78 protein-coding genes (1 of these 78 running past the window's edge) are annotated in these 115,343 nt (G+C 41.6%); 40 read left to right on the top strand and 38 right to left on the bottom strand.

Annotation, left to right across the window (positions count from 1 at the left end; genetic code table 11):
• Positions 1-66, top strand: partial view of a bestrophin family protein gene (locus U3A58_RS08190; RefSeq protein ID WP_323822928.1) — the 3' end only. The gene continues 816 nt to the left of window position 1, outside the view; only the last 66 of its 882 coding nucleotides appear in the window; the start codon falls outside the window, past its left edge; its stop codon occupies positions 64-66.
• A 223-nt stretch (positions 67-289) separates the two neighbouring features.
• Here the strand turns inward: U3A58_RS08190 and serS are convergent, their stop codons facing one another.
• Positions 290-1,564, bottom strand: a complete 1,275-nt coding sequence (gene serS, locus U3A58_RS08185) for a serine--tRNA ligase (RefSeq protein WP_323822927.1) — start codon at positions 1,562-1,564, stop codon at positions 290-292.
• A gap of 39 nt (positions 1,565-1,603) precedes the next feature.
• Positions 1,604-2,371: a hypothetical protein gene (locus tag U3A58_RS08180; RefSeq protein ID WP_323822926.1), complete on the bottom strand. Its 768-nt coding sequence runs from the start codon at positions 2,369-2,371 to the stop codon at positions 1,604-1,606.
• 74 nt (positions 2,372-2,445) lie between these two features.
• Between U3A58_RS08180 and U3A58_RS08175 the strand changes: the two genes are divergently transcribed.
• The 10 genes from U3A58_RS08175 to trxA all read left to right on the top strand — a co-directional run bounded on the left by U3A58_RS08175 (position 2,446) and on the right by trxA (position 12,444).
• Complete coding sequence (locus U3A58_RS08175; protein ID WP_323822925.1) at positions 2,446-3,423, top strand: isopenicillin N synthase family dioxygenase; 978 nt, start codon at positions 2,446-2,448, stop codon at positions 3,421-3,423.
• A gap of 2 nt (positions 3,424-3,425) precedes the next feature.
• Positions 3,426-4,625, top strand: coding sequence for a chromate efflux transporter (gene chrA, locus U3A58_RS08170; protein ID WP_323822924.1), 1,200 nt, complete (start codon positions 3,426-3,428; stop codon positions 4,623-4,625).
• A gap of 92 nt (positions 4,626-4,717) precedes the next feature.
• On the top strand, positions 4,718-5,383 hold the full coding sequence (locus U3A58_RS08165) for a CBS domain-containing protein (protein WP_323822923.1): 666 nt from the start codon (positions 4,718-4,720) through the stop codon (positions 5,381-5,383).
• A gap of 3 nt (positions 5,384-5,386) precedes the next feature.
• Positions 5,387-6,262, top strand: a complete 876-nt coding sequence (locus tag U3A58_RS08160; RefSeq protein ID WP_323822922.1) for an NAD kinase — start codon at positions 5,387-5,389, stop codon at positions 6,260-6,262.
• A gap of 104 nt (positions 6,263-6,366) precedes the next feature.
• Positions 6,367-7,116, top strand: coding sequence for a type IX secretion system protein PorG (porG, locus tag U3A58_RS08155; protein ID WP_323822921.1), 750 nt, complete (start codon positions 6,367-6,369; stop codon positions 7,114-7,116).
• Positions 7,117-7,151: 35 nt separating this feature from the next.
• The gene (locus tag U3A58_RS08150; RefSeq protein ID WP_323822920.1) at positions 7,152-7,937 is read left to right on the top strand and encodes an isoprenyl transferase; all 786 of its coding nucleotides are present in this window, start codon (positions 7,152-7,154) and stop codon (positions 7,935-7,937) included.
• 7 nt (positions 7,938-7,944) lie between these two features.
• Entirely contained in the window at positions 7,945-10,641 is a 2,697-nt protein-coding gene (locus tag U3A58_RS08145) for a BamA/OMP85 family outer membrane protein (protein ID WP_323822919.1), read from the top strand.
• A gap of 92 nt (positions 10,642-10,733) precedes the next feature.
• Positions 10,734-11,264, top strand: coding sequence for an OmpH/Skp family outer membrane protein (locus tag U3A58_RS08140; protein WP_323822918.1), 531 nt, complete (start codon positions 10,734-10,736; stop codon positions 11,262-11,264).
• Between the two features lie 13 nt (positions 11,265-11,277).
• Complete coding sequence (locus tag U3A58_RS08135; RefSeq protein ID WP_323822917.1) at positions 11,278-11,832, top strand: OmpH/Skp family outer membrane protein; 555 nt, start codon at positions 11,278-11,280, stop codon at positions 11,830-11,832.
• A gap of 306 nt (positions 11,833-12,138) precedes the next feature.
• Complete coding sequence (gene trxA, locus U3A58_RS08130; protein ID WP_323822916.1) at positions 12,139-12,444, top strand: thioredoxin; 306 nt, start codon at positions 12,139-12,141, stop codon at positions 12,442-12,444.
• Between the two features lie 739 nt (positions 12,445-13,183).
• On the opposite strand, the gene U3A58_RS08125 is transcribed toward trxA, so the two are convergent.
• The 4 genes from U3A58_RS08125 to U3A58_RS08110 form a co-directional block, all read right to left on the bottom strand.
• Positions 13,184-13,894 (bottom strand): Eco47II family restriction endonuclease, encoded by a 711-nt coding sequence (locus tag U3A58_RS08125; protein ID WP_323822915.1) that lies wholly within the window; start codon positions 13,892-13,894, stop codon positions 13,184-13,186.
• Positions 13,895-13,962: 68 nt separating this feature from the next.
• The gene (dcm, locus tag U3A58_RS08120; protein WP_323822914.1) at positions 13,963-15,240 is read right to left on the bottom strand and encodes a DNA (cytosine-5-)-methyltransferase; all 1,278 of its coding nucleotides are present in this window, start codon (positions 15,238-15,240) and stop codon (positions 13,963-13,965) included.
• A gap of 357 nt (positions 15,241-15,597) precedes the next feature.
• Positions 15,598-15,912 (bottom strand): DNA mismatch endonuclease Vsr, encoded by a 315-nt coding sequence (gene vsr, locus U3A58_RS08115; protein ID WP_323822982.1) that lies wholly within the window; start codon positions 15,910-15,912, stop codon positions 15,598-15,600.
• Between the two features lie 1,363 nt (positions 15,913-17,275).
• On the bottom strand, positions 17,276-18,154 hold the full coding sequence (locus U3A58_RS08110; RefSeq protein WP_323822913.1) for a 3-keto-disaccharide hydrolase: 879 nt from the start codon (positions 18,152-18,154) through the stop codon (positions 17,276-17,278).
• 267 nt (positions 18,155-18,421) lie between these two features.
• On the opposite strand from U3A58_RS08110, the gene U3A58_RS08105 reads away from it, so the two are divergent.
• Positions 18,422-19,264, top strand: coding sequence for an AraC family transcriptional regulator (locus U3A58_RS08105; RefSeq protein ID WP_323822912.1), 843 nt, complete (start codon positions 18,422-18,424; stop codon positions 19,262-19,264).
• A gap of 1,604 nt (positions 19,265-20,868) precedes the next feature.
• Here U3A58_RS08105 and U3A58_RS08100 read toward each other — a convergent pair.
• The 8 genes from U3A58_RS08100 to accD all read right to left on the bottom strand — a co-directional run bounded on the left by U3A58_RS08100 (position 20,869) and on the right by accD (position 28,659).
• Positions 20,869-21,063, bottom strand: a complete 195-nt coding sequence (locus U3A58_RS08100) for a hypothetical protein (protein WP_323822911.1) — start codon at positions 21,061-21,063, stop codon at positions 20,869-20,871.
• A gap of 46 nt (positions 21,064-21,109) precedes the next feature.
• Positions 21,110-22,435, bottom strand: coding sequence for a pseudouridine synthase (locus tag U3A58_RS08095; protein ID WP_323822910.1), 1,326 nt, complete (start codon positions 22,433-22,435; stop codon positions 21,110-21,112).
• 129 nt (positions 22,436-22,564) lie between these two features.
• Positions 22,565-23,380 carry an N-acetylmuramic acid 6-phosphate etherase gene (gene murQ / locus U3A58_RS08090; RefSeq protein ID WP_323822909.1) on the bottom strand — a complete coding sequence of 272 codons (816 nt, stop codon included), beginning with the start codon at positions 23,378-23,380 and terminating at the stop codon, positions 22,565-22,567.
• A gap of 505 nt (positions 23,381-23,885) precedes the next feature.
• Positions 23,886-24,728 (bottom strand): N-acetylglucosamine kinase, encoded by an 843-nt coding sequence (locus U3A58_RS08085; protein ID WP_323822908.1) that lies wholly within the window; start codon positions 24,726-24,728, stop codon positions 23,886-23,888.
• The gene (locus U3A58_RS08080) at positions 24,729-24,956 is read right to left on the bottom strand and encodes a cytochrome b5 domain-containing protein (RefSeq protein WP_323822907.1); all 228 of its coding nucleotides are present in this window, start codon (positions 24,954-24,956) and stop codon (positions 24,729-24,731) included.
• Entirely contained in the window at positions 24,956-26,107 is a 1,152-nt protein-coding gene (locus U3A58_RS08075; protein ID WP_323822906.1) for a formimidoylglutamase, read from the bottom strand. The genes U3A58_RS08080 and U3A58_RS08075 overlap by 1 nt, the downstream gene beginning before the upstream one ends.
• Before the next feature lie 272 nt (positions 26,108-26,379).
• A complete protein-coding gene (nqrF, locus tag U3A58_RS08070) occupies positions 26,380-27,684 on the bottom strand; it encodes an NADH:ubiquinone reductase (Na(+)-transporting) subunit F (RefSeq protein WP_323822905.1) in 1,305 nt (434 codons plus the stop codon).
• A gap of 132 nt (positions 27,685-27,816) precedes the next feature.
• Entirely contained in the window at positions 27,817-28,659 is an 843-nt protein-coding gene (accD, locus tag U3A58_RS08065) for an acetyl-CoA carboxylase, carboxyltransferase subunit beta (protein WP_323822904.1), read from the bottom strand.
• 332 nt (positions 28,660-28,991) lie between these two features.
• On the opposite strand from accD, the gene U3A58_RS08060 reads away from it, so the two are divergent.
• From U3A58_RS08060 to U3A58_RS08030, 7 genes are all read left to right on the top strand, one after another.
• Positions 28,992-29,639 carry an RNA polymerase sigma factor gene (locus U3A58_RS08060; RefSeq protein WP_323822903.1) on the top strand — a complete coding sequence of 216 codons (648 nt, stop codon included), beginning with the start codon at positions 28,992-28,994 and terminating at the stop codon, positions 29,637-29,639.
• A gap of 138 nt (positions 29,640-29,777) precedes the next feature.
• Positions 29,778-30,824 (top strand): FecR family protein, encoded by a 1,047-nt coding sequence (locus tag U3A58_RS08055; RefSeq protein WP_323822902.1) that lies wholly within the window; start codon positions 29,778-29,780, stop codon positions 30,822-30,824.
• 164 nt (positions 30,825-30,988) lie between these two features.
• The gene (locus U3A58_RS08050) at positions 30,989-34,312 is read left to right on the top strand and encodes a SusC/RagA family TonB-linked outer membrane protein (RefSeq protein ID WP_323822901.1); all 3,324 of its coding nucleotides are present in this window, start codon (positions 30,989-30,991) and stop codon (positions 34,310-34,312) included.
• A 12-nt stretch (positions 34,313-34,324) separates the two neighbouring features.
• A complete protein-coding gene (locus U3A58_RS08045; protein ID WP_323822900.1) occupies positions 34,325-36,004 on the top strand; it encodes a RagB/SusD family nutrient uptake outer membrane protein in 1,680 nt (559 codons plus the stop codon).
• 129 nt (positions 36,005-36,133) lie between these two features.
• On the top strand, positions 36,134-37,795 hold the full coding sequence (locus U3A58_RS08040; RefSeq protein WP_323822899.1) for an FAD-dependent oxidoreductase: 1,662 nt from the start codon (positions 36,134-36,136) through the stop codon (positions 37,793-37,795).
• 152 nt (positions 37,796-37,947) lie between these two features.
• Complete coding sequence (locus U3A58_RS08035; protein WP_323822898.1) at positions 37,948-39,597, top strand: FAD-dependent oxidoreductase; 1,650 nt, start codon at positions 37,948-37,950, stop codon at positions 39,595-39,597.
• A 188-nt stretch (positions 39,598-39,785) separates the two neighbouring features.
• The gene (locus U3A58_RS08030; protein WP_323822897.1) at positions 39,786-41,420 is read left to right on the top strand and encodes a carbon starvation CstA family protein; all 1,635 of its coding nucleotides are present in this window, start codon (positions 39,786-39,788) and stop codon (positions 41,418-41,420) included.
• An 11-nt stretch (positions 41,421-41,431) separates the two neighbouring features.
• Here U3A58_RS08030 and U3A58_RS08025 read toward each other — a convergent pair whose 3' ends face one another.
• The 5 genes from U3A58_RS08025 to U3A58_RS08005 all read right to left on the bottom strand — a co-directional run bounded on the left by U3A58_RS08025 (position 41,432) and on the right by U3A58_RS08005 (position 48,310).
• Positions 41,432-42,541 carry a hypothetical protein gene (locus U3A58_RS08025; protein WP_323822896.1) on the bottom strand — a complete coding sequence of 370 codons (1,110 nt, stop codon included), beginning with the start codon at positions 42,539-42,541 and terminating at the stop codon, positions 41,432-41,434.
• 145 nt (positions 42,542-42,686) lie between these two features.
• Entirely contained in the window at positions 42,687-43,232 is a 546-nt protein-coding gene (locus U3A58_RS08020) for a hypothetical protein (RefSeq protein WP_323822895.1), read from the bottom strand.
• A 385-nt stretch (positions 43,233-43,617) separates the two neighbouring features.
• A complete protein-coding gene (gene infB, locus U3A58_RS08015; RefSeq protein ID WP_323822894.1) occupies positions 43,618-46,521 on the bottom strand; it encodes a translation initiation factor IF-2 in 2,904 nt (967 codons plus the stop codon).
• Between the two features lie 62 nt (positions 46,522-46,583).
• A complete protein-coding gene (nusA, locus tag U3A58_RS08010; RefSeq protein ID WP_323822893.1) occupies positions 46,584-47,828 on the bottom strand; it encodes a transcription termination factor NusA in 1,245 nt (414 codons plus the stop codon).
• Between the two features lie 5 nt (positions 47,829-47,833).
• Positions 47,834-48,310, bottom strand: a complete 477-nt coding sequence (locus tag U3A58_RS08005; protein ID WP_323822892.1) for a ribosome maturation factor RimP — start codon at positions 48,308-48,310, stop codon at positions 47,834-47,836.
• Between the two features lie 317 nt (positions 48,311-48,627).
• Here U3A58_RS08005 and U3A58_RS08000 point away from each other — a divergent pair, with 317 nt between their 5' ends.
• Genes U3A58_RS08000 through rodA form a run of 5 tightly spaced genes read left to right on the top strand, consistent with a single transcriptional unit; the run spans position 48,628 to position 54,087 of the window.
• Positions 48,628-49,656 carry a rod shape-determining protein gene (locus U3A58_RS08000; protein ID WP_057939075.1) on the top strand — a complete coding sequence of 343 codons (1,029 nt, stop codon included), beginning with the start codon at positions 48,628-48,630 and terminating at the stop codon, positions 49,654-49,656.
• 7 nt (positions 49,657-49,663) lie between these two features.
• Positions 49,664-50,500 carry a rod shape-determining protein MreC gene (gene mreC, locus U3A58_RS07995; protein WP_323822891.1) on the top strand — a complete coding sequence of 279 codons (837 nt, stop codon included), beginning with the start codon at positions 49,664-49,666 and terminating at the stop codon, positions 50,498-50,500.
• Positions 50,490-51,011 carry a rod shape-determining protein MreD gene (locus U3A58_RS07990; protein ID WP_323822890.1) on the top strand — a complete coding sequence of 174 codons (522 nt, stop codon included), beginning with the start codon at positions 50,490-50,492 and terminating at the stop codon, positions 51,009-51,011. Before mreC ends, U3A58_RS07990 begins: the two co-directional genes overlap by 11 nt.
• A complete protein-coding gene (mrdA, locus tag U3A58_RS07985; RefSeq protein WP_323822889.1) occupies positions 51,011-52,813 on the top strand; it encodes a penicillin-binding protein 2 in 1,803 nt (600 codons plus the stop codon). Before U3A58_RS07990 ends, mrdA begins: the two co-directional genes overlap by 1 nt.
• Entirely contained in the window at positions 52,813-54,087 is a 1,275-nt protein-coding gene (gene rodA, locus U3A58_RS07980) for a rod shape-determining protein RodA (protein WP_323822888.1), read from the top strand. The genes mrdA and rodA overlap by 1 nt, the downstream gene beginning before the upstream one ends.
• Here the strand turns inward: rodA and U3A58_RS07975 are convergent.
• From U3A58_RS07975 to U3A58_RS07965, 3 genes are all read right to left on the bottom strand, one after another.
• Positions 54,084-54,659, bottom strand: a complete 576-nt coding sequence (locus U3A58_RS07975; protein WP_323822887.1) for an HD domain-containing protein — start codon at positions 54,657-54,659, stop codon at positions 54,084-54,086. The genes rodA and U3A58_RS07975 overlap by 4 nt on opposite strands.
• A gap of 21 nt (positions 54,660-54,680) precedes the next feature.
• Complete coding sequence (locus U3A58_RS07970; protein WP_323822886.1) at positions 54,681-55,241, bottom strand: Pycsar system effector family protein; 561 nt, start codon at positions 55,239-55,241, stop codon at positions 54,681-54,683.
• Positions 55,242-55,393: 152 nt separating this feature from the next.
• Entirely contained in the window at positions 55,394-56,506 is a 1,113-nt protein-coding gene (locus U3A58_RS07965; RefSeq protein WP_323822885.1) for a hypothetical protein, read from the bottom strand.
• Between the two features lie 33 nt (positions 56,507-56,539).
• Here U3A58_RS07965 and U3A58_RS07960 point away from each other — a divergent pair, with 33 nt between their 5' ends.
• The 8 genes from U3A58_RS07960 to U3A58_RS07925 all read left to right on the top strand — a co-directional run bounded on the left by U3A58_RS07960 (position 56,540) and on the right by U3A58_RS07925 (position 74,828).
• Positions 56,540-56,866, top strand: coding sequence for a 2Fe-2S iron-sulfur cluster-binding protein (locus U3A58_RS07960; protein ID WP_323822884.1), 327 nt, complete (start codon positions 56,540-56,542; stop codon positions 56,864-56,866).
• An 8-nt stretch (positions 56,867-56,874) separates the two neighbouring features.
• Positions 56,875-57,459, top strand: a complete 585-nt coding sequence (locus U3A58_RS07955; protein ID WP_323822883.1) for a thymidine kinase — start codon at positions 56,875-56,877, stop codon at positions 57,457-57,459.
• A gap of 222 nt (positions 57,460-57,681) precedes the next feature.
• On the top strand, positions 57,682-58,371 hold the full coding sequence (gene recO, locus U3A58_RS07950; RefSeq protein WP_323822882.1) for a DNA repair protein RecO: 690 nt from the start codon (positions 57,682-57,684) through the stop codon (positions 58,369-58,371).
• Positions 58,372-58,579: 208 nt separating this feature from the next.
• On the top strand, positions 58,580-60,370 hold the full coding sequence (gene rho / locus U3A58_RS07945; protein WP_323822881.1) for a transcription termination factor Rho: 1,791 nt from the start codon (positions 58,580-58,582) through the stop codon (positions 60,368-60,370).
• 284 nt (positions 60,371-60,654) lie between these two features.
• Entirely contained in the window at positions 60,655-61,035 is a 381-nt protein-coding gene (locus U3A58_RS07940) for a hypothetical protein (protein ID WP_323822880.1), read from the top strand.
• Between the two features lie 41 nt (positions 61,036-61,076).
• Positions 61,077-61,874 carry a hypothetical protein gene (locus tag U3A58_RS07935; RefSeq protein WP_323822879.1) on the top strand — a complete coding sequence of 266 codons (798 nt, stop codon included), beginning with the start codon at positions 61,077-61,079 and terminating at the stop codon, positions 61,872-61,874.
• A 550-nt stretch (positions 61,875-62,424) separates the two neighbouring features.
• The gene (locus U3A58_RS07930) at positions 62,425-65,868 is read left to right on the top strand and encodes a glycine-rich domain-containing protein (protein ID WP_323822878.1); all 3,444 of its coding nucleotides are present in this window, start codon (positions 62,425-62,427) and stop codon (positions 65,866-65,868) included.
• 908 nt (positions 65,869-66,776) lie between these two features.
• Complete coding sequence (locus U3A58_RS07925) at positions 66,777-74,828, top strand: glycine-rich domain-containing protein (protein ID WP_323822877.1); 8,052 nt, start codon at positions 66,777-66,779, stop codon at positions 74,826-74,828.
• Positions 74,829-75,035: 207 nt separating this feature from the next.
• Here the strand turns inward: U3A58_RS07925 and U3A58_RS07920 are convergent, their stop codons facing one another.
• Together U3A58_RS07920 and U3A58_RS07915 are read right to left on the bottom strand one after the other, a co-directional pair.
• Positions 75,036-79,412 (bottom strand): hypothetical protein, encoded by a 4,377-nt coding sequence (locus tag U3A58_RS07920; protein ID WP_323822876.1) that lies wholly within the window; start codon positions 79,410-79,412, stop codon positions 75,036-75,038.
• 1,068 nt (positions 79,413-80,480) lie between these two features.
• The gene (locus U3A58_RS07915; RefSeq protein ID WP_323822875.1) at positions 80,481-81,515 is read right to left on the bottom strand and encodes an RluA family pseudouridine synthase; all 1,035 of its coding nucleotides are present in this window, start codon (positions 81,513-81,515) and stop codon (positions 80,481-80,483) included.
• Positions 81,516-81,573: 58 nt separating this feature from the next.
• Here U3A58_RS07915 and U3A58_RS07910 point away from each other — a divergent pair, with 58 nt between their 5' ends.
• A complete protein-coding gene (locus tag U3A58_RS07910; protein WP_323822874.1) occupies positions 81,574-82,497 on the top strand; it encodes a 1-aminocyclopropane-1-carboxylate deaminase/D-cysteine desulfhydrase in 924 nt (307 codons plus the stop codon).
• On the opposite strand, the gene U3A58_RS07905 is transcribed toward U3A58_RS07910, so the two are convergent.
• The 3 genes from U3A58_RS07905 to U3A58_RS07895 form a co-directional block, all read right to left on the bottom strand.
• The gene (locus U3A58_RS07905; protein WP_323822873.1) at positions 82,472-83,116 is read right to left on the bottom strand and encodes an AlbA family DNA-binding domain-containing protein; all 645 of its coding nucleotides are present in this window, start codon (positions 83,114-83,116) and stop codon (positions 82,472-82,474) included. The genes U3A58_RS07910 and U3A58_RS07905 overlap by 26 nt on opposite strands.
• Before the next feature lie 201 nt (positions 83,117-83,317).
• Positions 83,318-85,360: an excinuclease ABC subunit UvrB gene (gene uvrB, locus U3A58_RS07900; protein ID WP_323822872.1), complete on the bottom strand. Its 2,043-nt coding sequence runs from the start codon at positions 85,358-85,360 to the stop codon at positions 83,318-83,320.
• Positions 85,361-85,423: 63 nt separating this feature from the next.
• A complete protein-coding gene (locus tag U3A58_RS07895) occupies positions 85,424-86,614 on the bottom strand; it encodes an Lnb N-terminal periplasmic domain-containing protein (protein WP_323822871.1) in 1,191 nt (396 codons plus the stop codon).
• A 40-nt stretch (positions 86,615-86,654) separates the two neighbouring features.
• Between U3A58_RS07895 and U3A58_RS07890 the strand changes: the two genes are divergently transcribed.
• From U3A58_RS07890 to U3A58_RS07880, 3 genes are all read left to right on the top strand, one after another.
• Positions 86,655-88,946, top strand: coding sequence for a T9SS type A sorting domain-containing protein (locus tag U3A58_RS07890; RefSeq protein WP_323822870.1), 2,292 nt, complete (start codon positions 86,655-86,657; stop codon positions 88,944-88,946).
• Positions 88,947-89,030: 84 nt separating this feature from the next.
• On the top strand, positions 89,031-90,344 hold the full coding sequence (locus U3A58_RS07885) for a gluconate:H+ symporter (protein WP_323822869.1): 1,314 nt from the start codon (positions 89,031-89,033) through the stop codon (positions 90,342-90,344).
• Positions 90,345-90,368: 24 nt separating this feature from the next.
• Positions 90,369-90,842 carry a RidA family protein gene (locus tag U3A58_RS07880; protein WP_323822868.1) on the top strand — a complete coding sequence of 158 codons (474 nt, stop codon included), beginning with the start codon at positions 90,369-90,371 and terminating at the stop codon, positions 90,840-90,842.
• Here U3A58_RS07880 and U3A58_RS07875 read toward each other — a convergent pair.
• From U3A58_RS07875 to U3A58_RS07850, 6 genes are all read right to left on the bottom strand, one after another.
• Positions 90,839-92,233 carry an MltF family protein gene (locus U3A58_RS07875; protein ID WP_323822867.1) on the bottom strand — a complete coding sequence of 465 codons (1,395 nt, stop codon included), beginning with the start codon at positions 92,231-92,233 and terminating at the stop codon, positions 90,839-90,841. The genes U3A58_RS07880 and U3A58_RS07875 overlap by 4 nt on opposite strands.
• A 134-nt stretch (positions 92,234-92,367) precedes the next feature.
• The gene (locus tag U3A58_RS07870) at positions 92,368-93,714 is read right to left on the bottom strand and encodes a TolC family protein (protein WP_323822866.1); all 1,347 of its coding nucleotides are present in this window, start codon (positions 93,712-93,714) and stop codon (positions 92,368-92,370) included.
• Positions 93,714-96,776 carry an efflux RND transporter permease subunit gene (locus tag U3A58_RS07865; RefSeq protein WP_323822865.1) on the bottom strand — a complete coding sequence of 1,021 codons (3,063 nt, stop codon included), beginning with the start codon at positions 96,774-96,776 and terminating at the stop codon, positions 93,714-93,716. Before U3A58_RS07865 ends, U3A58_RS07870 begins: the two co-directional genes overlap by 1 nt.
• Before the next feature lies 1 nt (position 96,777).
• Positions 96,778-97,860 (bottom strand): efflux RND transporter periplasmic adaptor subunit, encoded by a 1,083-nt coding sequence (locus tag U3A58_RS07860; RefSeq protein WP_323822864.1) that lies wholly within the window; start codon positions 97,858-97,860, stop codon positions 96,778-96,780.
• Between the two features lie 17 nt (positions 97,861-97,877).
• Positions 97,878-98,663, bottom strand: a complete 786-nt coding sequence (locus tag U3A58_RS07855; protein WP_323822863.1) for an alpha/beta fold hydrolase — start codon at positions 98,661-98,663, stop codon at positions 97,878-97,880.
• 451 nt (positions 98,664-99,114) lie between these two features.
• Positions 99,115-102,303, bottom strand: a complete 3,189-nt coding sequence (locus U3A58_RS07850; RefSeq protein WP_323822862.1) for a TonB-dependent receptor — start codon at positions 102,301-102,303, stop codon at positions 99,115-99,117.
• 339 nt (positions 102,304-102,642) lie between these two features.
• Here U3A58_RS07850 and U3A58_RS07845 point away from each other — a divergent pair, with 339 nt between their 5' ends.
• Positions 102,643-103,344: a lysoplasmalogenase gene (locus U3A58_RS07845; protein ID WP_323822861.1), complete on the top strand. Its 702-nt coding sequence runs from the start codon at positions 102,643-102,645 to the stop codon at positions 103,342-103,344.
• 71 nt (positions 103,345-103,415) lie between these two features.
• Here the strand turns inward: U3A58_RS07845 and U3A58_RS07840 are convergent, their stop codons facing one another.
• A complete protein-coding gene (locus tag U3A58_RS07840) occupies positions 103,416-104,723 on the bottom strand; it encodes a M23 family metallopeptidase (protein ID WP_323822860.1) in 1,308 nt (435 codons plus the stop codon).
• Positions 104,724-105,044: 321 nt separating this feature from the next.
• Here U3A58_RS07840 and aspS point away from each other — a divergent pair, with 321 nt between their 5' ends.
• The 3 genes from aspS (at position 105,045) to rluF (ending at position 108,387) form a co-directional block, all read left to right on the top strand.
• Positions 105,045-106,799: an aspartate--tRNA ligase gene (gene aspS, locus U3A58_RS07835; protein WP_323822859.1), complete on the top strand. Its 1,755-nt coding sequence runs from the start codon at positions 105,045-105,047 to the stop codon at positions 106,797-106,799.
• 325 nt (positions 106,800-107,124) lie between these two features.
• Positions 107,125-107,502, top strand: coding sequence for a PH domain-containing protein (locus U3A58_RS07830; RefSeq protein WP_323822858.1), 378 nt, complete (start codon positions 107,125-107,127; stop codon positions 107,500-107,502).
• Between the two features lie 153 nt (positions 107,503-107,655).
• On the top strand, positions 107,656-108,387 hold the full coding sequence (rluF, locus tag U3A58_RS07825; protein ID WP_323822857.1) for a 23S rRNA pseudouridine(2604) synthase RluF: 732 nt from the start codon (positions 107,656-107,658) through the stop codon (positions 108,385-108,387).
• A gap of 226 nt (positions 108,388-108,613) precedes the next feature.
• Here rluF and U3A58_RS07820 read toward each other — a convergent pair whose 3' ends face one another.
• From U3A58_RS07820 to U3A58_RS07805, 4 genes are all read right to left on the bottom strand, one after another.
• A complete protein-coding gene (locus U3A58_RS07820) occupies positions 108,614-109,462 on the bottom strand; it encodes a glycoside hydrolase family 16 protein (RefSeq protein WP_323822856.1) in 849 nt (282 codons plus the stop codon).
• A 558-nt stretch (positions 109,463-110,020) separates the two neighbouring features.
• Positions 110,021-112,426, bottom strand: a complete 2,406-nt coding sequence (locus tag U3A58_RS07815; RefSeq protein ID WP_323822855.1) for an OmpA family protein — start codon at positions 112,424-112,426, stop codon at positions 110,021-110,023.
• A 2-nt stretch (positions 112,427-112,428) separates the two neighbouring features.
• Positions 112,429-113,403 (bottom strand): PorP/SprF family type IX secretion system membrane protein, encoded by a 975-nt coding sequence (locus U3A58_RS07810; RefSeq protein ID WP_323822854.1) that lies wholly within the window; start codon positions 113,401-113,403, stop codon positions 112,429-112,431.
• Positions 113,404-113,439: 36 nt separating this feature from the next.
• Positions 113,440-115,343 (bottom strand): DUF7507 domain-containing protein (locus U3A58_RS07805; RefSeq protein WP_323822853.1); only part of this gene is annotated, 1,904 nt, incomplete at its 5' end.

Below are 115,343 nucleotides of genomic sequence, written 5' to 3'. Positions count from 1 at the left end.
GCAAATGACTTACCGATGGGAAAATTGTCAGAAAACATCCAAAAGCACGTGGAAGAATTAATCTGAATACGCCTACAGGCAAGATAAACTTTTATGCTGTCTTTCATTGGGGAATCTTGTCGTTTAGACACTTTTTCTTAGTCCAAAAAAGCTCTAATAGAAGTCTAATGGGTGAAAAACTAAAATTACACACTGTAGAAAGGCTGTTTGAAGAAAATGCGTAATAGCCTAAAAACAAAAAAGGCGTGAAGATCAGATCTTCACGCCTTTTTCTAACCGTCTCATTTACTTAGGAGATCTTATCAAATCCTAAGTAAGGATGAAGTACTTTCGGCATGTTGATACCATCTGCTGTTTGGTTATTTTCCAAGATAGAAGCAACGATTCTAGGCAATGCCAAGGCACTCCCATTCAATGAATGGGCCAGATGAGTTTTCTTATCAGCACCTCTGAAACGTAGTTTCAAACGGTTAGACTGGTAAGTTTCAAAGTTGGAAACAGAACTTACTTCCAACCATCTCTCCTGAGCGGCAGAAAATACTTCCATATCATAAGTCAAAGCGGATGTGAAGCCCATATCACCTCCACAAAGTCTGAGTACGCGATAAGGCAATTCCAGCTTTTGTAACAGTCCCTGCACATAGCTGCTCATACTTTCGAGCGTCTCGTAAGATTTATCAGGATGCGTGATCTGCACAATCTCCACTTTGTCGAACTGATGGAGTCTGTTGAGCCCTCTTACATGAGCTCCCCAGCTTCCCGCTTCTCTACGGAAACATGGAGAGTGTCCGACATTTTTTATGGGAAGATCACTTTCAGAAAGAATCACATCACGATAAATATTCGTGATTGGCACCTCTCCTGTAGGAATCAAATACAACTTATCAGCATCAGCATAATACATCTGCCCTTCCTTATCCGGAAGCTGACCTGTACCAAAGCCTGAGTCCTCATTCACCAAAATCGGTGGCTGAATCTCCTCATAGCCCTGTGCCAACGCTTCGTCTAAAAAGAAGTTGATCAACGCGCGCTGTAGTCTAGCTCCTTTTCCTTTATATACCGGAAATCCTGCTCCTGTGATTTTCACTCCAAGATCAAAGTCGATGATGTCATACTTTTTGATCAAGTCCCAGTGCGGAAGCTTATCAGCATGCAGCGTTGGGATTGCTCCATTCTCCAGCACTACCTCATTGTCCTCAGCTGATTTACCTGCTGGCACAGATGTGTGAGGGACATTTGGAATGGTATAAAGTAAGGCTAGCAATTCATCCTCAGCCTGAGCATTTTGATCTTCAAGATCCTTAGTCTGTATCTTAAGTTCAGAAGTTTTCTCTCGGATTTTGGTTGCCTCTTCAGCTTTTCCCTCACGCATCAATGACCCAATCTGCTTCGAAATAGCATTGGATTCACTTTGTATTTGATCACGCTCTGCCTGCGTGGATTTTCTCAACTCATCCAGCTCCACCGCCTGATTCAATACAGCTTCCGCATTTGGAAAATTTCTCTTTTGAAGACCGGCAAGTACACCAGCGTAGTTTTCTCGAATTTGATTAACTAAAAGCATCTTAAAATCTATGAAATTGAAGCTCCAAAGATAAGCATGTTAGCGAACAATGATGTCTTTACTCACACTTGAAAATGGCCCACCGAGCTCTTTTCCATCCGAATGAAGTAAGCTAACTTTCACCTGATAAGTACCTGCAGGGAGATTTTCTACACGGACTGGAGCCATGTGATCAATTTCATATGTTAGGTCATTTACCTCAATAGCCACTTTAAGTCCATCCAGTTTCATATCGCCTCCTAAAACCAAAAAATCAATAACCACCTCGCCACCGACTTCATGCACTTGATCCGAGCGTGGGAAATTCAAGACTAGATAGGGCTCAGCCGAATAAGGAAAAGGTCTAGAATCTCCAACTTGAAAATCTCTATCCACATAATTCCCGAAATTCTTCAAAGCCAACCCCTCTTGATCTACTAAATATGCGACAACTCGGTAGCTGCCTTCTGCTAAGTCTCTTTGAAATATCGGGGAATAAAATCCTACCGGATCCCCACCATTCAAGATGTTGAAGAGTTTAAATTCTTTAGTTTCATTTAAGTCAAATGGAAAATTCTTAACATTATACTCAAAAGGCACCTTCCCCGGTTTGAATATCTGATTTCCCAAGGGGGTATATAATTCAAGGATGGCGTCGGGATAGGGTGCCTGATCTTCATACTGATAGAATTTTACCTGTGGTACAGAAGACGCTTGAGCATCTTGGCCAGTTGGCAAATTTACTATCTCCTCATTGACTCTCTCTTTCTCCGAAGAACAAGCTGAGAAAAGCCAAATCAATGAGAGTAATGTCAGGATTTTATTCATACAGCATGTAAATTGAGATTAAAGATATTTAATTTTAAAGATTAATTAGACCTTGAACTATAATACATATCCACATGGACATCCTATTTGCTGAAATCCCAAGTTTAGATTTAGGTGATTTTACGGCTGGTTCTCCAGCTCAAAAGGCAGCATTTGTACAGAAGCTTGGAGAGGCCTACCAAAACATCGGCTTTGTCGCCCTCAAAAACCATGGCTTGTCACAAGATCTCCAAGATAGACTTTACGAATCTATAAAAGATTTCTTCAAACTTCCTGATGCGATTAAATCCAACTACGAGAAACCTGAAATCGGATTTCAACGCGGCTACACGGGTAAGGGAAAAGAACATGCCAAAGGCAGAAATACGGGTGATTTAAAGGAATTTTATCATGTAGGACAAGAACTCAGCCGAATCCCGGATACTGATCCAATCAAGTCCGAATACCCGCCAAACATCTGGCCTTCGGAGCTGCCCGAATACCAAAATGATGCAAATGAGGCGTATCGCACACTTGAAAGTGCAGGAAAATCCATGCTTCAGGCTATCGCACTTTCGCTGGATTTAGATGAAAATTATTTTGAAGACAAAGTAGCCCATGGGAATTCCATTTTGAGGCAAATCCATTATTTCCCAATTGAAAACCCAGATGAAGTACCGGCAGATGCGGTAAGAGCAGCAGAGCATGGGGACATCAACTTGATCACGCTATTGATGGGAGCAAGTGCAGACGGACTCCAGGTCTTAAGAAGAGATGGCAAATGGATTCCAATCACTGCACTGCCTGACCAGTTAGTAGTGAACGTAGGTGATATGCTGGAGCGATTGACGAATCAAAAATTAAAGTCCACCATTCATCGTGTGGTCAACCCACCCCGAGAAAAGATGAATACCAGCCGGTATTCAATTCCGTTCTTTATGCATCCTCGCTCTGAGATGGATCTCACTTGCTTGGATAGCTGTGTGGATACAGATCACCCAAAACAATTCGATGATGTCACCGCAGGAGAATTCTTAGAAGAGCGCCTTCGTGAACTTGGTCTGAGAAAATAGGGATGTCGGTAAAGCAAGTCCGATATTATTTATTTCTGAAAGACACAATTACCCTTTCACTTACGGCATTTGGTGGCCCGCAAGCATTTCTTGCCATGCTATTAGAGCGTATGGTAACAAGGCGTGCCTACATTCAGGAGGAAGAGCTATGGGAGCTTAATGCCCTCTGCAATATGCTCCCCGGCCCATCTTCCACTCAGTTAGTCTGTGCGATCGCTTATCGGGTGGGTGGCCCGAACTTAGCCTACCTTGCCCTCATTGTCTGGATTTTGCCCGCTACCTTACTCATGATTTTTGCGGCCATGCTCATTTATTTTCTTCAGGAAAACACTCCTGGAGCGTTGGATTTTGCACGATTTATCCAGCCTATGGCAATTGGCTTTATTATTTTTGCCGCGCAAAAAATAATTGGCAAGACGATCAAGACCACCGAGGCCATGGTGTTAGTATTAATTTCTGCCTTTGTTTCATTTTTCTATAGTTCCCCCTATATCTTCCCTGTCCTACTGATTATCGGCGGATTAAGCACCTCTATTAAGTACAAGCAGCAACCCAAGCTGGAGAAAGATGAACCACTGAAGATAGAATGGGCCAACTTTTACCTGTGGGGTGGTGTATTAATCTTAGCAGCTGTATTGGGTGCTTTTACTAAATATCAACCCATTATATTATTCGAGAACTTCTATAGAAACGGGAGTTTGATCTTCGGTGGCGGGCAAGTACTTGTTCCTTATTTATATACTGAGTTTGTTGACTTCAAGCACTTCCTGAGTTCAGAAGAATTCCTTACTGGATACGCTATTTCCCAAGGTATTCCTGGGCCTACTTTCAGCATTTCTTCTTACGTAGGAGCTCTTTCTATGAGAGAATTCGGTACAGTAGGTTTTTTTGTGGGAGGAATTATAGCTGCCGCTGGAATTTTCCTTCCTGGAATTTTTCTCATTTTCTTTGTAATCAGATTTTGGGATCAGTTGAAAAAATACCGGCCTGTAAGGGCTGCTTTAGAAGGGATTAATGCGGTATCATGTGGAATGCTGATCGCGGCAGCCTACTTGCTTTTTGAGCCACTTGAGGCAAATGGTCTGAATATTATATTTATTCTAGCCACTTATGTGTTACTTCAGTTTACAAAAATCTCATCGCCACTAATCATTGCCGGTGGGGTGGTGCTGGGGATTGTTTATAATAATTTCTTCGTTTAATTCTGAGAGAATCCTCTCGTATTTACTCCAAAAGGAACAAGAATAGGAGTTGTCGCGTTCTATAATCTAAATTCATTCCCTATCTTTCTTCTATGCACGCCTACGAGTACATCAATAATCTGATCCCACCACTAAAGCTTTCCGACAAAACGGGAATGGCTTTGGCATGGATGGAAGAAATCAGAACTGACGTACTTCCAGTCATTGATAAGGGATTTTTTTTAGGATTGATTAAAGAGGAAAGGATTTTTGAAGTAAATAATCCTGACACTTTGATTGCCGATATAGAACCGACCAATCCAGGCTGCTGGGTATATTCCGATAAGCATATTTATGATGTGCTACGCGTTAGTTCGGAGCAAAATTCGAATATAGTTGCTGTTTTAGACAGAGAATTAAATTACTTGGGCATAGTAACTCTGGAGGATTCCATAGCTGCTTTTGCTGATAGCCTTTCTATAAAATCGCATGGGAGTGTAGTTATTCTATCTATGGCCATGACTGATTATAGTTTGGCGGAGATTTCTAGAATCATAGAATCTGAAAACACAAAAATTCTCAGCTCCTTCATCACGACAGATCCTCTGGATGACAGTAAGATCAAACTCACATTGAAACTCGACCAAACTGAGCTAAGACATATTAAAGCAACGCTGGAGCGATTCGGATATAAAATCATAGACCATTATCAGGAAGAATCCGGAGTGAGCAGCGAAGAAGATAGAATCGGTAACTTGCTAAGATTTTTAGATATTTAGGACATGAAAGTCGCCCTTCATGGCTTAGCATTGAAAGCAGAACTGTTTTCAGATGTTCAGTCACTTTTCAACGAACTTACTAAGCATCACTTTGAAATATTTGCCACCGAGCAATTTGATCGGCAGTTGCGCATGCATGGCCATAAGTCATTGAATTATTGGGTACTAGAAAGCCGAGAGGATATGGCGGCTATGGATTTTGTGATCTCCATCGGTGGAGATGGTACTTTACTGGACGCTGTATGCCAAATAGGCGACCTCGAAATACCAATCTTAGGGCTAAACACAGGCAGATTGGGCTTTTTGGCCACCGCGGCAACAGAAAAGATTTCTGAAGCTATTTCAGACCTAGCTACTACTAATTATCAGGTAGAGTCCAGATCTTTGATTTCTCTTCAAAGTCATAGAAAGTTATTCAATGGTTTTAATTTCGGCTTAAACGAATTCACCATTCACAAGCATGACACCTCATCTATGATCACGGTTCACACCTATATAGACGGCAAATACTTGAACAGCTATTGGGCGGATGGTTTAATCGTCTCTACCCCTACCGGCTCTACGGGCTACTCTCTAAGCTGTGGAGGCCCACTGATCTCACCAGAGGCTAAAAGTCTCGTCATCACCCCTGTAAGCCCTCACAACCTAAATGTTCGACCCATCATTGTTTCGGATGAAAGCGAGATCAGTTTTGAAATAGAGGGACGGGCAGAGAAATTCTTAATATCTTTGGACTCACGATCTACGTCCATTTCTTCGGGGGTGAAGCTTAGTGTGAAGAAAGAAAACTTTTCAGCAAAACTGGTAAAGTTGCCTCATTATCATTTCTTTGACACGCTTAGACAAAAGCTCAATTGGGGATTTGACATGAGAAACTGAATAAAAATCCCTAAGACCTGAGGAAATTGAGCTTAACAATTATTAACCCGCTAAATACTGAGATGCGTTTTTTAAACGTTAGGTACTTCATATCTTGCACCGTCTTGAAAAAGGTCAATTTTCAGATTATCAGTTACTTACTTGTATTTCTGTTGTGTTTTTTCGGTTTTTCTGAAAAAACAGAAGCTCAGAAATACGAAATAGGAGGCGGATTAGGTGTTGCTGCATACAGTGGTGATATCATTCGGAAAATTGACCCGGGTCAATTAGGACTTCAAGGCACGTTGTTTGGCAAGAGAAATTTTGACAATGTGTGGTCATTGAGAGTTGCTGCAAGTGCGGCATTTCTCAATGCAGCAGATAGCATCAAGCCCATTGATCGTTTGGCGGAAGTCCGAGATGGCAGGTTTAGAGCTGGAATATTGGAAGGTTCGGCAGTGATGGAATTTAATTTCCTGAATTTCCTTACCTCCAATTCAGAGTTCCGCTTTTCACCTTATGCCTTTTTTGGAATAGGCTATACCTACGCTTTTGCCAAGGGAAATACATTTGCTTTTAACACTTCAACCAATTATAACGTCGGTACGATTGTCATACCATTTGGTGGAGGCATCAAATACCAGCTGAATGACCGCTGGATCTTAGCAGGTGAATTAGGCTTTCGACCAACTTTAACAGACTACTTAGACAAAATAGATAGTACAGAGCCGGTAATTCCAAGATTTCAGGATCCTAACAACCCTGGAGATCCATACGGAATTAATTTTGGCAATGCTTACGACAAGGATTGGTATTACTTCTTAGGAGTAACAATTAGCTATACTATCACGACTACCAAATGCTACGCATATTAATAAATCGAGCCCTAGGGCTAATATTCGGAAAAGAAATGGCATTTTTGTACCTCCAAAAAAGTAAGGAACCGGAGACGGCTGGAATGAAGGAAGTATCTGACAATAACAACATCCCAAAGCATATTGCAATTATCATGGACGGCAACGGACGCTGGGCCACGAAAAAAGGCGCTATGCGGATATTTGGGCATAAAAACGCCACAAAGGCAGTTAAGGAAGCGATAGAAGGTGCAGACAGTCTCGGGGTTAAGTACCTGACTTTATTTTCCTTCTCAACAGAGAATTGGTCAAGACCAAAAGCTGAAGTGGATGGACTAATGGAACTTCTGGTGAAGACCATGTCCGATGAGATCCCTATGCTGATGAATGGCAATTTCAAATTAGAAAGTATCGGAGATGTAGAAAGCCTGCCACCCTCAGCATATAAAACATTGATGAGAGTGAAGGAAATAACTTCTAAAAATACCGGACTAAAAGTGATATTGGCATTAAGCTACAGCGGTCACTGGGAGCTCACACATGCAGCTAAACACATTGCTCAAAAAGTCTCAGAAGGAAAATTGAACGTGGAGGACATTACAGAGAAAGTAATGGCCGAGCATTTGGAAACAGGCAGCTACCCTGATCCTGAATTGATGGTCAGAACTAGCGGTGAATACCGAATAAGCAATTTTCTACTTTGGCAATTGGCCTATACAGAGCTGTATTTCACACCTGTATTATGGCCGGATTTTAGAAGAGAGCACCTCTTTGCTGCAGTTTCCGACTACCAATCACGGGAAAGGAGATTTGGCAAAACGGGTGAGCAAGTTAAATCTTAAGTAATTAATGAAAAAAAGTTTACTGATTCTGTTTTGTCTGGTTTGGGCAAGTTCAGCAATGGCGCAAATACGTTTGGGCCAAAGTCGCTATGCCACAAGCAAGCCAATCGATATTTTGGAGCTGAATTACGCTAAGCCCCAGACCTTTAGAATCGCAGAAATAAAAGCTGTGGGTCTTACCACCTTGGATGAAATCGCCATTCTTTCCTTATCTGGATTGAAAGTGGATGATAAAATCGAGGTGCCTGGAGATGCTATTTCCAATGCTTTGAAAAAGCTATGGGGACAAGGGATCATCGGAGATGTAAAAATCTTGGTGACCAAAATAGAAGGTGAAGATATTTCTTTACTCCTCGATTTGACTGAGAGACCTAGATTCTCACGAGTGGAATTCACCGGAATGAATAAAACTCAGGAGAGTGAGCTTCGGGACAAAGTAAACATCCGGGGACGTGTAGTAAGAGACGATGTGCTGAATAATGCCAAAAGAAATATTGAGAAATATTACTTGGACAAAGGATTCATGAATGCTGATGTAAAAATTAGGCAGGAAAGAGACACTACTCTACCCAATTCAGTAAAATTGATATTCGACGTAAAGCAAAACGTAAAAGTCAGAATCAATGCCATCGAATTCTACGGCAACGAAGAGGTCGATGACTCCAGGCTGAAAAAGAAGCTTAAGAAGACAAAGGAACACGCTAGGGTAAGCATATTCAAAGATGTGTATTCCCGATTGACAGATGCCACTGCCACAGACGTAAAGAATACCATTTTCCACACGGACTCCGTGTCCAATGAAGAGGTAAAAGGCTACGTCAATAAGAACTTTAAACTGAACTTCTTCAATGGCTCCAAGTACATCCCAAAAGAATACCGAAACGACAAGGACAATGTGATTAACTTCTACCAAAGTAGGGGATATCGCGATGCTAAAATCATTGCCGATTCCGTTTACAACTTTGGTCAGGATAAAATCAACATTGATATTGCCCTGGAAGAAGGCCGAAAGTACTACTACCGAAACATCACTTTTAATGGGAACTTTATTCATCCAGATCCAGTCCTTCTTGCCAAGCTAGGTATTCAAAAAGGAGACGTGTATGATAAAGAAAAACTTGATAAGAGACTTAACTATGACCCTACTAAAGGTGATGACGTAAGTTCCTTATATCAAAATGACGGTTACTTATTCTTCACCATTGACCCGGTGGAAGTGAATGTCGCAGGTGATTCCATTGATTTGGAAATGAGGATTTTTGAAGGTCCGCAGGTAACTGTCAATAGTGTCAACATCAGCGGAAATGAAAGGACTTCAGATCACGTAGTCATGCGAGAAATACGTATCCTTCCTGGTCAGAAATTCAATAGAGAACTGCTTGTCCGAACTATCCGTGAACTTTCCACATTAGGCTATTTTGATCCAGAGAAAATTGAGCCTGATCTAAGACCAAATTTCGAAGCAGCGACTGTGGACATCACGTTCAAACTAGAGGAAAGACCAAATGACCAGATCGAACTATCCGGTGGCTGGGGTGGATTCTACGGCTTCGTAGGGACGGTTGGACTTTCATTCAATAACTTCTCTATCCGAAACATCAAAGACTTCTCCAAGTGGGATCCGCTGCCTGTAGGTGATGGACAGAAGCTTTCGCTGAGAGTACAGGCTAACGGACGTTCTTTCCAGAACTACTCCGTGTCCTTGACAGAACCATGGTTTGGCGGCAAAAAACCAAATGCGTTAAGTTTCTCCTTCAACCACTCCGTGCAGCGTCAGGTTGATTTTTACAACCAAGCTAGCTTTGGAGATGAATTAGGCTTTTTCAAAATTACTGGTGTGACATTAGGGCTGGCTAAGCGAGTGACCTGGCCAGATGACAACTTTAGTATCCGTAATTCCTTGCAGTTTCAAGTTTATGAGTTTGATCAGTTCGGTACCTCTTTTGGCTTGAGCTACCCTTCAGGAACTTCACAAAGCATCACTTGGAACACCACAGTAGCCAGATATAACCTTGATAATCCCACCTATCCGAGATTTGGATCCAATATCATTCTATCCACGGCTTTCACTCCACCATATTCCTCTCTGAATAAAAATATTGATGATGAGTCCACAGATCAGCAGAAATACAAATGGCTGGAATACCACAAGTGGATGTTTGACGCATCGATTTATACACCACTATTTGGCTCAACCAAATTGGTGGCAAGTGCTAGAGCACACATGGGCTTCTTGGGATCTTATAGCAACAAGATTGGTGTCATTCCTTTGGAAAGATTCGTGATGGGTGGTGATGGAATGTCCATGAACAACTTCGCTTTGGGCCAGGAAATCATAGGCCTACGTGGATACGAAAACCAATCTATTACTCCAGGTAGAGAAAGTAGAGGAACAGCTAATCCAGAGGCATACGGAGGGATCGTGTATAATAAATATGTGATGGAAGTGAGATACCTTATTTCTCCAAATCCCTCAGCAACCATCTTCGTACTGGGTTTTGCAGAAGCAGGAAACAACTGGGGATCGTACAAAGATTTCAATCCGTATGATCTAAAAAAATCAGCAGGTGTAGGTGCTAGAATCTTTATGCCGGCATTTGGTCTATTGGGAATTGATTGGGGGTATGGATTTGATACTGTCCCTGGCTCGATCAAGAGAAGTGCTTCACAATTCCACTTCACTATTGGGCAGCAAATACGATAAGTATGGATTTAGGGCAGGGAATAGTTAATTTATGCAAAAAGGGACATTCTGAGAACGTTTTAAAATCTCGTCCATGTTAACTTCCCCTACTCATGAATAAATCACTGAAAATTGTATTTTTGTTGCTCCTTGGGCTTCAAGCGGCTCCTTTGGCAGCTCAGAAGATTGGATACATTGATTCGGAATATATTCTAAACAAGCATCCAGACTACAAAATTATCCAGCAAGAGCTAGAGAACATCAGCTCCGAATGGAAGAAAGAGGCACAAAATTTGGATAAAGAGATAAAAGATCTTTCTGTTCAGCTAAAAGCAGAGGAAGTACTCCTCACAGAAGAAATGTACCAGCAACGGCTGGAAGAAATTAAATTGAAACAAAAAGAATCCCAAGAATTCAATAGTAGGATATTTGGAATAGATGGGCAGTACTTCCAGAAACAAGCGGAATTGATGCAGCCACTTCAATCCAAAATCTACGACGCTATTGAGCGAGTGACGAGAAGGAATAATCTGGGAATGTTATTTGATAAGGCAGCCGCACCCTCGGCGATTATCTATACAGATCCCAGACATGACTATTCGGAATTTGTCTTGGAGGAATTGGGAATAGAAGAAAACAAATAAATAGAAACAAGAAATGATGAAAGTAAAAGTTATCCTTTCCGCAGTAGCCTTGCTTTGCGTAGGATTCGCAGCTCAGGCTCAAGATGTAAAGATTGGTTATACCAATGTAGAATTTATCATGGATTTGATGCCAGAAATGGAGCAAATTGGAGCTGACATTAAAGATTATGAAACGCAGCTTCAAACTACTATGCAAATTAAAGGCGAAGATTTTCAACGTCAGGTGCAAACTTATCAGCAAGCAGCTCAGACTATGACTGAAGAAGCTAGAGCAGCTAAAGAGAAGGAATTAACTGACCTACAGGCAACTTTGCAGAAAATGGAATCTGACTCTCAAATCAGTTACCAGAGAAAATTAGGAGAGCTTCTTTCACCTGTTCAGACTAAAGTGATCAATGCAATCAATGCAGTGGCAGCCGAGAACAACTATACGCATGTCTTCGCAGAGTCAGCTGGACAAGCACCTATCCTTCTTTATACTAAGGAGGAAGATAAGTTCACAGAGCTAGTATTGAATAAGTTGGGTCTAGAGATGCCAGCAGCTCCGGCCGCTCCAGCCTCAAATTAATTAACCAGAAATAATTATGAAGCCGCTAATTCGATATCGAGTTAGCGGCTTTTTTTGCGGAATATGCTTTATAACCACGGAGAGCACGGAGGTTTAAACAGAGGTGCACAGAGAAATTGGATGTTAAGGGTTGAAGGTTAAAGATTAAAGATTAAAGGTTAATAAACACAGAGATACACGGAGGATGTGGGAGATGCACGGAGAAAAGAGAGGCGAAGAATTAAAGTTTAAAAGTTAACGGTTTCGTAGTTGTCACAGTGGATTTTAACGATTAACAAATTAACATTTAACGGAAAGAGAAGAGTCATGCCAAAGCGCAATCCAAAAGATGTAATCAGTAAAAGCCAAGATGCTGTTTTGGTGGATTTCTATGCCGACTGGTGCGGACCATGCCAGACCATGGATCCTATCATAGATGAAGTACTGACGGAATTGGGAGGGAAAATAAAGCTGTTGAAAATCAATATTGATAAAAGCCCACAATTAGCTCAGCAATTTACCGTACGCTCGATTCCCAATTATATCCTTTTTAAAAAAGGCAAAATCCTCTGGAGAAAAGGTGGCTTGATTACCAAGCGGGATTTACTTCAGGCGTTGAAAGGGTTTGTTTAAAGATTGATGCTTTGGGGATTTTTTAGCAGCTTAACTAAATCTGGTCTGAAAGGACAGTATAACCCAGCGATGAATGAGAGCTCTGAAACGGATAAATATTACATTTCTATAGAAATAAAAGGGTTGATCCAGTTAAAAAATAGCTGTTGACATCAAATAGATAACCACAAGTCTGGCTGGGTGCGATGTGTAAGACAATCTAAGCCATGTGTGACACGAACAGCGGCGATGACTGCACTAAAAACAACTGTCCACCCTGAAGGGGTGAAACTATGAATAGCCATGGGTGCAACCCATGGTAAAAAAGATAAAAGGCCGTTTCCCTCCTGCCTACAGCTAATGTGGATAAAAGGGAGCTAATGCAGGAGGATGGAAAGGAGTTCTAATTAGCGTCAAGTATGCACAGTTTCCGTATTGAGCTGCATGAATAAAGTGAAGGCTAATTTCTCTATCTACAAGCGATTCTGCTAACTGAATAGCTATTCCAGTTTAGGTAGGAAACAATAAAATCGCCGGAAATAAAGTAAATAAAATCTACTGTTTAACGTCATTTGTCACAACGAATTCAAATCCGCAGTTTATATCCGGGCATTGATGGAGTTGGGCTTGGCTAGAAGTATGGCTTAGATCTTCAATGATATCTGTCCTGAGTCCGCAGTAAGGGCAGGTGGTGGGCTGGCCAGAGGCGAGGAATTGGTGGTTATGTAAGACTCCTCTATTATCATCCAAAAAGGCATCTTCAATCACCATAAGCCATTTCGAAAAACTTGGAAAGCTCCGACTTATCCTCAGCAGTAAATTTGAAATCATCAATATTCTCCAGCACTTCAGGAAGCACTTCAAATAAATCCCTAAGGGCATCTGGGTCTCCGGTCACAAGCTCATAGAAACTGGCTCCATCAGTCTGGCGGATCAGCTCATTTTTAGGGCATTTCATTCCCTTATCCTTGTCGGAAGGCTCAAATGTAACATCATAGCGGATGGAATTTTTAGGAATTACCGCGACAAAGTATGCCGTGAAATCCTTATACCTACTGGCTTTGGGAGTGACCAGACGCTCCAGCATGTAGTACTGATCTGCCAGCTTCCCTCCCGTGACAGTGTTGTATTTGTTTTTGACTTCAGCAATGATTTTCCGCTCCGAACAGACCAGATCTACCCCATGACCTACCGTCAAGTCCTCCCATCCTTCTACTCCTCCCAGAATGGTCTGATGGAAAGAACCTACATGATTCTGCATGGACTTCTGAGCCTGGCGCGTTTGCTCACTCACGAGCCAGGTATTATAATCTATACCAAAGCCAGCTACCTGAAAAATAGCAGAAAAAGGATCTATGACATTTTTTGTAAAATCTTCCTGGGATTTGACCAAGGCATCCTTGGCTACTCCGACTAATTTGGTCACAGCTTTTTCCAGTTCCTCGTCAGCAATCCACTCTAAGTAGGGCATATTGTTTTTTTGCCAAACTACCTAAAAGATACAGTTATTCAAATTCAATAAGGTGTTTGAGGCGTATTTCAGCTGAACTCCATCGCCACCTGATCCAGATCGAAGGATTTTTCTTCCATTCCATAGGCCTTATATGCCTCATTCAGGAATCTCACCAGTGAATAGCCCACCTCTTTACCCAGATTACACGGCACGGCATTTCCGATCTGCTTGTACTGGTTGGAAACTGAGCCTGCAAACTGCCAGTCGTCCGGAAAGGTTTGGATACGGGCATACTCCCTAATAGTAAAAGGTCGGGTTTCGTCAGGATGGCAGCGCTCGGTCTGCTTCTGTGCAGGACTACAGGTAAGTGTAAGGCTAGGTTCTTCCCAGCTTATCCTTCTGGCCATGCCTGTTTTTCCTCCACCTAAATAGAAACTCTTTTGCATGTACTTCTTCTGCAGATCAAGTGGCAAGTCCCTCCAGTAGCCTCCCGGAGGCACTTTGTCCAGGATGTCCCGCTTGCTTTGTGGGTACAGACTGCCTTCTGAGTCCGGCACATCTGTAGGAAATAGTTCGCCTGCTTTCAGGGCATCTTTGAGCGTATAAATCTTTTTGTATGGCTTAGGATAATGGAAATCAACGTCGATATCCTTTCTGATACCCACTAGGATCAGCCGTTCACGCTTCTGCGGTACATTATAAAAAATAGCTTTAAGGATTCTTTCATCCAGTGGCTTATAGCCGATCTCGTCCAAGATGGATTTCATCCCAGCAAGGGTACGGCCTTCGTCATGGTTCAGTAAGCCACGAACATTCTCTCCCACACAGATCAGTGGCTTCACCTCATCCACTACCCGTGCAAATTCATAAAAGAGGGTTCCTCGGGCATCTTCCAGACCGAGTTTCTTTCCGGCATAGCTGAACGCCTGGCAGGGGAATCCACCAGTGACCACATCTATTTTGCCCCGGTATTCGGTAAAGGATACTTTGCGGATATCATTTTCAATGACTTTCCAATTAGGTCGGTTGTTTCTAAGTGTCTCTGCTGCCCAGTGGTCGATTTCATTTAGTGCCACACACTTAAGCCCTGCCTTTTCCATGCCTATGGCTAATCCACCCGCCCCGGCAAACAGTTCCAGAACCGGGTATTTGTGGTCAGGTTTAACTTGGTTACCAACATCTTTGGGGGTAAACAAAAATTCCAGTTCATCAAAAATCTTCAGCTGTTCTTTTCTATACACCCTATAATTGCTCATAGGTTCACGGAAAGCAGTGAGTTTGCCATTGTTGTCCCAGCGTCTGAGGGTTTCCTTGCTTTTGCCAAGCAAGTCCGCTACTTCCGATAAAGTATAGTAATCTTTCATATTAATTTCTTTCTAAAAAGCCATCTCAATAAATATCGTGAACTGCCCCGCTCTTAATTGCCGGTAGTCAGGTGATTGAAAATCAATCCATGAAGTAATGTTTAAAGTCTTGATCAATTATAACCAAGTTGTTAAACCTTACACATGGTTACAAATGTAAAGATATATATTTACGGAAAAAGTGCAGTTGTCAACATTTTCTGTCAATAGGTGTCAATACTTTTTTGGCGCTTTGTTCTGGTCTTGCTCGCTTGTTGTTCACTAGAAAAATTGGGTTAAAAACCCTTTAGGATCAAATTTGCTTTGAAGAACGGGCTGAAGCCACGCTCCTATTGATGGTAATGGATCACGAATGGATTATTGGTTGTATTCGTCGAAATGAGACAACACTTTTCGTAGGATAGTACCGAGTTCTTCTTTCGCCTCAAAATCCCAAAACCTCAATACGGCCCATCCTTTTGATTGATAATAGGAATTGATCTCCCGATCCCGCTCCTTATTCCGTTCGATCTTGGCTATCCAGAATTCACGGTTGGATTTGATGGTTTCCTTTCTGTGTTCCCAGTAGTACCCATGCCAGAAGGTACCGTCTACAAAGATGACGAGTTTGTATTTCTTCAGGCTGATATCGGGTTTGCCGGGGAGTGTTTTCTTTGGGTATTTGTATCTGATTCCTGCATGCCACAGAGCTTTCTTAAGGAGTTTTTTCGGGTTTGGTGTCCTTGCCCTTAATCTTGGACATATTGAAGGAGCGGGCTTTGGTAGTGTAGAAGCCGTTTTCTTCGCAGAATTGGGGGACTGCTGTTTTGAGGCGAATGTAGGGTTTGGGTTTCAATTCCTTATTGATCGATAGGCTATAGCTTCTACTTTTATCATTTCAGTTAAAATGATTATGACGAGTTTTGGACTATTTAAGACACTAAATTATGTTCAGCTCTTTTAGGGTTGGTGATCGACATGGGTCACCGTCCGCCATGGGTTGCACCCATGGTTATTGATAGTTTGATCCCTGCAGGATTATTTTTTACAGGGCGGCAAGACTGGAAGAAGTAAATTGATATTACCTGTTTGAGTGTCTGTAAAATGCCTATTTGGCAACGGATATAATTAATGCATTGGAGAACCAATCTTCAAAAAATCTTTGATGAAAACACCAAATGCTTCTACCAATTGCTATTCTTTCTTGATAGTCAGTCGACTAGCGCTCATTGATTAGCAAGTTATTTTGGCGGAGACGGGATTTACTCCCCCTCCTGCACATTCAATAATCATGAATAAGCTTCATCAAATGAGCGAGGGATTATGTGAAGATTATTTGGTTTGGCTCCCTAAAATAATTGAGGTAGGAGATGCCGCTATTAGGTGAGGACAAGTCTCGGGATTTTTGCAATTGGTGAGTGCGATTTTGAGTTGTAGGGTAACTGCATTATTATCGCACTTTTTTTACAGATTTGAACCCACAGGACTAACTCCATCTGAATTTTGTATCTTTTTATCTCTTACTTTTTGAAGGCAAAAAGTAACAAAACCCTTTGTCGCAGCAAAGCTTCTGCCCGCAAAGCCACCGCTGGCCCGCTGCTGCGACCTCCCACCGCACCCTAATAACAAACCAATCTGCTAAAAGCATAACAGTATTCATTAGCAGATTTAGTCAAGGCAAATTTAACCATTCAAGCTCTGCATAAGTTAGATCCGCCTTGCCGTTTTGGCGTGAAGAAATCGAGCATGACTCAAGCGTCAACACAGAGGGATGATTATCAAAAATGCGAGATTCCATCTGACCTTTGAAAAACAATTATAAACAGATGCAATCAATTGGGAAGGGCAGTAAAGGCTCAGGCTTGGATGACCGAGCATTTACATCCTTTCTTTGGTCACTACGCTATAATTTTCTGCAAAACTCCCAACAATATCACTTATAAGGATAGTTTATAATAATGTTGATCATTCCCGGTCGGTAAAATCCCATTCGGTAATGAGATCCCTATACCAGCTGATCCGCAGGCCATCCCTAAGTTGATGTAACATTGCTGATTTATTCATCAAATAACCCTTCATAGTCCTTGGGCATCTCAGTTAGGGGTTTGATTTGTATGTCTTTGTAAAAGACTTCTGCCGCTTCACTCTGTAATTGGATTTTTCCTTCGATCAGAGGAACCTGTTTGCCATCCTCGTTTTTATAACGGGAGTTTTCCAATACCATGGCCACCTTGCCATTGACGATATGAAGACTCTTTCCTTCAAAAGTAATGAGTTCGAGTGTAGTCCATCCTCCATTGGGAGTTTCAAAGTTGGATGACCTAAGGCAAAAGACATCTCCACCACTTTGGTATGGCCGGAAAGGTTGAGTTATATCTGCTACAGGGCTCATTTTATCTCCTTCTGCTGGAAAAGAACGGATATTAATGCCCGAAGTGGCCTGGCACCAGAAGTCACCCATATGGCCTTCCATCACCTGAAATTCCTGGGAAAGCATCCAAGACCTCCAGTATTCTACACCGGCTTCACCAATGGAATGGTACAGAATCCCTGAGTCTTTAAGCAAATCTTTTCGGGGTTCATATTTTTCTGTTCCCCACTTTACTTGGAGTTTTAAGTGATAGTTCTTATAAGACTTTTTGGTAAAAATGCTGCCATAAATTTCTCCACTCACCCGTAGGACTGATCCTTCTGGCTCATCCAGAATTGTAAATACGCCAGTTTCATCTTTGTTGTAGCCAATAGGGGAAATATCTACCCCATTGACATCTTTTGGTACTTTTCCATTGTATCCAGGCTTATGCCTATAGCTGAGGTAATTTTCCCAATTTGTCATCTCGGAATCTAAAAGTACCTCCCACTCGTCATTTACCTCCTTTGATGGTTGGGTTAGAACAGTTAAAAAGGCTATTAATGTAATTACAAAGAATTTCATACAGTCGTGTTTTATATTTCAATACTACAAAATTAGACTCCTAGCTACCGAATTGAATTGTACAAATCCATTATTAATAAGTACATTTCTAGAGAATTATTATCTGATTATCCGCGATTATACCAGTTGCCTTAGTTTCTTCACTTTGTCCGGCCGGAAGACCGAAGACGGGTGATCGAAGTGGCCGCAACTCTAGAGTTTACCATTCCCAGCTGGTGCTTTTAAATCCCTGCTGGCAAAAAAGCAGATATACATAATTATTATTAAATGAAACGATATTTATTACATACTCCGTTTAACATTTACCATTTTGAAGCCAGTGAATGGCAGCATCCACTCCACAATCACACATACTTTGAAATTATTTTTATACTTAAGGGGAGTGGAATCCATAACATCAACGGTAACTTCTTTGATTATGGACATGGGGAAGTTTTTCTCTTAGGACCGGAGGATTTTCATTCCTTTGACATTCGGGAATCAACTGAGTTTTGCTTTATTCGATTTAATGACCCCTTTAGTAGAATACTTTCGGAAAGTGATGAATCCAAGTGGAAACCCATCATAGAAACTTTACTTCATATCCCTTTGCAAAGCCGCGGTTCATTAGTAAAGGAAAAGCAAGATAAAACCAAGCTGCTAAACCTGCTTTCTGTCCTTGAATGCGAATATGAAAATAATCAATCCCCATATTATGAAATAGTTCGTGACAGCCTGATGCGCAGTATTTTGATTATCCTTGCTAGAACACTTAGACAGTCCGACGAAGCAGGTCAGGTTACGTCCTATTCTGATTCGGTTGAGTCTATCCTATTGTATGTAAAGAAAAACATTTATTTCCCTTCACGACTAAGCATCGAAGCGCTTGCGGAGAAGTTTAACATGGCTCCAAATTACATCAGCATTTTTTTCAAGAAACAAGTCGGCGAATCGATCAAACAGTACATTACAAATTATAAGTTCGGATTGATTGAAGCCAGACTTACCTATAGCAAGCTTACCCTATCAGAAATTGCCCATGAATTCAGTTTTACGGATGAAAGCCATTTTTGCCGGCAGTTCAAAAAATATTGTGGAGTCACTCCTACTGAGTTTAGAAAGAGAAATTAAGGAAGGAGGAGTAATTTTTCCTTCTTGAGGTAGAGGTTAACTGATTTATAATCCTGAGAACACCTTGAAATATTGTAAGATTTTTTCTTCTGTCCTTTTGGCCTGGCTCCCTCCACAGGCGGGCCGGCAAAAGGGCCAAAAAGCCAAGTCGCAGCAAAGCTTCCGCACACACTAACCGCCTAGCTCGCTGCTGCGACAGCCCATCGCCCCCAATCACAAAATAATGCTTACTTGCACTATCTTTTCTTGTTAGTCAGGCAACTAGCGCTCATTGATTAGCAAGTTATTTTGGCGGAGACGGGATTTAATCACCCTTTAGTACATTCCATTATCATGGAATAAGCTTTATCAAAGGGTCGAGGGATTATGTGAAGATTATTTGGTTTGGCTCCCTAAAATAATTGAGGAAGGAGATGCTGCTATTAGGTGAGGGCAAGTCTGGGGATTTCTGCAATTGGTGGGTGCGGTTTTAAGTGGTAGGGTAACTGCATTGTTATCGAACTTTTTTTACAGATTTGAACCCACAGGACTAACTCCATCTGAATTTTGTGTCTTTTTATCTCTTACTTTTTGAAGGCAAAAAGCAACAAAAACCTTTGTCGCAGCAAAGCTTCTGCCCGCAAAGCCACCGCTGGCCCGCTGCTGCGACCTCCCGCCGCGCCCTAATAACAAACCAATCTGCTAAAAGAAACAATGTTCATTAGCAGATTTAGTCAAGGCAAATTTAACCATTCAAGCTCTGCATAAGTTAGATTCGCCTTGCCGTTTTGACGTGAAGAAATCGAGCACGACTCAAGCGTCAACACAGAGGGATAATTATCAAAAATGCGAGATTCTCCCGATCCGCCGCGGCGGACGGGACAGGCTATCCCGTTTCCTTCGTCACGGGACAGGTTATGACCTTTGAAAAACAATTATAAACAGATGAAATCAATTGGGAAGGGCAGTAAAGGCTCAGGCTTGGATGACCGAGATTTTGCATCCTTTCTTTCAATCAATACCCCTAATTTTTCCGCAAAAAAGTCACAGAGCTTTGCATATAGGAAACCTCCTTTAAGTCCCCTATTAACCAGTCAAGAAAGGATTGAGCGGCTTTCTTTGATACTTTTGAAGAGCAAAAGTATCCAAAACTCTTTGCCCGAGTCTATGCTTCAAATCTACTAGTGGATCGGGGGAATCGAAGCGTTTGCAGACCGATTTGATTTTTGGTCTTCTCGCTGCCTAAAAATTGGCGGATCTCGCTCGAAACTCGCGAGCTAGCCAATTTTCTTGACGGCTACTCCTGCGCCCCAAAAACCGCATATTCTCAAGGGCATCTTTCTTCATACTAAGCTTAGGTGCTAAATCTGAACTTTCTTGACCAGATGTTAAATACAGATGGGTAAACTCTACCGCTTTTTGATCCTGAAGAGATCCAACTTTGAATAGCCCTGGGTAAGAGAGCGGCACGAAGTGAGCGAATGCAACCCAGGGTAGGTAAAGTTTAATACAATTGCCCTCGGAGCACTACGCTCTTCTGGAAAAGAGTGCCAAGTCCGAGGAATGGAAATGTTTTTTTGATCAAACTTCTCTCTTCCTATTATTCTTTATTGATATAGTTAATCTTATTTTCTCTGATACTTTTGAAGGCTAAAAGTATCCAAAAGCCTTGTCGTGGCAAAGCTTCTCCCCGCAGACCTGCCGTCTGGCCCGCTGCCACGACCACCCACCGCGCCTTTCACACTAAGCCAAGCTGCCAATCCGTAGTGTCTATGAAAAGAAGTAAGAACTGAGTTCTCTGCGTAAAACTCTTTGTTCACCGTGGATACTAAATGAAAAAAGCCCCCAAATTGGGAGCTCTTAATACTATATAAAGAACTTCAAGCGAATCACTTCCTGCTCTGAGAGGAATCGATAATGTCCTCGTTTCAGATCCTTTTTGTCCAATCCTGCAAAGACCACCCGATCAAGTGAAGTCACATCATAGCCCAAATGGGCGAAGATTCTACGGACTATTCTGTTTCTTCCTATATGGATCTCCAGACCAAGGATAGTGCGATCCAAAGACAAAACCTGCATATCATCGACATCAGCTTTTCCATCTTCCAATGTCAAGCCTTCTATAATATCTTCCTCGTCTTTTTTGGTCAATGGCTTATCCAAAGTCACCTGATAAATCTTCTTGATTTCATTGGAAGGATGGGAAAGTTTAGCTGCCAACTCACCATCATTGGTAAACAATAAAAGCCCTGTGGTATTTCTATCCAATCTACCAACTGGGAAAATCCGTTCCTCACAGGCATTCCCAACTAGATTCATCACCGTTTTACGATCCATTGGATCATCAGTAGTCGTGATGAAATCTTTTGGCTTGTTCAGTAATACATAAACTGGCTTTTCAGGATTGATTTTTTTACCCTGATATACTACCCGGTCAGTTTTCTTTACTTTGAGACCAAGCTCGGTACAAACCTCTCCGTTCAGCGTAACCAAGCCTTGACTAATCAATGAATCTGCTTCCCTTCTGCTGCAAATTCCAGAATTGGCGATGTATTTATTCAAGCGGATAAGATTCTCTCCATTCTCCAGTTTTTTCTTCTTTTGCGGAAGGCTGTCGAAGTTATAATCCGGTCTTTCTACGTTGGTATCCTGATCTACAAAACGTTTCTTACCAAATCCTCTTGTCTCTTTCTTATCTGACTTATAAGTGGGTTTTCCTTCTGCAAAAACCGGTTTTTGGTCTTTACCACGTCCTTTGTAAATAAGTCCGCCTAGCTTTTCAGAGGATTGTGATTTCCCTGAGTTAGCATCTCTCTTGTAAGGCTTCGGACCATCAAATTCCTCTTTTTTGGGGAAAAATTGCTTCTTGTCTGCACCCAAGTCCTTCTTATCAGAGACGTCAGAACCCTGCTCTTTCTTGCTTCCAAATGGAGTTTTAGAACCAAATTTCTTTTCTCCTAGGTTTTTAAATCCTGCCTTTTTGTTTCTTGGCTTTTTATTGAAGTCCGAAAAGTCATCTTCGCTTTTGCTAAATGGCTTTTTTCCTGAACCAAATTTCGAGGAGCCTGAATCTTTAGATTTATTGAATCCTTCTGATTTTCCTTTGAAGCCTCCTCTTTGTCCTGAATTAGAAGCGTTTGATTCCTTTTTTCCTTCGCCGAAAAACGGCTTTTTTGAATTGTTATCTTTCATAGATTTGCAGCATCACTGCTGGATTGATTGTAAATAAAATAAGCGCTTGGTTTTCAACCGCTTAATCGGGCTGCGAAGGTACAGCCTATCGAGAGATTTATAATCATCTCCTGCAAAAATTTTCCAAGTCTATGAGTTCTGATTTTTGTAAAAATATTCAGTTGCCTTTCTGACAGACCCCTCACTAAGCAATAACCCTCTGGCAGCCTCCTCATCAAGTCCTGTTGCCTCCATGATCATGTGGATACCACGCTCCACCAACTTCGAATTAGAAAGTTGCATATCTACCATTTTATTGCCTTTCACCCGTCCAAGCTTGATCATCACTGTTGTTGAGATCATATTGAGAATAAGCTTCTGCGCTGTGCCAGCCTTCATCCTCGTGCTTCCAGTGATGAATTCTGGCCCTACCACTGCTTCTATCGAGTGATCCACTTCCTTAGAAAGTGGAGAGTCTGGATTGCAGGTAATGCTTCCCGTCAAAAGCCCCTTTTCCTTTGCTGCTTTCACCCCGCCAATAACATAAGGAGTAGTCCCAGATGCAGCTATTCCTATGACTGAATCGTTTGCATTGAACCCGTACTCCAAAATATCATCCCAGGCTTGATCGGGATCATCTTCGGCATTTTCCACTGATTTTCTGATAGCTGAATCTCCTCCGGCAATAATTCCTAGCACCATGTCAAAAGGGACACCATAAGTCGGCGGGCATTCAGAAGCATCCAGAACGCCTAGCCTGCCACTAGTCCCCGCTCCGATATAAATCAATCGTCCTCCTTTCTGCATTCTAGGCACTATCTGCTCCACTATCGCACAGATGTCAGGAATTACTTGCTCTACAGCCAGCGGTACTTTCTTATCCTCCTTATTGATATTATGGAGCAAATCCAACAAATCCATTTGCTCCAAATTGTCGTAATGAGAGGCACTTTCAGTTACTTTCATGAGTTTATTGTTAGTTTTTTAATGGTCATAACCTGTCCCGTGACGAAGGAAACGGGATAGCCTGCCTTACATGGTTGATAATCATACCTCCGTGTGAAGAATGCATGATGCTCGATTTCATGTGTTTATAATTTGTTTTCTATAGGTCACATGGAATCTCGCAGGATTAGAATCACCCCACCGTGTATCGCTTTTCGTAATGCTCGATTTCTTCTGTTCTTTTGGCTTGGCCCAAAAGAACCAAAAAGCCAAGTCGCAGCAAAGCTTCCGCCCACAGACCAGCCGCCCGGCCCGCTGCTGCGACAGCCCAACGCGCCCTAACAACAAGCAAATGTGCTGATACGCTGGGTGCCGGGATATAATCACCCCCTGTGTGTAGTCCGCCCGTCATGGGTATTTCATCTGTTTACAATTTGACTTTCAAAGGCCATCTCGATAGGTATCGGGAGGAATCTCGCATGATAGACAATCATCCTAGTGTGTGACGCTTGTGTCATGCTAGATTTCATAAGGTCTCTAGGTGGTAAAGTGTCAAGCCTGCAATCGGGCTTTCAATTATTAAATTTACGTTAAGCTGAACATCTGAGGCGGCTTTGCGAAGAATGTCGCTGTTGTAATAGGCGATAGAACCTACAAAATTCACAGGCTTCTCAGTATAATCCTTATACTTCATTACATGCTGTTTGAAAAACTCCTGAAAGGAATTGTAGAATAACATATAGCAGTATGGGCTGGACTTATGCTCGGTGATAAATCTACAAAAACTCGCCATATATCGATTAGGAAAAGGCTTCTGATATACGTGTTCCTGAATCACAGTATTAGTTAGATGAAAGTTATCAATCAGCTCCTTTTTTATCTCCTCAGGCATTTCATCGTTGATAAAATCTTTCAAAAGCTTCCTGCCAACATAGCCTCCGCCACCTTCATCTCCAAATATATAACCCGGTGCCGGACGTCTATCCACTATTTGTTTTCCATCATAATCACAACTATTCGAACCAGTCCCCAAAATGCAGGCAATCCCAGCCTGATGTCCGCAAGTTGACCTTGCTGCTGCAATGAGGTCATGATCTACTGTGATTTTAGCTTTTGGAAAAACTGTCTTCAATGCAGTCGAAACCTCAATCTTACGATCTGGAGTGGAGCAACCGGCTCCATAGAAAAAAATTTCCTCTATTTCACTTGCCAAATTAATCAGGAAATCACTTTGCATTTGTATAGCCATCTCTTCAGAGGATTGATAATAGGGATTAAACCCAATACCCCGGTGTTGGCTGATTTTACGATCGGAATGAATTACTCTCCAGTCCGTCTTGCTGGATCCACTATCTGCGATTAAAATCATCTATGCTAATTGGCCAATGGCCTGAAATTTTTCAAATACTTTTTCAGTGTGGGGAGCATCAGGTAGCTCGTCTGTCAAATCCTGGCCTGCCCAATGCTCATAATGCATGCCATTCTTCCAAAGCTTAGAGCTACTCACATCATATATTATTCCTTGGTATGCAACCCAAATTTCAGGTTTATCCTGTCCATTTCGCAATGCAAGCTGCTGTTTGGTATATGTGTTCATCAAAGAAGCTTGATTTGAGCATTGACCCAACGCTCAGGAATCTCTCCTTTCTGAGCCATCTGATAGTCTGCATAGCTACACGGTACGGTACTTACTCTATCAAACTTTTCTGTTTCATTATGGGGAATTTCCATCCACCATTTGCTACTTCTTTTGCTTTTATAGAAAACCAATGTACTTGGCTTAGTATCCAATGAAACGGTGTACTTGGTGTAATCACTGCTTTTGAAGGAAAGGCTGTCTTTACGGGAATAAAATCCTTCTAAGAAATACCAGATCATAACCGCAACGACTTTGGCAGTTTTATTTGCAGTATCATCATAATAAGGCTCATAACCATAAATCCCGATAGAACTCAGTTTTTCATTAGTTCCTGCAAACCAGCATATTTGGCAAGCTTCTTCCGCCGTCAACCCGAAAGGTTCAGCATTTACTGCACCAGGAGCATCGGCTGACTGAATTGCGCATAAGTCAAAGCTCAACAAATCTGCATTTCTAATTAACGGTTCTACTTCCTTAAATTCACTCCTCAATTCTCCCAGACGTACGTGCTCAAAATAAAGCTTCTCCACCACATTGATCAAGGAAGGATCTACCAAAAAACTCTGGTACGCTAAGTGTGCTGAAGAAAAAAGGAAATTAGGCTGATGAAGGATGATTTCCTGAGTATGCTGCTCAACAGGTGGCCCATCTTCCTCCATGTCCAGTTTGGCATCTACGGTCAATAGACTTACCAGCTTCTTCATTTTCTGGTAAGACAAATACTGTCCATAATCCAAATCATGTGATCCCCCAAAATAGATAGGAAGAATCTGATGTTTCATCAAGAATTCTCCCACTTCCTGAATTCTTTGGTAAGTATCACTTAGCTTTTCCCCAGAAATCAAATCACCCAAATCCGCCACTCGATACGCTCCAAATCCTTTTTTCAGATCATAAAGTTTCTCGCGAATCTCGCTACTTCCTCGATCAGCACTTTCTATTTTAGCAAGACCACGGTTTTCCTTGATCCCTACCAGGGCAATTTGTACTCCTTTGAGATCCGGAAATTCCTCTCCGAAAAAGTGGATTTGCTTAAAGAATGAATTTTCCGGGTATTTTTTCTGCCAAAGGTATTCGGCAATAGGATCAAAGTAGGATTGGATATTCATAAAGGGCGATAGTCTAAAGTAAAAATAATCAAAAAAGGCTCCTAAACGCGAAATATGCATTAGACTTCCTAATCCGAACCAAAACTACTTCAAAATTAAATCGCTTCGCTCCACTTAACTCCTTCGCCAGAGCGATGCTATGCCTCATTGGTTAAGTGTTTGATGGAATTTTTGATTCTTCCAGAAAAAGTTCGGGACAGGCTAAAACAGATTCCGTGCATAATCCGGGTTAAACAAAAGATCCCGCTTAGGCGGGATCTTTTGTTTTCTTATTATCCTCCGAAGTCATCAAATCGAATATTCTCTTCAGGAATTCCTAGATCATCCAGCAACTTCAATACTGCTGAGTTCATCAAAGGAGGTCCACAGAGGTAGTACTCTACCTCATCTGGCTCAGGATGATTTTTTAAATAATTATCGTACAAGACTTGGTGAATGAAACCAACGTATCCGTCGCCTTCCTTATCATCAGGAGACTTTTTGATCTTCCAATTATCTTCTGGAAGTGGCTCAGAAAGACCAATGTTGAATTGGAAGTTGGGGAAGTCTTTTTCGATATCTCTGAATTGAGGAATATAGAAAAGCTCTTTCTTAGATCTACCACCGTACCAGTAAGAAACTTTTCTGCTAGTTTTCTCTGTGTGAAAAAGGTGAAAAATCTGTGCTCTCAATGGCGCCATACCTGCACCACCACCGATGTAAATCATCTCGCGCTGAGTAGGATTGATATGGAATTCACCGTAAGGTCCAGAAATAGTTACTTTATCACCAGGAACTCTAGAGAACACATAGGAAGAACAAACACCAGGATTCACATCCATCCATTTGTTATTGGCTCTATCCCATGGCGGTGTAGCGATACGTATCGTAAGCATTACGATGTTACCTTCTGCGGGGTGATTAGCCATAGAGTAAGCTCTGAATAGCTCCTCGTCATTCTTCATCGTTAAGTCCCAAAGACCAAACTTATCCCAGTCACTTTGATATACGTCAGCTGGGTGACCTAAATCTGGATGAGGAGTGATGTCCATTCCCTTGAAGTTCACTGTGATTACAGGAACGTCAATCTGAATGTATCCACCAGCTTCGAACTCAAGAGTTTCACCTTCAGGAAGTTTTACTTTGAATTCTTTGATGAACGTAGAGACGTTGTAGTTAGAGAGAACTTCACACTCCCACTTCTTGATACCGAAGATCTCTTCAGGTATCCGGATCTTCATGTCATTTTTCACTTTCACCTGACATGCTAGACGGACGTTACTTTGCTGCTCAGCTCTACTTAGGTGGCCTACTTCGGTAGGAAGAACTTCTCCTCCACCTTCTTCGACCACGCATTTACACATAGCACAAGTTCCGCCACCACCACATGCGGATGGCAGGAAGATTTTTTGACCTCCGAGTGTAGATAGCAAAGTAGTTCCCGCTGCTGTGACAATTGGAGAACTTTCGTCACCATTGATGATGATGTTGACGTCCCCAGAGTTGACCAGTTTAGACTGGGCAAAAAGGAGAATAAATACCAGTAGCAGTATAATTACTGTAAAAGCTACAATGGAAGTAATAATTACTGAACCCATGAAATTTTGGTTTAATTTTTCTTATGGATTGGCCCAATACGGGAGCACAAATATATTTATTAATCACTACAAGAGACCAAATTACTAGTCAAATTTGGCCCGCATAATCAAATCCTTTTAGCAGTATCTTGATTAATTATTTAAAAGGTTTAGTAAGGTGGTCAATCGGCCTTTCAACTGGCGTCGATCTACGATGAAATCGAGGAACCCATGCTCCAGTACAAATTCAGAACTTTGGAATCCCTTAGGCAAATCCTTACCAATCGTCTCACGAATTACCCTTGGACCAGCAAAACCAATCAATGCTTCAGGCTCCGCAATATTGAAGTCACCCAACATCGCATAGGATGCAGTCACTCCCCCAGTAGTTGGATCTGTGAGCATCGATATATAAGGAACCCCCGATTGATCTAACAACGCAAGCTTGGCAGATGTTTTAGCCATTTGCATCAAAGAAAATCCAGCTTCCATCATTCGAGCACCACCGGACTTTGAAATCATCAGGAATGGAATTTTATTTTTGAGCGAGTGGTCAATAGCTCTGGCGATTTTCTCCCCCACTACAGAACCCATGGATCCTCCGATAAAATTAAAGTCCATACATGCGATGACGATATCCAACCCGTTCATTTTTCCTACAGCAGATCTCACAGCGTCGTTTAACTCTGTTTTCTGGATTGTAGCTTCTATTCGGGAAACATAGGGTTTGGTGTCTGTGAATTTCAGAGGATCACCTGATGTCATATTGGCATCCAGCTCTTTGAATTTGTTGTTGTCAAAAAGAATTTCGAAATATTCCTTCGAACCGATTTTTACATGAAAATCATCATCCGGGCATACGTAAGCGTTATTCTTGAGCTCTCTGGTATGGATGATATTTCCATTTGGGGTCTTAAACCAAAGGCCATCAGGTGCATCTTTCTTCTCAGCTGTAGATGTTTTGATGCCTTTGTCCGTTCTTTTAAACCAAGCCATATTGAGTTTTTAGATTGTTTTTTTTGACGAGTCAAAGGTTACAAATTTAGTCGTTAAATCCATTAAATAAAACCTCAGCAGAAATAGGTCGGGAATTCAATTATAGAAAGGACTACTAGCTGAAAATCGCTTTTTCTGTGATTAAATTAGTAGGATACTGCCTGCTGGAATAGTAGGATGAATTTGATTTATGTCTCAAACCATCTGACCTCTAGGTTTTATCACTGATATTATCGAGGAATTCACTGAACTTGAGTCATATAAGATTTTGGGAGAATTTTAATTGATGAAAATTCTTGGTTTCTTTAGAGAGCAATAAACTCTTTTATCTGATGAATACTAATTTACCAAACTCAGTTTCCGGAAGATCGGAAATTAAGATTAGTCGTAAAGAAGAAAATTCGCCATTTTCACCTGACATTGAAACTTGGAAGGCATTTAAGTCAGGAAGCAATTCTGCTTTTATACTTATTTACGAAAGATTTTTCGACAGTTTGTACAGTTACGGATTAAGAATAAATAATAATGAGGAATTGGTTAAAGACGCCATTCATGATGTGTTTTTAGACTTAAAAAAGAACAGTAATTCCATTGGGGAAACCGACTCCATTAAGTTTTATCTTTTTAAATGTCTGAAAAGGAGAATTTACAAAGAACTGAAAGGCTGGACAAATCTTAAGGAAGAGTTGATCCTACAGGATTGTTTTGAGATCACTTTTTCTCACGAGCAAACTTTAATAGACAGGCAGATTAATATTGAAATGAGCCAGAATGTTAATTCTGCGATCTCCAAACTTTCCCCAAGAAAAAGAGAGGCCATTTACTACGTGTATTTCGAAGGCATGTCTTATCAGCAGGTATCCGAGTTGATGGAGCTTTCCGATTCTAAATCCGCACGGGATTTAATCTACAAAGCGCTGAAATGTCTAAGAGATTCACTAGGTTTTCTTCCAGTATTTTTTATTGCCTTCTCACCATAAGCAGTTTATATTGTAGGTAAACTCTAGCTGTCTTTATACCTTATTTTGCTTTTTGTAAAAAATAATGGTTTTTTTTTGGCGTTGTTTTACACCTTTCTCCCTTTACCTAGTACTAAAAAATATTTAATACTAGTGTGAATGAGTCATATAACTGACCTTTTGGAAGATCTCGAATTTATTAGATGGGTGAAAAACCCAGATACTGAATTGAACACTTTTTGGAAAAGTTGGATGGATGCCAATCCTGACCGGATTGAAGACATCAAACTTGCCAGAGAAGTAATTCTGGGTATCCAGTTTCCTGCACCACATTCTTCTCAGGCTATTAAGAAGGAAGTACTGACTAGAATACTTCGAAATAAGGTATGTGAGTCAATAGGACAGCAAAATTCGATAAGAGCATCCCATTATAGCTTTTCACAGAAGAAATCTTGGCAATTTTCAAAAGTAGCTGCGATTTTAACGGGAATATTTTTGCTCTCCTTACTCTTACTCAATCTGCACAATGACAGCCAAAAAGAAGAGATTCAGGACAAAGTAAATTGGCTCTCCAAATTCACAAATTCCGGTGAAAAGCTAAATTTTAGGCTTCCCGACCAAACGGTAGTTTGGCTAAACTCAGGAAGCAGCCTGGAATACCACGAATCTTTCGACTCAACGGTAAGGCTTGTCAAATTAAAAGGGGAAGGTTTTTTCGAAGTTTCTGAAAATGCCGAGCAGCCATTTATGGTGATTTCAGACAATCTTATTACTACTGCACTTGGAACTTCTTTCAATATTAATGCAAAAAAAACCGGAGACATCCGAGTCTCCTTGGTGACGGGCAAAGTAAAGGTCAAATATCACTCCGACAATTTGGCTTATTTTCTTAATCCAGGTGAGGAGCTAAGCTATGAAGCCTCTAACAGTGAAGGAAGAATTAAGGAATTTAATACGGAGCATGTCTTGGGTTGGAGAGAGGGGAAATTAATATTTAAAAAGTCAACACTCAATGATGTAAAGGTAGGCCTCGAAGAATGGTATGGAGTAGAAATCAGCATAGTAGGAAACCCAAAAGAAAAATGGCGATTCAACGGAAAATTTGAAAATCAGACCCTTGAGAATGTGTTAAAAAGCATGTCTAATATTGAAAACTTCAGCTACAAAATAGAAAACAAAAAAGTAAAAATTCATTTCAATAAATAACTGAAATTTAGATGAAAGCAGAATATGTAAATGACTCTTAAGAGAAAAGCCAACTGATCAAATCAGCTGGCTTTAGTTGGTAGTCTGAGGGTAGTTAAACTATTGGGGAATAGGAAAACCTTCAGACCTAGTCTAATGAAATTTTCAATAAACCACTCAAAATTATGCAATTAAACTCACAAAAGACAATCTATATGTTGTCCAAGTACTTCTTGTATGGCTTTATAGTTCAAATGATGGTCTTTAACTTTGTATTTGCTACAGATGTTAAAGGCCAGTATAAGTCAATCGAAAAGGTTCAAGTAAAAATTGGTAAAGAGTCAATTACACTTGACCAATTTTTTAGATCAATTGAAAAGCAAACTCCTTTTAATTTTTTGTATGATCATAACCGAATTAATTCGGAGACTGTTATTAACCTATCAGAGCATTCGGGCTCAGTCGAAAGCTTCTTACGGCAAATTTCCATTCAGTCTAATCTAAGATTTAGGCAAGTAAATAATGGCATTGATGTCAAACAAGATGCACAATTGCCTCATGTGACGATTGCAGAGCAAAGTGCATTTGTTGAGGTCAAGGGCACAATAATAGATCAAAGTGGTTATCCTCTTCCGGGTGTTACAGTGATTGTCAAAGGGACTACACAAGGTGCTATATCTGATGTAGAAGGTAAATTTTCAATTGATGTGCCCCCTGGAGGCATATTGGTATTCTCGTTTATAGGTTACGAAGAGCAAACGATTGAAGTTGGCAATCAGAGTGAAGTTACTATTACTATGGCAGAAAGTCTTTCCGACTTGGAAGAAATAGTTGTAGTTGGATATGGAACTCAAAAGAAAGTGAACCTCACTGGTGCCGTAAGTTCAATCTCTTCTGATGAAATAGTAAACCAGCCAGTGGGACAATCATCAATGGTCTTACAGGGTGTTGCCCCAGGTGTCACCGTCACTCAAAGAAGCGGTCAACCTGGAAGTGACGGAGGAAATATCAGAATCAGGGGTGTCGGTACTTTGGGTGATTCCAATCCACTAATCATGGTTGATGGGGTAGAAACCAATATGAACAACGTAGATCCGAATGAGATAGAAAGTATCTCCATATTGAAGGATGCGGCTTCAGCAGCGATCTATGGATCAAGGGCGGCAAACGGAGTGGTATTGATCACCACCAAGAGAGGTAAAGATGGAGTACATGTAAATTACAATATGTATGCGGGTTTACAATTTCCCACTCGTTTGCCGAAAATTGTGGGAGCCTTGGATCATATGATGCTGGCGAATGAAGCATTTACCAACATAGGCAATAACCCGCAATATTCAGATCAGTTGATAGCAGATTACACAGCAGGATTGGCTTCTGATCAATACCCGGATACTGACTGGCAGGAGCTGACAATGAGCAATTCTGCTTTCATGCAGAGCCACAACGTAAGCGTCAATGCGGGGAACGAAAAGGCTAGAATTCTTGGATCTTTTAGCTACCTGGATCAAAATGGGATTATTCCCAATACCAGCTTCAAACGCTACAACTTAAGGTTCAACTCAGATATCCATGTAACAGACAGGTTGAAGTTATCCATGGATATTTTCTTAAGGAGGGCGGATCAAACAGAACCTTCAAGTGGTACTGGCTACGTATTTCACTGGATGCGTAGAATACCGGCAAATGAGGTTGGCATATTGTCAAATGGGCGGTATGGGGAAGGGTGGAACGGCGATCATCCGTTGGCAAGGGCTAAGGACGGAGGTATTAGAACTAATGAGAGTCTAGACGCCATCTTGAACTTCAGACTTAATTATAAATTAACAGATTGGCTTTCGGCTGAGGTGATGTATGCTCCAAAACTGTGGAATCCCCATGTTAAGAGCTTTTCTAACATTACTCAGACTTATGCACGAGATGGCGAAACTCCAACATTCTTTGTGCCTCAACGTAACTCTTTAACAGAGAGGTATACAAGAGAGTGGTACACTAACTTCAGAACATTAATTACTATTGACAAAACCTTTAATGACATCCACACTTTTGGATTTACAGGTGGATACCAGCAAGAAGATCAGACCAATCAATGGATTTCTGCATATAGAGAGGTGTTCCCACTACCCGATTACCAACAGATCAATGCAGGAAATCGGCTTAATGAACGGACCGGTGGCTCTGCGGAGCACTGGGCGTTACGTTCAGTTTTTGCAAGAGCCACTTATAATTTTGACGAGAGGTATTTATTTGAAGCCAATCTGAGGCGAGATGCTTCTTCTCGATTTGCTGAGGGCAACCGTGCCAGTCTCTTTCCCTCATTTTCTGCAGGATGGAGAATCTCTGAAGAATCTTTCATGCAAGGTACAAGCGGTGTGATTGACCAGCTAAAATTTCGGGCATCTTGGGGAAAATTGGGTAACCAAAATATAGGGCTTTATCCATATGCTGCCTTTATCTCGCTAGGAGGAAGTGGTCAAGATTATGTCCTTGATGGGGTCAATTCCCCTGGTGCTGCATTGAACAGTATGGCTAACAATGACATTAAATGGGAGACTACCGAGACCACTGATATCGGCTTAGAATTTAATCTATGGGGAAAACTGGATGTAACGTTTGATTATTATAAAAGGAAGACCAAGGACATACTTTTACCGCTAAATATCCCCTTGACGCTTGGATTGAATGCTCCTTACCAAAATGCCGGTGTGGTACATAATACTGGCTATGAGCTGATGTTGAACTACCGAAACAGAATCGGGAATTTTAACTACGGGGTAATGGTCAATTTTTCTGATGTGAAAAATGAAGTCATTGATATGAGGGGCATTAACAATACCGGACTGACAGTCAATAGAGAGGGACATCCGGTTCAATCCTTCTTTGGTTACGTTGCAGATGGATTTTTTCAGACGCAAGAGGAAGTTGATAATCACGCCTCTCAATTTGGAAATGTAGCCCCCGGAGATATAAAGTATAAAGACTTGGATGGTGACGGGATGATCAATGACAGAGACCTAGCTGTGATTGGAAGTAATATTCCTCGGTATACTTATGGATTTAGGCTTAATGCAGGGTACAAAGGAATTGACTTGTCAATCTTTTTCCAAGGAGTAGGTCAAGCAGACGGATATTTGTTCGGTCAGGGAATTATGCCTTTCTATCTGGGGGGAACCGTACATGAGCAACATAAGGACCGTTGGACTCCAGATAACACAGATGCCAGATATCCACGGCTTGCCTGGAATCAAACCAACAACCAGCAGAATTCCAGCTTTTGGATGAGTGATGCTTCCTATCTGAGACTCCAAAGTGTACAGTTGGGTTATGTTTTTCCAAATCACATCTTGGAACGGCTCAAAGTCCAGAATTTAAGGATTTACCTGAGTGGACGCAACCTATTAACAGTTACCGATTTTTACGAAGGATATGATCCTGAAGCGCCGGTTAGTAATGGCGGATGGTACCCTCAAATGTCCACCTACACCATGGGATTAAATCTCAACTTCTAAACATCTACAACTATGATAAAGCTATTTAAATATATATGCACTGCTACACTATTACTCTTAATCCAGTCATGCGACGAAGAGTACCTAGATAGATTGCCCCTGGATTCTCCATCCAGTGAAACCTTCTTTGCCAATGAAACTGAACTGGAAATGGCCGTAACCGGAGTTTATAATAGGCTTTGGTATTCGACTCAGGGAGCAGCCTGGTTTCTCTCATTTGATTTTGCATCAGACGACGGATGGGATCGAAACGGAAGTGCACTTCAAGCATTGGGAAGAGGAGAACAAAACGCAGACAACGGGTACACCAATGGGTTTTGGTCTGCTTTTTATATCGCAATCAACCGGGTAAATTATATTACTTCTGGTTCTGAGGAGCTTAGAAGCACGATGGATCCTGCAAAATATGACCGTTTGGTAGGAGAAGCGAGATTTTTGAGAGCCTATTTCTATGCCTACCTTGCAGAATTGTACGGGGATATACCATTAATCACCACAACACTAACGCTTGAAGAGTCTCACACACCACGGACTCCAAAAACCGAGGTCATAGATTATGTTCTTTCAGAATTGGAAGAAATCAAGGAATACCTTCCTATGGATGCTTCCGAGAAAGGAAAATTTACAAAAGGAACTGTATTGGCTTTGATTTCCCGGATTGCGCTCTGGAATGAAAGGTGGGAGGAAGCGGCTTCCGCCGCAAAAGAACTTATGGATTCAGGCGCGTATCAAGTTGACCCAGATTATGCGGGAATGTTTACTTTTTCTGGCGACAATTCTCCAGAAGTGATTATGAGGATTCAGTATCTTAGAGGAGTATCTACCCATAATACACCTAGGAATTTCCTGTCTAGAATGGCCTTGGGACACTCAAACAAAAAGCCTCCACAGGATTTTGTGGACACTTTTGATTGTATTGATGGATTGCCGATTGATCAATCGCCACTCTATGATGCCCAACATCCTTTTGAAAACAGAGACCCCCGCTTGGACTATACCTTAGTGGTTCCTGGTTCTAGGTTGGTAAACTGGATATTTGAAACTCATCGGGACAGTACACAAACTTGGGAGTTTCGAGGAGATGAAAAAGTACGTGTTCCCAATATCGAAGCCCGGCATGCCTATGCTTCATTCACTGGATACCTGTTTCGAAAGCATGTTGACGTAGCAGATTATCCAACCAATGTAGGTGCATCTGATCAAGGTCTTACCATTTTCAGATTAGGAGAAGTTTTCCTTAACTATGCCGAAGCCAAAGTAGAAATGAACGAGCTTGACGCATCAGTCTATGAGGCACTAAATGCAATTCGAGGAAGAGAATCCGTCCAGATGCCACCTATCTCAAATGGAAAGTCTCAGGATGAGTTGAGAAACATAGTTCGCAAGGAAAGAAGAAGTGAATTGGGAATAGAAGGGTTTCGATACTTTGATATTCGCCGGTGGAAAATAGCAGAGGATGTAATCTCTGGCCCTCTAAGAGGACGTGTTCACCGATACGGTGAAGGTGGTTGGCTTAATGAGCCTCCGATGATTGACCCAATGGGAACTCCTACTTATGACAATGTCAGCAATGCGGACGAACTGGTAGTAATCGAAACCAGAGCCTTCAATCCAAGCCGTGATTATTTATGGCCAATTCCACGAATTGAACTAGAAACAAATACTGCATTGACCCAAAACCCTGGATATTGACTTTAACCATTTTACTCATTTAAGTTTCTGAACATGGAAACACCTTGCTTCCAAAATCATTGAGAAGCCGGTTTTCCATGTTTTTGAGCCGGGAACCTACGTTACTTCAACAATCTTAATTAACAAAAAATGAAAAAAACACTAATCACTTTATGTGTTCTACTATCCACACTTTTATGTCAAAATGCATATTCGCAAGACTATGACATAGTCATTTATGGCGGCACCTCTGCCGGCATAGCTGCCGCGATCCAGGCATCTAGAATGGATAAATCAGTAGTTCTAATTGAACCTTCACATCGCTTGGGGGGCCTGACAACGGGTGGGCTTGGCCAGACAGATATTGGCAACAAACAGGCTATTGGAGGTATATCTAGAGAATTTTACCAAGGAATCAAAGCTTATTATGATAAGCCGGAAAACTGGAATTGGCAGAAAAAAAGTGAGTATATGGATAGTGGACAGACAAGGACCAAAGAGGGGGAAGATGCCATGTGGACATTTGAGCCTTCTGCTGCATTGATAGTTTATCATCAAATGCTTGAAGATGAGAAGGTAGATATAGTTTATGGAGAAAGGCTGTTGAGATCCGATTCCGGTGTAAAAAAAACTAATGGGAAAATCCAGTCCATTACTATGGAAAGCGGGAAAACTTTTGAAGGGAAGATGTTTATGGATGCTACTTATGAAGGGGATCTAATGGCTGCCGCAGGAATAAGTTATACAGTGGGAAGAGAGAGTAATGATCAGTATAAAGAATCGGTGAATGGAGTTCAGGCTAATTATTGGAGTGTTACTCTCAAGGGCAATCCATCCTTAAATGCCAAAAACCATAATTTTGTGTCGGGTGTAGATCCATACGTGGAAAAAGGAAATCCTTCAAGCGGACTGCTTCCTTATATTATCGAAGGTGGTCCTGGCATAGATGGCGAAGGAGATAAAAAAGTCCAAGCTTATGGGTTTAGAATGTGCCTGACTGATCATCCAGAAAACAGAATTCCTTTTAAGAAACCTGAGGAGTACCAAGAAATAAACTATGAATTACTTTTTAGAAACTTTGAAGCAGGGGAAACCAGATTACCATGGATCAATTCCACTATGCCAAATCGTAAGACAGATACGAATAACAACCACGGCTTTTCCACTGATTTCATTGGCCAAAACTATGATTACCCTGAAGCTAGCTACGAAGAACGTGAAAAGATAGTCGAAGCCCACCGTACCTATCAGCAAGGTTTGATGTGGTCACTTGCCAACCATCCCCGGATTCCAGAAAAAGTAAGAAATGTGTACTCTCAGTGGGGAACTACTAAAGATGAATTTGAGAATGAAGATGGATGGCAAAACCAACTGTATATCCGTGAAGCAAGGCGTATGGTAAGTGATCTTGTAATGACGCAGCGACACTGCGAAAGATTGGAAGTCATCGATGACGCTGTTGGTTTGGCTGCTTATGGGATGGATTCACATAATATCCAGAGATACGTGGATCACAATGGCTATGTACAAAATGAAGGAAATGTACAAGCCCATGTGGACGGTCCCTACCCTATCAGCTATAGATCAATAATCCCTAAAAAAGAAGAGGGAAATAATTTATTAGTGCCTGTCTGCTTGAGTGCTACACACATCGCTTTTGGGTCTATTCGAATGGAACCTGTGTTTATGGTTTTGGGACAATCTGCTGCCATTGCAGCCTCTCTAGCAATAGACAATGAAGTCTCCGTACAAGACTTATCGTATGAAAAGCTAAAATCTGAATTGCTTGCCAACAAACAACAGTTGGACTAAATTCCACATCGACTGAGGATATATAAAACATCAATACGGTTTATTACCCGTATTGATGTTTATTTTCAGTATGAAGTAACCTTAATATAATTTTTATCCACTTTGAAATTTCAAAAACAATGAAAGTTCTAAATGCCTTAAAATTTTGCCTAATGGCGCTGGTGATAAGTTATTCCCTTTCTTCCTGCAATTCTGCAGAAGGGCAGGATAATGTTAATGATGTGATTGTATATGGAGGTACTTCAGGAGCAGTCACTGCAGCAATTCAGGCTAAAAAAATGGGGAAATCCGTAATCTTAGTATCACCGGATACTCACCTGGGAGGGCTTTCTTCTGGTGGATTGGGCTGGACTGATACTGGTAAAAAGGAAGTGATTGGAGGTCTTTCCCGCGAATTTTACCAAAGAGTATATGACAAATATCAAAAAGAAGGCGGATGGAAATGGGAAAACCCTTCTGATTTTGGAAATAAAGGACAAGGAACACCTGCTATAGATGGCGAATTCCGCACAATGTGGATTTTTGAACCACACATTGCAGAGGAAGTTTTTGATGAATGGGTAGAGGAAATGGATATAGAACTCTATCGTGATGAATTGCTGGATAGAGAAGCCGGGGTAACTGTTGAAGATGGGCAAATCACTGCAATTAGAACATTGAGCGGAAAGGAATTCAAAGGTAAAATGTTTATCGACGCCACTTATGAAGGGGATTTAATGGCTGCAGCCGGAGTGAGTTATCATGTGGGCAGGGAAGCAAACAGTGTATATGGTGAGGAATGGAATGGCGTCCAAACAGGTATTTTTCACCACCGCCACCATTTCAAAGTCTTGGATAATCCCATAGATCCGTATTGGATTGCCGGTGACCCATCCTCTGGGTTGATCCCAAAAATCAGTGAAGAAGATCCTGGTGTGAAAGGAGAAGGGGATAACAAAATTCAAGCCTATTGCTTTAGAACTTGCATGTCTAATCACCCGGATAATCGTGTTCCTTTCCCCAAACCTGAGAATTATGATTCTACGCAATATGAACTATTGGTAAGAATCTTTGATGCGGGATGGACAGAATGGTTTGGAAAATTTGATATGATCCCGAATAGGAAGACAGATACCAACAACCATGGACCTTTTAGCTCTGATAACATCGGGATGAACTATGAATACCCAGAAACTAGCTATGAACGAAGAAAGGAGATCATTAAAGAGCATGAAGATTATCAAAAAGGACTACTCTACTTTGTGGCAAATGATCCAAGAGTGCCCAAAGAAATTCAAGAAGAATTTCAGAATTGGGGATTAGCAAAGGATGAATTTATCGATAATGGAAACTGGCCTCACCAAATCTACGTGCGCGAAGCGAGGCGAATGGTCGGTAAATATGTGATGACTGAAAATGAATTACTTCAAAAGAAACCTACTCCTGAATCTATAGGAATGGGTTCATATACCATTGATTCTCATAATATTCAGCGGTACGTGGATGAGAACGGTCACGTACACAATGAAGGAGATATAGGAGTAGGATTGCCTGGCCCCTATGAAATAGCCTATGGATCAATTGTTCCAAAAAAGGAAGAAATAACAAATCTCGTCGTTCCGGTTGCTGTTTCAGCGAGCCATATAGCATTTGGGTCCATTAGAATGGAGCCAGTATTTATGATTTTAGGTGAATCTGCCGCTACTGCTGCGACAATGGCATTGGAAAAAGGAATCAGCGTTCAGGATCTTCCATATGAGGATCTGAAAGCCCAATTAATGAAGGATGGGCAGGTATTGACGTTGGAGGATCAAATCAAATAACAGTGATGTCTACTCTTTTACTAAAAGCAACAGTCTATTGAAATAGTGAAAAAGCTCAAAAGCTGCATCCTACTTAGGGTAAAAAAACTTTGCTTTGGGGCAATTTAATATAAATTGCCTTAATTAGAAACCAACCATTTTACATAGATTTTCTTCTATAAAAACTATCAAAATCCAAATATCTATCCATGAACCTAGCAGTTCTACTACTCATTTCAGCAGTCATCTTGTTCTTAGCCTATAAAATTTACGGTAAAATTGTGTACCGGAAATTTGGTTTAAACGATAAAAATCCGGCGCCATCACATACGCATAGAGATGGAATAGATTATGAGCCAAGTAAGCCTATCGTAGTTTTAGGGCATCATTTCGCTTCAATTGCAGGCGCAGGCCCGATAGTCGGCCCAATTATAGCGGTGACTTTCGGTTGGATTCCCGCTGTCATTTGGATCTTGGTCGGTGGAATATTCTTCGGAGCAGTACATGACCTAGGAAGTATGGCTACTTCTCTCAAAACTGATGGAAAATCAATCGGAGTAATCATCCGAAATCAAATCGGAATGAAGGGTAAGCAGCTCTTTGTCATCTTTAGCTTCTCCACCTTAATACTTGTTATTGGGGTATTCGCAGATATTATTGCCAAAACATTTGTCACAAATCCAGGCGTAGCATCGGCATCCATCTTATTTATTCTATTGGCAGTTGCCTTCGGGATAGTGAATAAACTAGTAGGCAATAAAAAAACTGCATTCATAATCATCTCAGTAATTGGAGTGGTCTTAATGTACTTTTTTGTGTATCTGGGAATGAAAATCCCTTTCGTGCTGGATTATAAAATATGGGTTTTGGCACTTTTGGCTTATGCATTTCTTGCTTCAGTCACTCCGGTGAGCATGCTGCTTCAGCCCCGGGATTACCTGAATAGTTTTTTGCTTTACGGATTGATTATAGCGGCTGTACTCGGTGTTTTAATTGCAAATCCAGAAATCCAGATGAGCAATGAAATCCATGTTTCCGATGAAAACCTGGGTTATATTTTCCCTGTACTCTTTGTGACTATTGCCTGTGGAGCCATTAGTGGGTTTCACTCTTTAGTTGCTTCGGGCACCACTTCCAAACAGCTGAACAAGCAATCAGATGCCAAATTGGTAGGATTTGGGGGAATGTTAATTGAATCATTTCTAGCCATAATTTCCGTGGGAGCAGTAGTTATTTTGTCTAGATCGGAATATATATCCCGCCTTTCAGGCGAAGGTCCTGTTGCGCTTTTCTCTACAGGTTTGGGAGGGATGATCGCTACGCTGGGCATTTCGGAAGGATTTGCTGTAGGCTTTGTAGCCTTGACCGTTTCAGCTTTTGCGCTTACTACACTGGACACCTGTACTCGATTAGCCAGATTTACTTTGCAAGAATATTTTGAAGATGTACCTCAGCCGGCCGGTCAGTATCTGGCTAAAAACCGATATGTGTCCACAGGAATTGTGGTCGTTTTCTCTATTCTCTTATTGCTATCAGGGGAATTCACAACGCTCTGGCCAATTTTCGGCTCTGCAAATCAACTGCTGGCTGCTCTAGCACTTTTGACCATCGCTGTATGGCTGATGAAGAAAAATATCAATGCCCTCTTCGTGACCATTCCTATGTTTTTCATGTTTACGGTGACGCTTTCCTCCTTAGGTTTATTTGCATGGAAAAACTTCCAAGAAGAAGTCTATGTTCTTGCCATCATTGCAGCCCTGCTATTTATTTTAGCTATCTCCTTGATGATTTTGGCTACGAAAAGTCTGAAAAAAGAAGTCAAAGAACCCGTCAAGGCTCTTTGACTTTCTGCTACTTATAAAGAGTTAAATACCTCTTTTGCTTTTTTAGGGATTCTCAAAGCAACTGTAAAATTGATAAGGTAATCTGCAAAGGCCGCATCTCCATGAACGAAATTATCAGGGGTAGAATTTTCCATGTCAGTAACACTTTGCGTTCTATTTCTAAACAATGCAATAGGTACATTCAGCGTCCCGGTCACATTGCCCAACATATAGCTAACCCCAGGCTCTACAGAGATAATATAGCCCGGTCTTCTGAAGCCTTCACTACCGCCCAAGGCATCGTGAACTGGAATCCCTTCAATCCTTCCTCCAAGGGAAGCTCCCAGACCATGCACTTTTTCAAATGACTTGAACACACCGGTTCTCACGGCAAATTGATCCGGAACACTCATTATAGCTTCATTTTCACGTCTTCTGTTGGTAGCAGTTCCATTTGTCTCACGTGGATTAAACATATAAAACCCATCGTAATACAAGAAGAAAGTCCCTCCTACATTCCAAAGTCCTTGGAAGTCCACGATCAGTCCGGTTCCACCATCACCCAACTGAATTGATTGATCCACCGTTTTTTCCAGTGCAAGAGCTTCATCTCCCTGATTGTAGAAGGTACTTGTAGCTGCATAATCTCCAGTAGGAAATTTAATCCCAAGACCAATCGCAGTATTCCCTTTTTTAGCCTTTTCTCCAGAAAGCAACCAATAACCAGCGCCTATTCTCATATCCCCTAAGCCTTTGGAGTAAGTGGTGTGGCGCTCGGTACGACCGTGTTCATATAAAGAACTTCTATCATTATATTGAAAAGGTAAAGATACAAGTCCGTACAGCCGCTCCGAAAAGGCATAGCTGACATTGATATCCAAACCGTGCTGCTTATTAATCACTTCAGTTCCATCCTCGATGCGATTCGGCTCTTCATGTGATCCTCTGAAGTGCCTGAATGATTTGAAATAGCGGTAGTTGGCACTGATGTTCCATTCGCCTTTGTTGAGGATATTTCCTTGTCCTACCGCATTTCCTAGACCAGAAAATTGCCGGATGGCCACGCAGCCTTGAGCGTAAGTAGTGCATGGTATTAGATAAAGAAAAGAAAGTAATAGTATTAGTATAGAATATTTTTTCATGATGGATTGAGTTATTTAACTTAAAAGAATGATTGAAATGTAGCATTTAGCAATGCCATACAAGCTTGCACCAGTAGGAATGGCATAGCATTAATTACCCTAGAAACTATCTAGCGTATCTTTAAAAGCTGATTAAAAACTGTGATTATATGATTTTGGGAGGAGGATTGTCGAGTTGACAAAATGGATTTGAATGGCGAAAAACAATAAATCCAGGTGTTTTTTTTTCACTAGAATACTGACTGAAATCAATGCTGTATTGATCTGCTTGCAGATAGTCCTTTACAAAAAGTTTGACTGTTGTTTTGTTATTTTGATCTTGGGGTAATTCATCCTGCATAAGCGAGGAAATCCACTTCTTCACAGAATTAGTTAGAACTCGGCGCTCCGTATCAGGCAATACAATAAATTGGAGAGTATCATTTTGATAACGTTGCTTAATTACCCGGTAATATTTCCCGCCCTGTTCGTATGGAGTGTTGGTGGACTGGAATTCCTCCTGGTTAGCCATGTAAGGCATAGAAAGCGGAATTTCAAGAAGCCTCTCCTCTACCTCTGGTGAACTTTCACTATAAATCAAATCCTCCCATTTACTCTCCAGGTGCTGGTCGTATGAAAAATAGAATGCATAGTAGCCAAAATGGTATATGGCAAAGCATACTAAAAGAAATATGGATAAGGCTTTCTTCAATTCTGGAATTATTACAATTCGAAAAGTATTAAAATTCAATATGTAAAACCAACACTTACCTAAAATAGTTGATCAGTTATTTCATCAAAAACTACTAAATCAAAATTTTACTCTTTAATTCCCGATTAAATAAAATAATATTCCGTAATAAATAAAATTATCAAAAGCACAAGAGAAGAGATTCCATAAACCTTTAAGACTTTAAGTCGGTTCATTCTTTCCATAAACCAAAGCACCAACACTGGGCGTATCAATCCAGCCACTAGACTGAGCAGACAGAAATAGGACAGAAACCAAAGCAGGATTAACATAGCTGACATCAGAGAGTAAAACTAAAAAAGGAACAGCAATGCTGTTCCTTTTAATTTATATATCTAAGCAAAAATTACTTCTTACGTTTGATCTCCTTCATTTCATAACCTTCAATTGTATCCTCAATTTCAATGTTATTGAAATTCTTGATGGAAATACCACACTCATATCCAGCCTTCACTTCAGCTACATCATCCTTGAATCGCTTCAATTGATCGATTTCGCCTTCGTGAATTACGATACCGTCTCTTATCACCCGGATCTTGTTCTTTCTGGTAATGAAGCCATCCGTAACATACGAACCTGCAACAGTTCCGATCTTCGTGATTTTGAAGACTTCTCTTACTTGAATATTACCAGTAATAATTTCTTCAAATGTAGGCTCTAGCATTCCCTCTATTGCATCTTTAATCTGGTTGATCGCATCGTAGATGATAGAGTAATGTCTGATTTCAATTTCTTCTTGCTCTGCCAATTTCTTAGCATTAGAAGAAGGTCTTACCTGGAATCCTATGATAATTGCATCAGAGGCAGAGGCTAGCAATACATCAGATTCTGAAATCTGACCCACACCCTTGTGGATAATGCTCACTTTCACTTCATCCTTAGAAAGCTTCAATAGTGAATCAGAAAGTGCTTCTACGGATCCATCCACATCACCTTTGATGATTATATTCAATTCCTTAAATGAACCGATTGCCAAACGGCGTCCGATCTCATCCAATGTAATATGCTTCTTAGTTCTTAAGCTTTGCTCTCTCTGGATTTGCTCTCTTGAGTTAGCTATATCTCTTGCTTCACGCTCTGTGCCGTAAACTTTGATGATATCGCCGGCTTGAGGAGCTCCTCCAAGGCCTAGTACCTGAACAGGAGTGGATGGCCCGGCTTCTTTCAGTTTTTTGCCTTTGTGATCAAACATCGCTTTCACACGACCATGATGCTGTCCTGCAAGAATAATATCTCCAACTCTCAACGTCCCTGCCTGAACCATAATAGTAGAGACATAACCACGCCCTTTATCCAAGGAAGCTTCGATAACCGTACCAGCGGCATTTTTATTAGGATTTGCAGTAAGTTCCAAAACTTCAGCTTCAAGAAGGACTTTCTCTAGCAATTCCTCAACCCCTTCGCCTGTTTTGGCCGAGATGTCATGAGATTGATATTTACCACCCCACTCTTCTATTAAGAGGTTCATGCTTGCAAGCTCCTCTTTGATCTTAGCAGGATTGGCGTTTGGTCTATCTATTTTATTGATCGCAAAGATCATTGGAACATTAGCCACTTGTGCGTGGTTGATGGCTTCCTTGGTCTGAGGCATGATGTTATCATCTGCTGCAATTACAATAATTGCGATATCTGTGATTTTAGCACCACGGGCACGCATCGCTGTAAACGCTTCGTGACCTGGCGTATCGAGGAATGCAATCTTATTACCAGTCTTAGTCATTACATTGTAAGCACCGATGTGCTGGGTGATTCCTCCAGCCTCATCTGCAGTCACTTTGGACGTACGAATGTAATCAAGTAAGGAAGTTTTACCGTGATCGACGTGTCCCATTATCGTTACAATCGGAGCTCGTTCCAGTAGTTCCTCCGGTGAATCTTCCTCCTCCACTTCGATTTCATCTTCGATTGATTTGGTGAATTCTACTTCATATCCAAATTCATCTGCGATGATTGTAATAGCTTCAGCATCCAATCGCTGGTTGATGGAAACAAACATCCCCAAGGACATACAAGCAGAAATAACCTGATTAACAGATAAATCCATCAATGATGCTAGATCATTTGCTGAAATAAACTCTGTAACCTTTAAGATTTTAGTCTCTTCTGTTTCAAAATCTACATCTCTATCTCTCTCAGCTTTTTTATCTCTACGACTCTTGCCTTTTCCTCCTCCAGCGCTTTTACCCTGAAGCCGGGCTAATGTCTGCTTGATTTGATCTTGAATTTCTTTTTGAGTTGGCTCTGCCTTTTGAACTCTATTTGGAGCACCACCTCTTTGTTGGCCTCCACCTGGACGATTGCCACCACCTTGATGAGGTCGCCCACCAGGGCCACCACCTGGACGATTGCCTTGACCTGGCCCTCCTGGCTTGTCAATACGCTTACGCGGTCGTTTTTTATCTCTACCTCTTTCATCAGAAGAAGCTACTGGTCCTCCCTTTTTCTTAGGTCGATCTGCTGGAAGTTCTATTTTACCTAATACCGTGAGCCCTTTAAGAGAATCTGCTTTTGCAGAAATCAATTGATCCTTGGCAGCCGGTGGCACCGGTGTACTTGGCTGCTGTGGGGTGGGCTTTGGTTGTTCCTTCTTCACCTGTGGTGCTACAGGAGCAGTTGGCTTTTTATCTTCCTGAGCTGGCCTTGGCTGAGGCTTATTATGTTGCTGTGCAGTCTGCGGCTTTTTAGGATCGCTATGTTTTTGACCATATTTATTTTGGCCATACTGTTGCTTATGCCTAGGCACAGGACTAGTATTCTTGCTCAGGTCAATTTTACCCAAAACTTTTATACCCTCTAATTTTGGAGGATCTGTAGAAATTTTCTCCGGATCGGCAGGCGGAGTAGGTTCAGAAGACGGCGCTGGCTTTGGCTCCTCGGCTGCTTTTGGAGCGGGCTCGGGAGTCGGAGTAGGCGCGGGAGCGGCTGGCTTTGGCTCTTCCTGTGCTTTGGGGGCAGGAGTAGGAGCAGGCTTTGGCGCTGGTGCTGGCTTTGGCTCCTCTTTTGGAGTTTCTGGCTCCATTGAGATAGGCTCATGGCGCTTCCCTATTGAGAGGTGCGATGCCTCCTCTTTATCTAGGGCAGAAGATTTGAATTCCTTATTCAACATCTCCACTTGATTCATGTTGATTTTTGAATTCGGATTATTCTCCACCTCATAGCCCTTTTTAGCCAGGGATTCAACTATGGTTGCCGTACCCACGTTGAGTTTTCTGGCTATTTGGCCTAAACGCATCATTTTTTCTTCTGACATAAGCAAAAACTTCTTTCGAAATCTTAAATAATTAGGGTATTACACGGGGGTTATTTCCCGTTTTATTGATCAAATTCTTGTCCGAGTATCCTGAATATCTCATCGACAGTTTCTTCTTCAAGCTCTGTTCTTCGAGTCAGATCCTCTTTAGTCAAGCTCAATACGCTTTTCGCAGTATCCAAACCTGTCTTTTTTAATTCGTCGATGATCCAGCCGTCGATTTCATCAACAAACTCCATCAAATCGACATCTTCTTCTTCGTATTCGTTCAACTCACGGAATACGTCGATTTCATAACCTACCAATCTACTGGCAAGTTTGATATTATAACCCCCTTTACCGATAGCCAGCGATACCTGGTCCGGCTTGAGGAACACGGATAATCTTTTTGTTTCTTCATTCGCAGTGATCGAAGAAACCTTAGCTGGACTCAATGCACGAGTGACATATAAATCCAAATTCTCGGTGTAATTGATTACATCAATATTTTCATTCTGCAATTCTCTTACAACAGCATGAATTCTAGATCCTTTCATTCCAACACAAGCCCCCACCGGATCAATACGATCATCGTAGGATTCGACAGCGACTTTAGCTCTTTCGCCTGGCTCTCTTACTATCTTGATGATGGTAATCAAGCCATCGTAAACTTCAGGAACTTCGTTTTCAAACAAGCGCTCCAAGAATATTGGAGAGGTTCTAGAAAGGATGATTTTAGGGTTACCATTGGACATATCCACTCTATGTACAATCGCCTTCACGGTATCACCTTTTCTGAAGCGGTCTTTCGAAATCTGCTCTGCTTTAGGTAAGATCAGCTCATTTCCGTCTCCATCCATGAGAAGAATTTCTCTTCCTAGAATCTGGTAAACTTCAGCACTTACGATCTCTCCTACTAGTTCCTCATACTTATTATATAGAAGGTCTTTTTCAAGATCCTTGATTCTCTGGATCAATGTCTGACGGGCCATCTGCACAGCGCGCCTACCAAAAGCTTCCAATTCAATTTTCTCGTAAACTTCTTCTCCTATCTCAAAATCAGGCTCGATTTTACGGGCTTCCGTAAAGCTGATTTTATCTAAATCCCAAATATCCTCAGAATTGTCGTCGACAATTTCACGGATACGGAATATCTCAAGGTCTCCTTGATCAGCATTAATGGTCACATCGAAGTTTTCATCAGTTTCAAACTTCTTGCGAATCATCGCTCTGAACACATCTTCCAAGATACGGATCATTGTAGGTCGATCCACATTTTTAGATCTCGCAAATTCAGCGAAGGATTCTATTAAGACTTTGGCATCCATTTGATTTATTTAAAAGATACTTGTACAATTGATTTCTTCATCTCTTCGAAAGGAAGAGAAACTTCCTCCTCTGTGGCTTTTTTGCCTTTTTCCTTTTTCTTTTTCACCAGTAGTTTTACACCAGTTTCTGAAACTTCCAATAGTTTGCCCTGAATTACTTCTCCTGAGGTCAAAGAAATCATTAGCTCCCTGTTGATATTTTTCTGAAATTGTCTCCTACTACTCAAAGGAAAATCTAGCCCTGGGGAAGAAACCTCCAGAATATAAGCCTCAGGCATCATGTCTTTTGCCTCAAGCTCTTCTGAAACCGCCCTGCTTAGCTTTGCGCAAGACTGGATCGTCACTCCTTCATCAGCATCCAAAAGGACGTTGAGTAGCTTCTTCCCTGATTTCTCAGACAATTTCACCTCGACCACGAAATGATTCTCATCCGGAAGATGCTTCTCCACAATCTCTTCGATAGCTTGTTTCAATTCAGTCATAGTATGCATAATGAAAGAGGGGACCATATGGTGTCCCCTCCAGAAACTTTCGAATACGTCGCAAAGGTAAAATAATTTTACAGTAAAAACAATGAGGGCGCTAAATCATGAGCCATCGATAGTTAGGTTTTTCGCTCAGATAAAACTTCGACAAACTAAAGCTACCTGAGAATCATTTAATATTGTTGCCAAAAAATATCCCGATTCTATCAAATTTGTCCCATTAAGATAATAATTTTGCCGACCCCCGTTTAATATGAAACCTTAGCGTAGTATATTAAACTCTCAACTCCAGTAAATACAATCAATACCTAAAAATGGGATTATTTGACTTTTTCTCAAGTGATATTGCAATCGACCTCGGTACCGCAAATACCCTGATCATTCATAAAGATAAAATTGTAGTAGACGAACCTTCCATCATCGCAATCGACAAAACCACCAATCGTGTATTGGCGGTAGGTCGAGAAGCTATGAACATGCATGAGAAAACGCATGAAAACATAAAAACTATCCGTCCACTGAAAGATGGGGTAATCGCCGATTTCTACGCCGCAGAGCAAATGATCAGAGGTTTGATCAAGATGATCCCGGGCCAGAAAAAAGGCTTATTCCCACAGTCCCACCGCATGGTGATCTGTATTCCTTCTGGAATTACTGAGGTAGAAAAACGAGCCGTACGTGACTCTGCTGAGCACGCCGGTGCCAAAGAAGTTTACATGATTTTCGAACCTATAGCAGCTGCCATTGGTATCGGGATCGACATCGAAAAGCCAATGGGATCCATGATCGTGGATATCGGAGGTGGTACTACCGAGATTGCGTTGATCGCTCTATCAGGTATTGTCGCAGATCAGTCCATTCGTGTAGCGGGCGATACGTTTACCAAAGATATTCTAGACTATATGCGTCGTCAGCACAACTTGCTGATCGGTGAGCGTTCTGCCGAAAAAGTGAAAATTGCGATTGGTTCGGCTTTGACCGAGCTCGATGATCCGCCTGAGGATTACGAGATCCGAGGGCGTGACCTGATGACAGGTATTCCTAAGGTGATCAAAGTCTCCTATTCAGAGATTGCATTCTCTTTGGACAAATCCGTGTCGAAGATCGAAGAAGCTGTTCTGAAAGCTTTGGAGATTTCCCCACCGGAACTCTCAGCAGATATCTACGACAACGGTATTCACCTCACAGGAGGCGGAGCTTTACTAAAAGGCCTGGATAAAAGGCTGCATCAAAAGACCAAACTTCCTATCCACATTGCAGAAGATCCGCTGAGAGCTGTAGTGAGAGGAACAGGCACTGCCTTGAAAAACGTACAAAATTTCCGAACAGTATTGATGACATAAACCCCGAATGCTACGCATCCTTCAATTTCTCTATAGCCTCAGGTCATTTCTTTTATTTGTTTTGCTTGAAGTATTGGCGATAGGATTAATCGTCTCCAATAATTCGCCCCAGGGTGCAGCTTTCTTCAATAGTTCTAATGCAGTGACCGGCTCTGTGCTTAAGACTCGTTCAGATGTGGTGGATTTCTTCTCGCTGGCTGAGGAAAATGATGCGTTACTCTCTGAAAATGCCAGACTACTTGAGCAGCTAACATCCATGAATGCGATTCCGGATAGTGTAACTTTCGAGTTGGATTCTGCCATGGAAATGCAGCTAAACTTCCGAGGAGCACGAATTATCAGCAATTCTCTTCGTTTTGCACAAAATCACATTACTCTAAATAAAGGGTCTAAGGATGGTGTAAAACCTGGGATGGGTGTATTTAGCAAGCAGGGAGTCATAGGCAGAGTGAAGTCCGTATCTGAAAATTACTCAGTAGCCTTTTCTCTCCTTAATACAGAACTGAACCTCTCTGCTAAAATCAAAAGCAATGATTCCTTTGGTTCTGTAAAATGGGATGGAAAGGACTCTAAGAAAACCAAGCTGCTGTACGTACCCCGTCACGTATCAGTCAGCCCTGGAGATACAGTCGTTACTACTGGCTACAGTGCTGTTTTTCCGGAAGGAATTATAGTCGGTATTATCGAAAGTATAGATCAAGGAGAAGATCCAAACTACCTGGATATTGTAATCACCCTCAGTGCAGATTTCAGCAAGGTGAATTATGTTTATTTAGTAGAAAATACTCAGTTGGATGAGCTTGACTCTCTTCACAAGCAATCAGCAATCGTCAATGAATTTTAGAAACCTGATCACTAGCGTTTTCTTGGTGATTTCTCTCTGTGTAGTGCAGATATTACTACTGAAAAACGTGTCCCTCTTTGGCGTGGCTTTCTGCTTCATTTACCTGTTGGGTATCTTGAGTTTCCCTATTAGCATCCGCAGCTTCTCATTGATCTTGATCAGTTTTGGACTTGGGTTATTGATTGATGTGTTTTACGATACACTTGGTCTGCATGCGGCGGCGGCTACGCTTTTAGCATTTCTTCGCCCATATTGGATAAAAGCCCTCAGCCCAAATGGCGGCTATGATGACGCAAACAATCCTACCTTACCTGAAATGGGAATTGGCTGGTACATCAGTTACTCATTACCCTTAGTTTTTGCCTTTTCACTGATGTTTTTCATTGCCGATCAGTGGGGAACAGGAGGATTATTTGGCGTGCTAAACAAAAGCCTTTTCTCCTCGATATTTACAGTCATTTTGGCTATAATTGTACAACTACTGTTCTTCAAACGCAGGAGAGGAATCTGATGAACGACCAAAGACCCGTAGTCATAATCATCTTTGTTTTCTTGATAGGTTTGGTGCTTTTGACCAAGCTATTTATGATACAAGTGATGGACGACAGCTTTATCAAAAAAGCTGAACGAAATGCTATTCAACGAATAGTAGATCACCCCTATCGTGGATTAGTCTATGACCGAAAAGGGAAGTTGCTCGTTTACAACAATCCTATTTTTGATTTGATGATTGTCCCAAAGGAATTTGAAGTGGGAGATACTACCCGTTTCATAGAGCTTTTTGGAATTACAAAAGAGCATTTGATCGAGTCCTACCAGGCAGCACGTAACTATTCCTACGTAAAGCCATCCACCTTTATCAAGCAAATATCTACCAATGAATTCGCCAGAATTCAAGACTTCCTAATCGATTATCCGGGTCTATTTATCATGACTCGGTCTGTGCGCTCCTATCCTAATCCTATCGCTTCTCATGCGTTGGGCTACATCGGAGAAATTAGCGGAAGACAGCTGGAGCGTGACAGTTCAGGGTATTATGTGCAGGGCGATTATGTAGGTCTTAGTGGAATGGAACGCTTCTATGAAGATGAACTACGAGGTGAAAAGGGAGTGAAATACAAAATGGTCAACGTACGTGGCGTGGACAAGGGTCCCTTCAAAGACGGTGATTATGATACCGCATCTATGGCCGGTCATAACATCAACTCCTCCATAGATATGGAGCTCCAGAAGTATGGCGAAATGCTTATGAATGGGAAAACCGGATCTGTGGTGGCTATTGAGCCAAAAACCGGAGAAATACTCTCTATGATCTCTGCGCCCTTTTACGATCCAAACAGTCTTACCGGTTCAGATTTCAGCAAAAGCTACACCGCACTAAATGCATTAGATACAAAGCCTCTCTTTAATCGACCGATCATGGCGACCTATCCTCCGGGTTCGATTTTCAAGATCGTACAAAGTCTCATCGGATTGCAAGAAGGTGTTTTGACTCCGGAAACTACCTTTGCCTGCAATAAGTCCTTGGTAGCCTGTCACAATCACCCTTCCCCTGTTAACCTTTTCGGGGCAATACGGAATTCCTGCAACCCTTATTACCATCAGGCATTCCGCCAAATCATCAATCAGGAAGTTTCCAGTAACACCTACAAGGATACCGAGCTTGGGCTAAATGCTTGGCGTGAACGTGTATTGAAATTTGGACTAGGGGGCACCTTGGGTGTGGATATGCCAAATGAGAAGAAAGGCTTGGTGCCAAACAGTGGCTATTATGATCATTATTACGGAAATGGAAGATGGAAATATTCTACCATCTATTCTCTATCCATAGGTCAAGGTGAATTATTAGTCACACCGCTTCAAATGGCTAATTTGGCCGCAATTTTCGCAAATAAAGGGTTTTACTATACCCCTCATTTGGTCAGGGCAATAGACGGAGACAAGAATCAAATTCCTCAGGAATACCTCACCAAACACGAAGTAGGCGTAGATTCCTATCACTTTGATATGGTACAGGATGCTATGGTGCAGGCTCTATATGGCACAGCCCAGCGTGCGCTCATGAAAGACATCCAAATCGCAGGAAAAACGGGAACTGCTCAAAATCCACATGGAGAAGATCACTCTGTGTTCATTGCTTTTGCGCCAAAAGATAATCCCCAGATAGCTATTGCAGTCTATGTGGAAAATGCAGGCTGGGGTGGTAGAGCTGCCGCTAGTACAGCTTCTCTTATGATCGAAAAATACCTTAAAGATAGCATCTCCAGACCTGCGCTAGAGCAATATGTCATAGCCGGAAATTTCATTTATTAATGCGCGAGACAGATATCAACATAAATCGGGTGGATTGGATCACCGTCATGATTTATTTCGCATTGGTGATGTTGGGCTGGTTCAATATTTATGCTGCCGTCTATGATGGTCAGGTGGATAAAAGTATTTTTGATTTCTCCATCAATTCAGGGAAGCAACTTGTCTGGATAGGTACGGCCATAGCGATCATCATTGTAATCATGGCTGCCGATTACCGGCTTTTCGAAAATCTGGCCATACCGATTTATCTAGTGTTTATTGTATTATTACTATTGACGCCGATTTTAGGAAAAGAGGTAAATGGCCAGGTTCTTACCATTGGATTCGGGTCATTCCGTATCCAAGCCGGAGAGTTTGCCAAATTTGCTACAGCTTTAGCATTGGCCAAGTTTATGGAAAGACCAACTTTTGACCTCTCCAAACCCCAATATCAACTCCGAGCATTTGCTGTGCTTTTATTACCAATAGTGCTGATCATTCTTCAGCCGGATACAGGTACGGCCATGGTGTATTTCTCCTTTTTGATCATGTTTTATCGGGAGGGTCTTCCACAAAAATACTTTGTGCTTAGTATCGGTATTATTGTATTGGCCTTACTTGCTTTGGGTATAGAAAACAACCTTTATTTGGCGGGAGCTATTGTTGTCATAGTCGTCACCCTGATCCTACTCGGGAAAAAGACACCACAGCAGATCATCGCCTTTAGTGTAATAGGAATAGCATTAATTGCTTTCACTTATAGCCTTGATTTCGTAGTATCCAAACTGCCTGAGCATCATCAAAACAGAATCATGGTACTCTTCAATCCAGACCTGGATCCACTTGGTGTCGGATGGAATGTTATGCAATCTAAAATTGCTATTGGTTCTGGTGGACTTGCAGGCAAAGGCTATTTGCAGGGTACTCAGACAAAATTCGACTTTGTCCCGGAGCAACATACCGATTTCATCTTTTGTACCTTGGGTGAAGAGTTTGGCTGGCTTGGTAGCTTAGTTGTCATCGCACTATTTGTCACCTTGCTTACCAGATTAGTTTTCATGGCTGAGCGCCAAAAGAACAGATTTAACAGAATATATGGCTATGGTGTAATTTCGATTTTGATGTTTCACTTCATGATCAATATCGCCATGACGATCGGCTTGTTTCCAGTGGTAGGTATTCCGTTGCCATTCTTTAGCTATGGTGGATCATCGCTTTGGTCATTTACCATTCTGCTGTTTATTTTCATAAAAATGGATAGTGCCAGAGCACTTCAGCTGGGCAGGATGGGTTAAGAATCCAGTAGTTTTTGAAGCCAGATTTGCTTCTGCGGTTCTCTATTCTTGATTGCAAATGGCGTGTGGTAATGATGCGCCTTCAAAAAATTAATCTGCAGATCCTTCCACTGCTGCGCAGTAGTTATCACATTCATATTCTTCAATTCCACGAAAAGTCTCTGGCTGATCTCCGGATAATCTTGTCTTCCTAAGTAATCTAGGTCAGCATCACAGATGATTCGCTGAAGGTGATTTTGTGGATTTTGTGGGATTTTAGTAGCCATCACCAGTCCTTTTACTTTCTCAATATCTTCCGACATCACGCCTAAGTCCTTCAAAATAACTTCTGCCATAGCAGCTCCTACTTCTTCATGGTTAGCGGGGCCTTTGAGAAACCCCATATCATGGACTATTGCACCTGTTCTCAACAGATAACGTTCCTTCTCAGAAAGCTTTTCCCGCTTGATGTATTGATTACAAACATTCAGCACATCCATCGTATGATCTAGCGCATGGTAGGTGAGGGACTTGGGCAAATTAGCCTCAAGATTGGATAAAACTTGTTTTCGAAGAGTACGATATTCTTGCATGGAATGAAACAGGTCTGATGGCTAAAAGGCCGTCTTTATAGCGTAATACAAAATAAAGACAAACACTAAGCCAATATTAAATGATAAGTATCGAACGGAAAGATTGACATTTCTAAATTTCGTTGCAGTGATCTTGGCATTAATGTAAACCTGCTCCCCTAGCTGGTCAAAGAGCGACCCTCTACTTGTGTTCACTTTCTCCAGCTCTTTTACATAGTCTTTGATAGGGCCATAGGACGAAATAATATTCCCAAAGAAGAATACGCTCTTGTCATAATTGGACTCAATCTGCGGCATAAAACATCTAAAACTATAATAAATGGAAATAACGCTGAATACAAACCACAGCCCCATAAAACCATAGGTGAGGTAATCTGAGGATGCCAGCTCTATCAAATGCTCGTAAAACTGGAAAAAGACATTCATCAATAAGCCATAAAAGGACAGCACTAAGCCAGCTTTGATCTCAGAAGCTTTGATTAAATCACGCAGATACATGATTAGGTACCAATAGTTATCCACGGCATCTATGCCCGGTTCTAATGGAGGAAGGTCTTTCAGGTCTTGGAGTTTTTTACGCATTGATTAAAAAAAGCTTACTCAAAATATCAACATGCAAAAACAAGATAATCTGTGAATTAAGCAATTCCTATAAATTAAGGAGATTTGATTGTATAAACAGAAAAAAAGAGCTGAAAATCAGCCCTTAAAATTCTTCAGTCTTGATTTGTTGATTAAACTTCAAACTTTCTATACACAAGCAGAAGAAATTCTTGAACGGGTTCAGTTTCTGCTTTCCAGCTCAATTCCCCTACATAGCGCGAATTGACCAGTGAAATCGCCTCGTCAAATGAATCACACTTGTCAATGGATTTTAATGCATGCTTGAGAAGATCTGCATTTCCGTCAAAAAGCTCTTTAGTAAACATAAACCGCTGATTGATAGCCAGACTTTCGGCTAGCTCTCCCATTATACCCTTCATGCCTTTATAAGAGAGGGTTTCGAATTTCGCTTTCAAATTAGATGGATCTAACCCACTTGCAGTACCATTGGTGTAAGTGGGTGCTGCTACTTTTACAGGTGTTATCTCCTCACTTTTTGCTAGCTCATCCGCAGCATTCCTTATGCCAGAGGCTTCTATTTCCACCTGATCGAAGAAAGAACTGGTTGTTTCTTGTCTTTTACTTATTTCTGGAATCGAAGCTGTAGATGGCTCCGGCGAATCCGGAACTATATAGGCATCCAAATCAAATGGTTTGATATCCCCGAGGGTTGCAAGAAGCAAATTAACAGATTCTAAAGACTCCTTAATAGCCTGATAATTAGCTGAAACAGCACGCAAATAAGCACTCTGGTCATGGCCAAAGCCTGCCTTATCTATTAAAAAGAAAACCGTTTGATTATGCCATTTGTAATATTTCCTATTTTCCTTGAGAAACTCGTTGATCTGTCCTGCTGGTGCTTTTGAGATCTCATGCTGATAAAATGCCACCGGATCAATAGCAAGCTGGATTGCCTCCTGTACAGCAGCTTCCATTAGCGGCTGTACCTGCTCTCGTTCGATTTTGATTCTCCTAGAAAGTACATTCATAAAGTCTGTCAAAGCCTCATGTACCGTAATATCCCTGTAATCAAAATATGGACTACTCTTAAGCTTGCCTAATTCCTCCTGCCACAATTCGAATAGCCTTTTGAGAATAAAGAAATTCACCTGGACACTGTTGGTCAGCTGCACAATATCCTGCCCGGTCATGTATTGCTTGGAAGAGAAAAACTGTCCGCAAACAATTGCGGCATAGTCTTCGGCATATTTTTCTAAATAATTGCTGTTAATTTGAGTTGTCATTGAAGAGTGGTGTTTACAAAAGTCAACGAACAAATGCCTCAAATCGTCATAGAAAATCTATTTAATCTGAGGATTAATTCCATTAGCGTTCATCGTAAAGTTATCGAAATTATTCATGAAAATGGTATCGACTGGATGCATGCGTGTGGGAAAAAGGGAAGATGTACCACATGCAAAATCATTTTGAAATCGGGCGAAGAAAATCTCTCCGCTCCTAACAAAGTGGAACTTGATTTTCTTCAGCAAGGCCGATTAAGTGCTGGAGAAAGATTGGCTTGTCAAGCGGAACTTCCATCAGGTGAAATTGTGGCCCGAGTTGGCAATTTCAATAAATTCCCACATATAAAATATAGCGAATAGCATCAGCGATGTTTTTAGAACCTTCAATTGGTAGTATCAAATCCTCAGGAAATAAAGGTCAGATCGAGGTGATTTGTGGATCAATGTTTTCTGGGAAAACAGAAGAATTGATTCGCAGGCTGAATCGTGCCAGAATTGCGAAGCAAAAGGTAGAGATATTCAAGCCATCGATTGACAAGCGCTACGACGATAATGATGTGGTTTCGCACAACGACAACTCTATCCGATCAACACCGGTAAATTTTGCAAATGACATCCTATTATTAAGTGGAGATTGTGACGTAGTGGGAATCGACGAGGTTCAGTTCTTCGATGAGCAAATCGTCCCAGTGGCACAAAAGCTAGCCAATCAAGGCAAGCGCGTAATTCTCGCCGGGCTTGACATGGATTTTGAGGGAAACCCTTTTGAACCTATGCCAAAGCTGATGGCTATCGCGGAATATGTCACCAAGGTGAATGCGATATGCATAAAGTGTGGAGACCTAGCTGCCTTTTCGTTTCGGCTATCCGATGCGAAAGAGAAAGTGGTACTTGGAGAAAAAGAAAGTTATGAAGCACGCTGCAGGAAGTGCTTTTATGAGGATAAGAAATGATTGAATGTCCGGTGTTGGATGCTTGATGTTGGAGTTCGCAGTGAGCAGTTTTGTATGCGAGTCATTTCGAAGGAGGGGCGACTGAGAAATCTCGTTTTTGCTTTAAGAGATTTCTCCTTCACATTCCTCGTCGTCGAAATGACTATTCCCTCTAGGCAAGTCTTAACTCTTGATTCTTGACTCTTGGCTCTTGAATAATTTACTACCTGAAAATGTAATAGAATGCTTAAAAAGACCCAAGGGATAGTTCTTAGTGCCATACGATACAAAGAGACGAGTATCATCGTAAAGATCTTTACCAGGGAGCTTGGCCTTAAATCTTACTTGGTAAACGGAGTACGCACCCAAGGGAACAAATCAAAAATAGCGTTATACCAGCCGCTCACCTTACTTGATCTAGTAGTTTATGACAAAGACAATGGTGGTCTGCAACGAATCTCCGAAGTACAATTACACCAAGCTCATCAACGTATTCCATTTGATATTACCAGGACAGGCACTGCGCTTTTCATTACAGAGGTAATCAGCAAGTCTATTTATGAGAATTATCAGAACGAATCTCTTTTTGATTTTCTCAAAAACTGCATCTTACATTTAGATAGCAAAGACGTACACCTAGGCCAATTTCCATTGGTATTCCTTATAGAACAAGCTAGCTTTCTAGGCTTTGCCCCGCAGGAAGCACTTGGCTTTTTGTCCGAAAGCCGATCACAGCCATTTGCTCCTAGTGAACTCCCTCTAGCTGAGAATTATTTGGCAGCCCTGATGAGTGACTCTTTCTCGAATGAAACCAAGATAGGAAAATTCCTGCGACAAAAGATTTTGGATCACCTACTTGACTTCTATAGTCAGCACTTAGACAACCCGGGAAACTGGAAATCCTTGGTAATTCTGAGACAATTGTACAGCTAATGCTTGCGATATGATTGAAATAACTGTCTATCCCACATAAATATTTGCTTAATACAAACTCATAGGTTAATATTGTGCTATTACCGTGAATGAGCAAGTCATCCCACTTTGACTTGAGATTATTTCCTGCAGATCTTTTTTGCTCAGAAAATCATCCGCGATCTCAAATACCGCATTTACCACATTTTATTTATTTCATCCCCTCTTTATGTACAACATAGAAGAACTCAGAGTCAGATTACTATCTGAACTCAAGGAAATCGCTGAGGAGCTAGGTGTCAAAAACCGCAAATCTCTAAAGAAAGACGAACTCGTCTATGCCATCCTCGATCAGCAGGCTATCACCCCAGAGCAAGCCCTGCCTAAAAAGAAGCTTTCAGCAGCCCCTTCCGCCGAACAAGAAAAAACGCCTGAAACACCAGTAGAAACACCAAAACCTACTGCTGCCAAGCCAGCCGAAGAGCCGGAATTCAAGCCGAAGTTTAAAAGACAAAACGTAACTGCAATCCCAAAAGCAGAAGAAACTCCTGCCGAAGAGCCTAAAAATTCTTCAGACCTTAGAAATAAAGACACTAAGCCTGACTGGAAGGCAAAAAAAGAAGCTCCTCAAGATCGTCCTGAAAGAAAACCTCATCCGCAAGCTGAAGCTAACACAGAAGAGCCTAAGACTTTCAGGCCAAGACGAAAAGCTATTGAAGAGGCAGAAACAGCTGCCGAGACTAAAGAAGATAATCCTCGAAATTCTCCTACACAAGGTAAGCCTGAGCAGGAAGTAGAGCTTCCTAAACGTAGAAACTTCAAGTCCCCTGATGAAGTCATGGTGCCAGCAGCTGAAACAGTTCCCCATTCCAATCGCAGACGTCCGGGTGTAAACCCACGTGAATTCGATGGAGTGATTGACAATGAAGGGGTATTGGAAATGATGCAAGAAGGCTACGGCTTCCTTCGCTCATTGGATTACAATTACTTAGCTTCGCCGGATGATATCTATGTGTCGCCAAGCCAAGTGAAGCTTTTCGGACTGAAGACTGGAGATCATATCAAAGGCTCAATCCGCCCTCCCAAAGAAGGCGAAAAGTATTTTGCACTTTTGAAGATTGCCACCGTCAATGGAAAGACGACTGATGAAATCCGAGACCGCGTTCCTTTCGAATACCTAACTCCACTTTTCCCAGAAGAAAGATTGAACCTATCTACCTCAGGGGATAAATTCTCTACTAGAGTGGTTGACCTGTTTGCTCCAATAGGAAAAGGACAAAGAGGTATGATCGTGGCTCAGCCAAAAACCGGTAAAACAGTCTTGTTGCAACAGATCGCAAATGCGATTACCAGAAATCACCCTGAAGTTCACTTGATGATCTTGCTGATTGACGAGCGACCTGAAGAAGTGACAGATATGGCTCGCTCGGTAAATGCAGAGGTTATTTCCTCTACATTCGATGAGACTGCCGACAGACATGTAAAAGTGTCAAATATCGTATTGGAAAAAGCAAAGCGAATGGTGGAAGTAGGTCATGATGTGGTAATCCTATTGGATTCCATTACCAGACTTGCCCGGGCGCACAATACCGTGGTTCCAAGCTCAGGAAAAATCCTGTCGGGTGGTGTAGATGCGAATGCACTTCACAAACCAAAGCGCTTCTTTGGCGCAGCACGTAACGTAGAGAACGGTGGTTCATTGACCATTATCGCAACTGCCCTGGTAGAGACAGGTTCTAAAATGGATGAGGTGATCTTTGAAGAATTCAAAGGAACCGGTAACATGGAGCTAGCTTTGGATCGTAAGCTTGCAAACAGAAGAATCTATCCTTCTATCGATGTGCTTAACTCGGGTACTCGTCGTGAGGATCTACTGATGGACAAAGAAGAAATGCAGCGTGTATGGATCCTTCGTAAGCTCATGAGTGATATGAACTCTCAAGAATCTATGGAATTCCTACTGAACAGAATGAAAGGAACCCGAGATAATGCGGAGTTTTTAATCAGTATGAACGGGTAAGTTTCAAACATTGTAATAACAGACTGTAGGCTGTCTCATTTGAGGCAGCCTCTTTTTTTGCTCTTCGGCAAATTTAAACTCTTTTGCATCCTTTTATTAAATTCATAACCTGATACTTTCATCTGGATTTGTGATCAAAAGCTCTTTTCATAGGACTTAAATCATTTTTTTAACTATAAAAACCTCATTTTTAACATTTTGGTAAAATTTTTGTTTTGTGAATGTCACCACCCTCTTAATTCCTTATTGAACTTGCTTCTACCATTCAAGTGCCCTGACAAAATATGGTTCGCGTTTTTTTGATGCTAGGTTTCAATTTTCAAGGCTTCGCTCAATGCACTGAATGTGGCAGTCCAAGAACTTACACTTCAACTAATTTATCAATTAATGGAAATGTAAATCCATCTTCAACTGGTGGATTGAATTCAAATAAATGGACTGGGGATGAAAATTTTTCATCTGGCCAAATCGCAAAATTTGATCAAAATTTATCCTTTACGTGGGAAGCAAGCGATTTCACTTTAGGAGGAATAATTCTGACAAATGGTGCGGATCTTACACTAGAACGCCCGAATAATGGGGAAAACCCCGCTTTTACAATTGAGGGAGAATGTATTTTAATAGGCGCTGGTTCAACTCTTAATTTAATTTACATAGTGAGTTAACTGATGTAACTATCTGCATAGAAGAAGGTGGGAAGTTAATTATGGATTCCCGGGAAAGCAGTAGGAATTCATTCAGCTTTGAAGGTGTCGTTATTAATTTGCAAGGACCAGATGCACAATTAGAGTTTGGCAATGCTGATATCAATATTATTGGAGAAAATGGTCTAGCAATAAATGGCTGGACAGGATCAGAGGTTTGTGAAAATGATATTGATCCCGAAAGTAATGGTTCAGGAAATATTAATTGGACAGATGAAACAATAGATATTTGTGATATATTGAATTTAAGAGTGCTGCCTGTTCAGTGGGCTGGCATTTCTGCAAAATATGATTCAAATAATCGTACTTCTCAACTTTCATGGTCTACCTTAAAAGAATGGGAAAATTCTCATTTTGAAATCGAAAGGACTCAAAATGGAATTGAAAACTGGGAGAAAATTGGTGAAGTAGTAGCCATTGGGTACTCTGATCAACCAGAAGAATATACTTATCAAGATTCGAGCCTCCCGCTTTCAGGTGGTTCATTTTTTTACAGGATTCGGCAGATAGATTTGAATGGGTCGTCCAGCGTCAGCAAAGTTGTGGGTATAAATGCAGCACCTGTTCGACAAACTTCAGGAAACTGGAGAGTATATCCCAATCCGGCTACATCCGATCAAATTAAAATCGATATCCTCTCACCGGACAGTTACTCTGGCGGTGAGATTATTTTTAGAATAGTTGGAGGCATGAGCAATTCACCTTATCACACGGTAAGTGACATCCAAACCTTAAACCTTAAGCTCAAAGAATCTTTTTCTGTAATGCGCAGAGGACTAGTTGTATTAGAAATCCAATGAGAAAATAAATTGGAAATGGTGAAAATCATTGCCGAATAATTCAATTTTTTATTGTAATAATTCAAATATAAGAACCCACACAACGCAATTTTTTCTGAAATATTATTTGCAGATACTTATAAAAAAAGTATCTTTAATACCCTTTTTGGCAAGCATTAAAGAATTTTGTTTGTTTACTCAAGGTTAATTGCTTTTCAAAGCGAATAATTTGTATTACAAGCAGTATAGATTAATTTATATATTCTGATAGGAATCATAATAATTCCGTGAAAGGGCTTATTCCTTAATTGAATGATACTTTATGATTTTCAGAAAAACATAAAAAATAAGATTTCATCATTAGTAAAGCGAACTATTGGATTTGCTTAGACTTTAAAAAGATTCAACAAATCTATATATAGGAAAAATCTCGTAAATGAATCATAAGATTCTTATTGTCAAATATTTTGCAAAAATTATAATTGAAACTTCTATTAAATAAATGGAATTTACTTTACATCTGTCTAAATACATCTTTTACAGTTTTAAAGGCATTATTTGAGAAGACTGTATGAAAAGACAATTACCGATTATTTTATTTTTATTTTTTCTGACTTTGATCAGCTTGGAATTCTATGGCATGACTGCCGAGAGGGACTTTGCTTCGCTCGAACCCATCTCAAAATTATTTAAACCAAAAATTAGGAAAGTAATTAAGCCCAACCAATCCCAACAAATTCAGGTCGAGAAAAAAGAAAATTTACGCGTTGAGGAGGTATTGGCCTGTACAATAACTTTATTAACTTCAGGGACGGGGACTAACAATCAAACAGTTTGTGAACAAGAGAATATTGTCAATATAACCTATGGAATTGTAAATGCACAAACAGTAACTGTAACTGGTTTGCCACCTGGAATTACCTTCAACTATTCTGCAGACACATTAACCATAAATGGAAATCCTGATGCTAATAGTGCTTCTGGCTCACCATTTACTTTTAAAATTGAAGCAAGTGGTGGAAGTTGTAGTGAAATTCAAACTGAAACAGGTACGATCAATGTTGATCCACTGCCAATTGTAACCAACACCACTTTAAATCAAACAATTTGTTCTGGAAGTAGCACTTCGCAGGTAGCTCTTACTTCTGATGTCACTGGAACTACCTTTGCCTGGACGGCCAGTGCAACCACAGGCGTTTCTGGGTTTACCCAAAGTGGTTCCGGACCCATTCCTACCCAAACCATTTCTACAACGGGAACAACGCAAGGTACAGTTACCTATGTGATTACTCCCACTGCCAATGGATGTACAGGTCCTACTACCGACTACACCGTGTTGGTCAATCCGTTAGCCACCGTTGAGCCTACCTCTGCTGTTGATAACTACCCAACAGTTTGCTTTGATCCGGATCAAGATCCGAATACTCCTCCCCCAAGCTTAACTTTTACCCAACAAACAACAGGAGTTTCTAGCATTGGAACACCAGTTGGCTTACCTGCGGGATTCACTGCATCATTTGATAATACATCAGGGTTAATCACAATTTCAGGAACCCCAACTAATGCAACCATTGGTGCCCAACCCTATTCAATTCCATTAAATGGCACTTGTATCAATGGATTGGAAGCAACGGGAACAATCGATGTTACGCCGAATTATGAATTAACTTTTGTAACATCAGCTTCTGCTACAACTGTAGGGGGTTCCGCTACCATTACCATAAATGGAGATCCAAGCATTTTATCAAATGGTACTTATGAAATTTTTTACCAAATAGCCCAAGGCTCTGGTTCTTTTACTACATATGGACCTATAGATGTATCCGTAAAAAATGGAAAGGGAAGTTTTAATACTATTCCAATTAATAGTATAGAAAACACCTATGTCGTACAAATTCTAAGCATAAAAAAGGAAACTGACGTCTGTACCATTACTTTCTCTGATCCTGCTACTACTTATTTCGGAGTATGTTCTGCAGTTTTTGATGCAAATAGTACCTTTTATGTCCCAGCGAATGTTTATTCTGTAACTATAGAGGTCTATGGTGGTGGTGGTGGTGGTGGAAAAAATGGTGGTGGTGGTGGTGGTGGGGCTTATTCCATTAGAAAAAATATTCCTGTAACCCCTGGAAAACCTATCGGAGTATTTGTAGGTCAAGGTGGTGGAGAAGATTCACCTGGAGGCACGACCTATGCTACAAAAAATTCAAACATTGCTGATCAAATAGGGAATAGTTTGGTTTATGCACGCGGTGGAAATAATGATGGACAAGGAGTTGGAGGGACTTTTGACCCTCGATATTCCGGTTTTAATGGCCTGAATGCTAACGGAAGTAATGGAGGAGAAGGTGGTGGTCCGTTGGGAGGAGACGGAGGAGCAAATAAAGAAAACGGTAAATCTCCAAGTGGGGGAGGTGGAGGCTGGTCTGGTGTAAATGGAGTTGGAGGAAAAGGATTGGTGGTTATATCCTATTCATGTCCTGATGTTGATAGTACTGATTGCATGAAGTTCATTGATGATGGTTCTAAATCTGGCTTTACCGTAATCGAATTCGACCGTGATTGCAATTGGATAGCGCCTGATGGACTGGCTGAATTTACTGTATACGTTGGAAGTGGCGGCGGTGGCGGCGGTGGTGGTGAAGGATCAGGAGGAGGAGGGTCGGGTACCTTAATTTCTCAAACCTTTACTACTTCCAACCCCAACGGTCTACCAGCAGGAACTAGTTTTGGAATTGGTGTTGGAAACGGGGGCAATGGAGCAATTGATGTAGATTTGCCCGGTGGTGATGGAAAAGCTTCTACATTTACAGGAAATATTGACGGTGATGCAATAACTATTTCTGTCCCGGGAGGTGGAGGTGGCGGATCAAGTCAACGGAATCCTGGAGGGAATGGCGCTTCTGGTGGAGGTGGAGGTGCAAGTCCTGAGCCTGCCAAATCTGAAGGGCTAGGCGGAAATCCTACCGCTATTACCTATACAGGTCCAAATGTATTTATTTATCAGGGAAATGAGGGAGGAAATGGAGATTATAGTGAACCCCAAAATTCAGTTGCCGGAGGTGGGGGTGGTGGATTGACACCCTGGAAACCTGGTGGAAATGATGGACAACACGGCAAAGCAGCAGGCCAAGGTCAAGGTGAAGGCGGTCGAGGTGGAGACGGAATAGTACTTACTCTAGGCGACTCTATTCGCTACTATGGAGCTGGAGGCGGAGGCATAGGAAGATTCTTTAATGGAACTGATAAAATAGGCTCCGGTGGATCTGCAGGAGAAGTGAAAATTGGTGGAGATGGGAATCTTACTGTCCCAAACCCAGTAGGTTTTCTTGGAATGGATAAAACAGGTTCAGGTGGCGGCGCAGGATATGATGGAGGAGGAAGAGGTGGAAATGGTGTTGTTTATATTGTTTATCTCAATTTCCGAATCCTTGGCGTCGAATACTTCTACTTTGACGCTTCATACGATTCTGAGAACAGAACTGGTAATCTTTCTTGGGCCACAACAAGTGAGTGGGAAAATTCTCATTTTGAAATTGAGCGCTCAGTAAATGGAGTGACATCTTGGAATAAAATCGGGGAAATAGATGGTAAAGGTTATTCAGAAACTACTTCTCAATATAAATTTATTGACACTAAACTTCCAGCTTATGGCGGAGTAGTCTATTACCGATTGAAGCAGGTGGATTTTGACGATTCATTTAGCTACAGTGTTACCAAGTCGATCAAGGTAGATAGGATGAAAGGCAATAGATCTTGGATCGGCTATCCTAATCCTAGCTCGAAGAAAACTAGTGTTACTATCGATTTATTAAACAGATCTGTCTACAAGGAGGAGCCTATCTTAATTCAAATCTCTGATGTAAGAGGGGTATCGGAAACATACACGGTCAACAAAGTAGAGGCCGTTTCAGAAGTAGTAGATGCATATTTGAACCGGTCTATCCCAGGAGCCTATATCCTCCAATTAATCTGGGGGAATAAGTCTCAACAAATAAAACTTTTAAGAGAGTAATTTGAAGAGCTTTCTGAAGCTATCAATTTCTAGTTTCCTCTTCTCTGGGTCTAAGAATCACGCTATTCAAAATTTAGAACGAATTTGTTCGAATTTTTTTCCGAATTCATTTTTAAATCCTAAATGAGAGGCTTTCCTCACGCTGCAGGATACCTTATTGCCTAATAAATTCTCATTACGTCCCTCCCATTGCAAAAACTGGCCGAACAAATGCTAATTAAAAAAATAGAAAGGCAATAAATCTTCTTTTTCACTTGCGAAATCAATCTGATCTATAGATTTATCGTTCCCTAATTTTTCGAAATCAGGTTAATTCCGCAACTGTGGAGATAGAACCGAGATTTGCATACCAATCAGCTTTTCTTTACAAAAATCTGCTTATAAATCAATCCCTTCGATTGAGAATTTCGGTATTTTCTAAGTGATGACCTCTGATCCATCAGGAGTTAATTTCAAATCCTTGATATCAATCAGATTATTCAAAAAGTCACTTTAACATTTTCGGTGATACATTATAAATACCAACTGGTAGCGAAAACTTACATTATCAAAATCTCTACTATTAAAACCCTTTAGAATTATTGAAATTTTCCATTCTGCTTTGGTAGCACAATTGGTAGCCTAGTCAAGTAATTTGATCCCATTAAAATAAGAATTGCAAAAAAAAATTTGTTTTACTTGAAACAAATGGATTTCCTATGAAAAATAGTCATGGGCCAATTTTAGAAAGCATTTTTACTGCGTACATAGGGATAGTCAAGGACACTATAAATCACGAATAGTATTAATACCTTGAAAATTAGGATTCTACTTAAGAAAAGAATCTCAAAAAAGCATTTATTCTAAAATTAGAAGTATCTTTGAAATACGTTTTTATGGATTTCAAATTCAATTTTAACACGTAGTAAATGAGAAAAAATTTACTGGCTAGTTTATTTTTTATCGCTCTGATTTTTGTCAGCTGGGAGAGTTATGGGCAATGTCCAACAACACAATCAGCAATAACTACTGGAAATGGGACTTGGGTAGTTCCAGCTAACGTGACTTCAATTACAGTTGAAACTTGGGGTGGCGGTGGCCGAGGAGGGGGTTCATCTTCAAACGGCGCCTATGGTGGTGGTGGTGGTGGTGGCTATTCACGGAGTACTATTGCGGTTACCCCAGGTCAAACTTTCAACTACAGTGTTGGTGCAGGAAGCACAAACAACAATAATCCAGGTGGTAACTCTTGGTTTTCACTAACCACTGAGGGATCTTCAATTGTTCGGGCATTAGGAGGGTCATCTGTGCCAAATAGCCCAACTGGGGCAGTTGGAGGTGGTTTGGGAACTGGAACTATTAGGTATACTGGAGGAAGTGGTGCTGACGCAGGAGCGGATGGAGGTGGAGGAGGATCTTCAGCGGGAACAGGAGCCAACGGGATAAATGGCTCTGGTGGAACAGGTGGCAGTGCACCAACTGGTGGAGGAAATGGCGGAGATGGCGCAAGTGGGTCAAGTGGTGCTCTACCTGGTAATTCAGGAATACCGCCTGGCGGAGGTGGAGGTGGCGCTGTAAGAAACTCCGGAAATCCAAGTGGAGGAAATGGCGGAAATGGTCAAATAGTCATTACCACTATTATCCCTCCCAATACCGTTACATCTGCATCTACAACCCCGACACTATGTATTAATACAGCGCTGACGTCAATTACTCATACTACCACCGGGGCAACCGGTATCGGTGCTGCCACAGGATTGCCTGCTGGAGTCACTGCTTCGTGGGCTGCAAATACCATTACCATCTCTGGGACTCCTACTCCTTCTGGGACTTTCAATTACTCCATTCCTTTAACTGGAGGATGTAATAATCCTGCTGTGAATGCCACCGGAACCATTACCGTAACTCCCAATAATACCGTTTCTGCTCCTTCTTCTTCGCCAACTCTATGTATTAATATGGCGCTGACGGCAATCACTCATTCCACCACAGGGGCTACTGGGATTGGGGCTGCAACTGGTTTGCCTGCCGGAGTCACCGCCGCTTGGGCAGGGAATAACATTACTATCTCTGGGACTCCTACTGCTTCAGGGACTTTTAACTATTCCATTCCTTTGACCGGAGGATGTAATACTCCTGCAGTAAATGCCACAGGAACTATTACGGTAACACCGAACAACACCGCTTCGGCGCCTTCTTCCACTCCTACCCTTTGCATTAATACTGCACTGACTGCCATTACTCATAGCACTACAAGGGCAACTGGAATCGGTGCTCCCTCTGGATTGCCCGCCGGAGTCACCGCTTCTTGGGCCGCAAACACCATTACCATTTCAGGTACTCCTACTGCTTCTGGGACTTTTAACTATTCCATTCCTTTGACTGGGGGATGTAATACCCCTGCTGTGAATGCCACAGGCACCATTACCGTAACCCCAAATATCACCGTTACAGCACCTTCCTCTACACCTACCCTTTGTATTAATACAGCGCTTTCGGCAATCACTCACGCTACCACAGGGGCAACTGGAATCGGTGTTGCCACTGGATTGCCTACCGGAGTCACCGCCGCTTGGGCTGGAAATACCATTACCATCTCTGGGACTCCAACTGCTTCCGGGACTTTTAACTATTCCATCCCTTTAACAGGGGGATGTAATACCCCTGCAGTGAATGCCACAGGCACCATTACCGTCTCCCCAAATAACACCGTTTCTGCTCCTTCCTCTGCACCAACGCTTTGTATTAATACTGCGCTCACGGCAATCACTCATTCTACCACAGGGGCTACTGGGGTAGGAGCTGCCACTGGTTTGCCTGCTGGAGTCACCGCTTCATGGGCTGGGAATACCATTACCATCTCTGGGACTCCTACTGCTTCGGGAACTTTTAACTATTCCATTCCTTTAACAGGGGGATGTAATACCCCTGCTGTGAATGCCACAGGAACTATTACCGTCACCCCAAATAACACCGTTTCTGCTCCTTCCTCTGCACCAACGCTTTGTATTAATACTGCGCTCATGGCAATCACTCATTCTACCACAGGGGCTACTGGGGTAGGAGCTGCCACTGGTTTGCCTGCTGGAGTCACCGCTTCATGGGCTGGGAATACCATTACCATCTCTGGCACTCCTACTGCTTCGGGGACTTTTAACTATTCAATCCCTTTAACAGGGGGATGTGGAACGGCTGATGCTACTGGAACAATAACTGTAAATCCTGCTACAACAATTACCAGTGAAAGTTTAGCGGCACAAACTATCTGTGACGGTCAAAACTTTACCAGCATTTCTATTACTGCTACAGGTACAGGAACTTTGAACTACCAATGGTATACAAATACAACAAATAATAACACAACAGGAACTTCAATTGGTGGAGCCACTTCCTCTTCCTATACTCCTCCTTCATCGGCTATTGGTACAAACTATTATTATGTAGTTGTATCAAGTAATTGCGGGTCAAGTGTCACTTCAACTATTTCTGGTGCATTTACAGTAAACCCGATGACAGTTATTACTGCTCAGCCTGACAATACTAATTATGATACATGCTTTGGAGATGGGTTTTCTCCTATATCAGTCACAGCCACAGGTACTGCATTAACCTATCAATGGTTTAGCAATACAGCGAATTCTAACTCGGGAGGAACTTTGATTACTGGAGCCACTTCCACGACTTTTACCCCCCCTTCCACTCCTGAAGGAATAACTTACTATTACGTAGAAGTGACAGGTACTTGTGGAATATTGGTTTCAGATGTATCAGGGATATACGAGGTTTTCCCACCAATTACACAAATTGTTTTAGATCCTTCCCCAAATCCGCAAACGATTTGTTTGGGTGATTCTTTTACACAAATTGATGTAACGGCAACTGGTGCCGGTATGGTATCCTATCAATGGTATAGTAATTCGAGCGCTTCCAATTCCGGGGGGGCTTTAATTTCTGGTGCAACTTCCCAGGCTTATACTCCTTTATCCGGTACTGTTGGAACGACATATTATTATGCGGTCGCAAATAGCGATTGCGGAACAGTGCCAACAGCTGTATCTGGCGCATTTACGGTAAATCCCCTAACTTCCATTGATAGCGAAATCTTAACAGGTGCTACGATTTGTGAAGGAAATGGACCTTTTTCAACTATTTCTGTGAGTGCTTCTGGTCCTGGCACTTTAAACTACCAATGGTATAGTAATACCATCAATTCTAATTCTGGGGGAAGCCCTATCGCAGGTACTAATTCGAACTCATTTACTCCTCCATCTAATGTAGTAGGTCCAGCACCTATTTATTATTATGTAGAAGTTTCGAGCACAGGAGGATGTGGGCCAAGTAAAACTTCAACCGTTTCAGGTGCTTTTATCGTTAATCCAAACCCAACAGCCAATGCTGGAGCAGCTGTGGCTGCTATTTGTCAAGGTGCAACATCTGTAGCAATGGGCGGAAGTGTGGGTGGAGGAGCTACTGGAGGAACTTGGAGTGGAGGGGCTGGAACTTGGACTAATGCAAACAATCCTTCAACAGCAACTTATACTGCAGGAGCTGCTGAGTCTGGAACTATCACTTTGACTTTGACTACCAGCGGAGGTTCCTGCGGATCAACCACAACAACAAAAACCATAACCATCAATCCAAACCCAACAGCCAATGCTGGAGCAGCTGTGGCAGCTATTTGTCAAGGCGCAACATCTGTAGCCATGGGCGGAAGTGTAGGTGGAGGAGCTACTGGTGGAACTTGGAGTGGTGGGGCTGGAACTTGGACGAATGCAACTAATCCTTCAACAGCAACTTATACTGCAGGAGCCGCTGAGTCTGGGACTATCACCTTGACTTTGACTACCAGCGGAGGTTCCTGCGGAACTACAACTGCCACAAAAACAATTACTGTAAATCCTGCCACAACGATTACAAGTGAAAGCTTAGCAGCTCAGACTATTTGCGACGGTCAAAACTTTACCAGCATTTCTATAAGTGCTACGGGAACTGGAACTGTCACCTACCAATGGTATACAAATACAACAAATAATAACACAACAGGAACTTCAATTGGTGGAGCCACCTCCTCTTCCTATACTCCTACTTCAGCCCCTATTGGCACAAACTATTATTATGTGATTGCATCAAGTGATTGCGGGTCAAGTGTCACATCCACTATTTCTGGCGCATTTACAGTAGATCCGATTACTTCCATCATCTCCCAACCGGATACAAGTGATCAGTTAGAATGCTTTGGAGATGGATTCAATCCAATTTCTGTTTCAGCGAATGGCGCTAATCTTACATATCAATGGTATAAAAACTCCACTAGTTCTAACTCGGGAGGAACTTCTATACCTGGGGCTAATTCAGCTTCATTTACACCACCATCAAATTCCCAAGGAGCAGCATTTTATTATGTAGTTGTAACTGGAAATTGCAGATTACAAACCTCAGATGTATCGGGAGAATTTACCGTAACTCCACCAGCTACCACGATTACTCAAGATCCATCTACGACATCTCAGATTATTTGTCTTGGAGATTCATTCAATTCGATTTCGGTATTTGCAACTGGTGAGGGAACGGTGAGCTATCAATGGCATAGTAATTCGAGTGCCTCCAATTCCGGGGGGGCAGTAATTCCTGGCGCGACATCCTCTTCTTATACTCCTTTATCCGCTACTGTAGGAACAACTTATTATTATGCTGTCGCCAATAGTGATTGTGGAACAGTGCCAACAGCTGTATCTGGAGCATTTACTGTAAACCCTCTAACCTCAATTGATAGCGAAAGCTTAACTGGTGCCACGATTTGCGAAGGGAATGGACCGTTTTTTCCTATTTCTGTGAGTGCCTCAGGTACAGGCACTTTAAATTACCAATGGTTTAGTAATACCTCTAACTCTAATTCTGGCGGAAGCGCTATCTCTGGGGCAAATTCGAATTCATTTACTCCTCCATCTAATGTAGTGGGTCCAGCACCTGTTTATTACTATGTCGAAGTTTCAAGCACAGGAGGATGTGGGCCAAGTGTAACATCAACCGTTTCTGATGCATTTATTGTCAATCCTAACAATACTGTTTCAGCAGCTTCTACTTCTCCTACCGTATGTATTAATACAGCAATACCAACTGTTACCCTTAGTACAGCGAATGCGACAGGAATTTCCGATTCAGGTGTTTCTGGTGCAAATGGATTGCCAGCTGGGGTATCTGCTTCCTGGGCTTCAAATACAATTACAATTTCAGGTACTCCTACAGTATCTGGAACATTTAATTATTCCATCCCTCTGACTGGAGGGTGTGGAACAGTAAACGCTACAGGGACCATTACCGTGAATCCAGATGCGACAGTTGGCCCCACGTCTGTGGCCTCTCCAAGTGTATGTATCAGCTCCCCTAACCTAGCTCCGTTTACACAACCAACGACTGGGGTTACATCAATAGGAGCACCTACGGGACTGCCTCTTGGGATAACTGCTTCTTTTAATTCTTCGAATGGACTAATTACATTTTCAGGAACTGCAAATACAACTGGCTTATATAGTTATAGCATCCCACTTACAGGTCCTTGTACAAATGGATTAACTGCTACTGGAACAATAGATGTAACTCCAGAATATGATATTACGGCAGTTTCTTCGGTGTCTGCCACTACTATTAGTGGTGCTGCAACAGTAACTTTTTATGCCGACCCTACGGAAATGCTGGATGGGACCTATAATGTTACCTATCAAATTAAACAAGCATCTGGAGCCTTTACTACTGTAGGGCCGGTGAATGCCACAGTAGTTAATGGAAAAGGTACGTTTACTACTACTCCTATTGTTAGTAATGAGGACACCTATACAGTGCAAATTTTGACCATCAAAAAGTCAACTGATGTTTGTACAGTTACCCTGCCTTCTCCTCCAACAACCTATTTTGGAGTATGCTCTGCTGTTTTTACGGGGAATAGCACATTTTTCGTTCCTGCAAATGTGTATAGTATAACCATAGAAGTTTATGGTGGTGGTGGTGGTGGTGGTAAAGGATCTAGCTCTGGTGGTGGTGGTGGTGGTGCATATTCTATAAGACAAATCGCTGTAGTACCAGGAGAACCTCTTGGTGTAATTGCAGGCGCAGGTGGTAATGAAAATACAAATGGAGGAGACTCATACGTAACCCGTGATACAAATCTTGCTAACAAATTCGCTAATAGCCTTTTGTATTCTGAAGGTGGTAGAGGTGGATCCCCAAGCACAACAGGAAATGGTGGTGTTTTTGACCCAAGGTATTCTGGATCCAACGGTAATAATGGAACAGGAAAAAATGGTGGAAATGGTGCTGGTCCCTTAGGAGGAGCTGGTGGAAATATCGGCACTGCAGGTCAAAATCCTGGGGGAGGGGGAGGTGCCAGTAATGGAGGTGGAGGCAAAGGTGGCTCAGGATTAGTTGTAATCTCTTATTCCTGTCCTGATGCTGATGTAACCGATTGTATTAAAGTTATTGATGACGGGGCAAAATCAGGAACTACAATAATAGAATACACATGTGATGACACATGGATCGCTCCTGAAGGACTGGTTGATTTTACCGTAATAGTTGGTAGTGGTGGCGGTGGTGGAGGTAGTGGTGAAGGAGCCGGTGGCGGAGGATCAGGAGCATTAATAATGCAATCATTTTCTACCAATAATCCTTATGGAATACCTTCAGGTACTAGCTTCGATATTCTTGTGGGAGAGGGTGGCCTTGGAGCAACTATAGGAACTAATCCTGGTGTTCCTGGCGATCCTACTTCATTTACAGGAAGTTTAGACGGGAACCCAATTAATATTATAGTATCAGGAGGAGGAGGTGGTGGTTCTCAAAGCTCCAACAATGGTTCTAACGGTGCTTCAGGAGGGGGAGGTGGTGCAACTCCGTCTCCAGGTAAATCGTCAGGTGTCGGTGGAAACTCCATACCTATTACTTATACAGGAACAAATGTCACTGTTTATCAAGGAAATATTGGAGGACTTGGGGATTATAGCGAACCTCAAAATTCTATTGCCGGAGGTGGTGGCGGTGGATTAACTCCATGGGGCAGTGGAAATGATGGACAAAATGGTAAGGCAGCGGGAGCAGGACAAGGTGAAGGAGGAAGAGGCGGAGATGGAATAGCCCTAATCATAGGAGATTCCACACGATACTACGGTGGTGGTGGTGGTGGAATTGGAGAATATTTCAATGGAACTGAAAAAATTGGCGAAGGTGGTACCGCAAACGGAATAACTATAGGCGGTGATGGAAATTTAGATATCAATAATACAGATGGAATTGGATACCCAGGAGTTGATAAAACCGGTTCTGGTGGTGGTGCAGGTTATTATGGAGGAGGAAAAGGCGGGAATGGCGTCGTCTATATTTACTACTTCAATTACCGAGTACTAGAAGTGGAATTCCTCTATTTCGAAGCCAAACTCAACTCAGCTAATCGATCAGGACAACTAACTTGGGCCACATCCCAAGAATGGGAAAATAACCGTTTTGAGATAGAAAGAGCAATTAATGGTGATTTAACTTCCTGGAAAAAGATCGGAGAAGTAAAAGGACAAGGCTATAAGGACTCTCCTACTGATTACAGTTATGAGGATAGAGATCTTCCTGCTTCAGGCGGAGATATTTTCTATAGACTAAAACAACTGGACATAGACGGTTCATACGCCTACAGTGTCACACGTTCCATTCAAGTCCCAAGTTTGAAAGGACAGTCAAGATGGATTGTTTACCCTAATCCTAGCAGTCCTGGGGATTTCGTAACAGTGGATTTACTAGACAGAAGCAATTTTAGAGATGAGCAAATCCTGATCAAAGTATCAGATGTAAAAGGTGTCTACCAGACTTATTCGGTGCGCTCAGTCGAAGAGGTAGGTATTGCTGTCAATAATTACCTTGAGCAAGCAGCGCCAGGTATTCACATTGTGCAGTTAATATGGGGCACCAATAGCGAGCAACTCAAAATCCTAAGAAGATAAACTAGTTGGCAAATTTGTAGAAAGCCCTTTTGATTGATTTCATTGGGGCTTTTCTCTTTTATCCGGATTATGCATCTGGCTTCAAGGAATGGGCTTTAACCCACAATATGCATTAGCAATTCTATTGCGGTCTTTACCTAAAAGAAATAAAGTTACTTAGGATTACTATTCGAATGCTAATTTCTGCTTTAAGCAAATTCGAAATCTTTATTCTTCTTCTTCCTCTTCCCCTCTCTTAGGAGCTTTCGGCTGTCCCAGTCCCAAACTCCCCTTCAGACCACTAAACGTGGCTCGCCACCAGCCCCCAAAAATGAATTTTGACTTATCCCGCTCGAAGTAAATTCTTGAAGTCACCCGATGATTAAAAAAATTTCGTGGGTTATTACTTTTGGTGAATAGATTAGCCAGAAAAGTCATTATTCCAAGCTTCCCTCTCCCTCTCTGTAAAGTCAAAGAATCCAAAAATTCGACTTTCAGATCCTTATACTGGAAGTTCATTTTACCTTTAGCTACATCATCATCCATTCTGAAATTCCATTTCCCATCCGTTACCCGTCCATCTACCACCTTCAGAAATACTCCTTTGGTCAACATGTTGTTCAGAAGTGTGAGGTCAAATTCTCCCAACTCCACGTCCACTTCCATAGGGTAGGGCGAGTCAAAACGCATGTCTGCCTTCAACCTAACTTCCCCATCTCCCATCAACTTTGAAGTAGCAGAAATTATAGAAGATTTTAAAGGAAAATCCTCCCCACTTTTTCTCATCACAAAGGGAGCAATAGAAGCATTTGCATTTTCAAATCGAATGGACCCAGGAAGCATAGCCCGAGGGATAAACTCCTGATATCGGATAAATCCATTCTGCACAATCACAGAATCAAGTTCTAAACTGAACGGCGCATTTTGCATCAATTCCTGAGGCATAGGCTTAATGATACCTTCTTTCAATGGAATTCTCTTGTCTCTGAAAACATCCAAATCAAAGCCCTCAAGTCTCAGCACATGCGCTTTTAGATTTTTATTGATGAAATACTCGTCAAAATCTATTTCTTCGAGCTGAATCTTTTTCACAAAAGCATCCAAGGCATTGTCCTGGTAACCTTTTTTGCGTAAAAATTCATAGCGCCCCAACGCTGGCTGATAATGTACACTATCCAGAACGATTGTATTATCCAGGTACCTTATTTTCCCGATACTTAGCTTGCTGAGACTATCCTTTGTATAGACTTGGTAGTTCGAAAGCGAGAGACTCAAGTCCTTTTCCAAGAGAAACTGGGGGCTTAAGTCTGTGTTTTTATTCATCAAATCAAAATTGAGGTCTGTTAATCCAAAATTGACATTATTAAATGCCATTCTAGGAATCTGTCCCGACTCTTTATTATGTAACACGATGTCTCCATTGTTGATCAATATATCCTGAAGTAAAACCGACTCAATCAAACCTCTATTTTTTGAGTCTAAGGAGTCTTTTGATTGCTTAAGTGTCCGTGATTTACTGGCTGTGTCGAGGTATAGATCGATTTTAGGGTTCATCAGTCTAAGCTGCGTAAGGTCGATCACACCCGTAGATTGAATAGCTCGAATGGTATTATTTCTCACGCCGAGCTCATCTATTTTAGCAGATAAAATGGGCATTCCCGGACTCCCTGTGAAATCACTAGGGACTATTTCAAAATTCGAAAATATTGTTTCATCAGCCGAGTTATCCACGTATAGATCAGAGAATTTGATCGTGTGGATACTGTCTGGCAAAGTGTATGAAAAATCCTTCAGCGTAAGCTTAATCTCATCAAACAAGCCGGCAATATCCTTACTTGCATTAGCAGCAGAGTCTAGGGTCAGGCCAGTTATCTCCAGGTCAAAATCAGTCTGTATCGATTCAAAATCATCTTCCCCTACTCTATAATTCAAACTCAGCTTTGAATTTGTGGCTTCTACTGCACCAATTGAAACCAACTCAATGGATTTGGGAAGCGTCTTAGCCACGCTTTGGCCAGGATTTTCTTCCTTCCCTTCCCTCTGATAATCTCTATTAATCTCCAGATTTATTGTACTTCCATCCACAGCAAGCTTATCGAGTTGCAGTTGATTCTCAAATAGAAAGGACTCAATATCAACCCCTTCAAAAGACACACTTGGCAGATTCAAGGACAGCGCAATTTTGCTCTTGATAGCAATACTTGGGCGTAGCGTTAGGTTGTCTATTTCTATAGTCTTGGAACGAGAATTAAACCGAAGACCATCTGTATCCACTTCGTAATTCCCCCCTGCTACACTGAAGTCATATTTCCTCAAAATCAAGTCAATTTCATCTGAAAAAAAAGTTCTCTCTGAGCTAGTATTGTGTCCTTTTTCAAGATAAAAGCCTTTCAAATTCAAAGACAGGCTATCTTCACTTAGAGAAATGTCCTTCTTACCCGCAAAATTTTTGTATTGAACTTGACCGTTGCTAAAACTTATGGAATCGATCTGGATCGAGGAAAAATAGGAAGTGAGCAGACTCTCTATTTCATCAGATGATTCCATTTGCGATGTAGTAGAATTGCTGCCACTTCTCTTCCTAAATCGAGTGAAATTGGCCACCGGAGATGGAACCAAGATCTGGTTGATTATTAACTTCTCATCCAGATATGCCGACATAAGATCTATCCCTTCTACACGAAACTCCGGAATGGAGATATCCAGAATAACAGATTTGCCATACGTATCAAGAATGACTTGGGTAGAATCTGGGTTTTCAGGTCTTAGTGTGAAATTATCTACCACTACCAGAGAATTCTTGGAATCAATCAACACCTTATCGGCCATAAACTCGTGGAGATTGTCTCGCAATTTGAGCCTATACTGATACAAGCTCAGCACCATTTCTTCTGCTAAAAAATAATTGCGCACATCTGACTCAGCATTTGGTTGGAGCAATACTTTCTCAAGTAACAAACTGAATCTTTCAAACCCAATGTCATCACTTCTTTCTCCCTTTTCATTCTTGAATTGAACTTCTCCCTCACGTAGATCCATCCTTCCAATCGCGATTTCATTGAGATAGCCTTCCAACAGTTCTCTTATTGGGACACTATTCAGGTTTTCTTTCCTTTTGGTAAGCTCGGTGATTTCTACCTTTGGAGATTGAATCAGCATCTCATCTATGTTGAATACACCTTCATTGTACAAAAGCTTCAAGTTAGCCTGAGACAGCACTAGCTTAGGTAGAGATATACGCATAATATAATTGGCCTGTCCTTCTGCCAACGCATCCTTTCTTGGCTCCAAGTGGACGTTTTCAATGACAATCTCATCCTTAAATGAAGATACACTTACTCTGTCGCCATAGATGACATGAACATTATCTGACAGATACAAGTCAGCATCTTCAATGTCCATAGCCGCATCTTCGCCATAAAAAAACTGGTCTTTTTTTCTGGCTTCATCCTCGCCCAAATAAAAATTGATCATCTTAAAATCAAGCTTTTTGATTTCAATCCGATTTTTGAGCGTGTCCGCCAGACTATATGTTGTGAACTTCCCATTATTCACCGAGAGTTCCTGTACCTCAAAGGACTTCAATATACCTGCTATCAATTCATTCAGATCTCCCGTAGCTGTACTATCTTCTTGACTGGAAATATTTTCCTCGACTTTGAACACAGGATCATTTAAAATGATCTCATCAATGATGACATTTGAAGTCATAAAAGCCTCATTCAGATCAACATTGCCTACGCGAAGTTCGCTCAAATAGACATCGTAATACGCTTTACTTTCAATGGATTTGTCCGAATGAAGCCGAAAACCATTGATATCGATCACATTAGCTAAAGAGCTTATATACACGTGTTCAGACTGAATGGAATGCACCCCATCAGGTAGTGGAAAGTCCACATTATCCAGTACAAATTCAAATCCTCTGGCATTGAATGGTGTAGTCCACTCATCCTCAGTAGCCCAGTTGATATCCTTCACAAGCAAGCTAGTATGCTCTGCTCTAAGGGAATTTTGACTGAGAAAATTCAAAAAGAATAAATCCGCGTGATCAATCTCCAATTCACTGATATAGACGCCCATGAAATTAATCTTATCCAGTATCTTTTTAAGCTCATCTTCAAGGGCCTTTACAGGCGAGCCTTTTTCCCGAATAGCTTGCTCAGCTTCATCACTTTCCCCAGCATTAGCTCTGGGAGGTAGGTTCATACTAATATTTGGATTGTCAAACTCAATTTTCCCCACATACAATACATCTTCAGAGAAGTCGTACCAAAGGTTCTTTAGGGCCAATTGATCCAACGTCAAATCGAATAAGGCTTGGTTTTGCCCAGGTTTACGTTCACCTATAGGCTTCATTACTATGCCATCCAAGAATAATCCCCGACGCAGCAAAGAAAACCGCACTCGATTAAAATCAATTACATAAACGTCTTTGGCTACTTCATTAATTTTTTGCCTGGCCCAGTTGGATAACAGCAGGTTAGATCCAAAATAGACTACAAATTCCAAAAAAAGTAGGGCAAGAAAAGTAAACATCACTCCTCTCAGCAACTTCTTCTTGAAAGGATGGTTGGAATGCTTATTTCTTTGCTCTTCTGCCATATAGCGCTGATTTTTCTCTAAAATAGACAATTAGGGCAAATAAAAATGAAAGAAGCAACACTGAAGTGCTGCTTCTTTTGCTGTAGGAGAAGGATTCGAACCTCCACGGGGTTGTTAGGCAATAGTCCGGTTGAATTACGCTTTCTACTTGATTCCCCACCCCCGAGACAGGAGGGCTTGTCTGCCAGTTTCAACATCCTACAATGATGAATTGTACGCTTCACTGGCCTTTTGCCAATTGTCCAGGTTTTTAGAAAACCATAGGGTAATAGGTCTGATTAGCAATATTCTAAATGCTGCTGAAAGTTTTACCCGACAACCATTTTTTATTTTGCTGACTCAAAATTAGAAATACCATTGGTTTATTAAAATTTTGACAACATTTAATTTATTTTTTTACAGTTACTATATTCATATCGTCATTAAATTTTAAAATCAATAAATTAACACCTGATTTACATGTCTTAATTAAGGATTTAATAAGGTAAGTTATCCCCTACTTCAGCCAAATCTTATTGGGTTGTTATCTTTTATTTCAAAATTATAAAAACAACCCTTTAAAATTGGGGCATAAAAAAAACCATGAAACAAAATTTCATGGTTTTAGTCAATTAACAATAAACCCAAAATAACCTGCTGTAGGAGAAGGATTCGAACCTCCACGGAGTAGTTAGGCAAATTTACGAGCTCGCTAAATGCTTTGTCCTATGACCTCCACCCCCGAGACAGGAGGGCTTGTCTGCCAATTTCAACATCCTACAGTGTAGTGTAATTTCAATGTATTTTGAGTGCTTACCGTTTGTTTGCTCTCTTTGTATGATTCAAATATAGCAGAAGGCTTTGTTTATTAAAAATAATTCAAAAATAAAACTGAATTTTTACAGTATTTTTAACGAAATCGTTTGAAAAATACAGTATCGTCAAAAAAAGTGTTAATATCGAGTTGATTATTGTCTATTTTTCAACGAATCAGTTCAATATTGCCAATACAGGTCATATAAGGCTATTTTATTGCCAAAATCACATTATTATTGGGAAATAATTAAGTAATCATCAATTACATCGCCCTTATTCAAAGTTCACGTAATTCTCCCATTTGTCTAAAACTGCTTGGAAATCTTCAGGAAGCGGTGCTTCGAAGTATAGTTTTTCCTTGGTCACAGGATGTAAAAAGCCCAAGGACTTCGCATGAAGTGCCTGCCTAGGCAAAAGATTGAATGCATTGTGGACAAAAGTCTTGTACTTAGAGAATTGAGTTCCCTTGCGGATTTTATCACCTCCATAGGTTGCATCATTGAAAAGCGGATGTCCCAGATGTTTCATATGAGCACGGATCTGATGTGTACGCCCGGTTTCCAGATTACACTGAATCAGCGATACGTAACGCAACCTATTCAGCACTTTCCAATGCGTCACTGCATGCTTACCCTGACTTCCATCCGGAAACACATCCATTATCTTTCTGTTCTTCGCACTTCTTCCCACATTCCCAGTGACAGTGCCGGCATCCTCATCCATCTCGCCCCATACAAGTGCCAAATAGGTCCGCTCTATACTATGATGAAAAAACTGTGATGCTAAATGTGTCATCGCATCCTCAGATTTTGCAATTACCAATAGTCCAGAAGTGTCCTTATCGATACGATGCACCAACCCTGGCCGGCCTTCGTTCCCTTTCATTTCTGGGAGATTCTGAAAGTAATATACCAAGGCATTCACCAGCGTACCTGTCCAGTTACCATGTGCAGGGTGCACGACCATTCCTGCGGCTTTATTCACCACCAAAAGATGCTGATCTTCAAAGACAATGTTTAGCGGAATATCCTCAGGAACTACCTCAGTATCACGCGGGGGCTTGCCCATCAGCACTCGAATATCATCCAGCGGCTTTACCTTGTAACTACCCTTGATCGATTCTCCATTTACTTGGATCGCACCTGCATCAATCGCTTGCTGAATCTTATTTCGGGTGGCAAAAGCTATCTTGTCTGTCAAAAACTTATCAATCCTTATTGGAGTCTGGCCTTTGTCGATTACAAACTTGTAATGCTCATATAGGTCTATTTCCTCCTCCTCAAATTCTTCGTCTGCTTGCATGCTCATGCTGCAAAAATAAGATTATCAGGCTTAACTTTGGCACCTCTGCAAAAAAGCACCTTAAATGCTCCTCCCAAATCCAGTTCCTCTACAGTGCCTTGCCAATTCTATTCTTGAGAAAAAAGGAATCAAACTGGCCATTAAGCGGCTGGATTTAGTCCATCCTTTAGTTTCTGGCAACAAGTTTTTCAAACTCAAATACAATCTGGAAAACGCTAGAAATGATGGGAAAAGTAAGATACTGACCTTTGGAGGGGCTTTTTCAAATCATATCTATGCTACAGCAGAAGCAGCGAAAGCTGAAAGTCTAGAGGCCATTGGCATCATACGGGGTGAAAAGACCGAACCTCTCAATGCCACTCTTTCACATGCCGCAAGACTCGGCATGCAGCTTCTTTTTATTGATAGAAATAGCTATAGAAATAAAAACGATCCTGAATTTCTAGTCAGTCTAGAAGGAATATTCGGCGAGTATTTCCTAATTCCAGAGGGAGGAACCAACGAACTGGCCATAAAAGGGACCAAAGAAATCCTAGATTTGGAGGACCAACCATTCTCCCACATCTGTAGTTCCATTGGTACAGGAGGAACTTATGCGGGAATGTATTCTTCACTTTCTGAGCACCAAAAGCTGCTGGGCTTTTCCTCACTTAAAGGCGAATTCATCCATAAAGAAATCTCCGATCTAATAGCCACATATCAACTTGGTAGTAAAGGATCGTACGAGATTTACACCAATTATCACTTTGGAGGTTACGCCAAATACAACCAAGAGTTAATTGAATTTATCTGGTGGTTTTACGAGAGTTTTGGTATAGTGTTAGACCCCATTTACACGGGGAAAATGGCCTTCGGAATCTGGGATTTGATCAAAAAAAACTATTTCTCTGAAGGCTCAAAAATTCTGATGATTCATTCTGGAGGGCTTCAGGGAAATACCGGATTTACTGAAATGACAGGAATTAAGCTCCCGAGTCTTTCAACGTAAAAAAGTCAGCAGTTTCCTGAGGATGGATTTGAAGCACATTAGCCAATACCAAACGTACCAATGTTTTGGATGCCAGAAACCTTGGCAGATTCGCCAACTTCGCAAATTCATTTAGTGTGATTTTATCGGATTCTCCAAGAGCCTTCATCAGGATTTCTTCCTTTCTCCCGTAGGTAAAGACTATGTCTTTTGGGTTTTTCCCTCTTCGCAAAATCTCCCAAACTTCCTTACTGGCCTGAACTGATCGATCTGCCACACGGATAAAAGCTTGCTTCTTTTCCTTTTCTTTAAGATAATGCGGACGCTGGGAACTTATCGGAACCTTAAAAATTGCTACTCCCTTCTTCTCATTAATCTTTACGGAAAACAACTCATATTCCAACCTCGGGAAAATAAGCTCCTTTATGGCTTTTTCCATTACAAAAACCTCCTCCTCTATATACCGCTGCCCGCTGACAGAGCCATCATCATCTACACCTATCAGCAAATCCCCACCAGAAGTGTTGGCAAATGCAATAAGCTCACGGACAATCTTCTCTGGAAAAGTCGCTTTCTTTTTAAATTCAATTCGCAGCCCCTCGCCTTTCGCAGCGAGAGACTTCACATCCTGCAGCGTCATTATTGTAAATTTTCAGTAGAAATGATATGAATGATTTATGATTGAAAAGCTTAATCCAAAGTTCGATTAGGCTCTCTAGCAATGATCGAAAGGAGAAGAAATAATTATATATACTGTCTACTTATATCTCCAGATTAGTTACATAACCCGAACAATGGCGCTCTTTGCGTATCCTTTGTGTCCTCGGCGGTTAAAGAACCACTATTTGCTTACACCTTTGATCAGCTGATCCAATCTGGATTTTTGAGATTGCCACTCATCGCGCAGTCGCGCAGCTTCCATGAAATTGAGTTCCTTAGCAGCTTTTTCCATCAACTTCTGAGTTTGCTGTATCAATTTCTCCAGCTTATCCTTACTTAAGTATTGTACCACTGGATCTGCAGCCATATTTTCCTCTCCTGGCATAGGCTCAGCATAGAACTTCGCATTTTTCTTCGAGTCTGCTACTTTGGTTTGCCCCATGATTTTATTATGCGATTTCACCACAGTCGTCGGCGTAATACCGTTCTCAGAATTGTATTCGATCTGTATCGCGCGTCTACGTTTGGTTTCATCCATTGCCATTTGCATGGAATTCGTGATTTTATCCGCATACATTATCACACGCCCTTCGGAATTTCGCGCAGCACGTCCAATCGTCTGTACCAAACTCCGTTCATTTCTCAGAAAACCCTCCTTGTCCGCATCGAGAATCGCCACCAGCGACACTTCAGGCAAATCCAAGCCTTCCCGCAATAAGTTAACTCCGACGAGCACATCGAAAATTCCCAAGCGTAATTCCCTCAGGATCTCCACACGATCCAGCGTTTTCACCTCAGAGTGAATGTAGCGCGATTTAACACCGGCTCTTTCCAGAAACTTCTGCAATTCCTCCGCCATCCGTTTGGTCAGCGTAGTTACTAGTGTTCTCGCTCCACTTTTTATAGTCTGGTCTATTTCCTCCAGCAAATCATCAATTTGATTCTGACTTGGTCTTACCTCTATCGTAGGATCCAAAAGCCCGGTTGGACGAATGATCTGCTCTACCACCACTCCTTCGGTCAAGGACAACTCATAATCAGCTGGCGTGGCGGAGACATAGATCGCCTGATTTGTCAGACCCTGAAACTCCTCAAATTTCAGCGGGCGATTGTCCAAAGCAGAAGGTAGTCTGAAACCAAAATCCACCAAATTGATTTTACGGGATCTATCCCCGCCCCACATCGCACGCACCTGAGGCAAGGTCACGTGACTTTCATCCACGACTAAAAGAAAATCGTCTGGAAAATAATCCATCAAGCAGAATGGTCTGGCACCAGGGGCTCTCCGATCAAAATACCTGGAATAATTCTCCACTCCAGAGCAATAGCCCAACTCACGCATCATTTCCAAATCAAACTCTGTCCGCTCCTGAAGTCGCTTTGCCTCCATAAATTTCCCTTCCCTTTCGAAGAAATTTACCTGATCCACCATGTCATACTGTATCTCATGAATGGCTGTTTGCAGCGTATCCTTACCTGTCACGAATAGGTTTGCCGGGAAAATAGAGATGATTTTCTCGTCATTAAGTTTTTTACCAGTGGCCGGATCAAATCTCTGAATCGCTTCAATTTCATCTCCCCAGAAGAAAATACGGTATCCCCAGTCGGCATAAGCCACAAAAATATCCACTGTATCGCCTTTCACCCGGAAAGTCCCATGCGTCAAATCATGCTGGGTTCGACTGTATAGGATATCCACCAGCTTGAAGAGCAACTGATTTCTCGGAATCCGGTCGCCTTCTTGTAGCTTGATGACGTTCTTCCCAAACTCATCCGGATTTCCTATGCCATAAATGCAGGACACAGATGCCACCACGATCACATCTCTACGCCCTGTAAGCAAAGCTGAGGAAGCGCTCAATCGAAGCTTCTCTATCTCCTCGTTGATCGAAAGATCTTTTTCTATATAAGTGCCCGAGGTAGGAATAAATGCCTCTGGCTGATAATAATCGTAGTAAGAAATAAAATACTCGACTGCATTGTCTGGAAAAAATTGCTTGAACTCACCATAAAGTTGTGCCGCTAGCGTCTTGTTATGACTTAGAACCAACGTTGGCTTTTGGGTCTGCTGAATTACGTTGGCTACGGTGAATGTTTTACCTGAACCGGTGACCCCGAGGAGAACCTGAGCCTGATCGCCGTTATTCACGCCTGCCGTCAGCTGTTCTATAGCCTTAGGCTGGTCTCCGGTAGGTTGATAATCTGAGGTAAGTTTAAATTCCATATACTTTGTCCGAAAACACCCAACACCAATCCCCTATATAATAGTTTAGAGGAAGAGAGAAAATTACTTTGCAATGCGTTTGAATTTGCCAAGATTATAATACAAATAGTTCGTTCTGAGGATCAGGACTAGAAGTAATGGGACAAGACTTGGATGAAATGACTGCCATCCCAAAATCCAAAAAACCACTGCCGCATCTGCCATGATCAAAGCAAATAGCAGGTATTTCAACACCCAAGGCTTAATAGTTTTCTTGAGTAAAGTGAAAGCCAGCACAAGATGACCGGGAAAAGCCCAGAGTATATTCCAGTTCCACTTGGTAGAAGGAATTAGCGAATATATCCACAGAATTGATATCACTAGTCCTATGATTCCCAGTATCCCAAAAAATGCTACATCAAAACCTATAAAGAGCTTTTTCCTCTTAAATCCTATAAATGTAATGCTGGTAAAAACGATCGCTACTACCCAGAAAATCCAATAAGGATTGATTGCTCCAAAAGAACCTACTGGCTTTTCAAAATCTAAAATAACTCTGTTCTGCCCTACCAGCGGACGGGTAGGTCCATCACCTTGGATCTCAGCTCTCGAAAAAGCTCCCTCCACATACTTAGGAAGAAATTGCTCCTCCAACGGGGTAGCGTCTCTATCCAATCTAGAACCCAGTGCCAAATCAATCCCTAAATCCGACCAAGACATGTAAAATACCATCTCGTCTATCAATTCACGAAAGCTTTTGTCCACCGCTTCCTGCTCCTCATCATGCCAGACTAATTGATCGCCAAGCACGGTATGGATCGCATCCCGTACCCGGGTAGCGCAGTTGTCAAAGAAGAAATCGTAACGATAAGCCCGATTCTCTGGTAGATAATTTGTCTCCAAAAACCGGACCAGGTCAATCTTTTGCTGCTCATTAAGATTCAGCACCTGCTCACGCACACTGCGATGGAAGTAATCATACTCTGCGATAAAGCGATCAAAAGTGGATACTGACAGGTAGTAATCCAATCTTCCTCCGGCAAAATTCAGAACGAAATTAGGCGCTCCAAAATCAAACGTGCCATAGTTGTAAACCACATCCCTGCCAGAAGCTAGATCCGATACCCGAATCCCACTGTGTCCAAATGAACTGTAAATCTCCTCTCCGGGATCACAGGTCAAAAGACTGATTTGGTATGATTGAGCCTTTACATCAGTTAAACCACTGACAATCAGTAAATAAATCAAACTAACCACTATTTTTTTCCAGTTCATTTCACTAAATTAATTGACGCTTTTTAGATTACTTTTTAAAATGAAAATACGGGGCAATTCTTTCGCACAAGAGGCTATTTTTCCATGTCGAATATACAGCATATTCTCGGCGGTGGTATTTTATTGTGTTTACTTAAACGCTTCCTTCTGTCAGGAAATAGGTTCATATCGCACAGTAGCTTCTGGAAATTTTGGCAATAGTGCGATTTGGGAAGTTTACGATGGACTGGGCTGGACTTCCGCCTCTACCAAGCCGACCTTAGCCAACGATATCTATATTGAGCAACCGCATTTATTGACTTTGACAGGAAATGAAGAAGCCAAGAGTGTTTTTTTAAATTCAGATGCCGGTGCTACTCAAAAGCTGAACTTAAACAATTATAATTTAAACATTTATGGCACTCTGCAGGCTTTCGATGGCGCAACTCCAGGAATACCGGCAGGCGCACATAATAGTTCTGATTGGATTGGCAGTTCACTTGGCAGCACTATCACTTTCAAAGGAATATCAAGAACAATAATTCTTGATGCTGCATGGTCTGGAAATGCCCAAAACAGTAATTATTCAGTGATTTTTGATCCGGGGCCAGGAATTGAATTATCAATAGAAGAACCATTTAAAGCACTTCGATTTACGATCAAATCCGGCGCAGTTGTCCAGAAACTTACAAATACAGGAATTTGTTCAAGTTTTTCATTTAATATCAACAACTCATACGGACTTGGGACTTTCGGGAATTTCATAATAGAGAATGGTGGAACTCTAGTCAGCAATTGTAACGGAAATATACTATTCAGGTCAACTTCAAGAAGCGCAAATCTCTTTGATCTCCAGGCTGGAGGAGAACTTATACTGGAAGGTACCAATCCAAGAATTGAAGCTGCCAATTTCCAGCTTGACGGAAAAGTGACTTTCAGAGCTGGTTCAACCCAAAAAACATTACTCTCATCGACTTTTGCTGATGCCGGAGCCATTTCTTCCTTTCATGAGCTGGAAGTCCAAGGAATTCGCAATGTTTTACTCCCGCCAAGTGTAACAATCACGGGAGGTATGACTCAAACCGGATCAGGGAAATTTCTGATGAACAATACCCACCTAAGCGTAGTAGGTACTGCAGATCAAGTGATCTCTGGCTTTGCTTTAGATCCACAAGATATGACAGTAAACAAAGCAGACGGTGAGGTCCTACTCACCCAGGGTCTTAGTGTGCTCAGAAATCTTAACATGCTGGATGGCATTCTAAATTTCCAAGATAACACCCTCACTATTAATAGCTCTAATGCGGGAGTTTTGAACTATCAAGGAGGATCGTGGGAAAATCTTTCTTCTTTTACATACGCCAACTCCCCTACCGCTTTCAATGCCGCCAATGGTACTTTCCCGTTTGGAGATCGCTATCAAGGCGGCATACGAAAAGTCCAGCTACTCGGTACAAATGCCGGCGGGAATCTCAGCATCAACTACATTGAGTACAAAGGAGCAGATTTCAATCCTAGCTTCAATGACTTAGATGGCACTCCTATTCTCTATCGGCTATTCAGCTACTTCAATTTCTCAGGGTTAAACTTTTCTTCTAATCCACTGGAAATGAGAATTTCAGCAGACAAGCTTATCGTGGACGATCCAGAAGATCTTCGGCTGGTTTGCACTGGATATGCTGCTCCTGGAAACCATATAGAAAGTACAGATGCGATCAACCTTTGGGCAATAAGAAGTCTGACTTTTGATGACCTGACTGGTAAGAATTTTACCGTGGGCAGCTTCCGAACACTAAGTATCCTTCCTGTCACGTGGCTTACTCTTTCTGCCTATAGCAAAGATAATGTCAAGCAAATCAGCTGGTCTGTTGCATCTGAAAATGAGAATGAAAAGTTCGAGATCTATCGTTCAGAGAATCCCTCCAAGGAATGGAATAAAATTGGACACGTCCTGAGTAAAGGCAATTCTGACTCCCCGGTATTCTATGCTTATAGTGACGAAAGCTTATCAAATTCCACATCAACCTACTACCAAATCAGACTTGTAGATCTTTCAGGACAATGGTCTTGGAGTAATATTGTTAGATTAGAAAGCAAGCACCTTGTTTCAAATGATCAAATCTCAATTTCTCCAAACCCTCATTTCTCTGGTAAAATCAGTATATCTCTTCCTAAAAGTTTCAATCTAGAAAATTCACAAATAAGCATTTACACTGTGCAGGGCAACTTGATGACATCCATCAATACCACCTCGGAACTCACCGACAAATTAGAAATGCTGCCCCCGGGACTCTATATAATCCATTTTTCAAACCCTGAGATGGCCATCCAAAGCCGATGGATTAAGCGCTAACATTCATTTTCAAGGAATTATCTTCGCTGAAACTCATTTTACCTCATTTTTTTTATCTTAGCCAGCTAAACCCAACCTATTCCCATGACCATTCTTCTTGTACTGCTCAGTATTGCAATCCTTGTCCTTCTGATCGTGTGGGCTAAGCTCAACCCTTTTTTAGCCTTTTTGATTGCCTCCATTTGCGCAGGATTTCTATTGGGACTTCCTGCAGATCAGATCGCCGGATCGGTACAGCGTGGCATGGGGGTATTGCTGGGGGACCTAGTCATTGTGATAGTCATGGGTGCGATGCTAGGCAAGCTGGTGGCAGAAAGTGGCGCCGCGCAAAAAATCGCAGGTGTATTGATGAAGACATTTGGCGAGAAACATATCACCTGGGCCATGTCATTTACTGGCTTGATCGTAGGCATTCCGCTTTTCTATAATGTTGGCTTTGTACTCTTAGTGCCTTTGGCATTTACCGTAGCTTATCAATACAAAATCTCCGCAGTTTATGTAGGTATCCCGCTTTTGGCAGCGCTATCGGTTACGCACGGCTTTCTTCCTCCGCACCCATCTCCTGCGGCTTTGGTGGCACAATTTGATGCCAACATGGGCTTGACACTTTTGTATGGCTTTATGATCGCTATCCCTACTATTGCTCTTGCTGGGCCGATATTTGCGAAGACTTTGAAAAATATGAAAGCCAGTCCCCTCAAGACTTTTCAGGCTGAAATTAAACCAGAATCGGAACTACCAAGTGCTGGAAATAGCTTTTTCACCGCTTTACTTCCTGTTTTTCTATTGGTAGGGACTACCGGATTGAACCTCAATATTCCTGCGCAAAGTGGCTTAGCTCCTATCGTTGCATTTGTGGCAGATCCTGGGATTGTCATGTTGATTTCTGTGCTGATTGCTACCTATACCTTAGGCCTGAAGAGAAAATTCAGCATGAAACAGATCATGGAAATCTATACCATAGCTACCAAAGATATTGCGATGATTCTATTAATAGTAGCTGGGGCAGGAGCTTTGAAGCAGATATTTACAGATACTGGCGTTAGTCTGGTGATCGCAGAAGGACTACAGACCTGGGATATTCATCCACTGATACTTGCCTGGATCATTACCGCTATTATTCGTGTCTGCGTAGGATCTGCGACAGTAGCAGGCTTGACTACTGCTGGAATCATAGCCCCACTAGTGACCACCATGAACGTAGATCCCAACCTCCTTGTCTTATCTATTGGAGCAGGAAGCCTGATGTTTTCCCATTTCAATGATGCAGGGTTCTGGATGTACAAGGAATTTTTCAATGTAAGTATCAAAGACACCATCAAATCCTGGTCACTGATGGAAACAATTGTAGCAGTAGCGGGCTTGGCAGGAGTCCTGCTCCTTGACCTTTTTGTCTAGTTTTAATTTTCAAAAAACTCTCAAATGGAAACGCCCGAAAGCAACTTCACTAAACTTGGTCTAAATCTTCCTCCGGCACCAAAACCGCTTGGGGTGTATAAACCATGCCTGATAGACGGCAAGTACCTTTACCTATCTGGCCATGGCACTGTCCAAGACGATGGTAGCCTAATCATAGGGAAAATAGGGCAAGACCTAGATATAGAAGAAGGTAAGTTAGCTGCCAGACAAGTAGGGCTGGCGATGCTTTCTACCATCAGGGCTAATCTTGGCTCTATCAATCGGGTAAAGCGCGTGATCAAGGTGCTGGGAATGGTGAACTGCGTCGCTACTTTCGAGCGTCACCCCTATGTCATTAACGGATGCAGCGAGTTATTCGCGCAGGTATGGGGAGAGGAAAATGGGATTGGTGTCAGATCTGCTGTGGGAATGGGAACACTCCCGGACAATATTCCAGTGGAAGTAGAGGCAATTTTTGAGCTACACGAGGGAGCTTAGGGCTGTACGAGCGCCTTGTAGGATTCGAATACGCTCATGACATCTTTGACGTAGTTAACTGCCAGATGTCCTTTTGCGAAGCCACTCTTTACAATAGGATCCCGGTAATAATCGGGATCACTTTTAAGCACTAAAAATCTCGATACTGTGGACCAGGCCTGGGTGTTTTGCCCATATTTCAAAGTCAATCTCCAGGCATCTTCCACATGTCCATGACCGATATTGTAAGAAGCAAGGACGAATTTCAAGCGCTCAGAGGTATCCGGTACTCTTTCCATCCAAAATTTATCCAGATATCTCAAGTATCGAACTCCTCCCATGAGTGACTCTGAAGGATCATTGGGATTCTCTACGCCAAAGCGTTCCAAAGTTACTGGCATCAGTTGTAGCAGGCCTCTGGCGCCGGCGTAGGAAGTTGCTACAGTATCGAACCGGGATTCTTTGTAAACCAACGAAGCCAACAAACGCCAATCCCAGCCCAACTGCTCTGCACCATTTTTAATAATCTCATCGTAGGCAGAGATCTTATTACCAGCCAAAGATGAAAAAGGACTATTACTTCTGAAATAACTATTCTTTGAATTCAGGAAGTATTTAGCATATAAATCTGGAATAAATCGGTCTTGCTTGTCCTCAAGCCACTCATTCAGTGCGCTTAGAAGTTTAGGGGAATTGTCCCGAACGACCCAAGAGACCTCAGCATCCCGCTGGACCTTCCAAGAAATATCCAATCCTTCGTAGTAGGTAGCATTGGCTTGGGCAATATTCTGGTCGGCTATAGTCCATTTGATTTCACCTTCCACTACTTTATCAATTAGGGTTTCTTCATGATCTGGAGTAGCAATGATAGTATAATTCAATTGAAGTGAATCCTTCAAATTGCATAATTGAGCTTTGTAAACTGCTCCTTCCCGAACATAAATGGTGTCTGAGGCAAGGCGATCCCACGAGGTAATTTTGCCCGAAGATTCATTACCGACTAGCACTGTGTTCATTTTCCCCAATGGAAGTGAAAAGGAAGTCTGCTCAGACCTTTCCGGATTCTTTTCCAGGTTCATGGCAATCAAATCCACTTTGCCTTCATGCAGGTAATCAAAGGCTCTGTCTATATCCGAAACCATGACTAAATGCAGTTGTACATTCAACCGCTTGGCTAGGTCGCGAAGTAACTCATACTCATAGCCCATTCTACGCCCACGATAGATATAGTAACCTGTCGAGTTATTATCTACAGCGGCACGGATAAAGCCACGATTTTGGATCCCCTGAAGATCGAGCACATAGGCTTCCTGCGTGGTACCAGAGCCAAAATTCTTCTCAATAAAGGTGCATTGCACGCCAAAGAGAAGGATAACCAAAAGGGAGACAAAAGGGAATAATACTTTTTTCATTAACAAGAGCCAAAAAGCTCTGGATGTTACACGAATGGCCATTTGGCAAATGCTGTGCCAAAAGAAAAATAAAGCAATCGTTAAAAAAAGCAAATAAAAAAACGAAGGCGATTGTCGATTCCTTCGTTTTATAACTAATCTTCTGTCGCTAATTCAAAATCTTCAAAGCTATTTTGGAAGAAAATCTTTCCAGAAAGCCTCCTCAATTCAATTTCTTGCTCCTTGATATTAAAAATAGAAGTAATTAACCTGTTTTCAGCAGTGAGCAAATTCACCTGTGCATCTCTGAATTCAAGATAAGATGAGATGCCCAACCTGAATCTTTCCAATGCAATTTCAGAGCTTTCTTTTGCTACAGCATAATTTTTTTGCTCTACTTCCAGTAGATTGTGATTAGTGGTGTAGGTATTAAAAGCTCTGTGAATATCAGACCGAAGCTGAATTTCAAATTGATCTACTGCGTAAGATTGAATTTTCTGCTGGACTTTTGCATTTTGGATTCTACGATTCAAGGTAAATCCATTGAAAATATTCAACTGAATATTCCCCCCATAATTGAATCCTTCACGTTGGTTTTGAAGAAGAAAACCTGCATCAGAGTTTGAGGTATTGGTGGCATAAGTTCCATTGAGATTTATGACAGGAAGTCTGGAAGCACGCAACTCTTTCATTTGAAGGTATGCCACATTCTCTTGGCGCTGTGTAATCAAATAGGTCTTATTTTCCAGAAACGCATTTTCCTCCAAGTCCTGAAGCAGTAATGGCTCCCCAATTAGAATTGTATCTTTGACCACGAATTGCTCATCTGGGTTCAATGCCATCAGCTCATTCAGGTTAACCCGGGCATTCTGGATCACTTGCTCTTGACTAAGCAACAAACTCAAATCGGAATTGTAATCCACCTCTGCCGTAAGGAAATCCCGCTTTCCTGCTCCGCCCAGAGAATATTGTGCTTCTGCTATATTCAGTCTGGCTTGGCTCAGCTCAAGCGTTCGCTGAAGGACTTGATATCGCTGAAGCTCCAAGACCAATCTATAGTAAGCTATAGAAATATTTGCCACAGTATTTTCTACTGCAACTTTAGCATCCAACTCTGAGATCTCAGTCAGAACTCCCAAACGCTTCAAGACCACAAAGCTCTCTGGACGAAAACCATAGATGGCTGCTATACTTAAGTTTTTCGACCGTGATTTTGCATTGTCGATGGTTCTAGGCTCTGGATCGGTAGCAAAAACCTGCTCTACGTCTTCATTACTGTAACTTCTTGTATAAACCGCATCAAGAATAGGCATCAGATAATCACCTGTACCTATACGCTCATTCCCTTCCTGAATCTCAACTGTTTCTACAGCAATTTTCACGTCCAGGTTTTTCTCCAAACCAATAGTAATTGCTCTCTCTAAATCCAGAGATTCACTACTTTGGGCATATAGGCTTGTTCCAATAATGCTCAATAAGAGCAATAGGCTAAGTTTCTTCATTAAATTCTGGCTAATCTTCCTTCTTTGGAAGTGAGATAAGTATAAATTGCTGGGATCACAAAAAGTGTCAAAATAGTAGCGAAGGCCAAGCCCCCAATTACTGCAGCACCCATCGGCACGCGACTTTCTGCACCCGCGCCCAGTCCAAGGGCAATAGGTAAAATACCCAAGATGGTGGATAGACTAGTCATCAAGATCGGTCTGAACCTGGCAACTGCAGCTCCAAAAATCGCTTCATGCACTGTCATTCCCATAGCTTTTCTCTGATTGGCAAATTCCACGATGAGAATACCGTTTTTGGTCACTAGCCCTATCAGCATGATAATGCCAATCTGGCTGAAAATATTCAGTGTAAATCCAAATGACCACAAAGTAAACAGTGCTCCAAAGAGTGCCAATGGAACTGTAAACATGATCGTAAGTGGATCCAAGAAGCTTTCAAATTGTGCGGAAAGCACCAGATAGATCAAGACCAATGCGAATAGGAATGCAAATAACAAACTGTTTGAGCTTTCTCTAAATTCCTTGGAAGGCCCTGAAACGTCTGTAGTGAATGTTTCGTCCAATACTTCACTTGCTATACGATCCATCTCTTCCAATCCATCCCCGATAGTATAGCCTTCTGCCAAGTTGGCTGACACAGTGCCTGCTACAAATCGATTGAATCTATACAATTGTGGGGGCGTACTTTTTTCTGTTACCGTGACTAAGTTGTCTAGCTGAACCAAGGAGCCGTTTTCAGCTCGCACATAGAGCATCCTTAGATTTACCGGTTCATTTCTATCCTGCAGCCTCATTTCACCTACGACCTGATATTGCTTACCGTTCTTGATGAAATAGGCAAATCTCTGCCCTGAATAAGATAATTGCAGCGTTCTGGCTATTTCTTGTATAGACACTCCAATATTTCTGGCTTTTGCTCTATCCATCTCTATCTCCAGCTCTGGCTTGGTAAACTTCAAGTTGATGTCTGAGAAAATAAATATTGGGCTCTTGCCCACTTCCTCCATAAAAGCAGGAATCACTCCTTTCAGCTTTTCCAATGTAGGTGCCTGCAATACGTATTGGACAGGGAGACCACCTCGACTATTACCGATGGATTGAGCCTGAGAAGCAAAGGCTCTCACAGAAGTGTAATTTTTTAATTTTTGGTTAATCAGATTGAAATATTCTCCTTGAGTCTTATCTCTATTTTCAGCATCCGTCATTATAAACCGTACAAATCCTGAATTGGTACTGGATGAACCAAACCCTGGTGAAGTAACCGAAACCAAGCCTCTGACATCTTCTGCAGGATAATCTGTTTTGAAATCCTCGACCATTTGATCAATCACACGATCCATGTAGCCAAAAGTAGCTCCTTCCGGCCCAGACATTCTAATCACTATCTCTCCCCTATCTTCGGTGGGAGCAAGTTCAGTTGGTATTTCATTAAAGAGCCAATAAATTCCAAATCCCATGACGCCTACTAAAAGAAAAGAAACCCATCGGAACTGCATAAACCAAGAGAGTGCTCGATCATACTTATCATTTATCCAAACAAAACCAGGCTCAGTGAAATTATAGAATCGGTTATGTTTTTCTCTTTTTTTGAGGAGCTTGGAACTCAACATGGGAGTCATGGTCAATGCTACAAAAGAGGAGATGATCACTGCTCCGGCTACTACCACACCGAATTCCCGGAACAGCCGACCCGTCGTGCCTGTAAGGAAGATCACTGGAAGGAATACAGCCGCTAGCGCTACTGTAGTCGCAATTACTGCGAAGAAAATCTCTTCTGAGCCCTTTCCAGCAGCTTTTTGTGGTTCTTCTCCTTTTTCTATTCGGGAGTAAATATTCTCCAGCACCACAATAGCATCATCGACGACGAGCCCAATAGAAAGGACTATACCTAAAAGTGTGAGTACATTGATGGAGAAATCCATCATATACATAATAAAGAATACTCCAATAAGAGAAATAGGAATCGTGAGTACAGGAATGAAAGTCGTACGCCAATCTCGAAGAAAGAGGAAGATAATAGCTACTACCAGAATAAATGCCGTGATAATCGTCTCCTGAACCTCAGAGATAGAACTCCGGATGTAATCAGTGGTATCAAAACCAATCTCCAAACCTACATCAGCGGGGAGATCTTTTTTGATAAACTCTAACCTCCTGTAAAACTCATCTGCAATCTCAATACTATTAGAACCGGGAAGTGGCACCAAAACCACACCTACCATCGGTACTCCGTCTCTCTTCAAAACTGTACGCTCATTCAGTGCCGCCAATTCGGCTCTACCTATATCCTGAAAACGAACTATATTATTCTGATCTTCTTTGATTATCAGATCATTGAATTCCTGTGGGCTACTCAGCCTACTTTTAGTACGTACAGAAAGCTCTATCGTCTCCCCTTCGATTCTTCCGGAAGGAAGTTCCACATTTTCACTTTGCACTTTAGCTAATACATCGAGTGGAGTCACTCCGTAAGAAGCCATTTTGAGTGGATCCATTCTCAGTCGGATCGCATACTCTTTTTCTCCCCAAATCTGTACCCTACTTACGCCGGGAATTGTTTGAAGTCTTTCTTTGAAAATATTCTCTGCAATATCCGAGAGGTCCAAAAGGCTTCTCTCGTCACTTTTCACATTCAAAAATACAATCGGCTGTGAATCTGCATCGGCTTTGGAAACTACCGGCGGATCGGCATCTGGAGGCAAGTTTCGCTGGGCTCCAGATACCTTATCCCGCACGTCATTTGCAGCAACTTCCAAATCCGCACCCACATCAAACTCTACCGTAATACTACTTCCACCATCGTTACTGATAGAAGTAAGGGATTTAATTCCTTGGATACCATTGATTGCTTCTTCGAGCGGCTCAGTGATTTGAGCCTCAATGACATCTGCATTCGCCCCTACATAGGAAGTTCTCACGTTAATGACTGGGGGGTCAACGCTTGGAAATTCCCGTATTCCCAGAAGGGAAATACCGATAGCGCCAAAAAGTATGATGACCAGAGACATCACGATGGCCAATACTGGCCTGTTGATACTTATATTTGATAAGCTCGACATGTTAGTTTATTTGAGTGAATTCAACAGGCGTTCCCGTCCTTGCTTGTAATACACCTGTGGTGAGTACCAGATCTCCCACATCCAAACCACTAGTGATCTGCACATGCGTATCCGTACGAGTACCGATCTCTACCGTGCGTTCCTCGGCTTTATTTTCGGCACCAACTACGAAAACTTTATACCCTTGCAATTCTGGAATCACAGATTCGGAAGGTACCATCAAAGCGTCCTCAGTCTCTCCCAATACAAAGCGAATTCTGACAAACATTCCCGGCAAATACTTTCTCTCCTTGTTTGGGCTTTCGGCACGTAGCTTCAAAGTACGTGTAGCAGCATCTATCTGGGGCTCAAAAGCATAAACTTTCCCCAACACTTCCTCTGGAGAGGATTCATTGGAAAAGTAAATCGGAGAACCCACCTTCACCTGATTAGCATAGCGCTCCGGAATAGAAAACTCAATTTTAATGGGGTCTATATTTACAAAGTTTGCAATAATATCAGCGGTACCGATAACGCTCCCTTCACTCACTTGTCTCAAACCCAAAATCCCATTGAAAGGGGCTCTAATTACAGTTTTAGAAAGTTGAGCTTCCACTAATTTCAAATCCGAAAGTGTGGTGTTATACTGATTCAAGACAATGTCGTATTCTTCTTGGCTGATAGCCTCTCTTTCCAAAAGTTGTTTTTGCCTATTTTCCTGACTTTCAAAAAGCTTCTGGGTGTACTCCAATCGCTGATATTGAGCCTGAAGTTCATCGTCATTTAGATATAATAGTGGTGTTCCTTTACTCACATACTGCCCTTCCTTAAATGCAATCTTAGTAACCAAACCCATAATCTCAGATCTTAAATCCACTGATTCGTTAGGAAGAATAGTCCCTGTTACCGAAAGTTGATTTCTTAGTGTCTCCCGCTGAAGCTTCACCACTTTAACCGGTAAATCAGAAGGAGTACTAGGTCCGGCTCCTGTAGATGCAACCCCGGTATCATTGCTCTTGCGACTGTCCATCCTTGGGTAGAAATATGCAACAGCTGCAATCAAGATAACCGCAATGATCAATATGGCTTTAGTTTGCTTTTTCATGTAGAAAAGTAATAGGCTTAAATGGTTTGGTTTTGGAGAAATGCGAGCGAGAGCCTGTTGAATTCTTCAGGTCTTTCCACGTTCACTACATGTCCACACTTCTTCAAAATATTCAGTACTGAGTTTTTATGTGTCTTAATGATTTTCTTAACGGGCTCCAAAAACATCACATCCTGATCACCCATCACATACAAGGTGGGAATTCCAAGATCGGATTCCTTAAAGTATCGAAGCAGTGGGTTAATATCCTTGGTCAATTGAAACCAGCGAATAAATTCCTTTTGACAGAGTTTTTGTGCTTCATGGATAAACAGATTCCTCGATTCTGCATGCTGCTTTCTGGGCATGATCACAAATGCAAACAATCTGTAAAGCCACATATAAGGAATCACCCGCTTAAATGTACTTCCTAGGAAAACTAAAATCCTGGACTGGGTAGTTAATCGGGTAACAGCCCCTGCCATCACTAGAGATTTCACCCGCCATTGCTCCAGCTCTGCCAACTGGCGGACTATAATCGTACCCAATGAAACACCCATAAAATGAGCTGGCGGTATATTCAGATGATTCAGAACTTCAATAATATCTGAAGTGACTCCTTTAAAAGTATATTCTTCATTATAAATCGCCTGAGGTAAATCGGCAGACCTACCATGACCACGAAGATCAATGAGCAGAAGATTATACTTTTCTCTGAAATCCTTCAGCTGCTTATACCATACCGCAGAAGATCCTCCAGCCCCATGTATAAACACGACCCATTCCTTACTCCCTGAATGAGAAAATATTTTATAATACAGCATGGTAAGTTAACCTTTGGAGGTTTCTTAAGGTTGTCAGAACACAAAAATAACTTACAATTAGCAGGAAAAAGTAACAAAACATACTGAAGGCAAATCTTTGCTACCAATGGAAAAAATACAGGATATTCTAAAGAAAAAGGCTCAACATCCTGCCTGATAGCTAGACTTTCTGATGCAGTACACCAGCAGTGATTTTGCAACTTCCCGCTCATGGTAGTTTGAATAATCTAATCGAGCTCAGTAAATCCCTCAATCGGCTGATTATCAATGTTTATATCTAAGCAATAGACGTCGAATTAAAAACTTACGCAAAAAAAAGAGGCTGTCTCAAAACTTAAATTATCAAGCTGAGATTTGAGTATTTGGAATTTATTTCAGATACCTACCTGTACAAATTAGAGGCTGTCCCTACTTATGAGACAGCCTCTTTTGCTATGAAATAATCCAAAGTTTAATTAAATGAGTAGCGTATACCTATCTGCCCTCTCCATCTGGATAGGAAATCACTGACGAAGTATGGCTTACCATCATTCAGGCCTGATCCAGTATATTCATATACAGGTGTTCTAGTAGAACCATTGACATCCACTCTGTCTAGATCGATGACAGAGAATGAATTATTGCTAATACCATATTGTCTGCCCCACTCTTGATTAATCAAATTACCTAAGTTCAAGACATCAAAAGTGAAGGTAAGTCTATGATTGGTTTCATCTGTAGACTTCAATTTGATTTCATGCATAAGGCGAACATCTACTTGGTTTGTCCATGGCAGCCTGTTTGAATTTCTTTCTGCATACTCTCCTCTGTGCTCACTTAGATATTCATCATTCTCTATATATGCATTATAGGCATTCCACTGTGCATTTTGTTCAGCCTGAGTTCCGATAAACTGGATTTCATTTTGAGAGGCAGGAATGTAGATCAAATCATTTCCAAAAGTTCTGTCATTGTTCAAATCTCCATTCACTACATAAGAAAAAGGAATCCCTGACTGACCATTATAGAAAGCAGATATAGTTGTTGAAGATCCTCCAGAATACTGGATTTTGTAACCCAATGAAGCAACTACTCTTGATCTAACATCGAAATCAGCAAACCCAATCTCGGCATTATTGCCGCCGTTCACCTGCTCTACAAATCTCCAGTTAGAGAAAGCTTGGCTGGAAGTACCTCCATTGACATCTTTGGATCTTCCGTAAGTGTACGCCACACTAGAAGTCAAACCCGATTCGAAAGATTTCTGAAGTTGCGCTGTCAAGTTATAAGCAAATCCTTTGTTAGTATTAGTCAATAGAATGACATCATTAAAATCTGAATTGGCATAATTTCTATCAAAATAAACTCTATCATCAGCTCCTGATAAAGTGCCGTCTTCTAGTTTATTTAAGTTCTTGAAATCTATATTCTTAAGGTTTTTGGTATAGATCGCTTCAAAAGTACCAATAATCCCACCTGGAAACTCTTGGTCAATCGCTGCATTGGCTCTAAACACTTGAGGGAATTTAAAGTCTTTATCAGTCACATTAATCTCAGAAACACCTAAAGACTTTCCTACATCAGCAGCATCTGCTTGGTTGAATGGATCAGGCTGAAACATAAAACCTTCTGGATAATCTCCTGTCGAAGTTTCTGAGCTTCTAAATAAAGCTACTCTACCAAATTCATTACCAGTATTTGTGTATTGGTTAGAAATCCAAACAAATGGAACTCGACCTGTAAATAGACCCAAACCACCTCTGACCTGAGTATTACCATCTTCTTTTACATCCCAATTGAATCCAACTCTAGGAGAAACCAATATCTGAGCTCCAGGTACTTGATCAGTAGCTACGTCGTATTCAGCAAAGTCACTATTAAAATCAGCGTTGACAGACGGCTTATCAGAGAAAGTCGGTATATCTAATCTTAAACCAGCCGTTATTTTAACGTTTGACTTCCACTGGTATTCATCCTGTGCATAAAAGCCTAACTGGAAAGCATTGAACTCAGCTCCCTGCTGAGGATTGTCTGTTCTAGAATAAGAGTAATTATAACTTCTTGGCAATACTTCCTCAGCTGTTCCTACTGATTCCCAATCCTCTAATGAATAGTAGGAATATGCACCGTAATTCTGTCTTATGAATAAATTATAAGTAGAATAAAATTCATTGTGAGTTCCAAAAGTCAAGGTATGCTTACCTTTGTAAACTGTAAAGTTATCAGTTATAGTTAATACATCCTGATCAAGCTGATTAGCCACTGAGAATGCTTCCGATCCCATGTTAATAGATCGGCCACCTGACAATCTGATATTAACAGCAGGGAATGGAGATCCCAATGGATTTCTGTCATCTCTTACGCTGGTATAACCGATACGCAATTCATTCGACATATTATTACTTAATCTACTAGTCCATTCAAAAACAGATGTATTCGTGGTCGAAGGGAAGAAAACACCGCTGTTGAAAAAGTTTACAGAATTGGGGCTTCTGGAAACACTAATCTGTTCTCCATATACATAGGAGTGTCTCAACGTGATCTTATTTTTATCATTTACATTCCAGTCTAATCTGGCAAAGATTTTCTCTGAGCTTTGGCTTTCGCTAAATGCACCATAGGAACCTGGATCATAACCAAGTCTTGAAGCAACGGACTCGGCTCTGCTGAGTTCATCCACTGTTACATTTGATCCTCCAGAAACATTAGTAGGATCAAAAAGTACAGGAGAAGAGTTCCTAGTGACTTCACCATTTACGAAAAAGAACAATTTGTTTTTAATGATCGGACCGCCCAATCTGAAACCTGCTTGATAATCTGTGTAATCATCCAATTTAGTTCTTGCCTCATTCGGACTTTTTCCAACTAGGTTTTGATTATTGCCAAAATAAAAAACAGATCCATCAAAGGTGTTTGTTCCTGATCTAGTCACAGCATTAATCCCACCACCAGTGAATCCACCTAGCTTCACATCATAAGGAGCAATTACAACCTGTACTTCGTCGATTGCATCCAAAGAGATTGGATTAACTCCCGTTTGACCACCGTTAGTACCATTTCCTGCAAGACCGAAGACATCGTTGTTAACTGTCCCGTCAATGGCAAATTGGTTGTACCTGTTATTTTGGCCACCAAAGGAGACACCACTGCCAGCTGTAGAAGCCTGAGGGGTAAGTCTTACGAAATCATTTACACTTCTAGAGATGGAAGGAAGGTCAGAAAGTTGTTCTGTACCAATGTTTGTCGCAGCACCTGTTCTATCTGCATTCATTATACTTCCGTTGCTAGCGACTACTTCGACTGTTTCTAGCTCTACCCCATCAGATAACACTGCATTTAGGGTGTAGGTCTGCCCCAGACCTAAAACAATTCCTTGGTAAGATCTACTTTCATATCCTACAAATGAAATCTCTACAATATAAGGACCTCCAACTCTTAAATTGGGAAGTACGAACTGTCCATTCAAATTGCTAACTGATCCATATCGCGTTCCCGATGGAACATGGGTGGCTACAACGTTTGCCCCTGGCAAGGTTTCTCCACTTGCATCAGCCACTTTACCCTGCATGCTTGCAGAAGTCACACCTTGGGCTAAGCTAAATCCATGACTCAGAACTAGCAGTAACAAGACACCAAGACTTTTAAGTAAATTTTGCCTCATAATTTGTACGTTTTGATATAAGTTGGTTTGAAAATATTCCCTGCAAAGGTAAATTCACCCGGACTGAAGTACGGGTACATACTGTTAAGTTTTGCGATTCAAATTTCACAAATTTTAACTATTTCTTAATATAGAAAGTTGAATAAAATTCTGTTAACCCATGAAAAATATCATTTCTCTATCCTTTTACCTAGAAAACAGGTCGTATTTTAGAATAAAATTTCAGAATAAATTAAAATCCCTACTAATCGAAAATGGTTTGTCATACGACATTTAATTCTGAATTCTGATAGTTTACCGTCGTAATATTTCATACTTAGAAAAATTCCCAAAATTATCATGCCTCTGAAAAAGAAAAACATCCTTTGGCTTTACCTGTTTTTATTCTCTACCATGATGGATATGGCCTTTATAATTGAGCAGAGGTTGGAGCTTAGATTATTTTCCAAACCTCTGATTATTTTAGGCTTGATTGGCTATTTCTACCACATCACCAGACCTATTTCCACCACCTTGCTGGCGAAGTCAGTATTAGCAGCTTTGATTTTCTCCTTGATTGGAGATATCCTGCTTTTATGGGATCACCTTTTTATCTATGGAATTGGAGCCTTCCTTTTAGCCCATGTCTGTTACATTATCGGTTTTAAAGTTGCACAAAAAGCTCCTGAGTCTATCCTGAATGTAAATTTCATAAAAACATTCTTTATCAATCTCCCAATTTATTTCATGGCAGCCTTTGCTTTCTATATGATCAATCCGAATCTGGGTGCCTTAAAAATCCCAGTGATTATATATATCATCGCTATCGTAAGTATGGTGACTACAGCCAGAGAGCGCTATGGCAAATGCAATGCAGCCTCATTTTGGCAAGTATTCATCGGCGCAAGTCTGTTCTTTGTCTCTGATGGAATGATAGCTTTGGATAAATTCTATCAGGCGATTCCTGATGGCAGCGTGATGATCATGGGAACCTACGCCATTGCCCAATTGATGATTGTAATGGGAATCAGATCACATATTATTCAGCCGCTTAGTAGCTAAAGGCTTTTGCTCAGGCCATTCTTTGGATTGTAGTAATGATTCAGCGACTATGTTTGTATCAAATGGACTTATTACTCACCTTTTGGTAGAGCAGTAGGCTTTGGAGTCTCTGCTACCAATTTCACTGGATCACCGGGAAGTCGGATAGAAGCCAGTCTTTCCATGTATTCAGCTTTGGTGGATTCGAAGGCTAATTTATTATTAGTTGAAATTGGCTCGGACGGTGGGATTTTTTCTCTCAACCAATCTTCCTGCTTTCCATTTTTCCAGAATCTAAAGCAAAGATGAGGGCCTGTGGCCAAGCCAGTGCTTCCTACGTATCCAATCACTTGTCCTTGTCTGATACGAGCTCCAGGTTTGATCCCTTTTGCTATTTTAGACATGTGTAGGTACTGCGTAGTGTATGTACCATTGTGTTTGATTTTCACATAATTCCCATTAGCTGAGGCATACCTGGCATCAGTCACTGTTCCTTCACCGACTGATCTGATTTCTGTGCCCGAAGGAGCGGCGTAGTCCGTACCTAAGTGCGCTTTGTAGCGCTTTTGTACAGGATGATATCTCCTCAGATTATAACGAGAACTGATTCTAGAGTACTTCAAGGGATCTCTCAAAAATGCTTTTTTGAAACTATCACCATTCTGATCAAAGAAACTTATTTCTCCATTTTGCTCAAAAGGAATCGCATAGAAGGATACTCCTTTATGCTCAAAAAACGCGGTCTGAATATCAGAAACACCTACGACCACTCCGTCTATTACTTTTTCCTGGTAGGAAACTTTATATTTATCACCTTTTTGCAAAGCACCAAAATCAATAGACCAACCATACAAATCGGCAAACTGATCAATGATATCATAGGTTACTCCCTGACCGGTCATGTCTGCCGAAAGATTGGAATTAATAATTCCTCCGGCTTCTTTGGTTCTGAATTCAGCAGGCTTTTCTGCTTTATATATGGCAATGGAATCTAGGTTGAAGACTACATACTCTGCAGGATTCGGTTCATAGATGAAAAATGCTGCCTGAGATGAATCAGCTGGAGTCACTATTGTAAATTTCCTGTTTACTGCTATGCCTCTCACATCGAAAATCTCCTTGGACTTCTTTGCGATCTGATCTATGATCTGATAAGGGACATTGAAAGGCGCAAGAATAGACCCAAGTGTCTGATTTTTACTTACGGTTCCTTCTACAATATTCAGCCCGGTGACGTTGATTCCGTAGAGAAAAACCTGATCAGCAAGGGAATCAATCAAGGGCGGTTCTACGATCTCTGCTTCCTGTTCGGGTTGAAAAGGAAGGCTGAAAAATTGGAGTGAAGATGCTGCGCCAATGGCTATAATGAGTGCAGCAATTCCTATCCAAGTCTTTTTCATTAAGCTATTCTTATTAGGGGGAGGTGAAAATTTATTTCAATGAAGCAAAAAAGGGCTTTTAATCCAAGTTTTGGGGCGTAAACCTTTTGACCGCACCGCTCAACTATCATACCAACGAAGAAAAGTGATTGAATATTTTACCAAATGATTCTTATCTGATCCATTGAAAGGATTCTCGTCCCAGTTGGGTTTTTTTGAAGAATTGATTGGTTTTCTGCGAAAAAGAGAAGGAAATCATTGAAATAAATGCTAATCCTTCATTCATTCCTGTGTTCTCACAGTCATTTCTTTATCTTTGACCTCCCAAAAAACGAAATAAACATGCTGAGAACGCATACTTGTGGCGAACTTCGCCTAGATCACGTAAATCAGGAAGTAACTCTTGCCGGCTGGGTACAGCGAGTGCGAAATAAAGGGGGTTTAATCTGGGTCGATCTTCGCGATCGATATGGGCTGACCCAATTGATTTTTGAAGAGGATTCCAGTGAGAAGGCATTGTTGGACAAAGCGGCCGAGCTAGGCCGGGAGTTCGTCGTTCAGACTACCGGAAAAGTAATCGAGCGTACATCTAAAAACGACAAAATCCCCACGGGCGCAATAGAAATAAAAGTAACAGCACTTGAGGTGTTGAACGCTGCGAAAGTCCCCCCATTTATCATTGAAGATGAGACAGACGGCGGCGAAGAGCTCCGTATGAAATATAGATACCTGGATCTACGAAGAAATGTAGTTCGCCAGAAACTTCAATTGCGTCATAAAATGATGCAGGAGACGCGTAAATACATGGACGCTCAGGATTTCATCGAAGTGGAAACCCCCGTATTAATCAAATCCACTCCAGAAGGTGCGCGTGATTTCGTCGTACCGAGCAGAACTAATCCAGGCGAGTTTTATGCCTTGCCACAGTCTCCACAGACCTTCAAGCAGTTACTGATGGTTTCTGGTTTTGACAGGTATTTCCAGATTGTAAAATGCTTTCGTGACGAAGACCTGAGAGCAGATCGTCAGCCCGAGTTTACTCAGATAGACTGCGAAATGGCTTTCGTAGATCAGGAAGATATCTTAAATACCTTCGAAGGCTTGACTAAGCATCTGTTCAGTTCAGTGAAAGATGTGCAGCTGGAAGAAGTGAAGCGGATGACCTATGCCGATGCCATGAAATATTATGGTAACGATAAGCCAGATCTTCGTTTTGAAATGAAATTTGTAGAGCTGAATGAACTTGCCCAAGGCAAGGGATTTAGCATCTTTGATCAAGCAGAATTGGTCGTAGGGATCTGTGCCAAAGGTGCAGCGGACTATACCCGTAAGCAACTGGACGCACTGACTGACTGGGTAAAACGCCCACAGATCGGAGCAAAAGGCATGGTATACGCCAAATACAATGCGGATGGCACGATCAAATCCACGGTAGATAAATTCTATTCTGCGGATGAGCTTCAGGATTGGGCAGATGCATTTGGAGCAGGGCAGGGAGACTTGATGTTGATCTTGAGCGGTGATGCGGATAAAGTACGTAAGCAACTTTCCGAACTTCGTTTGAAAATGGGTGAGGACTTAGGACTACGTGATCGTACGGTATTCAAGCCACTTTGGGTAATGGACTTTCCTTTACTGGAGTGGGATGAGGAAACTAATCGCTTCCACGCGATGCACCATCCATTTACTTCTCCCAAGAAAGAAGATATTCCTTTGCTAGATTCAGATCCTGGATCTGTAAGAGCAAATGCCTATGATTTGGTGATCAATGGGGTGGAAATCGGAGGCGGATCTATCCGTATTCATGATCGAGCTACGCAGCAATTGATGTTTAAGCATCTTGGATTCTCAGAAGAGGAAGCCCAAAAGCAGTTTGGATTCCTGATGGAGGCCTTCGAATACGGAGCTCCGCCACACGGAGGTATCGCCTTTGGCTTTGATAGACTCTGTGCGATTTTCGGAGGTTCCGATTCTATTCGGGATTACATCGCCTTCCCTAAAAACAACTCTGGTAGAGACGTGATGATTGATTCACCAAGTAGTATTGCCGATGAGCAATTGACAGAGCTTTCAATACAACTAGCTGTGAAGAAGTAGAGACAAAAATTCTACCGCTCCTACTATCTTATTCAAGAGGCTGTTTCAGAAATGAGGCAGCCTTTTTTCTGCAAGTTAATTAACCAAAGTGATCGATCAACTCACCAAGCGAGGTTTGCACTGGAGAGCACAGTTTGGTGGTATCCTACGCTTATTTATTCTCTTCCTCTATATATCTTGCTTCTCAAGAATCCAGATATGAGTTACATTTTCCACCCAGCCCGTAAAGCAGCGGAGGTAGTACCTATTACTACCACAAAAAGAATTGAATTCTACACTGCTATTATGTAACTAGTGAAATCAATAAATCAACGATACTATTCAAATGGGCTTATTCAATAAAATACTAGGTAATGCAAGTGAGGTCTCTGTAGAGAAACTGACAGAGAAGTACGGAAGACTCCTTGCTGAAGGAGAGCAGATCGAATTGGGATTCCAATTGATCCGAGATACATTTATGTTCACCGACAAACGCCTCATCGTGGTGGATGTGCAGGGTCTTACTGGAAGCAAGGTCGAATACAAGTCCATGCCTTATAAGAGTATTTCTAGATTTTCTCTGGAGACAGCAGGGACTTTTGATCTGGATGCCGAATTGAAGATTTGGATTTCCAGCGAAAATATGCCTTCCGTCAGTAAACGCTTCAATAAAAGCATCGATGTGTACGAGGTACAGAAATATCTGGCGGGCAAGGTGATGTAGATGAATTAGAAAAAGGAGCGGATAGATGTATGAAATGATGAACCAAAAAACTGCCCTTACTAGTCATCTGGCTATAGGAAGCAATTTAGGAGCAAAACTGAAGACTTTGCCCAGATTACTTAACTTGCAGTCTCAATCCATATTCTATTTCCCGTGGAAGCAGATCAACAAATCCGAATCAATAAATACCTGAGTGAAGCGGGCTTTTGCTCCAGACGAGCTGCCGACAAGCTGCTAGAGGAAGGCAGAATCACTATCAATGGCAAGGTACCTGAACTCGGAACTAAAGTGGGCCCAAAAGACGTAGTTGCTGTGGATGGAGAGCCTGTAGGTAAGCCGATTCAAGCACATACTTACATTGCTTTCAATAAGCCCGTGGGAATTGTAAGTACTACGGACACTAAAGGTGAAAAGGATAACATCATTGATTACATAGCTCATGCACAGCGTATTTTTCCAATCGGTCGTCTTGATAAAGACAGTGAAGGCTTGATTTTTTTGACCAGTGAGGGTGATATTGTGAACAAGATTCTACGCTCTAAAAATAACCACGAAAAGGAATACATCGTCACAGTGGACAGACCAGTGAATGATGAATTTGTTCGGCTAATGGGCGCTGGATTACCGATACTTGATACAGTTACCGATCCTTGCAAAGTCGAACGAATCAGTAAATTCAAATTTCGAATAATCCTCACGCAAGGTCTCAATCGACAAATCCGTAGAATGTGCGATCACTTAGGTTTCAAAGTTGTTCAATTGAAGCGCATCCGGATTATGAATGTTCACCTAGACATGCCTGTAGGCAAGTGGCGTGACCTGACAGACAAAGAGTTGGCAGATATCAATGAGATGATTGCTGATAGTTCGAAGACTTATGATTAACCGATAAAAATCGGAGAACTACCCAGAGGCTATTGTGCTACTTCTCCAGAAGCTGCACATAGTCATTCTAATAACTGCTTAACCAAAACCAAATGTACCGTTTGCTTTGGGCTCTGTTAATGGAAGCTCAATTTAGCTCTGTACCTAAGGCATAGCGAGTTCATTAAAAATATCTTTCCTCCTATAGCATTGCCCAGCTTCAAAAGAAGGAGGGTAACAAAGGTATCTACTTCTGATAAACGCGGACATAATCCACCATATACGTTCTTGGAAATGAAGAAGCAGCTGGGTCTCCTCCATTTCCTCCTATTGCTAGATTGAGTAGGATGTAATGTGCTTGATGAAAGGGATTGAAGCCATCGGGATTTACTGTTCTAGCTAAATCAACCTCATTGAGCAATTCATTATCCAGAAAGATTTTAATGGACTCTTCTGTCCACTCCATTCGCCAGAGATGGAATTGATCTGGCCAGCTAGGATCTTTATCCAGAAACTTAGAAAATGGGATTTTAGCTTCATCCCATTTGGCATTGTATTGCCCTTCATCAGCCCAGGCTGCATTTGCAAGGATAGTGGACACTCCTTTCACACGATAGTATTCCATGACGTCTATTTCCCCATTGGAAGGCCAGGGATTAGAAACGCCTAGTGTCCAAATCGCAGGCCACATCCCCATTGAAGTGTCGAGCTTTGCACGAACTTCCATAATTCCGTATCGGAATTCATATTTCCCACGCGTATTAATGCTGGATGAAGTGTATTCTGAAAACTCCCGGTTTCTCTTCCAATCGGTACTTTCAGAATCGAACCTAGAATTTTTGATTTGCTCTTTTTTTCCAGTGATAACAAGATTTCCACCTTCAACAATAGCATTGGGTTTCTGATACCATTGCAATTCATTGTTTCTCACAAAGCCTTTTTCAAAAGACCAAAAGGCTGGATTTACCTGACCATTTACATCAAACTCATCCTGCCAAACCAGTTTATACTCTGTTCCATTTGGGTCGAACTGAGCTTGAACATTAAAGGCAATTCCAATTATAAAAAAAAGAATGAAAAGTCTTTGCTTGATCATTTTGGAGGGTTTTGAAGCTAATGAAAGCATGAAGGTAAGCTCAATCTTGAATTGATCAAAAACTTATAGCTATCCAGCCTACAGAGGAACAAAAATCAGTACCTGAATAAAACCAATAGCACTTTAGTTTTACCAGTGTTAGAGTAGCTTTAGGCCAAGTAAGATTTGATTAATAAATCTCTCAAACTTCACAGATGTAATCTGTCATAAACTACGATCGAAGGGGAAATCCCATAATAAAATACTCATGAATTAGCACCTTCTGCATGCCGGGGAGCAGGCCTGTCGGGAAGCGGGAAAAACGGGGATTAAAGTGCAAATAAGACCCAGCTTCTGGAGCACGGGATTTAAAAATAAGTGGAGGACAACAGTAAAGCTGTACCCTTTGCGTAAACCTCCGGGCACTCCATGGTAAAAAAAGCCATTCAGAAAAAAAACACACACAAGCATGTGAATTAGCTGAAGTGCAAGTTCTGATCTTTCTTAATCACCAGCAACAAAAAAGAGGCTGCCAATTGGCTGCCTCTTTTAAACTATAATATTCACATCAATAAATTATTACAAGGTATCTACTTTCTTTTTCCTTCCTGTATAGGTAAAGGCAGATTTCCCTACCCTGAGTTCAGTACGTCTGTTCAGTTTGTGCATAGCTTCAGTGCAGGTAACATCACTACAGTTATGTATAGGCTTGGTTTCACCAAACCAAGCTTCTTCCATTCTGCTGTCTTCTATGCCTCTACTATTCAAATATTTCATCACTACAGCTGCTCTACGTTCAGACAATGGTTTGTTGTATTCATCTGATCCTCTTTGATCTGTATGCCCTTCAATATATAGCATTAGGTTGGGCATGCGCGTAAGCATAATTGCAGTTCGCTCAAGCTCTTTTTTATGGACTGATCTCAGCATTGACTTGTCAAAGTCAAAGTAGATTGTAGGTATAGCAGCAAGTTCTTTCTGGATGTCTTCAAATAATGTCTCTGGATCACAGAAGTCCATATCTTTAAAACTTTCTGGTATTTCATATTGCTTACTTGGGTCAGGAAATGCCTCCAGGATCAACTCTGATCTTCTATTCAGCTGATGTTCGGGCTCTGGACAAGGTTTGCCATTTCCACAATCATTTACCAAATTCTGCTCTCCAAACCATTCGAGTCTTATCCTATCAGCAGAGATATTATGTTGAGCCATGTACTCAGTCACCGCTTTTGCCCTGTTATTGGAAAGGATAATATTATACTCATCACTGGCTCGTGAGTCTGTGTGCGATGCTACAAGTAGATCAAGGAACGAATACTTGTTCATCATCTCACCTAACTTATCCAGAGCTGGTTTTGCATCATCTCTAATCATAAATTTATCTAAGTCGTAATAGACAATATCCACATGCACCGGCAATTGGTAAGGAATCGCTATCAGCGTATATTCTCTTTTTACGGTATCTCCTTCAAATCCCTTAGTCGTAATGCTTTCGTCAGTCACACTAAAATACCCTGGTTTTGAAATCACAATCCCAAAGTCACTGTCTGGCTCAAGCTCGGCAAGCAATTCACCCTTGCCGCTTCTAGTTGTTTGTACATTCCCATTCTGAGTCTTGTCTCTTAGGGTGGCCATGTAGTTGTCATTTATTACCAGTCCATCACAATCAATTACCCTAGCTAAGAATTGCTTGTACACATCCTGCATTATGTAAATGTCATCCAGCCCTTGACCTCCATTTCTATTGGAAGAAAGATATACTTCCACCTTGCCATCTTTGTCCACCAATTCACGATATGCAAAATCATCTGCCACAGAGTTAATTGGCATGCCCAAATTTTGAGAATTGCTAAACTGGGTTGCGGTGTAATTTGAGCGGAAGATATCCATACCACCAACACCCGGATGTCCTGTAGAACTGAAGTAAAACTTATCGCCTTGCCTAAAAGCATGGGATTCATTACCTGCTGTATTAATCGTTGATCCAAGATTAACAGGTGCCCCGAAGGTCATGTCACCATCATACGTCGCATAATACAAATCAGTACCCCCGATTCCCCCAGGCATATCTGAAGTGAAATACAACCGCTTTGCTTGCTCATCTACAAATGGGTTCATTACAGCGTACCCTATCGAGTCATTGAATGGCACAGGATAAAATCCATCCAATGCCCCATCCGCATTCAGTTTGCTGTAATAGATCTCCGGCTGCACGATTATATTATCCTGCTTCTTTACTTTCTTAATATCTCTTGTAACAGAGTAGAAAAGAATTCCCTGCTCTTTATCATAGCTTGGATCTGAGAAATTATAGGTTCCAGGCACATTTGATACTAGTTCTGTAATGTTTCCGGTGGTGTCCTGCTTATACACAGAAAAGTATTCTCGCGCTGTAAAATCATGTTTCTCATCGCTGAAAAACTGGTTTTTTACATCAAACCTCAATCTTGGCATTTCACTTGGATAAATTCCCCCTCGATCGGATACAAAGTATTTGTTTCCATCGGAATCCATGGTGAGATCAAAATCAGATCCAGCCGAGTTTAAGCCTTCTACAGCTTCAAGCTTTACTTTCCTTCTACTTTGGAGTGTGAGTAATTTAGCTACATCTAAACTATCTGGCGATACACCCTTGGCTTCTATAATACCTACAGCCTCATCAAAATTGTCTGTCAATTGAGCTGCTCTTAGGTACTGCGCCAAGTCGGAATTGTCTGCTTCCTCATAACTGACGGTGGTTTTCCACCATTCATACGATTTATCATAATCCCGAAGAATATCCTGTACTCCAGCAATCTTCTTAGCTGCCACAAAGCCGGGTTTGTTTGCGTAGGATTGCTCATACACCTCCAAGGCATGCTTGTAGTTCATAAGCTCCATTTGCTTGTCCGCATAACGGATTTTGCTTTTTTGCGCCTCTGTTACTCCAACTGATCCAAAGATCATTGCTGCTGTAATACTGAGTATTGTAAATGTCTTTTTCATAATCAGAACCATCTTTGGTTTTTCATTACTGCTGTTCTAGGAGTGATATAGTAACCTACAGAAAGCTCATGTGAGTTATTTCTATAATTGCTCAGCACATTTAGGTTGTGGTCATAGGCGTAGCCTAATCTAAGTCGCTTGGTAGCGAAGATCTCAATAATGGCTGCTACAGCATTTCTATTGCTCAAATTCTCTTGTAGGTTATCATTCCAGATCTTAATGTTACTTCTATATGATCCTCCAACCCAAATTCGCTCGCCGAATAAAAACATCGCGTTGAGGTCATAATTAGTAGGGGCACCTTTTACTTCCTTGATTAAGAAGCTCGGCTTGAATTTTACTGTCTGCCCAAAATCAAAAATAGCTCCTGCTGTGAGGTAATAATGGAAGTCATGATAGGCCAATGCCACATCTTCTTTTTCTAATGCTTTCCGACCTACCAAGTTATAAACACTAAACCCAGCATAAAACTTATTGGTATTGAAAAACAAGCCTGTATTCAGATTCGGGGTCGTCAGGTTTATCCTGCCATCCGGAATCTGTGAATCCGGCCAGTCATTCGGATCCAGCATACTCCCGTCTATAGAATACTGCGAGAATCCTGCACTCACACCCAATCCCAGGTGACTGTTTGTCCCGGTCTGTATCCTGTAGGCATACGTCAATAAACCTCCGGTAGTCTTGGTCGGGCCTACGTTGTCACTTAGAAACGACACCCCAAAACCCATCGTACCTTCGTTGGCAGACAAATCTGCCGTCACAGTGAAGGTCTCCGGAGCTCCCGGGAAATTGACCCATTGGCTACGGTAGGTAGACTGAATGTACGCTTCCTGTTTGTAACCTGCATATCCGGGGTTAATGTGCAACCCATTGAAGATATACTGGCTGAACTGCGGAAGCTGCTGTCCAAAAGTCCCCCCAGTGGCCAAGAGGGCCACCAGAAAGGTCATTCCAATGATTTTAAAAGTAGTTTTCATATGCTGTCTATTTTCTTCCTGTCCGTAGACCAATGATTAGTCTTTAATTACTTGTATCCATCCTTTATACTCATGTTTTTGACCGGCTGTGTCTACACCTGTTAGCACGTAGAAATAGGTACCAGCTGGTTGACCTGGAGCATTCCAGTCATTCTTATAATTCTTCTGCTCTAGTACATGGTCACCTAATCTATTGAATATAGTAATCTCAGTGCTAACAAATATATTAATTCCTTCAATCTCAAAACTATCATTATCCCCGTCATTATTAGGGGTGATCACATTTGGTATGTGGAATGGCTTAATTGTATTTACATCATCATCCTGGTTATTGGAATCATCCGTATCATCTTCATCTGAGCCGATTACCACGGTATTTGTAATAGCACCCGGTACTACTGCTTTCACTTTCACTCTTATAGTGATACTTGCCCCAGGTGCCAATGCTGGAATAGTCCAGGTAATAGCGCTTCCAGAAACATTATCATCAACAGTTGCATTCGTACTGTTAAGGGTAACTGTATTACTTATGTATGTCACCCCAGCAGGAAGATTATCTGTTACAATCACATTCGTAGCAGGCGTATCTCCATTAGTGATTACAATCTCATATTCAAATTCGTCACCTTCAAATATTTCAGCCTCGAAGGATGTTTTGGTTACACTAAGATCCACCTCATCATTTAATAATCTGAAGACAACAAAGGCATCATCACTATTGGAAGGATTTACGACTTCACGAAGTGTATACTTTAAGGTATATTCTCTTGCCTCATTCACTCCTGGAATCAAGTTCAATTCACCGTTTTCATCGATCAACAAACCTATTATTCCGTCCAGTTCAGTGAATTCGAAGTCAACATCCGCGTCGTCAGGTCTTTGACCATCGAGTATATCATTATCAAGGATGTTACCCAGTCTACCACCATAGCTTAGGAAGTAGGTCCCGAAGTCGTCGTCATTGGCGATAATTTGATTAGCTGATACCCCAACTGAAACGTTATCCTCATCTTCAATAATCTCCTCATTTGGTAACGTTGCTTTTACTACCGCTACATTCAAGATAGATTCTCTCTGAAGATCCTCATCAGTTACTGTATAGCTTGTCTGTTCTGCTTTTACCTCACCTGGAAGCAATGTGCCAATGTTCTTATCGAATCCAGTCATTGGGTCAGTGATAGTAACGTCAGTCAAGGTCACATTACCTGTGTTAGTGACTGTTAAGGTATAAGTGATCACTTGACCAATTTCTTTAACCTCAGTCTGATCTGCTGTTTTCACAAGCTGGATAGCTTGTGCTACAATAACTGGTGTTTCAACCTGATCATCATCACTTGGATCTTCATCACCAGGAGCGTCACCTGTTGTAAGTGCAGTATTCAATATTGAGCCTGCATCCATGTCTCCCTGAGTCACCACATAGTCTGTATCCACAGCTGTAGATGCTCCTGGAACCAAGGTTCCAACATTCTGGTCAAGTCCTGTCAATGGATCCGTAACCATCACATCTGTCAAGGTCACATTACCTGTGTTCGTAACTGTCAATGTATAAGTGATCACATCACCTGCAGCATCTACCTCAGCTCCATTATCTGTTTTCACAATCTGGATAGCTGGAGTTTGGATAGCTGGCGTTACAACATCATCCTCATCACTTGGATCATTATCGCCTGGAGCATCGCCGGTAGTAAGGGCTGTATTCAATATTGAACCTGAATCCATATCGGCCTGAGTCACCACATACTCTGTATTCACAGCAGTAAATGCTCCTGGAGTCAAAGTTCCTACGTTTTGGGCCAGTCCTGTCATAGGATCGGTTACCATCACATCGGTCAAGGTCACATTACCTGTGTTCGTAACTGTCAATGTATAAGTGATCACATCACCTGCAGCGTCTACCTCAGCTCCATTATCTGTTTTCACAATCTGGATGGCTGAAG

The organism is Algoriphagus persicinus (assembly GCF_035156415.1).
GTDB lineage: Bacteria > Bacteroidota > Bacteroidia > Cytophagales > Cyclobacteriaceae > Algoriphagus > Algoriphagus persicinus.
Note: the sequence above shows the minus strand (reverse complement) of the source record. Positions and strands in the feature narration are given on the sequence as shown.

Bases quoted from the DNA above. Each gene is read 5' to 3' on its own strand.
- U3A58_RS07910 (WP_323822874.1), top strand. From the start codon at position 81,574: ATGCTCCTCCCAAATCCAGTTCCTCTACAGTGCCTTGCCAATTCTATT.
- rho (WP_323822881.1), top strand. From the start codon at position 58,580: ATGTACAACATAGAAGAACTCAGAGTCAGATTACTATCTGAACTCAAG.
- U3A58_RS08080 (WP_323822907.1), bottom strand. From the start codon at position 24,956: ATGAACACATATACCAAACAGCAGCTTGCATTGCGAAATGGACAGGAT.
- U3A58_RS07880 (WP_323822868.1), top strand. From the start codon at position 90,369: ATGGAAACGCCCGAAAGCAACTTCACTAAACTTGGTCTAAATCTTCCT.
- U3A58_RS07850 (WP_323822862.1), bottom strand. From the start codon at position 102,303: ATGAGGCAAAATTTACTTAAAAGTCTTGGTGTCTTGTTACTGCTAGTT.
- U3A58_RS07905 (WP_323822873.1), bottom strand. From the start codon at position 83,116: ATGACGCTGCAGGATGTGAAGTCTCTCGCTGCGAAAGGCGAGGGGCTG.
- U3A58_RS07885 (WP_323822869.1), top strand. From the start codon at position 89,031: ATGACCATTCTTCTTGTACTGCTCAGTATTGCAATCCTTGTCCTTCTG.
- U3A58_RS07865 (WP_323822865.1), bottom strand. From the start codon at position 96,776: ATGTCGAGCTTATCAAATATAAGTATCAACAGGCCAGTATTGGCCATC.
- U3A58_RS08050 (WP_323822901.1), top strand. From the start codon at position 30,989: ATGCAATTAAACTCACAAAAGACAATCTATATGTTGTCCAAGTACTTC.
- mrdA (WP_323822889.1), top strand. From the start codon at position 51,011: ATGAACGACCAAAGACCCGTAGTCATAATCATCTTTGTTTTCTTGATA.
- serS (WP_323822927.1), bottom strand. From the start codon at position 1,564: ATGCTTTTAGTTAATCAAATTCGAGAAAACTACGCTGGTGTACTTGCC.
- U3A58_RS07815 (WP_323822855.1), bottom strand. From the start codon at position 112,426: ATGAAAAAGACATTTACAATACTCAGTATTACAGCAGCAATGATCTTT.
- rodA (WP_323822888.1), top strand. From the start codon at position 52,813: ATGCGCGAGACAGATATCAACATAAATCGGGTGGATTGGATCACCGTC.
- U3A58_RS07925 (WP_323822877.1), top strand. From the start codon at position 66,777: ATGAGAAAAAATTTACTGGCTAGTTTATTTTTTATCGCTCTGATTTTT.
- U3A58_RS07970 (WP_323822886.1), bottom strand. From the start codon at position 55,241: ATGCGTAAAAAACTCCAAGACCTGAAAGACCTTCCTCCATTAGAACCG.
- U3A58_RS08140 (WP_323822918.1), top strand. From the start codon at position 10,734: ATGAATAAATCACTGAAAATTGTATTTTTGTTGCTCCTTGGGCTTCAA.
- U3A58_RS07830 (WP_323822858.1), top strand. From the start codon at position 107,125: ATGGGCTTATTCAATAAAATACTAGGTAATGCAAGTGAGGTCTCTGTA.
- aspS (WP_323822859.1), top strand. From the start codon at position 105,045: ATGCTGAGAACGCATACTTGTGGCGAACTTCGCCTAGATCACGTAAAT.
- U3A58_RS08055 (WP_323822902.1), top strand. From the start codon at position 29,778: ATGAGTCATATAACTGACCTTTTGGAAGATCTCGAATTTATTAGATGG.
- U3A58_RS08150 (WP_323822920.1), top strand. From the start codon at position 7,152: ATGGCATTTTTGTACCTCCAAAAAAGTAAGGAACCGGAGACGGCTGGA.
- infB (WP_323822894.1), bottom strand. From the start codon at position 46,521: ATGTCAGAAGAAAAAATGATGCGTTTAGGCCAAATAGCCAGAAAACTC.
- U3A58_RS08175 (WP_323822925.1), top strand. From the start codon at position 2,446: ATGGACATCCTATTTGCTGAAATCCCAAGTTTAGATTTAGGTGATTTT.
- U3A58_RS07935 (WP_323822879.1), top strand. From the start codon at position 61,077: ATGGATTCCCGGGAAAGCAGTAGGAATTCATTCAGCTTTGAAGGTGTC.
- trxA (WP_323822916.1), top strand. From the start codon at position 12,139: ATGCCAAAGCGCAATCCAAAAGATGTAATCAGTAAAAGCCAAGATGCT.
- U3A58_RS08110 (WP_323822913.1), bottom strand. From the start codon at position 18,154: ATGAAATTCTTTGTAATTACATTAATAGCCTTTTTAACTGTTCTAACC.
- nqrF (WP_323822905.1), bottom strand. From the start codon at position 27,684: ATGGGTTCAGTAATTATTACTTCCATTGTAGCTTTTACAGTAATTATA.
- U3A58_RS08145 (WP_323822919.1), top strand. From the start codon at position 7,945: ATGAAAAAAAGTTTACTGATTCTGTTTTGTCTGGTTTGGGCAAGTTCA.
- nusA (WP_323822893.1), bottom strand. From the start codon at position 47,828: ATGGATGCCAAAGTCTTAATAGAATCCTTCGCTGAATTTGCGAGATCT.
- mreC (WP_323822891.1), top strand. From the start codon at position 49,664: ATGCTACGCATCCTTCAATTTCTCTATAGCCTCAGGTCATTTCTTTTA.
- U3A58_RS08035 (WP_323822898.1), top strand. From the start codon at position 37,948: ATGGCGCTGGTGATAAGTTATTCCCTTTCTTCCTGCAATTCTGCAGAA.
- U3A58_RS07895 (WP_323822871.1), bottom strand. From the start codon at position 86,614: ATGAACTGGAAAAAAATAGTGGTTAGTTTGATTTATTTACTGATTGTC.
- U3A58_RS07890 (WP_323822870.1), top strand. From the start codon at position 86,655: ATGAAAATACGGGGCAATTCTTTCGCACAAGAGGCTATTTTTCCATGT.
- U3A58_RS08005 (WP_323822892.1), bottom strand. From the start codon at position 48,310: ATGACTGAATTGAAACAAGCTATCGAAGAGATTGTGGAGAAGCATCTT.
- U3A58_RS07860 (WP_323822864.1), bottom strand. From the start codon at position 97,860: ATGAAAAAGCAAACTAAAGCCATATTGATCATTGCGGTTATCTTGATT.
- U3A58_RS07915 (WP_323822875.1), bottom strand. From the start codon at position 81,515: ATGAGCATGCAAGCAGACGAAGAATTTGAGGAGGAGGAAATAGACCTA.
- U3A58_RS08125 (WP_323822915.1), bottom strand. From the start codon at position 13,894: ATGCCCTACTTAGAGTGGATTGCTGACGAGGAACTGGAAAAAGCTGTG.
- U3A58_RS08135 (WP_323822917.1), top strand. From the start codon at position 11,278: ATGATGAAAGTAAAAGTTATCCTTTCCGCAGTAGCCTTGCTTTGCGTA.
- dcm (WP_323822914.1), bottom strand. From the start codon at position 15,240: ATGAAAGATTACTATACTTTATCGGAAGTAGCGGACTTGCTTGGCAAA.
- U3A58_RS08060 (WP_323822903.1), top strand. From the start codon at position 28,992: ATGAATACTAATTTACCAAACTCAGTTTCCGGAAGATCGGAAATTAAG.
- U3A58_RS08045 (WP_323822900.1), top strand. From the start codon at position 34,325: ATGATAAAGCTATTTAAATATATATGCACTGCTACACTATTACTCTTA.
- U3A58_RS07845 (WP_323822861.1), top strand. From the start codon at position 102,643: ATGCCTCTGAAAAAGAAAAACATCCTTTGGCTTTACCTGTTTTTATTC.
- uvrB (WP_323822872.1), bottom strand. From the start codon at position 85,360: ATGGAATTTAAACTTACCTCAGATTATCAACCTACCGGAGACCAGCCT.
- U3A58_RS08165 (WP_323822923.1), top strand. From the start codon at position 4,718: ATGCACGCCTACGAGTACATCAATAATCTGATCCCACCACTAAAGCTT.
- recO (WP_323822882.1), top strand. From the start codon at position 57,682: ATGCTTAAAAAGACCCAAGGGATAGTTCTTAGTGCCATACGATACAAA.
- U3A58_RS08040 (WP_323822899.1), top strand. From the start codon at position 36,134: ATGAAAAAAACACTAATCACTTTATGTGTTCTACTATCCACACTTTTA.
- U3A58_RS07940 (WP_323822880.1), top strand. From the start codon at position 60,655: ATGGTTCGCGTTTTTTTGATGCTAGGTTTCAATTTTCAAGGCTTCGCT.
- U3A58_RS07990 (WP_323822890.1), top strand. From the start codon at position 50,490: ATGAATTTTAGAAACCTGATCACTAGCGTTTTCTTGGTGATTTCTCTC.
- U3A58_RS07930 (WP_323822878.1), top strand. From the start codon at position 62,425: ATGAAAAGACAATTACCGATTATTTTATTTTTATTTTTTCTGACTTTG.
- U3A58_RS07955 (WP_323822883.1), top strand. From the start codon at position 56,875: ATGTTTTTAGAACCTTCAATTGGTAGTATCAAATCCTCAGGAAATAAA.
- U3A58_RS07875 (WP_323822867.1), bottom strand. From the start codon at position 92,233: ATGAAAAAAGTATTATTCCCTTTTGTCTCCCTTTTGGTTATCCTTCTC.
- U3A58_RS07870 (WP_323822866.1), bottom strand. From the start codon at position 93,714: ATGAAGAAACTTAGCCTATTGCTCTTATTGAGCATTATTGGAACAAGC.
- accD (WP_323822904.1), bottom strand. From the start codon at position 28,659: ATGGCTTGGTTTAAAAGAACGGACAAAGGCATCAAAACATCTACAGCT.
- U3A58_RS08075 (WP_323822906.1), bottom strand. From the start codon at position 26,107: ATGAATATCCAATCCTACTTTGATCCTATTGCCGAATACCTTTGGCAG.
- U3A58_RS08030 (WP_323822897.1), top strand. From the start codon at position 39,786: ATGAACCTAGCAGTTCTACTACTCATTTCAGCAGTCATCTTGTTCTTA.
- U3A58_RS08180 (WP_323822926.1), bottom strand. From the start codon at position 2,371: ATGAATAAAATCCTGACATTACTCTCATTGATTTGGCTTTTCTCAGCT.
- U3A58_RS08000 (WP_057939075.1), top strand. From the start codon at position 48,628: ATGGGATTATTTGACTTTTTCTCAAGTGATATTGCAATCGACCTCGGT.
- U3A58_RS07960 (WP_323822884.1), top strand. From the start codon at position 56,540: ATGCCTCAAATCGTCATAGAAAATCTATTTAATCTGAGGATTAATTCC.
- U3A58_RS08085 (WP_323822908.1), bottom strand. From the start codon at position 24,728: ATGATTTTAATCGCAGATAGTGGATCCAGCAAGACGGACTGGAGAGTA.
- U3A58_RS08025 (WP_323822896.1), bottom strand. From the start codon at position 42,541: ATGAAAAAATATTCTATACTAATACTATTACTTTCTTTTCTTTATCTA.
- U3A58_RS07965 (WP_323822885.1), bottom strand. From the start codon at position 56,506: ATGACAACTCAAATTAACAGCAATTATTTAGAAAAATATGCCGAAGAC.
- U3A58_RS08095 (WP_323822910.1), bottom strand. From the start codon at position 22,435: ATGAAAGATAACAATTCAAAAAAGCCGTTTTTCGGCGAAGGAAAAAAG.
- U3A58_RS07855 (WP_323822863.1), bottom strand. From the start codon at position 98,663: ATGCTGTATTATAAAATATTTTCTCATTCAGGGAGTAAGGAATGGGTC.
- U3A58_RS07820 (WP_323822856.1), bottom strand. From the start codon at position 109,462: ATGATCAAGCAAAGACTTTTCATTCTTTTTTTTATAATTGGAATTGCC.
- U3A58_RS07920 (WP_323822876.1), bottom strand. From the start codon at position 79,412: ATGGCAGAAGAGCAAAGAAATAAGCATTCCAACCATCCTTTCAAGAAG.
- U3A58_RS07810 (WP_323822854.1), bottom strand. From the start codon at position 113,403: ATGAAAACTACTTTTAAAATCATTGGAATGACCTTTCTGGTGGCCCTC.
- U3A58_RS07840 (WP_323822860.1), bottom strand. From the start codon at position 104,723: ATGAAAAAGACTTGGATAGGAATTGCTGCACTCATTATAGCCATTGGC.
- U3A58_RS08105 (WP_323822912.1), top strand. From the start codon at position 18,422: ATGAAACGATATTTATTACATACTCCGTTTAACATTTACCATTTTGAA.
- U3A58_RS08160 (WP_323822922.1), top strand. From the start codon at position 5,387: ATGAAAGTCGCCCTTCATGGCTTAGCATTGAAAGCAGAACTGTTTTCA.
- murQ (WP_323822909.1), bottom strand. From the start codon at position 23,380: ATGAAAGTAACTGAAAGTGCCTCTCATTACGACAATTTGGAGCAAATG.
- U3A58_RS07975 (WP_323822887.1), bottom strand. From the start codon at position 54,659: ATGCAAGAATATCGTACTCTTCGAAAACAAGTTTTATCCAATCTTGAG.
- chrA (WP_323822924.1), top strand. From the start codon at position 3,426: ATGTCGGTAAAGCAAGTCCGATATTATTTATTTCTGAAAGACACAATT.